This window comes from Methylobacterium oryzae (genome assembly GCF_036441375.1).
GTDB lineage: Bacteria > Pseudomonadota > Alphaproteobacteria > Rhizobiales > Beijerinckiaceae > Methylobacterium > Methylobacterium oryzae_A.
Map to the genome: position 1 here is coordinate 166,303 of NZ_MLCA01000016.1, position 114,110 is coordinate 280,412.

A 114,110-nucleotide genomic window follows, 5' to 3' on the forward strand; every position below is an offset into this window, starting at 1 on the left:
CGTCGACGGGGCGCTCGTCCTGTCGCGCGCCGTGCTCGACGCCGTGCGGGCCGGCGACCGCGCGCCGATCCTCGTGGCGGTGGATTCCGACAGTCAGCGCATGAGCCGCCGCGACGAGCTGCTGGGCCTCAACGAGTGCCTCGCGCATCTTGCCAAGGCGCTGCTCCTGGCCGACCGGTCGGGCCATCCGACGATCGGGCTGATCTACGGCCACTCGGCCGCCGGCGCCTTCATCGCGACGGCCCTCGCGACGCGGGTCCTCGCGGCGTTGCCCGGGGCGAATCCGAGCGTGATGGACCTGCCGTCCGTCGCACGGGTGACCAAGCTGCCCCTCGACAAGCTCGAGGCCATGGCGAGGTCGACGCCCGTCTTCGCGCCCGGGCTCGACAACATGGCGGCGACCGGGGCCGTTCACGTCGTTCTGGATCCGGACCGGCCCCTCGCGGGCCAGATCCAAGCGGTGATCGACACGATGCAGCGGCGGGACATCCGGGATCAGCTGGGCGCGGAGAGGGGCGGCCGCCCGCTCGCGCGCGCCGTCGCGGCGGCCGTCGCCGACCAGGCGCGCCTTGGCTGAGCCCTTCCGACGCCACGACCTCGTCCAAGTCGATCCGGCGGCCTGGGCGGCGTGGCGCGCGGACCGGCCCGATCTCGCCACCGTTCCGCATCTGGCGGGCTGGGCCGCATCGGGCCGGCCGCTCATCGTCCGCCGCCGCGTCCCCGGGGAGACCGGCGACGCGGTGCCGCTCGGCCTGCCACTGCCGCCCGCGGACGGCAAGCGGCGGATCGGGCTCGCCCTGCCGGCATCCGCGCTGTCGCCCGCGCCGGCGGTGAGCCTTTCCGAAGCCGCGGCCCACGCGCCGGAGCCCTGGGGCTCGACCGTGGACGCCCTGACGGCACTCGGCCGACGGCACGGCCTCGTGCCGCGCCCCTTCGGCAGCCTCCTCTGGCAGGCCGTTACGGACCTGACCTACCTGAGCACCACCTCCGACCTCGATCTGCTCTGGCCGGGCCGACCGCCGGTGCCCTCGGGTCTGCTCGACGGCATCGCCGCCGTGGCCGATAAGGCGCCGATGGGCATCGACGGGGAGATCCTGCTGCCGGACGGCGCCGGTCTGCACTGGCGCGAGCTGCGCGACGCGCCCGAGGACGGTGCGGTGCTCGCCAAGAGCCTGGACCGGCTGGCGCTGCGGCCGGTCGCGGGCCTGCGCGGCCCGAGTCCCGCATGACCCTCGCGATCCTCCTCTCCGGCCAGGGCGGCCAGCACCCGGCGATGTTCGACCTGACGGCCGATCATCCAGCCGCCCAGGACGTGTTCGCGGCCGCCAGACCGCTCCTCGACGGCGCCGACCCGCGCGACCTGGCGCGCGCCGGCGGCGACACCCTGAACGCCAATCGGACCGGCCAGATCCTGTGCTGCGTCGCCGCCCTGGCGGCGTGGCGGGCCCTGGCCGGGGCGATGCCGGACCGGTCGATCGTGGCAGGGTACAGCATCGGCGATCTCGCCGCCTGGGGCGTGGCCGGACGCCTCGATCCTGCGGACGTCCTCGCCCTGGCCGCGCGGCGCGCGGAGGCCATGGATGCCGCCTCCGGCGCGGGGTTCGGGCTGGCGGGCGTCCGCGGCCTGAGCCTCGACAGGCTCGCGGATCTGGCGGCGCGGCACGGCTGCCACCTCGCCATCCGCAACGCGGCCGACAGTGGCGTCGTGGGCGGCCCGCGCGCGGCGCTGGAGGCTCTGTGCCGGGAGGCGACCGGCTCGGGCGCGCAGCGGGCGGTGGTCCTGCCCGTCCACACGCCGTCGCACACGCCGCGGCTGGACGCCGCGACGGCGGACTTCCGGGACGCGCTCGCCGCGGTGCCGCCGCGCCGCCCGCCACCCCGCGCACCTCGGCTGATCAGCGGGCTGGACGGGAGCACGGTCTTCCGCGATGCCGATGGTCGCGAGAAGCTGGCGCTCCAGATCTCGCGCACGATCGACTGGGCCGCCTGCCTGGAGGCGTGTCGCGAGTACGGCGCGGACCGCGTGCTCGAACTCGGGCCGGGGCATGCCCTCGCCACGATGGCGCGGGTCGCCCTCCCGGCGGCGCGCGTCCACGCCGTCGAGGAATTCCGCACGCTCGACGGTGTGACGGACTGGCTCGCGCGACCTTAGCCTCGCCGCACACGGGCCGCACAAGCATTGCCGATGGTTGTACCCCTGCGACGCTAGTCTGGTGATATGCCGATCCGGTTTCGCTTGCTTGGCACAATACTGATGTCGGCACCTTGCCTTGACGCGCGGGCCGTTGCGGTCGTAGCAGCCGGGCATCTTCGGGACGGGACGGGTTCATGACGGCCAAGCGAGCGCTGATCACGGGTGTGACGGGCCAGGACGGCGCGTATCTGGCGCAGCTGCTCCTGCAGAAGGGCTACGCCGTCACCGGCATCGTGCGGCGCTCCAGCCATGCCGGCGTCTTCGATCACCGATTGAAGTGGCTCGGCATCACCGACGATGTCGAGCTGGTCGACGGCAACCTGCTCGACCAATCCGCCCTGCTGCGCATCGTCCAGGCCACGAAGCCCGACGAGATCTACAACCTCGCCGCCCAGTCCTTCGTGACCTCGTCCTGGCAGCAGCCGCTGCTCACCGGGCAGGTGACCGGCCTCGGCGCGGTGCACATGCTGGAATGCCTGCGCTCGGCGGCGCCCCAGGCGCGCTACTACCAGGCCTCGACCTCGGAGATGTTCGGCCTGATCCAGGAGGCCAAGCAGAGCGAGTCGACGCCGTTCTACCCGCGTTCGCCCTACGGCGTGGCCAAGCTGTACGCGCACTGGATGACCATCAACTACCGCGAGAGCTTCGGGCTGCACGCGTCGAACGGCATCCTGTTCAACCACGAGAGCCCGCTGCGCGGCGTCGAGTTCGTGACCCGCAAGGTCACCGACGCGGTGGCGCGGATCAAGCTCGGCCAGCAGAGGGAGCTGCGGCTGGGCAACATCGACGCCAAGCGCGACTGGGGCCACGCCCGGGACTACGTGAAGGCGATGTGGCTGATGCTTCAGCAGGACCGCCCGGACGATTACGTGATCGCGACCGGCCGGACCACGACGGTGCGGGACATGTGCGAGATCGCGTTCAAGCATGTCGGCCTGAAGGTGGACGACCACCTGATCGTCGACCCGGCGCTGTTCCGGCCGGCGGAGGTCGAGGTGCTGCTGGGCAATCCCGCCAAGGCCAAGGCTACGTTCGGCTGGGAGGCCGAGACCAGCCTGGAGGCGCTGATCACCGAGATGGTCGACGCCGACATCAAGCGCCTCAGCGCCAACGCCTGAGCCGTCGGGCTCGCCGCGGGCGGGCTCCGGATCCATATGGCGCGCATCCCCGGACGGAGAGGCGCGCCGTGAAGACCTACCAGCTCTACATCGACGGTCAGTCCGTCGATCCGGTCGAGGGCTCGTGGTTCGAGTCCATCGACCCCTATCGCGGCGAGCCCTGGGCCCGGATCCCGCGCGCGGGGCGCGCCGACGTCGACCGGGCGGTGGCCGCCGCCAAGCGCGCCATGTGGGACGGCCCCTGGGCCAGCATGACGGCCTCGGCCCGCGGCAAGGTCCTGCGCCGGATCGGCGACCTCGTGGAACGCGACGCCAAGGCGCTGGCCGAGGTCGAGGTCCGCGACAACGGAAAGTTGTTCGCCGAGATGTACGGCCAGACCCGCTACCAGCCGGAATGGTGGTGGTACTACGCGGGCCTCGCCGACAAGGTCGAGGGCGCCCAGGTGCCGATCGACAAGCCCGAGACCTTCGCGTTCACCCGGCACGAGCCGGTGGGCGTGGTCGGAGCGCTGACGGCGTGGAACTCGCCGCTCCTGTTCGTCGCCTGGAAATGCGCCCCCGCGCTCGCGGCGGGCTGCGCGGTCGTGGTGAAGCCGTCCGAGTTCGCCTCCGCGAGCACGCTGGAATTCGCCCGCCTGACCAAGGAGGCCGGGCTGCCCGACGGCATGTTCAACGTCGTCACCGGCTTCGGCGGTGAGGCGGGTACCGCCATCGTCGAGCATCCGGACGTCGCCAAGATCACCTTCACGGGCTCCGACGTCACCGGGGCGAAGGTTTACGAAGCCGCCGCGCGGCAGATCAAGCGCGTCTCCCTGGAGCTCGGCGGGAAGTCGCCCAACATCGTCTTCGCCGATGCCGACCTGAAGGCCGCGGCCGCGGGGGCGATCTCGGGCATCTTCGCGGCCACCGGGCAGACCTGCATCGCCGGCTCGCGCCTGCTGGTGCAGAACAGCATCCGCCAGGAATTCACCGAGCGCCTGGTCGAACTCGCCCGCACCGCCAAGCTCGGCGACCCGATGCAGGCCGAGACCAATATCGGGCCGATCACGACGCCGCCCCAGTACACGAAGGTTCTCGACTACATCGCGCTCGCCAAGAGCGAGGGCGCGCGCTGCGTCTTCGGCGGCAATCCCGCCTCCGGTCCCGGCGTGCTCGGCGGCCAGTTCGTCGAGCCGACGATCTTCACGGGCGTCACCAACGACATGCGCATCGCCCAGGAGGAGGTCTTCGGCCCGGTCCTGTCGATCATCGGCTTCGAGGACGAGGCCGAGGCGCTGAAGGTCGGCAACGACGTGATCTACGGTCTCGCCGCCGGCGTCTGGACCCAGGATATCGGCCGCGCGATGCGCATGTCGAAGGGGCTGCGGGCCGGCACCGTCTGGGTGAATACCTACCGGGCGGTCAGCTACATGATGCCGTTCGGCGGCATGAAGCGCTCGGGCATCGGCCGCGAGAGCGGCATCGAGTCGATCCGCGAGTACCTGGAGACCAAGAGCGTCTGGATCTCCACGAGCCGCGACGCGCCTGAGAATCCCTTCGTCATGCGCTGAGCGCGCGGGCCGCGCCGCGCTCCGTCGCGGCGCGGCCCCTATCCCGGAGCCGGTCGCGCGCGGTCCGGCGGCAGCGCGAGGGATGCCAGGACGAAACCCATGAAGAAGAGGAAGTACTGGTTGACCGACAGCTCCTCGAACATCAGCGACGGGATCAGGAACACCGCGCTGTAGGTCAGGAACGGCCCGAAGGCCGCGGGTGCGAGCAGGACCCTCCCGAGGCCGGCGATCAGCAGCAGCGCCGTGGCGATGCCGCTCTGGAGCGCCAGCGAGACGAAGCCGTTATGGGGCGTCACGAGCCCCGTCAGCGCCTGCAGCTCCTCTCGCCGGGCGACTTCGCCGACGCCGAACGGGTACGCGAGGACGAGCTGGAGCGCGGTCACGCCGGACAGGAACCGCTCGTCGAAATTGCCCGTGACGTTGTGGTCCTCGGCGAAGCGCCGCTCGATCGCCTGGGACAGGGTTCCCGGCAGCGGGATCTCCCCCGTCACTGCCCAGGTTACGAGGAGGACGCCCAGGACGCCGAAAACGGCCAGCACGGCGGGCGCCTTGAGGTTCCGCCGCATCAGCAGGCCCAGGAACAGGACCGGCATGAACAGGCCGGCGCGGTTGTTGGTGAACGGGAAGCTCGCCAGGAGGGCCGCGAAGTAGGCGAGATAGATGATCTTGAGACGGTAGCGCAGGCTGAGCAGCAGGGCCGCGGCCCCGGCCAGCGCGAAGACGTGGCCGGTCTCGTTGCCGGAGGCCCAGAGGCCGCCCTGCTTGTCCTGCACGAACAGCTTCAGCTCCTCGTCGAGCCCGTCCGTGGGGACCGCGAGCCCGAACCGGTCGAGCTGCATGCCGGAGGCGGCGAGCAGCAGCACCGCGAGGGAGGCGAGCATGCCGGCGAGCAGGCCGACGCAGAACGCGTCCTCGACGCGCCGGTCGCGGAACATCACCAGCAGGATGAACGCCTGGACCACGTAGAGTAGCAGGACGAGGGTCAGGTAGACGTCGCCCGCCTGCTTGTGCGCCTTCAGCACCAGCGAGGCCGCGATCAGCGCCAGGATGCCGGCGAGCGGCGCGGCCTGTCGCACCGCCTCCGCCACGACGGCGCGGCGCAACCCGAGCCAGGGGATGAGCAGGAACGGCAGCAGGTCGGACAGGCGCTGGAACGGCAGACCGAAGGTCGAGGTCAGGACATTGAAGTTCAGGGCGGCGCCGAGCAGGAACACGGCGACGCGGTCCGCGAGGAGGGACGCGGTCGGCGCACTCGTCCCGATCGGCAACGCCCGTCCCGCCATCACCCTGCACCGTCCCCGCGCGCCGGCCGCCGATGAACCTTCCGCCGGCCGCGGCCCTCGGCCGGCAGTGTCGCCCAGAAAGGTTGGCGGAGGGTGCAGATCAGGCGGAGCGTCTCAGGAACAGGCCGACGGACGTGCGGAGCGTGCCGCGCATGAAGATCCAGGCCAGGCCCAGATAGGCCGCGATCCCGATACCGACCGCCGCGAACAGGCCGACCCGGTCCCCGAGGGCGGCGTGGGTCGGGATCTGGACGACCAGCACCAGCCCGGCCATCGCGCCGGCGCAGAGCGTGATCGGCGCGAGGAGCCGCACGAGCCGCCCGTTCGTGACCGGGACGACGCGTCCCGCGCTGGCGACGATCGCGGGCGTGAACAGGTAGGCCCGCACCACGTGCCCGGCGACCAGGGCGGCGAGGCCCAAGGGCGCGGTCACGAAGGCCGCCACGGCGCCGAGGCCGAACTGCGCGCCGGCGAGCCGCAGGGCCGTGCCGTTGCGGCCCAGGGCCGTGAAGACCATCCACAGCATCGAGGTGGCGACGAATTCCGGCGCGAGGAGCGCCAGCGTCCGCAGCACCGGCGCCGCGTCGTGCCACTGGTCCCCGAACAGGAACGGGATGAGGGTCGGGGCCACGGCCGCCATGCCGAAGAAGGCCGGCACGGCGAGGAACGCCGAGGCTTCGGTGAAGCCGTGGAAGGCCGCGGCCAGCTCGCCCGGCCGGTCCTGGAGGCGCGCGTAGGTGGTCAGCCCGACCGTGGTCAGCGGGATGACCGCCACCTGGCTGACGAGGTCGATGCAGCGCCACGCGAGGCGCAGGTAGCCGACGTCGGTCGCGGACAGGAAGTAGGCCGCGATCACCTCCTGGCTCCGGATCGAGGCGACGAGCAGCAGGTAGGTGCAGAACAGCCGCGAGCCGAACGCGACCTGCTCGCGCACGGAGGCGAGGTGCAGCCGCAGGGGCGGGATCCAGCGGGCCGCCGCCCAGGTCAGGAGCGTGGTCGCGGTCGCGGCGACGAGCCGCTGGACCACCAGACTCCAGACGCCGTAGCCGTCGAGGGCGAGCACGAGAGCCGCGGCCCCGCCGAGCAAGTTGGCGCCGAGCGCGCGCAGGGCGAGCTTGCGGAAGCCGAAGCTCCGCTGGAGCCGCGCCTCGTGGATCGCGCCCGCGGCCGTGATCACGAAGCAGGCGGAGAGCGCGCACAGGACCGGCCGCAGCGCGGGGAGATCGAAGATCCAGGCGATCGGGCCGGACAGCGCCACGAGGCCGACGGCGCACAGGCCGCCCGTGGCGAGCATCACCCAGAAGGCGGTGGCGGCGAAGTCCTCGTCGAGGTCGGCGCGCTGGACGACCGCGTCGGGCAGGCCGCAGCGGGCCACGATCTGCAGGATGTCGATGAAGACGGCGGCGATCGCCACCATCCCGAACTCGGCGGGCCCGATGAGCCGTGCCAGCACGAGGAACACAGCGAAGCTCAGGACGACGTTGCCGACGGAGGCGACCGCCACCCAGCGCGCGGCGTCGAACGAGCGGCGCGTCACCGCGGCGCCGGAGGCGAGCCCCGGCTCCTCCTCGGCGGCGGCGGCCTCCGACAGGACCGGCGCGGCGGCGGTCACGGGCGGCTTGCCCGACGCTCGGCGACGAGTTCGGCGTAGAGATCGAGATACTTCTCGGCGACGCGCTCCGAGGTCGATTCGCGGATGACGTGCTGGAAGGCGCGCTCGTCCGGCAGGTCGCCGCGGCCGCGGTCGATCACGCTCCGCAGCCGCGCGGCGAGGTCGGCATCGTCGCCCGGCGTGAACAGCCAGTCCGCGTTGTCCTCGCCGATCAGCTCGGGGATCCCGCCCGAGGCCGCCCCGATCACCGGAACGCCCATCGTGTAGGCCTCGTAGATCGTCCGCGGCGACGGTTCGGCCCAGAACGAGGGGACGATGAGCACGTCGATGGCGCTGAGGAACTCGGCGGGCTTGGCCCAGCCGACGAACTCGATCGGCAGGCCCTCGGCCTGCGCCTTGAAGCGCTCGATCGAGTCGTCCATCGCGTGGCCGGCGACGAGGCAGCGCCAGTCACCGGGACCGATCCGCCGGAAGGCGTCGATCATCGTGCCGACCCCTTTCTCGGTGTTGATCCGGCCGAGATAGCCGAAGGTCATCGGCTTGCCGGTCCGGTCGATCCGGCGCCGAGCCTCCGGGTCGCCCTCGGGAACGGTGCAGGAATAGAAGATCACCCGGCGCCGCTCGGGGGCGAGATGCGCGAACAACCCGTGGTCGACATGGGTCTTGAGAATCTCGGTCCCGACGCTGACGACGGCGTCCAACGACCGGTTGGTGACCTGCTTGGCGGCGTTGACCACCTTGCAGCCCAGGTGCCAGCGGTCGCACGGCTTGCCGTCCTTGAACATCGCGGCGTTGCCGCAGATCAGGTCGTACTCGCAGACCGTGTGGACGATCGGGATCCCGCGCTTGGCCGCCTCGCGCCAGACCAGGGTCGAGACGTCGAGCAGCGAGTGCGTGTTGACGATGTCGGGCCGGAAATCGTCGAGGACGCGGCCGAACTCGGCCGCCACGGCGAAATTCCACTGCTGCTTGAGCTTGGCCCAGGCGCGGCCGAACCGGCTCGCCTTGGGCCAGTCCTCCAGCCAGAAATCGTTGTGATGGGCCATGCGGTAGACGGTGACGCCGCCGCGCACGCTCTTGGGCTCGGGCTCCCGGGCGATGCAGGCCGCCGCGACCGTGTGGCCGGCCGCGACGAGCTCCTCGGCTAGGTGCTCCACCGAGCGCTCGGCGCCGCCCACGATGTAGGGCGGGTAGAGGGCGCTGAGATGCAGGATCCGCAGGGGGCCGGTCACCGCGCGCGCGGCGGCCTGATCCCTCGGCCGGTCCTGGCCCTGGGCGCGGGGCTCCTCGGTGAGGACCCGGGCGTAGTCCGACGACAGGGTTGGGGTGATCATGAACGGCACTCGCTGAGAGGCGTGCGCCCCGCGCGGGCGGGAAGCTCGGGAAGCGGTTCGGTGCGGGCCGCGTCGCGGGTCGCGGCGTAGAGGTCGAGATAGGCGGTCGCGACGGCGACCGGATCGGTGCCCGCGCGGATGCGGGCGGCGCGGGCGAGCCCCTCTGCGAGGCGCGCCGGCTCCGCGACGATCCNTGCGGGCCGCGTCGCGGGTCGCGGCGTAGAGGTCGAGATAGGCGTTCGCGACGGCGACCGGATCGGTGCCCGCGCGGATGCGGGCGGCGCGGTCGAGCCCCTCTGCGAGGCGCGCCGGCTCCGCGACGATCCGCGCCATCGCGGCGGCGAGCGCCGGCGCGTCGCCCGGCGGGACCAGCCAGGGGCCGGCCCCGACCTGCTCGCCGATGCCGCCGGTGGCGCTGCCGATCACCGGGACGCCGCGCCCGTAGGCCTCCGCCACCGTCCGGCCGAAGGGTTCGGGCCAGATCGGCGGGACCACGAGGCAGTCGAGATCGTCGAGGAAGGCGTCACGCTCGGCGTGGCCCAGGAAGGTCACAGGAAGCCCCTCGGCCAGGGCGCGGTAGCGGTCCAGCCCGTCCACGGCGCGGCCCGCGACGGCGAGGCGCCAGCCCGCCTCCGGCAGGCGCCGGCAGGCGTCGAGGAGGACGTCCAGGCCCTTCGCGCCCTCGATCCGGCCCAGGTAGCCGAACCGGACCGGCGTGCCGGGCGCCCGCTTCGCCCGCGCCACCGGCGAACCGGGCGGGATCGGGTTCCAGATCACGCGGCGCAGCGACGGCGGCACGTGGGTGAAGAGGCCGGCCGCGAGGTGGCGGTCGAGAATGTCCGCGCCCACGGCGGTGACGGACGTCACGGCGCGCTGGCAGCGCCGGTGGGGCGCCGCGTAGAGGCGACACTTGAGATGCTGGTGAGCGCAGGGACGTCCGTGGCGCACCATCGCGCCGTTGGTGCAGAGGCTGGTGAAGTCGTGCAGCGTGTGCACGACCGGCACTCCGAGCCGCCGGAGCACCGGCCAGAGCGCGGGCGGCAGCTCGGAGATGGAGTGGGTGTTCACGAGGTCGGGGGCGAAATCCCGGACCGCCCGCGCCATCCGGTCGAGGGCGTGGCGGTTCCACTGCGCCGCGACCTTGTAGCGGAGGCGCTCGAGCCGCCCGCGCTCCGGCCAGTCGAGGATGTGGAACGGCGTCCCGTAGCCGGTCCGATAGACGGTGACGCCGTCCTGCAGGACCGGTCCGCCCTCCGTCCGCGCCGCGCAGGCGACGGCGACGCTGTGGCCGAGATCCGCCTGAGTCCGGGCGAGCGTCTCGACCATCAGTTCGGCGCCGCCGACCTGCTCGGGCGCGTAGAGCGAGCTAAGGTGCAGGATGCGCATGCGGCACCTCCCGGGCGGGCCGCGCCGGCGCGCCGTCCCGCAGCGCGTCGAGCAGCAGGGCTTCGTACTTGCGGGCGGTCTCGGCCCAGTCGTAGTGCCGGACATTGTCGCGGCCGCGGGCGATCAGCGCGGCCCGGAGCCCGGACTCGTCGAGCAGGCGGCGCAGGCATTCGGTCAGCGCCGCGGGATCGGCGGGGTCGAAGGTGAGGGCACCGGCTCCGGCGATCTCGGGCGTCGCGCTTCGATCCGAGCAGATCACCGGGCAATCGAGGGCCTGCGCCTCCAGCACGGGCAGGCAGAAACCCTCGGCGAAGGACGGGACGCACAGGCACAGGGCCCCGCGATAGAGGGCCGCCAGCCTGTCGTCGCCGATGCGGGACAGGCGGGTCAGCGGGACCGGCGCGTCGCCGAGCGCGGCGGCGATGGCCTCGCCGGGATCCTCGCCCACGTGGACGATCCCGATTCCCGGCCGTCCGAGCTCGACCACGGCGCGCGCGAGGGTCGCGAAGTTCTTGTTGTAGAGCGCGTTGCCGACCGCCAGCACGTAGGGCCCCGCCGGGCTTTCGGCGGCAGGCGCGATCGTTGTCGGATCCAGCATCGCCGCTGACGGCACGGTCCAGGTCCGGCCGCGGAGCCGCGGGTAATGGTGCTCCAGGTCGCGCCGCGTCGCCTCCGAGACGGCGATCACCCGGGCGCTGTTGCCGAGGACCAGGCGGAAGATCGGGTCGGTGGTCAGGGCCTCGCGGGAACGGATGCGCTCCGGCAGCGTGCGGAAATAGAGGTCGTGCACGACGCTGACGCGGGCGCGGCCGCCGAACGCCGCCCCGTAGGGGTCGATGTTCAGCACCACGTCGATAGCGCGGGCGCGGCACAGCCGCGGGACGGCGAGGCATTGGCGCAGGACGTCGAGCAGCATGATCCGCGGCCGCTTCACCGTCACGACCTCGACGCGGTCGCGGATCGCCGCGGGGAGCTGGTCCCGGCGCCAGGGGGAGCGGAGCACCACCGCGAAGGTGCCGCGCGCGACCAGACCGGCGATCACCCGGAAGGCGACGAGCGCGACGCCCGACGGCCGACCGGCATGCTGGCTCGGCATGTTGACGAGGACGCGCGGCATGGCGGGTCGGACGGCTCCGAACGGGGAGGAGGGATCGCCGGCGCTTCAGGCCCGGCCGGCGACCTGGAGGATGATGTCGGCGAGATCGCGCTGCATGCGGTCCGCGCCGTAGCGGGACAGCGCTCGTTCCCGGGCGAGCGCGGTGCGGGCCGTGAAGGCGTCGGGATCGGCGAACAGCGCCGACAGGGCCGCCGCGAGACGGTCCGGCCGCCGCGGCGGCACCAGGGTTCCGGCCGCGCCGCCGTCGAGGATCTCGGCGGACGCGCCGGCGTCGGTGGCGATCACCGGCACGCCGACCAGCATCGCCTCGACCAGGGTGCGGCCGAAGGGTTCGGGATCGACCGAGGGATGCACGACGGCGTCGACCGCCTGCATCAGCCGGGGGACGTCGTCGCGCTGGCCGAGGAACAGCACCCGGTCCGACAGCCCAAGCCGCGCCGCGAGGTCGCGCAGATGCGTCGCGTAGGCATCCTCGCCGAAGAGGGGTGCCCCCACCACGACGCAGCGGAGGCCGGGCAGGGTCGCGAGCGCCTCGATCAGGACGTCCTGCCCCTTCCACGGGGCGAGACGGCTGAAGACGCCCACGAGGGGGCCGTCCGGCAGGCCGAGCTCCGCGCGGAGGGCCGCCGCGGGGCGAGGCGCCGGATCGACGTCGAGGCCGTTCGGCACGACGCGGATCAGAGACGGGCGCCCACCTGCCAGAACGAACGCCCGCGCGGCGGCCTCGGAGGGCACGATCACCCGGGCGGCACAGAGATTGGCGAGACGGACCTGCAGAACGCGCTGCGCCCGGCCGAAATGCGCGCCGTCGAGGATGTCGTGCAGGTGCCAGATCAGGGGGCGCCCCACGGCGCGGGCCGCCAGGGACGAGAGCAGGAAGGCCTTCTGCGAGTTGGCGTAGACCACGTCGCAGGACCGGGCCGCCTGGGCGATCTCCAGCGCCAGGGCGCCGAGCTGGCCCAGGACCGGCAGCGCGCTCAGCGGGGAGACGTCGCGCCGGAGGGCCGCCAGCGCGGACCGGCGGCGCGCGAGGCGGATCTCCAGGCCCTGACCGCGCAGCGTCTCGGTCAGCGCACCGTCCTCGAACAGAAAGGCGGCCGAGCCCGCCCACGGTCGGACGGCGTCGCGGAGCACCAGCTCGGCGCCCGACATGGTGCCGGTATGGCTCAAGAACAGGACCCGCGGCCGCGCGGCGACGGCCGACCGCGCGGCCTGCCCCCGGTCCAGGGGGCCGCGCTCCGCGAGCGCCTGGGTGGTAAGGACCTCGGTCATCGGGCGCTCGCGGCCGTGCGGGAATCGGGCAGCGGCATCACGTCGTAGGTCGACTGGCTGCCCGGCCGGACCATCGTCATGGCGATCCCGAGCACGTGTCCGCCGGCGCGGCGCAGGTTCGCCACGGTCTCGACGGTGTCGGAGAGCTGCGAGCGGCCGTAGCGGGCGCAGCAGAGCACGCCGTCGACGTGGCGGGCGAGCATGGGCGCGTCCATCAGGAGGCTGGTCGGCGGCGTGTCGAGAAGGACGAGGTCGTAGCGGCGGCTCCATTTGAGGAAGTCCGCCATCCGATCGCCCATCAGGAGCTCGGTCGAGTCGGCGGTGGGAGTCCCGGCCGGAATGACGTCGAAGCGTCCGGCCTGGACCACGGCCTCGGCCGGGGCGATCTCGCCGCGGAGCACGCCGCCGAGGCCGGGGCCGCGGCCGAGTCCGAGGGAGGCCTCGAAATTCGGTCGGCGCAGGTCGCACTCGACCACGAGGACCCGCCGGCCGCTGGCGGCGCCGATTCCGGCGAGCGCGAAGGCCGTGAACGACTTGCCCTCCCGCGGCTTCGCCGAGGTCACCAGGATGACGCGGGACTTGCCGGCGCCCGCCAGGACGAGATGGGCGTGCAGGTTGCGCAGGACGTTCTGCATCACCGGATCGACCCGCGCCCGCGCCAGGGCCTCCGCGAGGTCGAGCTCGCGCTGGCGCTCGGAGAAGCGGCCGACCAGACCGGCCGGCTCCAGGCTCGGCAACTGCGCGAAGACCGGCGCGCCGGTGCCCTCCATGAGCTGTGCCGAGGTTCGCACGCGCCGGTCGGTGTAGTCGCGCAGCAGCGCGGCGGCGGCGGCGAGGACACCCGCCAGCACGATGCCGCCCGCCAGGAACGGCACGGCCTTGGGCGAGAACGGCTCCTGCGGCAGCTCGGCGAGGCTGACCAGCCGCGTGCTGCCGGTGAGGATCCGCCGCTCGGTCTCCAGCTCGCCCGCGCGCTTCACCAGGTCGGCGTAGCGGGTGCGCTTGATCTCGGCGTTGCGCACCATGCCCTCGATCGACGACTCGTCGTCCATGGCGGCGGCAGCCTCCGTCTTCGCCGTCTCGAGCTGGGCGCGCAGCGACTTGGCCAGGGCGTTCGAGGCCTCGTAGGACTTGCGCAGGCCCTTCGCGACGTTCCCGATCTCCTGCTCGATCCGCGCGCGCAGGCTCGCCTGCTCGGTCTCGAGCGCCCGGATGACCGGATGGTTGGCGCCCAGGAGGGTGCTCTGGTTGGCGAGCTGCGCGCTGACGCCGCTGAGCTGCTGCTTCAGCGACACGACGGTCGGGCTCGCGAGGACCGCGGGGGCGCTGTCGGCGCCGCGGGCGCCCCTGTTCTCGATCTCGCTCAGGCGCGCGGCGGCGTCCGCCTTGGCGGTCTCGGCGGCCGCGAGCTGCTGGCTGATGCTCGTCAGCCGCTCCGCGCTGATCGGGGCCGTCGAGCCCTTCAGCAGGCCCTTGCGGCGCCGGAAGGTCTGGATCCGGGTCTCGTCCGCGCGGATCGAGGCGTCCAGCTGACTGATCTCGGTGTGCAGCCAGTCGGCCGCCGCCTTGCGGCTGGACGCCTGCGTCTCGCGCTGATCGTCCAGGAAGGCGTTGATCAGACCGTTGGCCATCGTCTGCGCCGTCTCGGGCAGCGGCGACTTGTAGCCGATGGTGATGATGCGCGAGCGGCCGGAGCTCAGGACCGTGTAGCGCTTCTGCAGGTACTCGATGAGCGCGTTGCGGTCGGTCGTGAGCTTCGTGCAGGCGGCGTCCTTCTTCTCGCTGATCCGGTCGGGATGCCCGCCTGTGGCCGCGTAGCGGCACTCGGCGAGGACCGCGGCGACGAGGCTGTCGTCGATCGCGAGGCGCAGGAGCCGGGGCGAGCGGATGACGAGGATCTGGCTCTCGATGTCGGCCGGGTCGCCGATCTTCTGGATCCAGGCCATCGAGGCGTTGTTGGCACCCGGCTCGGCCTCGGCAACGATCACCGAGCCGCTCGCCACGTATTGCGGCTGGATCATCAGCAGGGCGGTGACGGCGAGGCCGAGGATCGCGGCGAATACCGTCGCGAACAGGTAGCGCCGGTGCCAGATCCGGGAGAGGGCGGCGGCGAGCGGACCGCCGCGCGCCGGCTCCTGGGGGAGGGCGCGGACCGGCGTGCGTTCGGCCAGATCGACGGTCAGGAAGGACATGCGACCCGTCCTCAACCGACGGCTTCGAGGCGCGGCAGCATCCGCGGGCGCGTCTCGCAGGCGGCCCGGTGCACGGCCATCTGCTCGTCAACGAAGTGCGAGAACCGGCTGCGGAACAGCTCGGCCGAGAACATCTCGGCCTGCGCCCAGCAGGCCTCGCGGGTGAAGTGGCTCTCCTGCAGCAGGAAGCGCTGGACGCACTCGGCGACCGCCTCGGGCTCGGGCGTGTCGAAGAACATGCCGGTGCGCTGCGGGCCGCGGGTCTGGACCGTCTCGCGGGCGCCGCCGCGGCCCAGCGCGAGGACCGGCGTGCCCTCCGACGTGGCCTCGACCACGATGATCCCGAAATCCTCCTCGGCCGCGAAGATGAAGGCCCGGGCGGTCGCCATGAGGTGGCGCAGTTCCGCATCCGGGACGAAGCCCGAGAACGACACGTTGGGCCCCGCGATCTCGCGGAGCCGCGCGGCATCGGGCCCGGTGCCCGCCACCACGAGTTCGAGATCGGGAAGCAGCGCGAAGGCGCGGATCACCGCCTCGACGTTCTTGTACGGCACGAGCCGGCTGGCCACGAGGAAGTGGTTGCCGCGCGGCCCCTCGTAGCGCTGGCTCGGCAGCGTGATCGGCGGGTGTATGACCTCGGCGGTTCGGCCGTAGACCTTGTGGATGCGGCGGGCGACGAAGGCCGAGTTGGCCACGATCGCGTTCGGGCCGGCCGCCGTGCGGAAATCCCAGACGCGCATCCGGTGCAGGATCAGCCGGGCGAGCACGCTCTTCATGCCCGCGTCGCAGCCGCTCTCCCGCAGGTAGGTGTGCTGCATGTCCCAGGCGTAGCGCATGGGCGAGTGGATGTAGGAGACGTGGAGCTGGTCGGGGCCGGTGAGGACGCCCTTCGCCACCGCGTAGCTGCTCGAGATGACGAGATCGTAGGCCGACAGGTCGAACTGCTCAATCGCGAGCGGCATCAGGGGCAGGTAGTTGCGGTGCCGCGTCCGCGCGAACGGCAGGCGCTGGATGAAACTCGTATGCGCCTGGGTGTAGCCCAGCCGCGCCCGGTCCGCCTCGGGCAGGAAGTCGAAGAGCGCGAAGACGTCCGCGTCCGGATAGATCCGCAGCAGCTGCTCGAGGACACGCTCGGCGCCACCGACGATGTACAACCAGTCGTGAACAATGGCGACACGCATCACAGCTTCCTCGTCGGTGCGCCGGACGCTGGAACATGCATTCCGTCCTGCCGGACCCGCCGGCGACAGCGAGCATAGGCACACACCGGAGAGTAATAGAGACATCATCTCTAAAAAAGGGGTCACCAAGGCGGAAACAGTCGAAGATAGGGCATGAGTAGGCCCTGAATGACGTGTGTAAACTTAATTTTTGCAAGGAATTAACGTTAAGGACAGGAAGGCCGCTCGGCGTCGACCGGGGGAGACGCCCGCTCGCGCGCTTCAGTACGGGGGCGCGAGCGCGGCCGCGTATCCGGCCCTGCTACGAGGCGACCGGAGCGGGCAGGGGGGCTGGCGCGGGCCGCCGGTCGAGCCGGCGGCGCAGGGCTGCGATAACCGGCGTCTCGACATACCGGAACAGCAGATCACCGGCGACGACCGCGGCCGGGAAGGCGAGCGCGAAGATCAGGGCGGCGCGCCCGATCCCGGGCGCGACGACGACCGCGGCGATCTTGGCGGCGCTGTGCAGCAGCAGGTTGTGGACCAGGTAGAAGGAGTAGCTGGCATTGCCCTGCGACAGCAGCCAGCGCGTCTTCAGGGCGATGCCGGCCCGCTCCAGCAGCAGCATAGCGCCCACGATCAGGACGGCCGCGGTCCCCCAGACCAGCGGGCGGGCGAACCCGGACAGTTCGGGGCTGACGCCGAGCGCGTCGGCCACGATCTGGCCGCCGACGATGAGCGCCAGGGCCGCCGCGAACGCCGCGCCGGCGACGCGCCGGACCGGGAAGCCCGCGGGCGGCGGCGCGAGCCGCGAGTAGGCGTATCCCAGCCCGATGCCGGCCGCGAATTCGATGAGGATCGGCTTCGTGTAGTACGCCCAGTAGAGGCCAGATGCCGGCAGCAATCCGAGCAGGATCAGCACCAGGAAGATCGCGGCCGCGCCGAGCGCCCGGAAGGCGGGTCTCGGCACCAGCAGCAGTCCGGCGAAGACCAGGTAGAAGAACATCTCGTAGTTGAGCGTCCAGCCGACGGAATTCAGCGGCTCGATGTAGCCGCCGCGGGAGAACGGCAGGAAGAGCAGCGACTGGACGACGTAGTCCGGCCGGATCTCCACGATCCCGATGGGCTTCAATCCGGTCGAAGCGATCAGCGCCAAGCCCAACGTGACGAGCCAGTAGACCGGGACGACGCGCGAGGCGCGACGGAGCAGGAACTCCCCCGGACTCTCACGGCGCCCACTCGTACTCACGAACATGATGAAGCCGGAGAGCACGAAGAACATGTCGACGCCGCTCGCTCCGAAGGCGAGCAGATCCGGCCGCGGCAGTACCGGTGCGATGTAGAGGCCGAAATGCGTGAGGAAGACGAGGTACGACGCGACGGCACGCAGGATTTGGAGGTTGTAGATCATCGCGCGCCGGCCGATCGCTGGGCCCGCCCGGAGCGGACGAAGCCGCGCCTTTATGGCCGACAGGACCCCGCCGCGTCACCGTGAGTTCCGAATCGTCCTAAATGACGTCGGGTTCGGAATTCATATCGCGCAGAGCATTTACACGCTTGAGTTGCTAAATCCGAGAATTCTCTGGACACACCATCACGAAATCAAGAGCTGGAAAGTGATCGTAAAGGTGGTGCCGCGGAATGTGGGCCACCGGCCGCTTGCGGCGCCTGCTCGCACGGTGTGCACCCCTGTAGCGCTGAGCAAGGGCAGCAATTTACTATTAATCAATAGATAATTTGACGGCAAGCCGATCCGTTCAATAGCGTCGCGATAACTGGAATGAGGAGTTCCGCCTTGAACATCGCTCAAGATATCCGTGAGATTCTCGGCACGAACGAAGCCTTCGCCGGGAAAGCCGACCAGCTCTCCGAGGATGACAGCCTGTTCGATCTCGGCCTGGATTCGTTCGGCTCGGTGCAGTTGATGCTGGGCCTCGAGGAGCGCTTCAACATCGAGTTTCCGGACGAGCTCCTGAATCGCAAGTCGTTCTCGTCGATCCGCGCGATCCGCGAGGCGGTCTCCACCCTGATCCAGCAGGAAGCCGCATGAGCACGCTCGCCGCGCGCGCTGAGCGGGCCGCGGCGGTGGCGGCGCGCCACGCCGACGCCGTCGACCGCGAGGGCCGCTTCCCCGCGGAGGCCGTGGCCGCGATGAAGGCCGAGCAGCTGCTCGGCCTGCAGATCCCGGGGCAGTTCGGCGGCGAGGGGGCCGGGCTGGTGCAGATCGCGGAGCTGTGCAGCACGCTCGGGCAGGCCTGCAGCGCGGCCGCGATGGTGTTCGCGATGCACCACATCAAGGTGTCCAGCCTCGTGACGCACGGGCTCGACAGCCCGTGGCACGGCCGCCTGATGGAGCGTATCGCGCGCGAGCAGCTGCTGGTCGCCTCCTCGACCACCGAGGCCGGCATCGGCGGCGACCTGCGCAACAGCCTCTGCGCCGTCGAGACCACCGGCGAGGTCTTCGCCCTCGGCAAGGACGCGTCGGTGATCTCCTACGGCGCGCACGCCGACCTGATCCTCGCCACGGCCCGGCGCCACCCGGACGCGGCGACGTCCGATCAGGTCCTCGTCGCGCTGATGGCCGACCAGATCTCCCTCGTGCGCACCGGGGACTGGGACACCCTCGGGATGCGCGGGACCTGCAGCGACGGCTTCCGCCTGGAGGCTCGCGACGTCCCGGTCGAGCAGATCCTGCCGAAGCCCTTCGCGGAGATCGCCGCCCAGTCGATGCTGGCCTCCTCGCACCTGCTGTGGAGCAGCGTCTGGTACGGGATCGCGACCTACGCGCTCGATCGCGCCCGCGCTTTCGTGCAGGCCGAGGCGCGGCGCCGGCCCGGTCAGGTCCCGCCGACCGCGACGCGCCTGGCCGAGGTCTCCAACGCGCACCAGGCCATGCGCGGCACCATCGTGTCGGCCCTGCGCCGCTTCGAGGACGCCCACGGGGACGCCGACACGATCGGCTCCGTGGGCTTCTGCGTGATGCTGAACAACTTGAAGATCACCGTCTCCGACATGGCGGTCGACATCGTGCGGCGGGCGCTCGCGATCGTCGGTCTCGCCGGCTACCGGAACGACACGCCGTTCAGCCTGGGACGCCCGCTGCGCGACGTCCTCTCCGCGCCGCTGATGATCGGCAACGACCGCATCCTCGCCAACACCGCCAAGCTCCTGCTCGTGCAGAAGGGCAGCGGCCAGCTCATGAGCGCGTGATGGAATCGATCTCCTCTCCCTCCGGCGACGTCCTGCTCGACGACGAGCCGGCCGGCGGCCCGACCTTCCTCGACCGGCTGTTCGATCACGGCCTGCTGGTGCGGACCGGCGTCGACGGCCTCTACGGTCGCAGCGGCGCCTTCGAGAGCGTCGTCGACGCCCTCGACCGGATGATCACGCGCCTCGGGGCCGCCGAGGGTGCCGAGGTGCTGCGCTTCCCGCCGGCCATGAGCCGCCCGGCCTTCGAGCGCAGCGGCTACCTGAAGGGTTTCCCGAACCTCGCCGGCACCGTCCACAGCTTCTGCGGCGACGCGCGCGGGCACGCCGAGATCCTCGCCTGCCTCGAGGCGGGGACCGACTGGACCGGCCAGCAGGAGGCCACCGACGTCGTGCTGACGCCCGCGGCCTGCTACCCGGTCTATCCGGTCGCCGCCGCGCGCGGCACGCTGCCCGCCGAGGGGCGGCTGTTCGACCTGCAATCCTACTGCTTCCGGCGCGAGCCCTCGCTGGAGCCGACCCGGATGCAGCTCTTCCGGATGCGCGAGTACGTGCGCATGGGCAGCCCCGAGCAGGTTCTGGCCTTCCGCGAATCCTGGCTGGAGCGCGGCACGGCCATGATGCGCGACCTGGGTCTTCCGGTCGCGATCGACGCCGCCAACGACCCGTTCTTCGGACGCGCCGGCCGGATGCTCGCCAACAATCAGCGGGCGCAAGGCCTCAAGTTCGAGCTGAACGTCCCGGTCAACAGCCTCGACAAGCCGACGGCCTGCCTCAGCTTCAACTATCACCAGGACCATTTCGGCAGCACCTGGGAGCTGCGTCAGGCGGACGGCGCCGTCGCCCACACGGCCTGCGTCGGCTTCGGCCTGGAGCGGATCACCCTCGCGCTCCTGCGCCATCACGGGCTCGATCTCGCCGCCTGGCCGGAGGCCGTGCGCGCCGAGCTATGGGGCTGAGGCGGTGAGTGCCGCCCTGCGCCTGCCGGACGGGCTCGGAGCCGCGGGACCCTACGTCCCGCACCCGCTCCACGATTCCGGCCGCGACTGGCCGGAGACGAACTGCTACGTCGACCTCTGGATCGAGCTCCTGCACGGTCGCGGACTCGTCCCGGAGGCGTTGCTGGGATTCACCCTGCGGCAGGATTTCGAGGGCGACCAGTTCACCTTCTTCAAGCCGCCGACCGGCGAGATCGAGCGCCTCTACGGTCTGGAGGTGCTGGAACTCGCGGTCTATGACGGCCTCGAGAACCACGCCGTGATCCAGGCCTCGGCCGGCCGCCCGGTCCTGGTCGAGGTCGACGCGATCCACCTCCCCGACACCCAGGGGACCACCTACGGCCGCGAGCACGGCAAGACAACGATCGGCATCCTGGCCATCGATCCTGCCGCCCGGGAGCTCGATTACCTGCACAATGCGGGTCGCTTCCGGCTCTCGGGTGAAGATTACGCCGGGATTTTCGGGCCAGCGACGCTGCCGCCCTACGCCGAGTTCGTGAAGCCTGTCGCCCCGCCGCTCAGCACGGCGGAGCTGCCGACGGTCGCGCGCGAGCTGCTGGTCCGGCATCGCGCCCGGGCCCCCCGTCGCAACCCGGTCCTGGCGTTCCGCGACGCCCTCGCGGCGACGGCCGGGGATCTGGTCGTCCGGCCGCTCAGCGTGTTCCACGCCTACGCGTTCAACACGACCCGCCAGCTCGGCGCCAACTTCGAGATGCTCGCCAGCCATCTCGCGTGGCTCGAAGCCCGGGAGGCCGGCGGATTCGCGGCCGCCGCCGCGGCCGCCACGGATCTGAGCCGCGAGGCGAAGGCCTTCCAGTTCCAGCTGGCCCGCGCCTTTCACCGGCGCTCGGCCGAGGGCTTGGCGCCGCGCCTCGACCGTCTCGCGACGACCTACGACCGCGTCTTCGCGGATCTTGACCGCGCGCTGGACCGCTGAGGGGGCGATGACCCGCATCCGCAGCGTCGACGACCGGGCGCCGGAGGTTCAGTTCGCGCCCTGGCGGCTCGCCGCGACCCCTCCGGGCGCCTGCGCGGGCCCCGGCGACCTCGACGAAATCACCGACTGGATCCCGGCAAATGTTCCCGGCACGGCCGCCGCGGCCCTGCAGGCGGCCGGGCGCTGGAACGCCGCGGTGCCGGAGCCGATCCACGACCGCGATATCTGGTACCGCACCCGCATCGCCGGTTCCGGCCCGGCCCGGCTGCGCTTCGGCGGGCTCGCCACCCTGGCCGAGGTCTGGCTCGACGGCGTCCCGGTGCTCTGTTCCCGCTCGATGTTCGAGGAGCACGCCGTAGATGTGGATCTCGGCGGCACCTCCGATCTCGCGCTCTGCTTCCGCGCGCTCCGGGCGGAACTCGGCCGTCCGGCGAAACGCGGGCGCTGGCGGCCGCGGATGATCACGCCCGGGTCGCTGCGCCACACGCGCACGAGCGTCCTCGGGTTCATGCCGGGCTGGTGCCCCGAGATCGACCTCGTCGGTCCCTACCGTCCGCTGACCGTCGAGCCGGTCCGCCCCCGCGCGAGCGCCGCGGACGTGCGTCCGACCCTCGACGGCGACATCGGCCGCCTGGCCGTGCGCCTGCGGGTCGACGGGCCGGTCGGCAGCGTCCTGCTCCGGTGCGGCGGCGGCGAAGCTCCGCTCGCCGAGGTCGAGCCGGGCCTGTTCGCGGGCGCGCTGACGCTGCCCGGCATCGCGCCCTGGTGGCCGCACACCCACGGCGCGCCGAACCTCCACCCGGTGGAGGTCCGCGTGGACGGTGCCCGGGTCGACCTGGGCCGCGTCGGCTTCCGAACCCTGTCGCTGACGCGACCGTTCGAGGAGGGCCTCTCGCTGGCCGTCAACGGCGTACCTGTCTTCTGCCGGGGCGCCGTCTGGACCCCGCCCGACCTCGTCGGGCTGGGCTCGGACGGCACCGAGACGCTGCTCCGGCTGGCGCGCGAGGCCGGCATGAACATGCTGCGCGTCCCGGGGACGACGCTCTATCCGGCCCCCGACTTCTACGATCTCTGCGACGAGCTCGGCATCCTGGTCTGGCAGGACCTGATGCTCGCCAACTTCGACTATCCGCACGAAGACCCGACTTTCGCGGCCGAACTCGACCGCGAGCTGACCGAATTTCTCGACTGGACGCAGACCGCGCCGTCGCTCTGCGTGCTCTGCGGCGGCAGCGAGGTCTGGCAGCAGGCGGCGATGCTCGGCGCGCCGCGCGCCGTCTGGGCCGGCGCCTTCTGCGCGGAGACGCTGCCGGAGCGCGTGGCGGCGCAGCGCCCGGATCTCGTCGTCGTGCCGAACTCGCCCTCCGGCGGCGACCTGCCGTTCTCGCCGCGCGGGGGCTGCACCCACTATTTCGGCGTCGGCGCCTATTGCCGCCCCCTGGAGGATGCCCGCCGGGCCGAGGTCGGCTTCGCCAGCGAGTGCCTCGCCTTCGCCAACCCGCCCGAACCCGGTACGCCGGGCCCGACCGGACCGGCCGACCCGCTCTGGCCGGCCGGCATCCCGCAGGACCGGGGCGCCGACTGGGATTTCGAGACGGTGCGCGACCACTACGTCGGCGCGCTCTACGGCGTCGATCCGGCCGCGCTGCGCGCCGAGGACCCGGACCGCTACCTCGAGCTCGGCCGCGCCGCGGTGGCCGAGGTCATGGAGGCGACCTTCGCCGAGTGGCGCCGGCCGCGCTCGCCGACGGCCGGCGGCCTCGTCCTGATGCTGCGCGACCTCGCGCCCGGCGCCGGCTGGGGCGTGATCGACTGGACGCACCGCCCGAAATCGGCCTGGTACGCGCTGAAGCGCGCCTTCCGCCCGGTCCAGGTCCTCCTCACCGACGAGGGCCTCGATGGGCTCCACGTCCACGTCCTCAACGAGACGGCGTCGGTTCGGGCGCTGACGCTGTCGCTGACCTTCTGCGACGGCGCGGGCCGCGTCGCGGCGCGCGCCGAGCGCGATCTCGTGGCCGGCCCGCGGGCGGCGCTCACGCTCACCTCCGCGGCCCTGCTCGGGCGCTTCTTCGACGCCACCGACAGCTACCGGTTCGGCCCCCGGATCCACGATCTCGCGCACGCGCGCCTGACCGACGCCGACGGGTGCGTGGTCGCCGAGAGCTTCCACTTCCCCGGCGCGCGGCCGGTCGATCGATCCGCCATCGGCCTCCGGGCCGAGCCGGTCGCGACCGGTGAGGGGCCGGGTCTGCGGGTCAGCACCGAGCGCTTCGCCCGCGGCGTCCAGGTGCTGGCCCCGGGGGCGCGGCCGGCCGACAGCGGCTTCCACCTCGCGCCGGGGTCGAGCCGGATCATCACCTTCGCGGAGGCCGCCCGGCTCCCGCGCGGGCGCGTGCGGGCGATCAACAGCGGCGAGATCGTGGAATTCGGTCATGACGGTTGAGGTCGGGTCCGAGGCCGCGGTGCCGGTGACGTTCGAGGGGCTGTTCGGGTGGTTTCATCCGGCGGCCGGGACGCGGGGCGTCGTCCTCTGCGGAGCCTACGGCTTCGAGCAGATGGCCGCGCATCGGCCCTGGCGCGCCCTGGCCGAGGGCCTCGCCGCGGCGGGCTGCCCGACGCTGCGCTTCGACTATCCGGGCGAGGGCGACTCGGCCGATCCCGGTGAGGCGCGGGTGGATGACTGCGTCGCGGCAGTCCGTCGGGCCATCGGATACCTGCGCGCGACCGCCGGCGTCACGGAGATCGCCGTCGTCGGCCTGCGTCTCGGCGCCACCTTCGCGGCACTGGCCGGCCAGGACGAGGCCGTCGCCCGCCTCGTCCTGCTGGCGCCGGTCACGACCGGGCGCGCGTACCTGCGCGAGATGCGGCTGCGGGCACAGACGATCGGCCGCCTGCCGGACGGGTCGGCCCCGGCGCAGGACCCGGACAGCCTCACCGTCGGCGGCTTCCGGATGGAGGCGGCCTTCCTCGCCGACCTCGCCGACCTGAACCTCGCGCGGCTGGGGCGGGCGCCGGCCGGCCACGCGCTGCTCCTCGCAGCCGAGACCAAGGCGCTGGCCGCCCGCCTCGGCGCCCTCGGTTGCGACGTGGCGACGGGCGGTTTCCCGGGTCTCGCGGCGCTCGTCGCCGACCCGATCTTCTCCGACGTCCCGACGGCGGACTTCGCCCGCGTGATCGGCTTCGCGACCGACGGCATGCCGGCCGCCAGGCCGCGATCCGGCGGCCTCGTCGCCGCTGACGCGCACCCGAGCGGCCTGACCGGTCCGGGCTGGGCGGAGGAGCCGGTCCGCTTCGGACGCGGCCTGCTCGGCATCCGGTGCCGCCCGCGCCGGGTGGAGGGAGCGGCGCCGACGATCCTGTTCGTTTCGACCGGAATGAGCGTGCATTCCGGCTGGGGGCGCCAGACCACGGATCTGGCCCGGCGCCTCGCCGCGAAGGGGATCGCGTCGGTCCGGTTCGACCTGCGGGGCATCGGCGACAGCGACGACCGGCCGGACGGCCGCAAGCCCCTCTTCGCCGCGGACGGTTTCGCCGACGTCGCGGCGGCAATCGACCTGATCGCCGGCGCGGGCGGCCCGATCCTGCTGGTGGGCGGGTGCAGCGGCGCCTACGCGGCCTTTCACGCCCTCTGCCGGGACCGCCGGGTCGACGGGGCCCTCCTGCTCAACCTCTACTGTTTCGACTGGGATCCGGACCAGGACCTCGATCAGGTCATCCGGCAGACCTTCGGAAGCGCATCGACCTACGCGGCCCTGCTCAAGCGGGGAGCGACGTGGCGCCGGCTGATCCGCGGCGAGATCCGGATCGCCGCGATCGCCGCCGTCCTCGCCCGGCGCGGAATCGAGGCCGCGACTCGCCGGATCCGCCGGGCTCTTCGCCCCGGGCCGCTCGGCGGCTCACCCGCCCGGCGGGTCGCCGCGCTGCGTCGCCGGGGCGCCGAGATCCGCCTGCTCTACAGCGCCGGCGATCCCGGGCTCGCGGCCGTCCGTCGCCATCTCGGACGCTCGCCCGGGACAGCGGACCGGCGCCTCGGCGCGCCCGTGACGGTGGTGCCGGGCGTGGACCACAATTTCGGATCCCGCGAGGCCCAGGCCCGCGTCGCCGAGGCGCTGCAGGATCTCCTCCGGTCCGTCCGCCGCGCGCACGCGACGCGCGTCGCCGCTGGGGAGGCCGCCGCGCCCCGAGCCAGTCTCACCCTGGCGGGCCGGACGTGACCCGGCTCACGCGCCGCTCGGCCCTCGCCATGGCGGCGGGCGCCCTCGCGGCCGGTCGTGCCGCCGCGGCCCAGCCGCTGCACCGCTGCGAGGCGCTGATCGACTCGATCGGCGTCAACGTGCATCTCGGCCACCGCGGCAGCCCCTACGTCGACCGCTTCGCCGCCTGCGCCGAGGCCCTCGACGCACTCGGAATCCGCCACCTGCGCGACGACATCGTGCTCACCGGCGACGAGCCGGCCGGGCAGTTCGAGCGGATCGCGGATCTGGCTGACCGGGGCTACCGTTTCAGCCTGATCTTCTACGACGGGCTCACGCCGGGGCCGCGTGTGCCGCCGGAGCGCTTCGCCGAGATCGCCGCCTGGGCCGGCGACGGGCTCCTCGTGGCCGAGGGCGGGAACGAGCCGCCGGTGGCGGCGCGGCCGGGCCTCGCGCGGCTCTCGGCCGATCATCAGGCGGCCCTGTTCCGCGCGGTCCGGGCGGATGCCCGGGCCGGGGTCGTCCGCGTGGCCGGGCCGAGCTACATCCAGGGCAACGTCGCGGCGGCCCAGAACCTCGCGGCTTTCGTCGACCTCGCGAATATCCACGCCTATCCGGGGGCCGAGCATCCGGAGACCGAGGGTGCGGGCAGCCTCGCGCGCTTCGTCGCGGCCGCGCGCCCGGTCTTCGGCGACGCGCCGGTGATCGCGACCGAGAACGGGTACCACACGGCGCTCGCCACCGGCAGCGCGCACCTGCCGATCTCGCCGGGCCTCCGCGCCCGGTACCTCCCGCGGATGCTCCTCTGGAGCTACCTGCAAGGGGTGCGGCGGACCTACCTGTACGAGTTGATCTCCAGCTTCGACCGCGGTGACGCGGACCCCGAGAGCCGTTTCGGCCTTCTCGCGCACGATGGTCGCCCGACTCCCGCCTTCGCGGCGGTGCGCAATCTCATCCGGCTCTTCGGCGCCCCCGCCGGGGAGAGCGCCGCCGTTCCGGCCGACCGCGACGTCGCGCTGGCCGGGCCCGTTCCCGATCTCGTCACCGCGCGGTTCGCGCGGCTGGACGGGGCGACGCTCGTTCCGCTCTGGCTCGCCATCGACGGCTGGGACCGGCGGAGCCGCGCGCTTCGCCCGGACGTACCGGCGCGGACCGCCGAGTTCCGCCTGTCGCGGCAGCCCCGGCGGGTGCGCCTCCACCGCTTCGACGACGACGGCGCCGTGAGCGCGGTGGATCTCCCCGCGGACAGGCGAGTGCCGCTCCCGGTCACGGATCGCCTCTGCGTCGTCGAGCTGACGTAGTTCGACTTCCGACACGGCCCGTTCCAGGACGCGCCAGATCTCCGCCCCTCGCCGAGGCCGATCCCGTGCTGAGCTACCTGGGTGACAAGATCGTCGGCCTGACCCTCGCGGTCCTGAACGCGCTCGCGCCGCTCGAAGTTCACGTCGACAAGGGCGTCCCATACGCCGACGGGAACGCGCACCGGGCCGATATCTACCGGCCGGCCGCGGGCAAGCCGCATCCGGTCGCGGTGTTCCTGTACGGCGGCGGGTGGCGGACCGGGTCCAAGGACGAGGTCGCCTATGTGGGCGCCGCCTTCGCGCGGCGCGGTGTCGTCGCGGTCATCCCCGAGTACCGCCACGTCCCGGCGGCGACCCTGCCGGACATCCTCGCAGACAACGCCGCCGCCGTTGCCTGGACCATCGCGCACGCGGCCGAGTACGGCGGCGATCCCGCGCGCGTCACTGTCGTGGGGCATTCCTCCGGTGCCTGGGCCGCCGCGATGCTGGGTCTCGACGCGACTTGGCTGGAGCAGGCCGGCTCCAGTCCCGCCAAGCTCGCCGGGATCGTCGGGCTGGCCGGGCCCTACGCGACGTCGGCGCTGACCGATCCGCTGGATCGCCAGGTGTTTGTCGGCAGCGACGCGGCCCTGCAGCCGATCAACCAGGCCACGGGTTCCCATCCGCCGATGCTGCTGGCCACCGGCGCGGCGGATCTCGACGTCAATCCCGCCGGAACCCTGGCGCTCGACCGTGCGCTGCGGGGCTTCGACGGCAGGGAGACCATGAAGGTCTATCCTGGTCTCGGCCACGGACAGATCGTCCAGGCGATGAGCTTCCCGTTTAGTCTCCGGTACTCCGTCGCGGACGACGTCGCACGGTTTATCAAGGGTGCCCGTACCGGGCCTTGAGGCGAAGCGCGAGAGGGCAGGGACCGGCGCAGCGTGCGCCGATCCTACAACGGGCACCCCGACGGGCCGCGGCCTCAGTGATAGCCCGGCGCGCCCGCCGCGACCTTGCCGCGGAACAGCCAGTAGACGTAGCCCGTGTAAGCCAGGACCATGGGGACCAGCACCACAGCGCCGGCCAGAAGGAAGGCCTGGCTGCTCGGGTGGGTCGCCGCGTCCCAGATCGAGATCGCCGGCGGCACGATCATCGGCCACAGGCTGATGCCGAGCCCGATATACGACATCAGGAACAGGCCCAGGGCGCAGAGGAACGGCGTCACCTCGGCCCGCCGATCGAGCGCGACGAAGAAGCGCCACGCCAGCAGCGCGACCAGGGCCGGCACCGGCGCGGCCAGGGCGAGGTTCGGCCAGGACAGCCAGCGCGCCCGGAAGGCCTCGCTCAGGATCGGCATCGCGGCCGAGACGACGACGATGGCGATCAGCGTGACGAGACCGAGCCGGCGCGCGATCCGGTAGGCCCGGAGCTGGAGTTCGCCCTCCGTCTTCCAGATCAGCCAGCAGGCGCCGAGCAGGCCGTAGCCGGCCACCAGCGCGGCTCCGGTCAGCACCGAGAACGGCGTCAGCCAGTCCCACCAGCCGCCCGCGTAGGCGCGGCCCTCGACCCGGATGCCCTGGACCAGGGCGCCGAGGCAGATGCCCTGGCAGAAGGTCGCCACGTAGCTGCCCCACGAGAAGGACCGGTCCCAGGCGCGCTGGCTGCCGGGCGAGGCCGCGCGGAACCGCATCTCGAAGGCGACGCCGCGGAAGACCAGCGCCAGGAGCATCAAGATCAGCGGCATGTAGAGCGCCGGCAGGATCGTCGCGTAGGCCAGCGGGAAGACCGCGAACAGCCCGCCGCCGCCGAGGATCAGCCAGGTCTCGTTGCCGTCCCAGACGGGCGCGACGGTGTTGACCATGACGTCCCGGTCCGCCTTGCCGCGGACCGCCGGGAACAGGATGCCGACTCCGAGATCGAAGCCGTCCATCACCACGTAGAGGAAGACCGCCGTGGCGATGAGGAGCGCCCAGATGAGCGTGAGATCGAGGGACATCGGGGCTACTCCGCGGGCTGCGCGAGGGGACGGCCGGCATCCTGCGCGCCGGCGACAAGGGCGGGGGCGGGCGTGATGCCGGCGGTGCGGATCGGCTGTCCGGGCGTCGGGCCGGGCTCGTGGGCGTGCGGAGCCTCGTTGAACAGGTGGAGAAGGTACCAGATGCCGGCGCCGAACACCGCGAGGTAGACGGCCGCGAAGGCCGCGAGCGAGGCGGCGACGGCGGGGGCCGCCACCGGCGAGACGCTGTCCACGGTCCGCAGCGCGCCGTAGACGGTGAAGGGCTGACGGCCCGCCTCGGTCACCGTCCAGCCGGCCGTGACGGCGATCAGGCCGGACGGTCCCATGCCGACGGCGAAGCGGTGGAGCCAGGGCGTGTCGTAGAGCCGACCCTGACGGCGCAGCCACAGCGCGGCGAGACCGAGGGCGATCATCAGCAGGCCGAGGCCGACCATGATCCGGAACGACCAGAAGACCAGCGGGAGGTTGGTCGGCCAGAGATCGCGCGGCATGTCGTTGAGCCCGCGGACCTCGCCGTCGAGATCGTGGGTCAGGTAGAGGCTGGCGAGGCCGGGGATGCCGATCCGGTCCCGCACCGCGCCCGCCTCGGCGTCCGGCCAGCCGAACAGGATCGCGGGCGCGCGGCGCTCCGTCACGAAGTGCCCCTCCATGGCGGCGACCTTGGCCGGCTGGTGTTCGTAGGAATTGCCGCCGTGCAGGTCGCCGATCACCAGCTGGGCCGGGGCCACCGCGGCGGCCATCCACATCGCCATCGAGAACATCAGCCGGGCGCGGGGATTGCCCCGGTCGCGCAGCAGGTGCCACGCGCCCACCGCGCCGACGATCATCGCGGTGGTGAGGTAGGCGCCGGTGACCGTGTGGGCGAAGCGATAGGGGAAGGACGGGTTGAAGACGATCGCCCACCAGTCGGCCGGGTTGAACCGGCCGTCCGGTCCGAGGACGTGGCCGGTGGGCGTCTGCATCCAGGAATTGGCCGACAGGATCCAGAACGCGGAGGTCAGGGTGCCGATGGCGACGAGGCAGGTCGCCAGGAAGTGCAGCCCCTTCCCGACCCGTTCCAGGCCGAACAGCATGACCCCGAGGAAACCCGCCTCCAGGAAGAAGGCCGTGAGCACCTCGTAGCCGAGCAGCGGTCCGAGAACCGGCGCCGTCCGGTCGGCGAAGACCGACCAGTTCGTGCCGAACTGGTAGCTCATGACCAGGCCGGACACGACGCCCATCGCGAAGGCGACCGCGAAGATGCGGAGCCAGTAGCGGTAGGTGTCCAGATAGACGGCCTTCCCGGTCCGCAGCCAGAAGCCTTCGAGCACGGCGAGGTAGCTCGCGAGCCCGATGGTGAAGGCCGGGAACAGGAAGTGCCAGACGACGGTGAGCGCGAATTGGGCTCGCGCGAGATTGACTGCACTCGGCAGTTCGAGGGCGGACATCGCGGTCTCCAAGGGGACGAATGCGGCAGCTCTGCCGTGGCCCGGCCGGCCGCGCGTTGATTCAGCTCAAGGCCGACGCCGCGAATCCGGCGGCGTTGGCCCGATTGCGCTGGATCAAGGCCGTCAGCCGCGCGTCCGGCGACAGTGGCGCGGAGGGGCCCGGTGACGGCTCGCGAGGAGACCGCCATGTCCTACGCCAACATCCTGGTGTCCGTGGATTTCGCCGAGGCTGCGCCCGACCGCGTTCGGCTGGCGGCCGCGTTGGCGCGCCGCTTCGACGCGACGCTCACCGGCGCCGCCGCCGCCGAAGTGCCGGCGCCGCTCCTCGCCCACGACATCCGCGACGCGCAGGCCCAGTACGAGCGCTCGAAGGTGAAGATCCTGCAGGACGTCGAGCGCGCGGAGGCCGTGTTCGCCCGCTGCGCCGGCGTGGCACCGCGAACCGCCTGGCTGGGCGGCACGGACCGATCCTTCGTCCATCTCGTGGAGAAGGGCCGCGCCGCCGACCTCCTCGTGGTCGGCGGTGCCGGCGAGACGGAGATCGATCCCGGTCCGTTCGGCGTCGCGGTGGGGCCCGTCCTGATGGAGGCGGGGCGACCCATCCTCGTGGTCCCGCAGGCCCATGCCGGGGAACCGGGCCGCCGGATCGTCGTGGCCTGGAAGGACACGCCGGAGGCCCGACGGGCGGTGTCCGGCGCCCTGTCGTTCCTGCGATCCGCCGACCACGTCCTCGTCGTGACGACCGGGCGGGGCGCGCGCCTCGAGGGAGCCGAGGAGGTCGCTGCTCATCTCAGGCTCCACGGCGCCTCGGTCACGACTCACCTGCTGACCACGACGGTGGGCGACGGGGAGGAGATCCTGCGGTTCGCCCGCGAGGAGCATGCCGACCTGATCGTCATGGGCGCTTACGGCCACTCGCGCCTGCGCGAATGGGCCTTCGGGGGCGCCACCCGCCATATCCTGCAGGCGAGCAATTTGTGCTGCCTGATGGCGCATTGACGGACCGGTCCGGCACTGCGAACGCCTGAAGCGGCGACGGCGCGACCGACGCGCGCCCGGCCGGTGCGCGCCTAGCGGGCGAAGTGGGTGGTCGACACCCGGTCCGTGATGAGTTCGGACGGCACCCAGTCGTATTGAGGAACCGGCTCGCGCCGGATCAGCGCCAGGGCGTCGTCGATCGCGCGCTGGCTCTGAGTGCCCGCATCCTGGTAGACCGTCACGGCGAGGCGCTTGTCCTGCATCGCCTCCATGCCGTCCGCGGTGGCATCCACGCCGCCGATGAGGATCCGGCCCGCCGAGATCCCGGCAGCGTCGACGGCCTCGGCGGCGCCGATCGCCATCTCGTCGTCGCCTGCGGCGATCGCGTCGATGGCGAGACCCTTGGAGAGCCACCCGGCGACGGCGGCCCGTGCCGCCGCGCGGTTCCGATCCGTCGCCGTCTCCGCGACCAGCCGGAGGCCCGGGCTCTCCGCCAGCACCTCCATCGCTCCCCTGCAGCGGAGTGCCGAGCCTGAATCGGAGGCGCGGCCCGCGATGATCGCCACCCGCCCGGACCCGCCCAGCATCTGAGCAAGCTTGCGCATCTGCAGCCGCCCCGCGACGACGTCGTTCGGCACGACGTGGGCCACGCGTCCCGCAAACAAATCCGCGCGCGGGCCGCGCTCGAGGACGATCAGCGGAACGTCCGCCTCCTGGGCCAGCCGGATGATCCCGTCGTGGGCAGACTGGTCGACCGGCATCACCACGAGGGCGTCGATCTTCTCAGCAATGAATCGCCCCGCCTCAGCGATCTGCACCTCGCCCGCACCCTCGGGCGCGTAGGCGAAGTGAACCGCCACGCCGCGCGCGCGCGCCTGCTCGGCGAGGCCATCGTGCAGGCGCCGGCTTACTCCCGTGGGCGGCATCATCAAAAGGGCGATGGTGGTGGCCGAGGCCGGCATCACCCAGACCGTGAGGGCGAGGATGAGCGCTGCCCGCCAACACGACCGGCAGGTGAAGGCGCCACACGTCCGGCTCGTCCAGTTCATGACGCCGACCCCGTTCCGGCCACCGCGGATCTCGGTTCAGGCCGCACGGAGGCTCTCCAGGAGACCGGCGATCGCGTCGCCGAGACGCTCGGCATCCCGTGCCAGGCCATCCGCCGCAGTGAGCACGGCGACCGGCGCGGTATCGGTCGCCTCGCCCGCGCCGGCGACCTCTGCGACGCGGGCACCGAGCCGCTCGGCGCCGTCGGCCGCCACCGCGACGGTTTGCACGATCTCCCGAGTCGCTGCACCCTGCTGCGCGACGGCGTCGACGAAGGCGGTTGCCGCCCGGCTCATATCCTCGATCCGGGCTGTGACGCCGGCGATCGACGTTTCAGCCTCGGTGGTGGTGTCCCGGATCTCGGACACGTGCTGGCCGATGACTTCGGTCGCCTGCTTGGTCTGTGCGGCCAGGGCCTTCACTTCGGCGGCGACCACCGCGAAACCGCGGCCCGCATCGCCGGCCCGGGCCGCCTCGATCGCGGCGTTGAGGGCGAGTAGGTTGGTCTGAGCGGCGATCTTGGCGATGACGCCGACCACGTCGCCGATCCGGCACGCGGCACTTCTGAGTGCCTGAACGCGGTCCGTCGTCCGCACCGCTTCGTCCGCAGCGCTGGCGGCGATTGTTGCGGCGGCATCGTCTCGCGCTCCGACCTCTTCGACGGCCGCGTGGAGCACTCCGGCAGAGTCGGCGATCCGTCCGACACTGGTCCGCATCTGCTCGATCACGGCACCCATCGCGGTCGACCGTCCGGCCGCCTCGATCACCGATCGGCTCATACCGTCGGCGGTGCCGCGCAGCGTCGCAGCGGCGGATGCCACGGTCCCCACGATGCCACCGACCGCGTCCTGGAACCGTCCGGTCACCGCGTGGATCACGATGCGTCGCTGCACACCCTCGGCTCGCAACCGAGCGGCGTCCTCGTCGAGACGCGCGGCGTTCCGCAGGGACTCCTGGAGGGTCTTCGTCGCGGCTGCCAGGACGCCGAGTTCGGCCCCTCGCGCGGTCGACGGGATCGTCACGGTGAGATCGTTGCCGACCAACCGCTGCATGGTAGACGCCAGCGCCGTGATCGGTTGCGCGACGCGGCGGAGGGCGAGCCAGATCAGGCCCAGGGCAGCGAGGGCGGCGCTCAACGAGCCGGCCACGAGCACCACGCGAGAGGACGTGCCGACGGCGTCGACGGCTCCGAGTTGCTCGGTGACTCGGGCGTCGCGGGCGGTCAGCATCGCATCGACCGCCCGCGTGAAGGTCAGCATGTCGGCCCGCAGCGCTGTCCCCAGGACCGTGTCGGCGAGGTCGCGTTCACCGGCTCGGTCCAGGGCCGTCACCTCGGCCTCCACGGTGAGGACGTGCTGCAACGCTTCCCACAGGCCGCGCGCCCGATTCAGCTCGTCCGCCGTCCTGATGGTCGGAACGTAGGCGCTCCAGGTCGTGGACAACGCCGCGCGCACCTTCGCAGTCCGGCCGATCTCGTCGCGGCTCGTTCCCGTGGTCGATGCGTCGTCCACCACGCTGTCGAGCGCGCGCAGTTCCTGCGTCAGCTGCTTCATGGTGCCGAGAAGCCTGACAGCCTTCACGTCATCGGCGAGGGAGCGGCTGGCCTCGCTGATCGCGCTGATCTGCCTCGCCGAGATCAGTCCGACCCCGACCAGTAAGCAGATCATCGCTGCCCCGAAGCCGATCAAGATTGTTCTGAGGCGTAAACCGCGACCATAATCGAATGAAACATCGAGAAATGCCATCTACGCAGCCCGAGGTAGAACCTCAGGCCTGCCTCTATTCGATGATCTGCAGCAGATCAATTGCCACGGCGCGGCCGTGAGATGCCATCTCCCAGTCTATAAGATATTAATCGCGGAACGAATTGCAATATATTTCGTAATATAGGCTTATCGGTCAATAAAACATTGCTCAATACGCGTCAAATTAGGCGTCACAGAAATATGTGATTGAATGAGTGGCGAAACCGAGCTCAGTGGGTGGAGCCGGCGGCCAATCGGCCACCGGACACCGCGGGCTGTCACGCCCGTTTTTCCGAGAGGACGCGGCACGGCCTCGCCGGAGGACAGGCACGGATCGTCTGTGGTCGGAGAGGTGGCGGCCTCAGGCCTCGATCGCCGGCCCACAATCAGATCCAGGTAGCAGACGGTGTGCCGCACGGGCGCCCGCGAGGCAGGCGTGAGGGCGTGTCGTCAACGCTCTGCATCGTCCCGCTCGGTCGCGGGTGTCGGGCCGGACGCGCACGATGGCGCGCCGCTCGACGGAGGCGCCGAGGGACATGCCGAGGCTGAAGCAACCGACGAGCGACGCCGCGACGGAAAACGGGTCAGAGCGGCTTGGCTTGCTGGGCGCGAATCCATAGCAGCCCGGCGATGCCCATCCAGGGACACACGAAGACGATGAAGGCGACCAGCCCCATGAGAACCTCCCGGGAGAACGCAGCGGACCTCAGGAAACGTTCAGGGTTTTCGCCGGATCCCGGTCATCGGACACGGCCCGGGCCTGGCGCGCCATCGCGATCAGTTCCGAGGCCGTGAGTCCGCGCGGCGGCGGCGGCTCGGGAAGGTTGCCAGGTGCCGGCGAGCGCGGTGCCGGCGGAAGGGCGGCCGCGCGCCCCGGCCAGAGCCGCTTTAGCCGTCCTGCCTTCCGCAAGCTTCGTTCCGCCACGCATTTGCCTCCCGCGCATCAAGCGCGGTCACGGGTAGGCGAGGGGCTTCACGGTGGTTAGCCGGGTCGAGACAAGGGTCGGAGGCGGGCCCGGCGTCAGGCGTATGCATGCCCCCCTGGGCAGAAGCGGCCGTCGCCCTACCGCTCGCGTTTTTCGGGATTCCCGGCGGTGCGGCCAGCCGGAGACGACGCGACGATGCGCAAGAATCCTTGCAAAGTCGGCTCGCGGGCTCCGGCGCGCCAGGGCCGAACCGACCGCACGACAGGAACGTCGATTGACCGGTGAGCCGATCGATCTTGCAGGTCACCGGCGTTATGGTCCGTAGAGAACCTGTAAATATGAAACAATCCGCAGACTAAACTCGACCTGCAAGCCCTGATATTTCCGGTTTCTGCGTCTGTCGGACGATTTCAGCGATCGAATACCGACCTGAAAATTCCCAGTTGTCGCGGGATATGCTGGGGCTTACTATGTGGCAGATCAGCCCGCACCCATGAGAGGCGGTCGGAGAGTGCGGCGATACGCCAGCCTTCCGGTCAATCGGCTCGCCGAGGCATCATAGCCCTTCCGCGCCGGCACGTGTTCAGATTCGGCGGCCGCCAACTGCTCCTCCCGGCTCGGTTGGACAAAAATCTCGGGCCTGTGATGCTTGCGCGGCCCCCGCGTAGGTAATGTGAGCTAAACGAATCCTCCCGGCTTCCGGCGCTGAAAGAGCGAACATGGCAGAGCCTGAAGCAACGGTCGCCCGCTTGGCGCAGCTCGAAGCGGACAACGCTCGTCTGCGCCGCCTCCTGGACGAATCCGGGACACCGGATGGTCTGCGTCACGGTCTGCGCGACACCTTGGCGATGCTTCGGGCTGTCCTGCGCCTCTCCGCTGAAACCGCTGAGACCGTCGACGGCTACGCGACGCACCTGGAAGGTCGGCTCGACGCCATCGCGCGGGTACGGGTGGCGGCCGACACCTTCGGCGAGGTCAGCCTGCACACGCTGATCTCCGACGAGCTGATGATCCATCTGATCCGCGAGGGCGAGCAGGCGACGCTGGACGGCCCGACCCTGCGCCTCAGGCCGAAGGCCGCGCAGCTGATGGGCCTGGCGGTCCACGAACTCTGCAGCAACGCGGTCGAGCACGGCGCCTTCGGCCTCTCGCAGGGCGGGGTCGACGTCACCTGGTCGGTCGCGGGCGACGGGAAGGCTGCGCCCGGTGATCTGACGATCGTCTGGAAGGAATCCGGCAGCACGGGCGTCAAGCAGCCGACGCGGCGCGGCTTCGGCATGCAGGTGCTCACCGAGATGCTGAGCTACGAGTTGCGCGCCGTGGTCGCGCTCGCGTTCGAGCCCAACGGCCTGCGCTGCACGATCAGCTGCCCGCTCGTCCCGCGGACCGGGCGCCTGGCCGAGGACGAGCGCGCGGACGAGACCGGCGAGACGGGCTGATCCGGCGGCGACCGATCCGCCGGCCTTCAGCCGAAAGCCCGCGCGGTTTCCCGGACCTGGCGTGTCGCCTGATCCGCCCGTGCGCTCGCCTGCGCGATCGTGTTCATCCCGCCGGAGATCGCGGAGACGTCCTGCGCGGCGGTCTGCATGCTGCCGGACATCTCGCGCATCACCGCGGATTGCTCCTCTACCGCCGCCGCGATGGTCGAAGAGGCCGCGTTCAGGGTTCGGATCGTGCCCTGGATCGCGTCGATGGCGTCGACGGCTTCGCGGGTCGCCGCCTGCGTCGAGGCGATCTGGTGACGGATCTGATCTGTCGCCCGGCCGGTCTGGGCAGCCAGGGTTTTCACCTCTGAAGCCACTACCGCGAAGCCGCGACCGGCCTCGCCGGCGCGGGCCGCCTCGATGGTCGCGTTGAGGGCGAGCAGGTTCGTCTGCGCGGCGATGCCGGAGATGAGGCCGAGAACCTCGCCGATCTGCGTGGCCTGATCGCTGAGGCCGGTCACGATCTGACCGGTGCGCCGCGCCTGCTCGACCGCCTGCCCGGCCATGTCGGCCGCATGGCTCACCTGCTGGCTGATCTCGTCCACCGAGACCGACAACTGCTCCGCACCGGTCGCGACCGACCGGATGTCGCCGGAGACGCGGCCGACGCGCGCGACCGCCGAGTCGGCTTGGCGGGTCACATCCGCCACCGCGTCGCCGATAGCGTCGAGATCCTCGCCGATGGCGCGCTGCGCGGCGGCGCGCTGCTGCCGTTCATGGACCTGGGCGGTGATGTCGGTGGCGAACTTCACGACCCGCACGGGCCGCCCATCCGCGTCGGTGATCGGGTTGTAGGTCGCCTGGATCCAGACTTCGCGACCGCCCTTGCCGGTGCGCCTGAACGCGCCGGATTGGAATTCCCCGCGCGCCAGCGCGGCCCAGAACAGGCGGTACCCCTCGCTGACGCGCTCCGCCTCGTCGACGAACAGGCTGTGATGCCGGCCGACGATCTCGTCGAGCCGATAGCCCACGGCGTCGAGGAAGTTGCCGTTGGCGGTGATGATGCTGCCGTCGAGCGAGAAGGCGATGACTGCCTGCGAGCGGTGCAGCGCGCTGATCTGACCTTCGAGATCGAGGGCGCGGAGCTTCTGCGCGGTGATGTCCGTGGCGAACTTCACGATCTTGACCGGCCTGCCGCGGGCGTCCAGCACCGGGTTGTAGGAGGCCTGGATCCAGACCTCCGCGCCACCCTTGGCGAGGCGCTTGTACTCGGCGCTCGCGAAGGTGCCGCGGCGCAGGCTCTCCCAGAATTGCCGATAGGCTTCGCTGTCCCGCTCGGCCGGGGGTACGAACACGCTGTGGTGACGGCCGCGGATCTCCTCGAGCGCGTACCCCATGGCCGCCAGGAAATTCGGGTTGGCGTCGAGGATCGTGCCGTCCAACGCGAACTCGATCGTGGCCAGAGACCGGCTCAACGCCTCGAGCTTGGCGGCCTGATCTCTGCGAACCTTTGCGCCGCCGAACATCGATTCCTCCGCGTCCCGTGACGGGGGTGCGGCCGAAGCGCGCACCTGGGCTATCAGATCAAGATATTCTCGACCCGTGCCGCCCTTTATCGAGCTGGGCGACGTCAGACATCTGTCGAAGCCCGCTTTATCGATGCCTTGAATAGAGTGGCACTCTTGCTCGGCCGTTAAGACGCGCGGTCTGGAGCCGGAGAGACCGCAAAATATGGTCGACCGTGCAGTCCTATTCCACAAACGATGCAGATCTAATTTCGGACCGCGTCCAAACAGTTTAAGTTAAGGTCCAAACTATCCTGCGTTGTGCGTGGCCCGAGGATGTCGGCGCGCTCCTATCCTGCGGTTGTGAATTGGCATCGAAGCGCAGCCTCTCTCGTAACGCGGCCGTGACCGACGACGCGCGGAGTTCGGTAGCGGCATCGTGACGGGATCGGGACCGTGCCGCCCTCGTGTCAGGCAGACCGGCCCGTCCGGCTGATCGTCGCCTCGATGCGGCCGTAGGGCTCGTCGGTCGGCAGGAAGACGGTGCCTGGGTTCTCGAGGCCGAACGGCTTCAGGTCGATCGGCAGGTAATGCTTGTTGGGCATGACGAAGCCGATCTCGGCCAATTCCGGGACGGCCGCCAAGGCCGCCTCACCCATCCGGAACATGCTGTCTTGGATCCCCCGGCTGTAGGTTGTCCCGAAGACGGTCAGGAGCGTCGTCAGGATCCGAGCATTGGCCGCGCCGTGATCCTGCGGGGCCGAGGCCCAGGTCCAGGTCGCATCCATGCTGGTGGCGGCGATGCGGTCGGTCGTGTCCGGCAGGGTCCGGTACTCGTCCGCCACGAAGCCCGTCCAGCCCGACTGCGTGGTCTTCATGAAGGTGTAGCCGCGCAGCCCGGAGCGCAGCGTCGATCCGGCCCGGCTGGCGGCGAGTTCCACGAAGCCGACGCCGTTCCCGTCGCGGGTGAAGGTATGGTCGTGCGGCGCGTCGCCGAGCGCGTGGCGCAGCCACCGGATCTCCTCCGCCTCGATCGCCACGGTCTCGACCTGAGGATAGGTCTCGAGCAGTACCTGCGCGACCGCGGCGACGAAGGCCTCGGCGTCGAGCGCCAGGTCGCGCGCCGCCGTGACGTTGACGATGTTTCGTATGCTGTCGGTGGCGATGGAGGCGCGGTTGTCACCCTCTGTCCAGGCGGCCTCGAAGCGTCCGGTCAGCATGACCGACAGCGTCAGCTCGCGCGGGGTGTGGCGATCTCCATCACGGACGAGGCGCAAGACGCGAACCCGTTCCTTGCCGTACCGCGATGCCGTCAGGGCCATGGGGATCTCCGACCAAGCAGTCGCCGGCCATGTCACGCGAATCCGATTGATCCTAGGCCCACGCGAGCGGGAGCGCCAAGGTTCGCGAAGATCGTCACGGCTTGACCGCGGGCGCATAAGAACGGGCATAGTGGAGGGCCGGGCCGAACCGGCTCCGGACCGGCGAGAGGGCATGGACCTCAACACGATCGAGACCGTCCTCCGGCCGCGGAGTCGGGCCGAGCTCCCCGCCTGGTCGGACGGCGACGCCTGCCTCGGAGGCGGGACGTGGCTGTTCTCCGAGCCGCAGGTCGGGATGCGGCGCCTCGTCGACCTCGCGGCGTTCGGCTGGACCCCGCACGTCATCGACGCGGACGGGCTCACCCTCGCTGCGACCTGCACCATCGCGCAGCTCGACCGGCTCGAGTTTCCGCCCGCCTGGAACGCGGCGCCGCTGGTCGGCCAGTGCTGCCGCGCCCTGCTCGGGTCCTTCAAGATCTGGAACGTGGCCACGGTCGGCGGCAACATCTGCCTCGCTCTCCCGGCCGGCCCGATGATCGCCCTCGCTACGGCCCTGGAAGCGACCTGCACGATCTGGTCCTCGGACGGGGCCGAGCGGCACGTCGCGGTCCACGATTTCGTCCTGGCTCCGCAGCGGAACGCCCTTCAGCCGGGGGAGATCCTGCGGAGCCTGTCGATACCGGCCGCGGCGCTGGCGCGCCGCACCGCCTTCCGCCGCGTCAGCCTCAGCCCGAACGGACGCTCCGGCGCGCTTTTGGTCGGGACGCGCGGCGCGGACAATGCCTTCGCGCTCACCGTCACGGCCTCCGTCAAACGACCGGTCCGCCTCGCCTTCGACGATCTGCCGGGTCCGGCCGAGCTGGCGCGGGCGCTCGACGACGCGATCCCGGACGCCCTCTACCACGACGATGTCCACGGGCGGCCCGACTGGCGCCGCCACATGACCCGGCACTTCGCCGAGGAGATCCGCGGGGCGCTCGACGCGGCGCCGTCGCCGGGAGCCGCGTCATGAAGCTCACGATCAACGGCACCGCGCACGAGGCCGCGCCGCGGGCGGGGCAGTGCCTCCGGACCTATCTGCGCGAGGCAGGCTGGTTCGGCGTGAAGAAGGGCTGCGACGCCGGCGATTGCGGCGCCTGCACGATCCATCTGGACGGCGAGGCCGTGCACAGCTGCCTGGTGCCGGCCTTCCGCGCCGAGGGACGCAGCGTGACCACCATCGAGGGGCTGGCCGGTCCGTGCCGTGCCGACGCGGCCGAGCCGGCGGCGTTCCACCCGATGCAGGAGGCCTTCCTGGCGGCCCAGGGCTTCCAGTGCGGCTTCTGCACGCCCGGCATGATCATGACGGCGGCGAGCCTCGACCAGGGGCAGAAGCAGGATCTCGGCACCGCCCTCAAGGGCAATCTCTGCCGCTGCACCGGCTATCGCGCCGTGCGCGAGGCCGTTGCGGGCAGCGCGCGTTCGGTCGAGAGCGGCGGAAGCGGCGATCCTGTGGGCCGCAACCTCGCGGCACCGGCCGCGCCGCTGGTCGTGTCCGGGCGCGCCCGCTTCACGATGGACGCGCCGCCCGGCGACACGCTCCATCTCAAGGTGCTGCGCTCGCCCCACGCCCATGCCCGGATCGTCGCGATCGACGCGACGGCGGCCCGCGCCGTGCCGGGCGTGGTGGCCGTGCTGACCCATGCCGAGGCGCCGACGCGCCGCTTCTCCACCGCCCGCCACGAGGACGCGCGGGACGACGCCTCCGACACGCGGGTGCTCGACCCGATCCTGCGGTTCGTCGGGCAGCGCGTCGCCGCCGTGGTGGCTGAGACGGAAGCCGCCGCGGAGGCCGGATGCCGCGCCCTGCAGGTGACCTACGAGGTCCGCCCGGCGCTCCTCGATCCGGAGCGCGCCCTGGCGACCGACGCGCCGCAGGTCCACGATCCCCGCGACTGCCCGGGCGAGGACGCCCCGCCCCTCGAGAGTCATCCCAACCTCGCCGGCGAGGTGCACGGCGCGGTCGGCGACGTGGAGGCGGGCCTCGCCGAGGCCGACTTCGTCTACGCCGGGACGTTTCGGTCGCAGCGCGTCCAGCACGCCGCCCTTGAGACCCACGGCTGCATCGGCTGGCGCGCCGAGGACGGCCGCCTGACGCTGCGCACCAGCACCCAGGTGCCGTTCCTGACCCGGGACGCGCTGGCGGACCTGTTCGGCCTGGAGAAGGACGCGGTGCGCGTGGTCTGCGCCCGGGTCGGGGGCGGCTTCGGCGGCAAGCAGGAGATGCTGACCGAGGACCTCGTCGCCCTGGCGGTCCTGCACACCGGGCGGCCGGTGCGCTGGGAGCTGACCCGCCGGGAGCAGTTCGTCGGGACAACGACGCGCCACCCGATGCGGGTGGACGTGAAGGTCGGCGCCCGACGGGACGGCACCCTCACGGCGCTGAGCCTCGACGTCCTGTCCGATACCGGGGCCTACGGGAACCACGCGGGCGGGGTGATCCACCACGCCTGCCACGAGGTGCTGGCCGCCTATGTCTGCCCGAACAAGCAGGTGAGCGGCCGCGCCGTCTACACCCACACGGTGCCGGCGGGGGCCTTCCGCGGCTACGGGCTGAGCCAGACGATCTTCGCGCTCGAATCCGCCCTGGACGAGGTCGCCCGCGCGCTCGGCCTCGACCCGTTCGCCCTGCGGCGCCGCAACGCGGTCAAGCCGGGCGACGCCATGGTGTCGAACAGCCTTGAGCCGCACGACGTGGTGTTCGGCAGCTACGGGCTCGACCAGTGCCTGACCCTGGTCGAGGAGGCGATGCGGGCCGATCCGGGCCCCGAGCCGGAACCCGGCTGGCGCGCGGGGACCGGCATGGCGATGGCGATGATCGACACGATACCGCCGCGCGGCCACCACGCCGACGCGCGGGTCAGCCTGGACGCCGACGGGCACTTCACGGTGCGCGTCGGGACGGCGGAGTTCGGCAACGGCACCAGCACGGTACATCGGCAGATCGCGGCCTCGGCGCTCGGCGCCGCGCCGGAATGCGTCCGGGTCGCTGGCGCGGACACGGATCTCGTCGGACACGACACCGGTGCCTACGGGAGCACCGGCACGGTGGTGGCGGGTCTCGCGACGCTGCGCGCCGCCGAGGCGCTCGCCGTCCGGATCCGCGCGCGGGCGGCCGAGATCGCGGGCGCGGCCCCGGAATTCTGCCGCCTGGCCGGGGCGCAGGTCGAGACGCCGGCCGGACCGGTCACGCTGGCGGCGATCGGTCCCCTGGACGCGACCGGCCGGGCCGACGGCAGCCCGCGCTCGGTGGCGTTCAACGTTCACGCCTTCCGGGTGGCGGTCGACCCGGTGAGCGGCGCGGTGCGGATCCTCAGGAGCGTCCACGCCGCCGATGCCGGGCGGGTGATCAACCCGATGCAGTGCCGCGGTCAGGTCGAGGGCGGCATCGCGCAGGCGCTCGGCGCGGCGCTCTACGAGGACGTCCAGGTCGCCGCGGACGGGAGCCTCGTCACGCAGACGTTCCGCGACTACCACATCCCCGCCTGCGCCGACGTGCCCGAGACCGAGGTCCTGTTCGCCGACACGCACGACAGCGTCGGCCCGCTCGGCGCCAAGTCGATGAGCGAGTCGCCGTTCAACCCGGTGGCGGCGGCGCTCGGCAACGCCATTCGGGACGCGACCGGGGCTCGCCTGACCGCGACCCCCTTCGCGCCCGATAGGATCTACCGGGACGTGGCGGCCGGCCGGGCGGGGCTCGCGTGATGGACCGCCCGCGGGACGCGGTGCCGGCGGCGAGGCCCGGCTTCCTGGAACGCACCTTCCGCCTCGCCGAGCACGGCACCAGCGTGCGCACGGAGGTTCTGGCGGGGCTGACCACCTTCCTGACGATGGCCTACATCGTCTTCATCAACCCGAGCATCCTCGGGGATGCCGGCATGCCCCGGGGCGCGGTTTTCGTGGCGACCTGCCTCGTGGCGGCGCTCGGCTCGATGATCATGGCGCTCTGGGCCAATTACCCGATCGCCCTCGCGCCCGGCATGGGGCTCAACGCCTACTTCACCTACGTGGTGGTCCAGCAGCTCGGCTTCAGCTGGCAGGCCGCCCTCGGCGCGGTGTTCATCTCGGGCGTGTGCTTCCTGATCGTCACGCTGACAGGCCTGCGCGCGCTGATCGTCGAGGGGATCCCGCGCTCCATGCGGATCGCCATCACGGTCGGGATCGGCCTGTTCCTGGCGATCATCGCGCTCAAGAACGCCGGCCTCGTCGCGGCGAGCCCGGCGACCTTCGTCACCCTCGGCGACCTGCACAAGCCCGAGGCGATCCTGGCGGTGCTGGGTTTCCTGATGGTGGCCGTCCTCTCCGCCCGGAAGGTGCGGGCGGCGCTGCTGTCGAGCATCCTCACCGTCACGGCGCTGAGCTTCGTCTTCGCGGGCAACACCTTCCAGGGAATCGTCTCCCTGCCGCCCTCGATCGCCCCGACCCTGTTCGCCCTCGACATCCCGGGTGCCCTCTCGGCGGGCCTGCTCCACGTCATCCTGGTCCTGTTCCTGGTGGAGCTGTTCGACGCCACCGGCACGCTGATGGGCGTGGCGAGCCGGGCCGGGCTCCTGACCGACGGGAAGATGCGCCGCCTCGACCGGGCGCTGATGGCCGATTCCGTCTCGGTCTTCGCCGGCTCGCTCCTCGGCACGTCGAGCACGACGGCGTACCTGGAGAGCGCCTCCGGCGTCGAGGAGGGCGGCCGCACCGGGCTCACGGCCGCCACCGTGGCGGTGCTGTTCCTCGCCTGCCTGTTCTTCGCGCCCCTGGCGGGTGCGGTGCCCGCCTACGCGACGGCGCCGGCGCTGTTCTACGTCGCCTGCCTGATGCTGCGCGAGCTGGTCGAGCTCGACTGGGACGATATCACCGAGGTCGTGCCGGCCTGCGTCACGGCCCTGCTGATGCCGTTCACCTACTCGATCGCCACCGGCGTCTCCTGCGGGTTCATCACCTACGCGGCGCTGAAGCTCTCGGCGGGTCGCGCCCGGGAGGTGAAGCCGATCGTCTGGGTGATCGCCGCGGTCTTCCTGTTCAAGTTCGTCGAGACCGGCGGCGCGCACTGACGGCCGCGCGGCCGCTACGAGCCCGTCGCGGCCGCGTGGAGCGCCGCCGCGTCCCGCGCGGCGCGCATCNGCGGCGCGCATCGCCGCGGCGGCCCCGGGGTCGCGCAGGCGCCGCGCCACGCAGGCCAGCGCGTTCAGAGTCTGGCCCTCGGCGACGGCCGGGAGCAGCAGCAGGACGACGAGGTCCACCGGCCGATCGTCGACCGCGTCGAAATCGATCGGGTCGCGGAGCCGGGCCAGGATCCCGTAGGGGCGCGCGATGCCCTCGAGCCGCGCGTGCGGCAGGGCGATGCCGTCGCCGATCCCGGTCGAGCCCAGGGATTCGCGCCGGATCAGCGCGGGGAGGATCGCCTCCGGGGTTAGGCCGAGGGCGCCGGCGGCGCGGCGCGCCAGATCCTCGAGCAGCGCGCCCTTGCCGGCGGCGCGCAGGCCGACGAGCGCGTCGGAGGGCGCGAGGATCCGGTCCACACTCATCGCGCGGGATCGCGGGCGCTGGGACACATCGGGTCGTCCTCGAGGTCAGTGGGCGGTCGCGCCGCCGGCGCCGCGGTGCGGCGGGGCCGGCTCGTCGTCGGGCGCGCGCAGGCGGTAGCCGACGCCGGTCTCGGTGAGCAAGATCCGCGGCCGCTCGGGGTCCGCCTCCAGCTTCTGGCGGAGCTGGCGCACGTAGACGCGCAGGTATTGCGGGTCGGACGAGGACGGCACCGAGCGCATCAGCTGCGCGTGGGTGAGCACCTTGCCGGCGTGCAGGACCAGGACGCGCAGGAAATCGTACTCGCGCGGCGTCAGCTTCACCTCGGCCTCGTCGACCTTCACGATCCGGCGGACCAGATCGACGGACAGGGTGTCGACGCGGAAGATCGGCCGCTCGCCCCGCGCGGCGAGCTGGTGGCGCATGGCGGCGCGCAGGCGCGCCAGCAGCTCCGCCATGCCGAACGGCTTGGTCACGTAGTCGTTGGCGCCGAGATCGAGCGCCTCGACCTTGCCGCTCTCGTCGTCGCGGCTCGAAAGCACGACGACCGGGAGGTCGGGATGGCTCGATCGAACCGACCGCAGCAGGTCGTGGCCGCGCATGTCGGGCAGGCCGAGATCGAGGATCACGAGATCGACGCCCTCCCGGCCGAGCAGCGCCAGGGCGGTCCGGGCATCGGGCGCCTCCAGGATGGCGTAGCCCTGGGTGGCCAGGCCCATGCGCAGGAGCTTGCGGATCGGCGGCTCGTCGTCGACGACCAGGATCGTGGGGCTCATGCGGCGATGTCCCTGGGCGCGTTCCGGGCCGGAATCGGCAGGCTGACGGTGAAGCAGGCGCCCGAGCGGTCGCGACGGTTCTCGGCCGTGACATTGCCGCCCATCGCCTCGACGAAGCCCCGGGAGATGGCGAGGCCCAGCCCCGTGCCGGCCCGGACCCGGTCGCCCTTCCGGACACGGTAGAACTTGTCGAAGACCCGCTCGACAGCCGCCTCGGGCAGGCCGTCGCCCTCGTCCAGCACGGCGATCCGGACCCGGTCGTCCGCGCGGCGCGCCCGGACCGTCACGGTCGAGCCCTCGGGCGCGTACTTGGCGGCGTTGTCGAGGAGGTTGACCAGGACCTGCTCGAACAGGACCGGGTCGAGCGCCAGCGGCGGCAGGTCGGCCTCGACCTCCACGGCGACGCGGTGTTCGGCGAGGATCTTCTGGGTGCGGCGCAGGGCGGTGTCGACCGTCTCGGCCACGTCCTGCGCGGAGAGGTTCGGCGCCACCGCGCCGGCCTCCAGCCGGGTCATGTCGAGGAGGTTGGCGATGAAGCGGTTGAGCCGCTCCGATTCCTCGATGATCGTGGCCAGCAACTCCGCCTTGGCGTCCGCGGGCAGCGCCGCCTCGAGGTCGCGCAGCGTGCTGGCCGCGCCCAGGACCGAGGCGAGCGGCGTGCGCAGGTCGTGGCTGATCGAGGTGAGCAGCGCCTGGCGCAGGCGGTCGGTCTCGGCCGCGCGCTCGGCCCGGTCGAGATCCTCCACGAGCCGGACCCGCTCGATGGCGAGGGCGCCCATGTCGGCCAGGGCGTCGAGGAGGCGGCGGCCCTCAGGCGACAGGATCGGCCCGGTGCCGTCGGAATCGAGGCCGATCACCCCGATCGTCCCGCGCCCGGTCCGCATCGGCAGGAACAGGCGCTTGGCGCCCGGCAGCGTGTCGGCGCCCCGGCCCGCGGGCCGATCGTTGTCGAAGGCCCACTGCGCGGCCGCGAGATCGGCCTCGTCCAGCATGTCCTCGGGCGGGTAGCCCGCCCGCACCGTGACGGCCTGGCCGTCGGGCAGCAGGAGGACGACGCGCACCTTCAGCATCGCGGCGACCTGGGCGCAGGTGGCCCATAGGACGTCGTCGAGGGTGCCGCAGGCGGCGAGCTTCCGCGAGAAGCCGAACAGCCGCTCGGTCGCCCGAGCCCGGCCCTGGCTGACCACCGCCACGCGGCGGGCGCGGGAGGCGAGGTTCGAGACGAGGACGGCCACCAGGGTGAACAGCAGGAAGGCCGCGACATTTGTCGGGTCGGCGATGGTGAGCGTGTAGACCGGCGGCAGGAAGAAGAAGTTGTAGGCGAGTGAGGCCGCCACGACCGAGGCGAGCGCCGGCCCGAGTCCCCAGCGCACCGCCACCGCCACGACGGCTGTCAGCAGGAACAGGTCGGCGTTCTCGACGCCCGCGTAGGGCTCCGCGACGATGGCCGCGCCGAGCCCCGCGGCGATCGCCGCCAGCGCGATCGCGTAGGGTCGCGCGTCGAATCCCGGTCGCGGCGCGGTCACCGCCACGGCGCGGCGCGGCTGCGTGTCGTCGGGGACGGCCTCGCCGGGGACCACGTGCACGCTGATGGCCCCGCTGCGCCGCACGAGGTCGTAGACCACGGAGCCGTTGACCAGCTCGAACAGCCACGAGCGGTTCGCCTTGCCGACGACGATGTGGTTCACGTTGGCCGAGCGCGCGTAGTCGAGCACGTCGTCGGCGATCCGGCGCCCGCCCGGCAGGGTGACGGCGTCGCCGCCGAGGCGGTCGGCGAGCCGCAGAGCCTCGGCGATCCGATCGCGCTCGGTCTCGCTCAGGGCCGCCGCTCGCGCGCCCTCGATGGAGAGCGCCGTCCAGGGCGCGTGCAGGCGGTCGGCGAGGCGCTTGGCGTGGCGCACGAGGCCGGCGGAGCGGGGATCCTCGTTCACGCAGACCAGCACGCGCTCGCCCGCCGCCCAGGGTCCGGCGATGGCGTTGGCCCGCATGTGGCCGAGCAGCTCGTCGTCGACCCGGTCGGCGGTGCGCCGGAGCGCCAGCTCGCGCAGCGCCGTCAGGTTGCCGCGGGAGAAGTAGTGCTTGAGCGCGCGCTCGGCGTGGGTCGGGACGTAGACCTTGCCGTCCTTCAGGCGCTGGATCAGGTCGTCGGGGTTGAGGTCCACCACCTCGATGTCGTCGGCGCGGTCGAGGACGCCGTCCGGCACCGTCTCGCGCACCCGGATCCGGGTGATCGACGCGACGACGTCGTTGAGGCTCTCGACGTGCTGGATGTTGAGCGTGGTCAGGACGTCGATGCCGGCATCGAGGAGTTCCTCGACGTCCTGGTAGCGTTTCGGGTGGCGCGAGCCCGGTGCGTTGGTGTGGGCGAGCTCGTCGACCAGCGCCAGGGCCGGCCGGCGGGCCAGCAGGGCGTCGAGGTCCATCTCGTGGAGGTCGGCGCCGTGATACGGCACCGACCGGCGGGGGATCGTCTCGAAGCCGTCGAGCAGGGCCTCGGTCTCGGCGCGGCCGTGGGTCTCGACGACAGCGACCACGACGTCGGTCCCGGCCTTCAGCCGCGCGCGGCCGATGGTCAGCATCTCGTAGGTCTTGCCGACGCCCGGGGCGGCCCCGAGGAACACCTTGAGCCGGCCGCGCGTCCGCTCCTCCCGTCGCGCCGCCTCGAGCAGGGCGTCGGGTGAGGGGCGGGTCGGGTCGCGGCCGGTCTCTGGCATGATCCCTCTACTTAGCGCCGTTCAGCGACGGGTGAGGTCGTCGACCGCGAGGTTGAGCGCCAGGACGTTGACCCGCGGCTCGCCCAGTATGCCGAGAGTGCGGCCCTCGATGCGGGCGGCCACGAGATCCCGCAGCTTGTCCTGCGGAATGTTGCGGGCCTTGGCGACGCGGGGAACCTGGAAGTAGGCGGCTTCCGGCGAGATGTCCGGGTCGAGGCCGGACCCGCTGGTCGTCACGAGGTCGACCGGGACCGCCGCGCCCGGATTCTCGGCCTTCAGCGCGTCGACGTCGGCCTTCACCCGCTCGGCCAGGGCCGCGCTGGTCGGACCCAGATTCGAGCCCGAGGAATTGGCCGCGTTGTAGGGCGCCGGCACCGTCTTCGCGGCGTCGGCGGGGTCGGGCGCCGTCGTCGCCGAGGGTCGGCCGTGGAAGTAGCCGGTACCCGTGAAGTTCTGGCCGATCAGGCGGGAGCCGATGACCCTTCCGTCGCGCGCGATCAGGCTGCCAGCGGCCTTGGCGGGGAAGATCGCGCCGGCGAGGCCGGTCATCGCGAGGGGGTAGGCGAGGCCGGTGATCGCCGTCAGGGCGGTGAGCAGGACCAGGGCGGGGCGAAGCTGTTTCAGCATGGCGGGTCTCCGAGGGACCGGTTCAGACGAGGTGGAGGGCGCTGACGGCGAGGTCGATGGCCTTGATGCCCACGAAGGGCACGAGGACGCCCCCGAGGCCGTAGATCAGGAGGTTGCGGCGCAGAAGCGCGGCCGCGCCGACGGCCCGGTAGGTGACGCCGCGCAGGGCGAGGGGGATCAGCGCCACGATGATCAGCGCGTTGAAGATGATCGCCGACAGGATCGCGCTCTGCGGCGAGGCGAGGCCCATGATGTTGAGCGCCTGGAGCTGCGGGTAGAGGCCGAGGAACATCGCCGGGATGATGGCGAAGTACTTCGCCACGTCGTTGGCGATCGAGAAGGTTGTCAGCGCCCCGCGGGTCATCAGCAGCTGCTTGCCGATGCCGACGATCTCGATGAGCTTTGTCGGGTCGCTGTCGAGATCGACCATGTTGCCGGCCTCGCGGGCCGCCACCGTGCCGGTGTTCATCGCGACGCCGACATCGGCCTGGGCGAGGGCGGGGGCGTCGTTGGTGCCGTCGCCGCACATGGCCACGAGCTTGCCGTCCGCCTGCTCCTTGCGGATCAGGGCGAGCTTGTCCTCCGGGGTGGCCTGGGCGAGGAAGTCGTCGACACCGGCCTCGGCCGCGATCGCCGCCGCGGTCATCGGGTTGTCGCCGGTGATCATCACCGTGCGGATGCCCATCTGGCGCAGCTCGGCGAAGCGCTCGCGGATGCCGCCCTTCACGATGTCCTTCAGGTAGACGACGCCGAGCAGGCGACCGTCCCGGGCCACGGCGAGCGGCGTGCCGCCGGCCTTGGCGATCTCCTCCGCGATGGCGCGGGTCTCCCTGACGGCGCCCGTCTCCGGAGCCGGCTGGAAGGCCAGCGCGGCGCTGGAGCCCCGGCTCGCCACCGGCTGACCGGACAGGGACGCGATCACCGCGTCGACCGCGCCCTTGCGGATCGCGGCGCTCTCCAGGTCGACGCCCGACATGCGCGACTGCGCGGTGAACGGCACGAAGGTGGCGTTGAGCGCGGCCATGTCGCGGGCGCGGATGCCGTACGTCTCCTTGGCCAGGACCACGATGGAGCGGCCTTCCGGCGTCTCGTCCGCCAGCGAGGCGAGCTGCGCCGCATCGGCGAGTTCCTGCGCGCTCACGCCGGAGACCGGGCGGAACTCGGTGGCCTGCCGGTTGCCGAGCGTGATCGTGCCGGTCTTGTCGAGGAGCAGGGTGTCGACGTCGCCCGCCGCCTCGACGGCGCGGCCCGACATGGCGAGCACGTTGAAGCGGACCAGCCGGTCCATGCCGGCGATGCCGATCGCCGAGAGCAGCGCGCCGATCGTCGTGGGGATCAGGGTCACGAACAGGGCGACGAGGACGATCACCGGAATCGCGCCGCCCGCGTAGCTCGCGAAGCTCGGGATCGAGGCCACCGCGAAGACGAACACGAGGGTGAGCCCGGCGAGGAGAATGTTCAGGGCGATCTCGTTCGGCGTCTTCTGCCGCGAGGCGCCCTCCACCAGCGCGATCATCCGGTCGACGAAGGTCGAGCCGGCCGCGGCCGTGATGCGGACCTTGATCTGGTCCGAGAGAACCTGCGTGCCGCCGGTCACCGCCGAGCGGTCGCCGCCGGATTCGCGGATTACCGGGGCGGACTCGCCCGTGATGGCGGCCTCGTTCACGGAGGCCACGCCCTCGATCACCTCGCCGTCGGAGGGGATGAGATCGCCGGCCTCGACCAGGACGACGTCGCCGACCTTGAGGGCGGTGCCCGGCACCGTCTCGTAGGCGCGGCCCGGTCCCTTGAGGCGCTTCGCGGTCATCTCGGTGCGGGTCCGCCGCAGGCTGTCGGCCTGGGCCTTGCCCCGACCCTCGGCGAGGGCCTCGGCGAAGTTGGCGAAGATCAGGGTGAACCACAGCCAGAGGATGATCTGGCCGGAGAAGGCGAGGTCGCTGCCGCCGGTGACGAGGTCGCGGGCGAACAGCACGGTGGTGAGGAGAGCCACGACCTCGACCACGAACATGACCGGGTTGCGGATCATGGCACGGGGATCGAGCTTCCTGACGGAGCCGATGAGCGCCGGCCCGACCAGGGCGGCGCTGAACAGGGATGACGTCTGACGAGACATGGGGAATGTCCGGAGGAGAGATGGAAGTGAGGCTGCCGTCCTCGCGAGCGGAGCGAAGCGATCCAGGGCCTCGCCGCGCTCGCGATGACGGTCGCGAAGGCTCAGCCCCAGGCGCCGAGGGTCAGCGAGTGGGCGGCCAGCAGGGCGAAGCCGCCGAGCAGGACGACGCCGAGGAGCGCCAGCACGAGGTCCGACGTCCGGAGGGTCTGGGTTCCGGCACGGCCGGGGCGATACGGCCGACGGTGCAGCACGAGGTGGTGGCGCGCGACGCGCCGGGCGGGGAGGGCGCGCGGCATCTCAGCCCCCCGTCGTGAAGGTCTGGCCGGCCGCGCCCGCGAGGTGCTCGACCACGGGGCCCAGCGCCAGCGAGGGGAAGAAGGTCAGGCCACCGATGATCAGGATCACGCCGACGAGGAGGCCGACGAACAGGCCGCCATGGGTCGGGAACGTGCCCGCCGAGGCCGGGACCGTCTTCTTGGCGGCGAGCGAGCCCGCGATCGCCAGCACCGGGATCTTCACGAAGAACCGGCCGACCAGCATCCCGATGGCGAGCGTGCTGTTGTAGAACAGCGTGTTGGCCGTCAGCCCGCCGAAGGCCGAGCCGTTGTTGGCCGCCGCCGACGTGTAGGCGTAGAGGATCTCCGAGAACCCGTGCGGGCCGGCATTGGCCGGGCCGGCGAGGCCCGCCGGCACCACCGTCGCGAGCGCCGTGAAGCCCAGCATCATCAGCGGCAGGCAGAGGATGCCGAGCATGGCCATCTTCACCTCCTTTGCCTCGATCTTCTTGCCGAGGTATTCGGGGGTGCGGCCGACCATCAGGCCCGCCACGAAGATCGCCACGATCACGAAGATCAGCATGCCGTAGAGGCCGGCGCCGACGCCGCCGATGATGATCTCGCCGAGCTGCATGTTGAGCAGCGGGATCAGGCCGCCGAGCGCCGTGAACGAGTCGTGCATGGCGTTGACCGCCCCGCAGGAGGCCGCCGTGGTGATCACCGCGAACAGCGCCGAGGCGGCGATGCCGAAGCGGGTCTCCTTGCCCTCCATGTTGCCGCCGGTCAGCCCGAAGCTGTTGAGCACCGAACTGCCGTGGGCCTCGGCCCAGTAGGTGACGAGGACGCCCGCGAGGAACAGGATCCCCATGGCGCCGAGGATCGCCCAGCCCTGCCGTTCGTCGCCGACCATGCGGCCGAAGACGTTGGTGAGGGCGCCGCCGATCGCGAAGATCGAGACCATCTGAACGAGGTTCGACAGGGCGGTCGGATTCTCGAACGGGTGCGCGGCGTTGGCGTTGAAGAAGCCGCCGCCGTTGGTGCCGAGCATCTTGATCGCCACCTGGCTCGCCACCGGTCCGAGCGCGATGGTCTGGTGGGCGCCCTCCAGCGTCGTGGCGTCGGCGTAGGCGCCGAGCGTCTGCGGCATGCCCTGCCAGACGAGGAACAGCGTGTAGGGCACGCAGATCGGCAGGAGCACGTAGAGGGTGGCGCGGGTCACATCGACCCAGAACGAGCCGATCGTGCCGGACGACGCGCGGGCGAACCCGCGGATCAGCGCCACCGCCACCGCGATGCCGGTGGCCGCCGACAGGAAGTTCTGGTGCGTCAGGCCCAGCATCTGGGCCAGGTACGACAGCGTGGTCTCGCCGCCGTAGGACTGCCAGTTGGTGTTGGTGATGAAGCTGTTCGACGTGTTGAACGCGAGGTCCGGCGCCACCGCGGCCTGATCGGCCGGGTTCAGCGGCAGCACCGCCTGCAGCCGCAGGATTGCGTAGAGCACCGCGAAGCCGAGCACGTGGAACAGGATGACCGCGCCCGTGTAGGCGAGCCAGTGCTGCTCCTGGCGGTCATCGATGCCGGACACGCGGTAGAGCCCGCGCTCGATCGGTCCGAGCACGGGCGAGAGGAGGGTGCGCTCGCCGGTGAAGACGCGGGTCATGTAGGACCCGAGGGGCTTCACGAGCGCCAGAACGATCGCGCAGTAGAGCGCGATCTGGATCCAGCCGTTGAGGGTCATGGGGGAAGATCCTGCGCGCCGCTCAGAACCGCTCGGGGCGGACGAGGGCGTAGGTGAGGTAGACGAGGAGGCCGGCGGTCACGCAGGCGCCGAGGGCGAGGTCGAGGGTCATGGCGGCCTCTCAGAGCCGATCGCAGGCGGCCGCGTAGCCGGCCGCCGCGGCGAAGAAGGCGAGCCCTCCCGCGAGGAAGAGGATGTCGAGCATGGTGGTCAGGTCCGGTTCGGCGGACCGGACGCGGAGGCTCCGCGACCGGCCTTGGCCGAGGGACAGTGTCGCCGGGAACCGCGTTAGGGTTCGAGCGAGGAGGGGGCCGGAACTTATAAGGGCCGCGTTAGGATCGGGCGCGTGCGCCGAAGCTGGCCCGGAGGCCCGCGCAGGAAGCCGGAACGGTCAGCCACGCCGCGCCCGGGCAGAGGGCGCGCCATCGGGCGCGATCCAGCCGGAGCACGCCGGCGTCGCGGCCGAGGACCCCGCCGTAGCCGAGGCCGCAGACGCCGCAGCGCCCCGCCAGCGGCTCGACGGCGCAGGGAGATGGCGCGGTGCCGGCCATCGACGGCGTGGCGCCACGATCCGCGGGCGAGGCTCCGACGCTCACGGGATCTGCAGGGGTTCGAAGACGTTCAGCGCGAGCAGCGCGAGGGACACGGCGGACCAGCCGCCGAGCTCGACGACCATCAGCGCGAAGACGTGGTCGGCCCTGCACTCGACGAGGATGTGGCGGACGATTCGCATGCGGAAGCTCCATCCGGGCTGGTGCCCGGTGGCGCGACCACGGCCTGATCGGCCGTGAGGGACCAAGACGCGTGCGGGGCGTCCGGCATAGGGATGTCATCAGGACCGGGGGCCGGCGCGCCCGCCAGGCCCAGGAAGCTCGGGTCGAGCTCGTGCAGGAAGCAGGGTGGCGAGCTGTACGAGCCGAACTCCGGGTCGTCGGGGCCCGGCGATGGCGGGACGGGTTCGGGCACTCGAGTCGGATCCGACGGCATCACACGACCCCTCGAAGAGCGTCCCGCCCGTGGCCGGCCCCTCGGGCCGTGCGACGCGCTGGACGCCTGCTTTCGGGCCCGGCCGCGGCGGGCCGGGCTCGGCCTCAGACGGTCGCGACTTCGGGCTGCTCGGCCGAGTTGAACACGACCTCGCCGGTCCGTTCGCAGACCACGCTGACCGACGTCGCCCCGTTCTCGCGCTGCTGCACGGGGAGCTGCGCGAGCGCGTAGGCCGTCGCCGCCTCGAGATCGCACGGCCACAGCTTGGTGAAGCTCTCGCGCTTCCCGCGGCGAAAAGTGATTTTGTAGGCCATCATTTCCTCCGTTTTCACGGAAGATACACCTTCTCAACGTGCCGCGACGGCGTCCCGAGACATGGCACCGATGCGTTCCGGACGGGAATGGCAGCGGCGGACCGACAGACCGGCGATGGACGGCGGAACCGAGACTAGCGCGGGACAGCAGTTCCCATACAGCTTGATCCGCAAAATAGAGCATGTAACGGTGCCGAATAATGAATTGCGTGCCTTCGGGCATCGCACAGATCAGACCTCGCAGGGCAGGCGTCACGCCCTGGCGCATCGGTGTCGGAGTGGTTCGAGGTATGTCCCACACGCCGACCGGATCACCCGACGAGACAGGTCGCGCCGCCGACGCCGCCCCGGGGCGCGGTGCCGGGCGACTGGACGATGCCGGGGTCGCCAAGCAGAAGCTCGTCGAGGCGATCGAGAGCAGCTCCGAGGGCTTCGCGCTGTTCGATCCGGACGACCGGCTCGTCCTGTGCAACGGGCACTTCCAAGATTTCCATCCCGGCCTGTCGGCGATCATCGCGCCGGGCGTGACCTTCGAGGTCATCGCGCGCGCCGTCGGTGAGACCTGCGTCGTCCGCCCGGACGGGATGACCGTCGAGGCCTGGCTCACGGAGCGGCTCGCCCGCTATCGGGCGCCGAGCGGGCCGCTTCTCCAGCAGCGCGTCGACGGGCGCTGGGTCCAGGTCAACGAGCGCAAGACCAACGACGGCGGCGTCGTGGCCGTCTACACCGACGTGACCGAGATCAAGCGCGCCGAGCAGGTGCTCCAGGCGACTCAGGGGCGGCTGACCTACCTGCTGACCGCGTCCCCGTCGATGATCTGCAGCTTCGAGGTGGGCGGCCGGAACGCGCCGACCTTCATCAGCGAGAACGTGCGCGATCTCCTGGGCTACGAGCCGGGCGATTACTTGGCGGGCCCGGAATTCTGGCTGGAGCGACTCCATCCCGACGATCGGGACCGTGTGCTCGCGGAATTCCCGCGCCTGCTCGCGGACGGGCACAACGTCATCGAGTACCGGTTCCTGCACGCGAACGGCACCTATCGCTGGGTCCGGGACGAGCAGCGCCTCCTGCGGGATCCGGGCGGACAGCCCGTCGAGGTGGTCGAGTCGTGGAGCGACATCACCGAGCGCAAGGAGGCCGAGCTGGCGCTGCAGAAGCAGACCGCCTTCGTCGAGCTGCTCCAGGCCGCCGCCGCGGCCGCCAACGAGGCGCCGACGGTCGAGGACGCCCTGCGTTTCTGCCTCGAGCGCGTCGCGCAGCACGCCGGCTGGCCCGTCGGTCACGCCCATATCCTGGCCCGTGACGGGACGCGGGCGCTGATCCCGACCGGCATCTGGCACTGCGACGCCGGCGCGGATGTCGCCCGATTCCAGTCCGCGACGGCCAGCGTGCGGCTTGGCGCGGGGTCGGGCCTCGCCGGCCGCGTCCTCGTCTCGGGCGCGCCGGAATGGAGCGTCGGCGACCCGTCGCTCGCCGCCGACTTGCGCGCGCCGGCGGCAACGGAGGACGGCATCCGGGCGGGGTTCGCCTTTCCGGTCACGGTCGGGCGCGAGGTCGTCGCGGCGCTGGAATTCTTCGCCCGGGAGGCCTCTCCGCCGGACGCCTCGCTGCTCCGTGTGATGAGCAACATCGGCGCGCAGCTCGGCCGCGTGATCGAGCGCAAGCAGGCCGAGGAGACGCTGCGCCAGGCGAAAGAGGCGGCCGAGGAGGCGAGCCGGGCCAAGAGCAGCTTCCTCGCCAACATGAGCCACGAGTTGCGGACGCCGCTGAACGCGATCATCGGCTTCACCCGGCTCGTGATGCGGCGGGCGAAGGATGTCCTGCCGGTCAAGCAGTTCGAGAATCTCGAGAAGATCCTGGCGAGTTCCGAGCACCTGCTCTCGCTGATCAACAGCATCCTCGACCTCGCCAAGGTCGAGGCGGGGCGCATGGAGGTGAAGCCTTCCGACTTCACCCTGGAGCCGGTCCTCGACCTGTGCCTCCGCACGGTGGAGCCGCTCGTCAAGAACGAGGGCGTGCGCCTCGTCCGGGACGTCCGGGACCCGCCCGCGGCGCTCCGCACGGACGAGGAGAAGCTGCGGCAGATCCTGATCAACCTGCTCAGCAACGCCATCAAGTTCACCGAGGCCGGATCGGTCACGCTCCGCGTCCGCACCGTCGACGCGGGTGTGGAGTTCGCCGTGATGGACACCGGGATCGGGATCCCGGCCGGTGCTCTGAACGCGATCTTCGAGGAGTTCCATCAGGTCGACAACAGCGCGACGCGGTCCCACAGCGGCACCGGGCTCGGCCTGGCGATCAGCCACCGCCTCGCCCGTCTGCTCGGCGGCCGGATCGACGTCGAGAGCCGCGAGGGCGAAGGCTCGACCTTCACCCTCACCATCCCGCCGCGGATCGCAGGCGGCGCCGAGGCGCCGCCCCCGAAGCCGGCGCCCGCCGCCGTCACCGCGCCGCGGTCGGGTGCCAAGGTCGTGTTGGCGATCGACGACGATCCCAACGTGGTCTACCTGCTCAAGGAGAATCTCGCCGATGCCGGCTACACGGTCGTCGGCGCGGCGAGCGGCCAGGAAGGGCTGGCGAAGGCCCGGGAGCTGCAGCCGCGGGCGATCACGCTCGACATCATGATGCCCGGCACCGACGGCTGGCAGGTGCTGCACGCGCTCAAGACCGATCCGCTGACGCGGGACATCCCGGTGGTGCTGATCTCGATCGTCGACCAGAAGGAGCTCGGCTTCCGGCTCGGCGCGACCGACTACATCGTGAAGCCGTTCGAGCGGGAGGCCCTGATCGGCGCCCTCGCGCGGATCGCCCCCGACAACGAGCGCGTCCTCGTGATCGACGACGATCCGAACGTGCCCGATCTCGTGCGCCAGCTGCTCGACTCGGAGCGCTGCACCGTCGACTGGGTGGCGGACGGCGCGGCCGGCCTGGAGCGCATCGCGCAGGCCCGGCCGAGCGTCATCCTCCTCGACCTGCTCATGCCGCGGATGGACGGCCTGGCCTTCCTGGACGCCCTGCAGGCGGATCCCGCCGCCCGGTCCATCCCGGTCGTGGTCCTGACCGCCGCGTCGCTGGATTCGGCCGAGCGCGGCATGCTGCGGGAGCGCGTGCTCGGGCTGATCGACAAGGGCGGGCTCGACCGCGCCGCCCTGGTCCGGGAGGTCCGCCGCGTGCTGCCGGTCCTGGAGACCGAGACCGCCGACGGTGACCGATGAGTCCTGAGACGACTTGCCCGCGGCGGCCCGCCTCGTCCGGGATCCGCCCATGAAGCGGATACTCATCGTCGAGGACGTCGCGCTCAACCGCGATCTGCTGACCCAGCTGCTGGAGGACGAGTACGAGATCCTGATCGCCGTCGACGGGGCCGCCGGGGTCGACATGGCGATCGCCCAACGGCCCGACCTCATCCTCATGGACCTGTCGCTGCCGCTCGTCGACGGCTGGGAGGCGACGCGCCGCATCAAGGCCAACGCGACCACCGCCGCCATTCCGGTGATGGCGATCACCGCCAACGCGATGACCGGCGACGAGGACCGCGCGCGGGCCGCCGGCTGCGACGACTTCATGACTAAGCCCGTCGACGAGGACCTGCTCTTCGCCAAGCTGCAGCACTGGCTCGGCTGAGCGCGGCCGTCTCACGCCAGGAAGGGAGGACCCGTGGAGCCAGCCCGCATCCTCATCGTCGACGACGAGCCCTTCAACCTCGACCTGCTGGAGCAGGAGCTGGAGCTCCTCGGCCACGCCAGCGTGCGGGCGGCGAACGGGCGGGCGGCCCTCGATCGGCTGAGCGAGGAGCCGTTCGACCTCGTCCTCCTCGACGTGATGATGCCGGCCCTGGACGGCTACGCCGTGCTCGAGCGGATGAAGGCCCACGAGGCGTGGCGCCACACGCCGGTCGTCATGATCTCCGCCCTGATGGAGATCGGCAGCATCGTCCGGTGCATCGAGCTCGGCGCCTTCGACTACCTGCCGAAGCCCTTCGAGCCCGTGATCCTGGAGGCGCGCATCCGGTCCTGCCTGGAGCGGAAGCGGGCGCACGACCGCGAGGTCGCGCATCTGCGGGCCATCGAGCGCGAGCGCAAGCGCGCCGACGAACTCCTCCACGCCATCCTGCCGGTCTCGGCGGTGGCTGAGCTGATGGAGACCGGGCAGGTCAGGCCGCGCCTCTTCGGCGACGTCGCGGTCCTGTTCGTCGACCTCGTCGGATTCACCACGTGGTGCCACGACCAGAGCCCGGACGTCGTCGTCGCCGAGATCCAGCGCTTGGCCGAAGCCTTCGAGGTCGTCGCTCAGGCGCGGGGCCTCGAGAACATCAAGACGATCGGCGACGCCTTCATGGCCACGGCCAACCTGCTGCGGCCCCACGATGACCCGGTCTCCGCCGCCATCCGGTGCGCCGCCGACATGGTGGCGATTGCGGCGGAAGGACAGCCGGGCTGGCGGATCCGCGGCGGCATCCACATCGGGCCGGTGGTCGGCGGCATCGTCGGCCGGACGAAGTTCACCTTCGACCTGTGGGGCGACACCGTGAACGTTGCCGCGCGGCTCTCGGGCCTCGGAGACGGATGCGCGCTGCACCTGTCGCGCGCGGCCTTCGAGCGCCTGCCGGACCGACGCGACGTCCGGCCGATCGGCGCGGTGACGCTCAAGGGAAAGGGCGCGGTCGACGTGTATTGCCACCCCCTCGCGCCGGGCGACGCAGCCCGGCCCTGACATGCCTCGCGCGGGCCGCGACGCGGCCGCCGCGGACCATTCCGGATTGCACAGCAAGAAGCGGGATGCGGCGCCCCCGCGCGCCGCCTACGGCACGTCCGAGAGGTGCCGACATGACCCGATTCCGATGCGTTCCGATCGCGACGGAGGTTGCCAAACGCTTCCGCACGTCAGGCCAGGACGACCGCGGCAATCCGATCCGGCGGGTCGGCGTGACGATGAGCGCCAGCTTTCCGTGCAGACATTGTCTGCAGCTCGGCCAGCCCGGCGAGACCATGCTGCTCGGATCCTACGACCTGCCGGAGCCGCGGGGCATCTACTGGACTCCGAGCCCGATCTTCCTTCACGAGACAGACTGCCCGCGCGCCGAAACGGTCGACACGCTCGCGCCGATCGTCCGCGCGAACCCGCTCGTGTCGGTCCGAGCCTACGACGCGGACCATCAATGCCTCTACGATCTCGGACATGTCTGTTCCGGGAGCGAGGTCGAGGTCCCGCTCCGCCGCGCCCTGGGCGATCCGCGCACGCGCTTCGTCAACATCCACACGGCCCGGCCCGGCTGCCTGCTCTCCCGGGTGGAGCGCGTGACCGACTGAGTGCGGTCATCTGCGCGCACCCGGTCTTGTCCCTTCGGCGCCCCGTCAGGCCGCGACGTGAAGATTCTCCTGCGCGTTGATGAAGGCCGCGACCGCGGCAGCCGGGATCGGCTTGCTGAGCAGATAGCCCTGGACCTCCGAGAAGCCGCTCGCCCGCAGCCGGGCGAGCTGCTCGGGCGTCTCGACACCCTCGGCCGTGGTCGTGATCTTCAGGCTTCGGCCGAGTTCGGCCACGACGTGAACGATGGCGGCCGCCTCGTCCTTCTCCAGGAGGTTCCGGACGAAGGACTGGTCCAGCTTGATCTTGTCGAACCGGAACGTGTTCAGCGAGCTCAGGGACGAGTAGCCGGTCCCGAAATCGTCCATCGAGAACCGCACGCCCAGGCGGCGCAGGCGACTCAGCATATCGAAGCTCGCCTGATCCTGGCTCAAGATTACCGATTCGGTGATCTCGAGTTCGAGCCGCTGGCTCGGCAGCCGGGTCTTGAGCAGGACCTCCTCCACGAAGCGGTCGAGGCTGCCTTCGCGGAACTGGATCGGCGAGATGTTGACGGCGACGCGCAGGGTCCCGGGCCACGTCATGGCATCGGCGCAGGCCTGTTCGAGCACGTAGGCGCCGAGGGCGTCGATCAGCCCGGTCGCTTCGGCGACCGGGATGAACTCGCCGGGCGAGATCATCCCGCGTTCCGGATGATGCCAGCGGGCCAGGGCCTCGAAGCTCGTCACCGCGTTCGTCGCGAGATCGAACAGCGGCTGATAGTGCAGCTCGATCTGCGCGGTGCCGATCGCGAGCCGCAGCTCGCGTTCCAGCCAGCGCCGCTGATTCTGGCGCTCCTCCATCTCCTGCTCGAAGACGCGGACGCGCCGACCGCCGTCGGCCTTGGCGGCATAGAGGGCGACATCGGCGCGACGGAGGAGATCGTCGCCGTCGGCATCCTCGGTGCCGGACACGGCGATGCCGAGGCTCCCGTCGACGGACACGTACTGACCGGCGAGGAGGAACGGCCGCCTGAGCTGGGTCAGGATCTCCTCGGCCAGGACGAGGACGCCGTCCGGCAGATCCGCCTCCGAGAGGACCATCGCGAACTCGTCGCCGCCGAGCCGCGCCACGGTACCGCCGGTCGGGCACAGGCGCGTCAGGCGGCGCCCGACCTGCCGAAGGAGCTCGTCGCCGGCCGGGTGACCGAGCGTGTCGTTGATGCCCTTGAAGTCGTCGAGGTCGAGGCAGATGACGGTGACCGACCGGGCGCCGCCCGCGCGGTCCGCGAAGGCGGCCGCCAGACGGTCGGCCAGCAGGGTACGGTTCGACAGGCCGGTCAGCGCGTCGTGGGTCGCCATATGGGCGATCCGCGCCTGCGCGGTGACGCTCGCGGTGACGTCCTCGTGCGTCTCCACCCAGCCGCCATCCGCCATCGGCTCGACCGTGATCTCGACGCATCGCCCGTCGGCGAGCGTCCTGGTGAGGGTACGGCGGCTCGGCCCGCCCTCCGCCGCCGACCAGTCCGCGAGACCGGCGAGCCGGCGGACTTCGGCCTGCGTCGGTTCGGAGTCCAGGGCGTCCGGAGCGATCCCGTAGATGCGGCAGAACTGGGCGTTGAAGACCTTGAGGCTACCGTGGACCCCGAACATGCACAGGCCCTGAGACATGTTGTTCAGGGCCGCGTCGAACCGCCCGTTCTGCTCCTGCAGCTGCCGCTCGCGCTCCGTCAGGACCGTGTTCTGCCGGAACACGTCGTCGCGCAGCTGATCGCGCTCCGAGAGGGAATGCTCGAGCACGACGACGGCGCGCGCGATATCGCCGACCTCGTCGGCGCGGTCGATATCGGGCACGCTGACATGCCAGTTGCCGCGGGCGACCTCGGAGACCGTCTGGGTGATGCGCACGAGCGGACGGGTGATCCGGCTCGACAGGAAGAGCAGGACGACGGCGACCAGGCACAGGGTCAGCCCCGCGACGACGCTGAGCGTCCGCAGGAGCGAGCGCGAGCTCTCCTCGCCGATGCCGACGACCTTGCCGGCGAGCTGCTGCAGCTCCCGCAGCGGCGCCGCGACGCAGAGACGGATGTCCAACGCTTGGGGAATGCAGCGCGCGACCTTCTCGGCCCCGAGGACGGCGTGCAGCTGGGCAGCCGACGCGTTTCCGAGTCGGGCGTTGGAGACCTCGGAGCCCGCCGAGGACAGGAGGCTCTGGTCGGAGAGGATGAGCACGTCCCGTCCGCTGAGCGACGCGAAGGCCGTCAGGGTCGGCTCGTGCGGGCGCAGGACCCGGTACCCGACCAGTCCGCCGATCACCTCGCCGAAATCGTCGAACAGCGGCTGGCCGAAGACGTCCGCGACCGTGCCGCTCTCGTTCGCGGCGAGCGCCTGCGCGAGGGTTTCGTCCCAGCGCAGGGACAGCACGAACCCGTCGACGTGCTCCCGGTCGTTGCGGGCGAGCACGGCGCGCAGGGCCGCCGCCGCCGGCGTCGACCCGAACGCCGCGTTGGCGGCGAGGAGGTCCGCGTCGACGCGGTCGGCGGTCAGGGCTCGGAGGTTCTGGTCGAAGGCGATCGCGCCGTCGAGGTCGGCGAGCGCCAGGGCCGGCCGGAGCAGCTCCGAGGCCGCCACCGTGTTGCCGGAGAACACCGCCTTCGCCACGTCCCAGCGCTTCGCCATGGTGGCGAAGCGCCGCTCGACGTCCTCGCGCTGCATCTGGAGCCGGGCGGCGGCGAGCTTGGCGTCGCTGAGCAGGCGGTCGGAGAGCTGGGCCTCGGACCAGGTCGAGACCTCCCGAGCCTGCTCCCGGAGCGTCTGGCCGGAGCGCAGGACCACGAGGAAGACCAGAGCCGCCAGCGCGATCGCGGCCGTCGAGAGCGTGGCGCCGACGAGGCGCGCCCGCAGGGAACGCGAGAAGACGGTGCCGGTCACGGCCTGAGCGGGGCGCCGCCCCGCGCCGCCATGACCTGCCCGGCGCGATCGGAGGTCGCGAAGGCGAGGAACGCGGACGCTGCGGCGTCGCGCGTGGCGGTCTTGTAGATCAGCGCGAGGGTCACGGCGCTCGGATAGGCCGGATCGCGCGGCGAACGGCCGTCGATCGTCAGGATCGCGAGATCGCCCGAGAGAGCAGGGGAGTACGGGCCGAAGCCGATCGCGCCGGGTGTCTCCCGCACCGTGGCGATCGCGTCCTGGGTCGTGGTCGCGGTCTTCGAGCGGCTGGTCAGGACGAGGTCGCGCCAGCCCGGCATGGTCGCCCGCAGGACCGACAGCGTGCTGTCCGTGTCCTCGCGGCGGACGACGCGGATCTTGAGATCCGGTCCGCCGAGGGCGCTCCAATTGTCGAGCGTGCCCGCGAAGATCGCAGCGACCTGCGCGCTCGTCAGGTCCGTGACGCCGACGCCCTGATGGACGAAGATCGCCGAGGGTATGCGGGCGAGCGGCACCTCCACGAGGCCCTGCGCCTTCTCGGCCTCGGTGAGCGGACGCGCCACGCGCCCGAGCTTCTGACGCTCACCGCCCACAGCCGCCACGGCGCCGCCCGAGCCGATGCTCGGCGGAACCGACACGCGGATCGGCCCGCCCTCGGCGTTGTAGGCGGCCGCCACGGCCTGGAGCATCTCGATCCCGTCGCCGGTGCCGACAATCGACAGGTCGTCCGCGCGGACGCCGGCCGCTTGGGCGAGGAGGATGACGCCGCCCGCGATGATGCGCCGAAGATTCGCGATTAACAGTGCCATAACCGCAGAATACGCCTCGAGTGCTTAACTCGAGGTCACCGGATACCGTACACTCAAGGTGTGGTTGACGATCTGCTAGGCGACTGGCTCCGTTTTAGCGGTCCGATGCCCCGCCACGCGCTGGAGGAAGCGCTGCAGGAAATTCGTGTCGGACGGTGGTCTTCCATCCGCGCCGCGCGCGGCCGCGTAGAAGGGATCGGCGTAGCAGGTCGCCCCGGTGGCGGCCGCCAGAAACTGGACCGCCGCGACCATCTCCGGCGCGCCGGCCGCGAGAACCGTGTCGTCCCGCGTGAGCATCGGCATGTGGAGGGTCGGCCGCCCGGCGCGCGCATCCGGAGGCGGGTTGCTGCCGCTGCACGTCAGGATCGTCGTCGCTCCCCGCTCGCGCAGCCAGTCCAGCGCCGGACGCATGTAGAGATTCTGCGGAAGCCGTGCGCCGGCCACGACGAGCAGCTCCCGCTCCGGCTCGCGCAGCCGGCTCGCGCGGGCGACAGCCCATGCGGGCGCCCAGCCGACGCCGGACGAGACGACGACGAGCCGCCCGCGTCCCAGCCGGTGGAAGGCCGTTCCGAACGGGCCCTCGACCTTCACCGCCGTTCTCAGACCGATCCGGCCGCCGAGCAGCGGCGACACCGCGCCGTCGGGCTGCCGTCGGATCTGGAAGATCAGCTCGTTCAACTCGCCGGATCCATCCGAACGCAAGGTCGGGCTGTAGTCCCGCGCCGGCAGCCCGGCGAAGGAGATCCGGACATACTGACCGGGCAGGTAGGTCAGCCGCTTGCGCAGCGCGACGGTGACCTCGACGATCTCGGCGGTGAGGTCGACCACGCTGTCCACCGTTCCGGCCCGTCGGACGGTCTCGGGAACCTCGTCGAACTCGATGACCGTGTCGGCGTTCAGGCGCGCCCGGCAGGCCTGCACGGTGTCGCCGACGCGCGTTCCCGCATCGTCCACCGAGCCCGAATGGATCCGGACCCGGCACGTGTCGCACTGACCGGTGGCGCAGTCGTGCGGGATTGCCCGTCCGGCCGCCAGACCCGCGTCGAGCAGGGTCTGTCCGGCGGCGGCGCTGACGCGCCGGCCGTTGATGACGAGGTTGACGCGATCGGCCATGCCGCGCTCCCGCATCAGCGCAGCAGGACTTCGACCGGCCGCATGTGCCGCGTATGGCGCGTCTGCGTGTGGTCGAAGGCCGAGACGTACAGGTAGAAGGTGTTTCCGGGCAGGAAATCGACGTCGTACTTGCTGCCGGTCGCGATCTTGCGCGAGGCGACCAGGGTCCAATGGTCGTCAGCCCAGTCGGCCGCCGCCGAGATCCCGGCGCGGTCCCCCGCGTAGCCGTCGGTCAGGAGCACGCCCGGCATGACGGTCCCGACCGGGATCTCCGCGTCGGCGGTCGCTGAATACGGCACGGTCTCGGTCCGCTCGACCATCCACCAGGCCGAGCCCGGCGAGGTGCTGGCATCGAGGGCGAGATCGACGGTGCCGAGCTTGGCCACCGTCGCGTGCCAGTCCTTGGGAAGCCGCAGCGGCTCGACCGCGCCGGCGTAGCCGCCGGGACCCTCGAATTTGAAGTTGTAGCGGTACGCGCTGGTGCCGGGATCGCCCCAGTATCCGGCCTGGTAGCGGCCTTTCACGGCCCGCTCGGCGGCGGTCGGCTCCGTGGGCGGCCCGATATGCATGTCCTCGACGACGCCCAGCATCCCGCCCCGGGCCGCCTTCCACTGCCACATGTCGATGTAGCTGCCGTCGGTGGTGTAGTGGTAGCCGCGGCCGTTCAGCGGCGCGGGGGCATCGGGCAAGGGGCGGGCGCCGAGATGGGTCGCGCCGCCGCTGCCGAAGGCGTCGGATCGCGAGAAGATCACGGCCAGCTTGTCCTCGTAGTAGCCGGTCACGTCCGCCCGCGCCGCATCCGCGTCGAGGAGGTGCCAGCCGTCCGCCTTCTTGACCATGGGAACGCGCTTCAGCGAGCGCGACGGATCCCACCACCGGAAGGCGAAGTACACGTTCGCCGCGTCCCGGACGGCGCGGATCTCGACGGTGGTCTCGCCGGTCCCGCCGAAATTGGCCCCCTGCATCGTCCGGACCGAGACCGGTCGCGCGGTCCGCCAGACCGGATCGTCCAGGAGTTTGGAGAGGTCCGGTCCGGTCGTCACCCGGTCGACCACCAGAGTGGAGCGGCCCTTCACGTCCGCGAAGGCCAGACCGCCGACCACGGGGAGGCCGATCACGGCGGCCGCCAGGAGCGGCCGCCGCCGCCGCACCGCGCCGTCCGCCAGCGCGGCGGGGCGGAACAACCGCAGCAGCTGCCACACTCCGCCATACATGAAGTGCGCGAGGGTGTGGACCGCGATGTAGGCCAGCGCCACCAGCGCGCAGGTGGCGTGCAGCCAGACCACCCAGCCGCCGTAGCCGAGGTAGAGCGCGACGCCGGTGGCCGTCAGGATGAGCGTCACGGCGTAGATCAGCCAGTGCAGCGCGACGTTGATGCCGCCCCACCGGGCCTTCCGGGCCGCCTTCGTCCGCCCGCCGACGCGCAGCGCGCGGAGCCGCGACAGGCCGTTGCGATCCGTGAGACGCCCGCGCACGAGATAGACGAGATAGGCCGTGATCCCGAAGAACAGGCTCAGCCCGGCGACGAAATGCACGGTCCAAACTTCGCCTTGCGGAAGCATGGGTGAGAGAAACTTCGCGGTCCGCGCGACTGGTGCGTCAGCCGAGATGCGCAGGCCCGTGAGCAGGCTCGCCACCATTGCGATGGCGACAACCCAGTGGATGACGACTGTCCCGACATCGGAGCGGGGATGCCGGTCAACACGCGCTGTCGGGGTGGTACGCCAGCCGGAGGCGGCATCGGATCCACCCGGCGGATGCGGCGAGAGGGTCAGCGGTTCCGACATTCGATCCTCCGCATCATCGCCGCAGATTGAACGCGCTGCGTTAGAACTTTGTAAATCATGTTTCTGGCGGCGCGATATAGCCGAGCTTTGCAATCTTGAACTCTCGGCGATTATGCTTAACGGCGGCCGTCGCCGGTCCCTCTGGAGCGTGCGGTCGTACCGCAGCGCCGGTAGAACCGGGCGCGAGGGCGACAATCGACGGCAGACGAAGCCGTCAGGGCTCGGGATCGGAGCGGCACCGCGTCCGCACGCGGCAGCGCCTTCATCCAAGCGCACCGCCCGTAACGTTTCAGGACCGCACGCTTCGCCCTTGCCGGCGGCCCGGGAGGCATCTCGGCAGCCGATAGCCGCTCATCCGTGACGGCGACGGGGCCAATGCGGAGCGGGCGCATCCAAACCGCTACAGTTCGAGAAGCTTCGCAGGCTGCGGTGACTGCCCCGTAGCCAGATAACGCTGACTCGCCTCCCGATCATCTTCGCCACCGTGCGGCTCCGCAGCCAGGGTTCACGAAGGATCACCGCGCGGTCCGAACCTGCTCGTCGATGGGCGACGCTCCCGACCCTCGCGCGGCGCGGCCGGCCGCCTCCGGCTTCGGCGGCCGATTCAAATCCGAAAACAAATTTAATGAAGTCAAATCGCTTTGAAAAACGCAATCGCAATTTATTTGTAAAATCAGATCTTGAACTATACGGTCAATCTGCCGAGCAATAGAGCGGCCAAATCTCAAAAACACTGCGCCATCGCCCCGTGTCGGGACTCGAGCACGGGCGTGAGCGCGGATCATTGGGTTGACGCTTGCAGTGGCATGCCCACGGCGTCGGATGCGGGGATATCATGACCAGAACCAAGGCGCTGTTACTGGGCTCCTCAGCCTTGATCCTGCCAATCGGCGGTGCGTACGCTGCCGATCTACCGACATCGAAGGCGGCGCCGGTCGAGTTTGTACGCGTTTGCAACGCCTACGGTGCCGGATTCTTCTATGTCCCCGGCACCGACACCTGCATCCGCTTGTCCGGAAGAGCCCGGTACGATTTCCTGTATCAGACCAGCAAGGTTCGTACGGGCGGTGGCGGCGATGTCACCGGATATCTCGGCCTGATGCGGCTGAACCTCGATTCCCGGACGCAGACCGATTACGGGACCCTGCGGGCGTTCCTGCGCATCGATGTCGCCAACCGCAGCGGTCCGTTCCTGACCTCGGGATCCCGCCAGCGCGAGAGCTTGGCGATCGCGGGCCTCGGTGCTGACGCCTTCGGACGCACGCAGACCTACGTCAACGCCGACAAGGCCTTCATCCAGTTCGCCGGACTCACGGCGGGCCGTGCGTCCTCGTTCTTCGACTTCTACGCCCACGATTTCGAGCTGATCGGCGGTACCGCCGGCTCCGACACGTTCAGCACGAACCTGCTTGCCTACTCGGCGGTCCTCGGTAACGGCATCACGCTGTCCGCTTCGATGGAAGACCCGACCTACCGGCGCTTCCCGATCTTCGGCACGGGCTCCGCTGTCGGTGCCTTCTCGGCAGGCGGCGGATTCGCTGGCTACAGCAACGCCTTCAATCCGTTCACGCCCTCGACCTGGCTGGCGCCGATCGTCGTCGGCCCCGGCAACGTCGCCTTCGTCGACGTGACCCAGAAGAGCCGCATGCCCGATTTCATCGGCGTGGCGCGCATCGATCAGGCCTGGGGGTCGGCGCAGCTGTCCGCCGCGGTCCACGAGATCAATGCCGGCGACGCCGGCAGCACGGTCGCGGGCATCACCACCGCGACGACCGGCCTCGGCATCTCGCCAACCGGACGTGCCTCGAACGCCTACGGTTGGGCGGTCCAGGGCGGAGTGAAGGTCAATCTGCCGTTCATCGCGACGGGCGACACGCTCTACCTGCAGGGCGCCTACGGACAAGGTGCCATCGCCTATACGGGCATCTCGAACTACACGGCGCCGTACGACGCGCTCGGTGCGGCGCCCGTCGGCGGCGGTTCGTTCGCGCAGTACTATGCGGACGCGGTGCTCAACCCGACGACCGGCCGACTCGAGTTGTCGACCTCGTTCTCCGCGGTCGCCTCCCTGCTCCATTACTGGTCGCCGGCATGGCGCTCGGCCTTCTTCGGCAGCTACGCGCAGATCGACTACAACTCGAAGGGCCGGAACGCGCTGGGCCTGCTGGGCTTCGGCTTCGCCCCGGCCGGCGCCAGCGCGTCCAATGCGTTCGCCTTCGCGACCAGTCCCATTCTGCGCGGCAATAACCAGATGATCACCGGCGCCAGCCTGATCTGGACCCCCGTGAAAGATCTGGATATCGGCGTCGAGGGCGAATACATCCGCACGGCGCTCAACAGCGGCGTCACGCCGGACATCTCGAAGAACTCTCTGCGCTACGTCAATGCGCAGGATGCGGCGCAATTCCGGTTCCGCGTGCAGCGGGATTTCTGATCCTATCAGACCCTCCATCTATCGCGTCATTGTCAGTCTCGAGCCCAGCCGAAAGGCTGGGCTTTTCTCTTTGATGGCCAATCGAAATCTCCGTGCTAGCTCAAATTGATTTAACAAATAAAAGATGTTTTGCTTGCGCTCGGCGCACAATCCTCTACAACAGGGACAGCTCTTCAGCGGCTTGCTTCGCCGCCGACCGAGCGGATGCTATGGTTTCAGATTGGCTGGCTCGGGTACCAGGGCAAAGTCGGTCTGACCCAGAGCTTCAGACCCATAAGACTTCGCCGACCGGGTAACCGGTCGGCTTTTTCATGTCCGCTGCAAGCTCACCTGGGATCGACCATGCCGCGTATTTCGGTGCTGAAGCCCCCGGGCGCGAGCGTTCAGGCGCGCCGGGCGCGGACCTGAACGGCCGGCTCCAAAAATTCAAAAATTCTTTCGAGATTGAAGTCGCACCAAAGAGCAAAAGAATTATTCCGCAATAAAATATAGAGTTTAAACCGGTATTCCCGCATCTTAATCCCACGTCGCCGGTGAGCGGCAGCTTGAGAAACGGGAGATCACCATGAAGAACATCATCCTCGCTTGCTCGTTGGGAGCTACGCTGATCGCGGGACCTGCTCTCGCCCAAGGCGGCTCGACGATCGACCCCAGCCTCATCATCCGGACCAGCGGCAGCGGCCTCGACGCGTGGTCCGCCTCCGAAGGCAACGACAAGGCGGGCGGCATGTGGGAAGGCGCGACCGGCTACAGCGCGGCGGTTCAGCGGCCCAGCTCGATCGAAACCGTCCCGGCCAACCGGCAGTGGAGCCGCCTCAACGGCCGCGAGCGTCGCCGCGGCCAGACGTCCTACTGAGCTCCGTCAGCGGTTCCGCGCACCCGGCCCCTCCCGCGCGACGGGATTGGCCGGGTGCGACGGCGCTACAGGGACGCGGCCGGCAGGAAGTCGATGGACGTGCCGTCCGAGCCCGTGTGTGTCCAGCTGAAGGTCACGCAGCAGCCGGTACCGCCGGAGGCGATATCGAAGGAGGCACTGTGCAGCCGCGCGATGGAATCGACTAGACTCAGGCCGATTCCGAAACCGCTCTTGTCGGTCTTCATGGCACCGCGTCGGTACCGGGCGCGAACGGCACGCAGCTCCGCCGCCGGGATGCCGCAACCCGTGTCCGTGACCTGGATAGCGGTCGGGTTTCGCAGAAGCGCCACCGTCACCGCTCCGCCTTCCGGCGTGAACTTCAGGGCATTGTCGATCAGGTTGCTCACCGCCTCGAAGATCAGGCTGCGGTCGCCCTCGATCGCGCAGTGTTCGTCCGGTCGATCCCAGAGGAGCTGGATGCCGCGCTCGATGGCCAGGGGCTCATAATACTCCACCGCATCCTCGAGCAGCCGGCCGAGATCGACCTGGGTAAAGCCGGATCGGCGCAGGCGGTCCTCCATCTCGGAGATGCGCAGAAGGGCCGAGAACCGGACGACGATGGTTTTGACCTCGGCTAGGACGTCCTCGTTGAAGGCGCGGAACGCGTCCACGCTGTCGGCCTTGCGAAGCGACCGCTCCAGCGTGCCAACCACCCGAGTCAGCGGGGTGCGCAGATCGTGCGCGATGTTCTCGTTGACGCCCTTGATCTCCAGCATCAGCCGCTCGAGCTGATCGAGCATGTCGTTGACGACGCGCGTGAGGTGGGCGAGGTCGGCCGAGACGCCGCGCGTCGGCAGGCGCTCGCTCAGGTCGCCGCGCATGATGCGCTCGACCGCCTTGGTGATCGCATCGTTCTGCCGTAGTGAGCCGGCACCGAAGACGACGGCACCGATCAGGCCGATGACGATCGTCGCGGCCATCCCCCAGACGAAGGTCTCGACCAGCGCTTTCTCGAGCGCCTGAAGATCCTGGGCCGAACGGCTGACCAGGACGTACTCGCCGCTCGGAAGTTCGGTGAGCTGGCTGAACAGCGTGCGGCTGCGGTGATCCAGCGGCTGCGACAGGATGAACGGCTTCCCGATCGGCGCCTTGTCGGGAAAGGCGATCGGCGCGCCGGCCCGGCGCAGGTGGTCGGGCCCGAACAGGACCAGCGGCCGCCCGCCTTCGGCGAAATCCTCGGAGGCGTCGATCCGTTCACGCAGCGCGCGCGGCGACAGGCTCAGGAGGTGCTTCGACTCCCATTCGACCCACTCGAACGCGGCCTTGCGGCCGTAGCTGCGCGTGTCGACGTAGAGGAAGCCCGACAGCGCGAGCGACGCGGTCCCGAAGGTCGCGAAGAACAGGCACGCGACCCGGAAGCCGCTGGTGCGCCGGACCTCAAGAAGGCGCACGGAGGATGAAGCCCGTGTTGCGCACCGTGTGGATCCGGGGGTTCAAGCCGTCGGGGTCGAGCTTCTTGCGGATCTTGCCGATGTGGACGTCGATGACGCTTGACTGGTGATTGAAGCTGTAGCCCCAGACGGATTCGAAGATCATCTTCCGGCTCACCAGCGTGCCGGCGTTCTGCATCAGGAACTCGATGATCGCGAACTCCTTGGGCAGGAGCTCGATCTCGCGGTCCGCGCAGTAGAGGACACGCTCGATCAGATCCAGGCGGAGATCGCCGACCACGAGCTCGTTCACGGCCTCGGCCGCCATCTTGCGGCGGGCGAGCGCGTCGACGCGCGCCGTGAGCTCGATGAACTCGAACGGCTTGGCGAGGTAGTCGTCGCCGCCGGCGCGCAGCCCGTCGACGCGCTCGTTGACGGCCGAAAGGGCGCTGAGGATCAGGACCGGTGTCGAAACCTTCGCGGCGCGCAGCTTGGTGAGCAGCGACAGGCCGTCGATCTCCGGAAGCATCCGGTCGAGCACGATCACGTCGAAGTTACCGTCCAGGGCCTTGCGTAGTCCGACGCTGCCGCTCGGCGCTTCGTCCACCTGGAATCCGTATTCCGCGAGTGCCGACCCGATCTCGGCGGCGACCCGCCGGTCGTCCTCGACTACCAATACGCTGGCCATTCGTTTTTCCTTTTTATTTTGTATTCGCCGGCCCTGCCTGATCTCCCGCGGCTCGGAGGGAGGGGTGGAATTATCCTCTTCAGGCTCGGAGTCAAATGGGGTCCGATCGCGGCTGCCGGACTGCGTCATCGGGTCGGCGAAGCTTACAGGGGAACGGGGGATCTGGACCATGCGCCTCACTCCGCGCTCGCCTGCTCGGAGAGCTGGGCTGCCGAGGTCCGAGCGGTGTCCGGGCCTTTCGCGACGACGCGGCTGCCATCCTGGAGGCCGGCGGGCGGGTTGAGGACCACAGTCTCGCCGCTGCTGAGGCCGCTGCGCAGTTCGAGGCGCGTGCCGAGATCGCGCGCGATCGTGATCGGACGAAGCCGAACCGTGTCGCCCGCATCGACCACGGCCACCCGGGTCCCGTCCGCGTCGAAGATGAGGGCCTCGGACGGCACGGTCACGCGCGGATGGGCGCGCGGCACCTCGAACGTGACGGCGACGTAGAGACCGGGCCGCAGCGCCGCGTCCGGGTTGGCGACGTCGACCTCGGTATCGAGCGTCCGAACCGAGGATCGGAGGGCAACCGAGCTGCGCGACACCGTGCCGGCGAAGGTGCGGTCCGGCATCTGCGCGACCTGTACGCGCGCCTTCACCCCGTCGCGGATGCCCACGGCTGCCGATTGCGGCACCTGGACCGCCACGCGCAGGACGTCGGTGCTGTCGATCGTGAAGAGCGGCGTGCCGGAGCCGGCATCGCCGTGGACAAGGTCGCCGACATCGACCTTGCGGGCCACCACGATGCCGTCGAACGGCGCGACGACGTTCTCGAAGGTCGTCAGCGTGCGAAGCCGGTCGACGGTGGCCTGCTGGGCGGTGATGTTGGCTTCCGCGACCTTCACCTTCGCCTGCGCGGCGGCGAGGGTCGCGGTGGCGGTCAGCATCCCGGCGCGGGTCTGATCGGCATTCTGCTTCGAGGCCCAGCCTTGGCCGGCCAAGGTCGCGGTACGGGCATCGGTGACGTTGGCGAGCGTCACGCTCGCCTTCGCCTGCTCCACATCGGCCTGGGCGACCGCGAGCTGAGCCTTGAACTGCCCGAGCTGGGCTTCGGCCTGCCGGGCCTGCTGATCGAGATCCGGCGCGGCGATCCGGACGAGGAGGTCGCCCTTCTTGACCCGCGACCCGATGTCGACCCGGCGCTCGGCGATGTAGCCGGTGGCGCGGGCGAAGATGTCGGCGTGGTCGAAGGCCTCGGTCTGGCCCGGCAGGGTCAGCGTCAGGGGCCCGTCATCCACCTGGGCCGGCCCGGTGCGGACCTCGGGGACGAAGTTCACGGCCTCGGCCTGAGTCTCCAGGGAGGCCTGGAAGGTCTCCCAGTGGTGCCAGGCGCCGAGGCCGAGGGCGCTGCCGAGCGCGAGAAATGCCACCAGGAACGGCCGCTTGCGCGGCGGCGGCGGCACCGCGTGGACCAGGGCCTCACCGGCCTCGTCCTGCCGCAGCGGATCGATCTCGACCGCGTGCTGGTGCGCCAGCGCGGCAGCCTCGGCGCCGCTCCCGGGGGCGTCGGTGAATCGGGTCATCAGTAATCCTCGAGGGGCTTGATCGGGTTGCGGCGGAGCAGCGTGTAGAGGAGGGGGACGAAGAGCAGGGTCGAGACGGTGCCCATCCCGATTCCTCCCATCACCGCGCGGGCGAGGGCGGCGTTCTGCTCGGCGCCTTCGCCCGCCCCGATCGCCATCGGGATCAGGCCGAGGAACATCGCGGAGGCTGTCATGAGCACCGGCCGGAGGCGGGTATGGCCGGCCATCAGCGCGGCCTCGCGGGCCGAGCAGCCGGTGGCCTCGCGGTGCTCCTTGGCGAAGGTGACGAGCAGGATCGAGTTCGCGCTCGCCACGCCGACCGACATGATCGCGCCGAACAGGGCGGGGATCGAGAACGCCGTGCTGGTGATGAACAGGCTCATCACGATGCCGCAGAAGGCCAGCGGCAGGGCTGCGATGACCACGAAGGGGTCGACCCAGGTCTGGTAGTTGAGGACGAGGAGCAGGTAGACCGCCACCAGCGCGATCCCGAGCCCGAGCTCGATGCGCGTGAACGCGCTCTCCATGCTCTCGATCTGGCCGCGAACGAGGATCTTGTCCGGGGCCGGGAGCCGGGCCTGCTCCTCGGCGACGATCCGGTCCACGGCGTTGCGGACGCTGCCGAGATCGGCGTTCTGGACGTTGGCGAGGATGTCGAAGGTCGGCTGCTGGTTGACGTGATTGATGACGGTCTGCTCCGGCTGCCGCTGCATCGTGGCGATGTTCGACAACAGGATCGGGATGCCGGGCCTGTCGTTGGCGGTCGTGTGCACCGACACCGGCGTATTCATCAGCTGATTGATGTCGGCGTTGCGCCATTCCGGCGTCTGAACCCAGAGTTGATAGGGCATGCCGGACTTGGGATCGGCCCAGAAGTTGGGGCTGACCTGGAAGGAGCCGGAGAGCGAGACGTTGAGGTTCTGCGCGATCGACTGCTCGCTGACGCCCATCTCGGAGGCGAGCCGGCGGTCGACGTTCACGTACATCTGCGGGGCGTCGACGATCTGATGAAGGTGCACGTCGACGGCGCCCCGGACCGCCGCGATGCGGCGGACGAGGTCCTGCGCCGCGGCGAGGTCCTCGGTCTCGTGACGCCCGGAGACCTGCACGTCGATCTGCGCGACCGTCCCGAAGTTCAGGATCTGCGTGATGATATCGGAGGGCTGGAAATAGAAGATGTCGTCCGGAAAGGACTCGTGCAGGACCCGACGCAGCCGCCTCTCGTAGAAGGAGATCGGCTTGTGCTCGCCCTTCAGGTTGATGAGCATCTGACCGTCATTGTAGGCGACGAACGACGCGTCCATGAAAGCAAAATTGTAATTCGAGGCCGGGAGGCCGATGTTGTCGAGGATGAGTCCGAGTTCATCCTTCGGGACGACCTGCCTGACCACGTCCTCGACCTGCGCGAAGATCTTCTCCGCCTGCTCGATCCGCTCACCCGGTCGGGTGCGGATGTGCAGGGTCATCTGATTGGATTCGATCTGCGGGAAGTAATCCTGCCCGACGAACGGGAAGATCGTCGCCGTCGCCGCGAAGACGGTGAGAACGCCGCACAGGGCGCGGGCCGGGTGGCCGAGCACGGCGCAAAGCAACCCGACATAGCCGGCATGAAAGCGCGCGAATCCGCGCTCGAACGCGTTGCGGAACGCGAGGGCGCCGCGCAGCGGATACCGGAGCAGCCAGCCGACGCGCCGGGTCGCGAAGCCGAGGATTCGGCCGAGGATCGAGCGGCGGCGGGGTGGCGACACGCCGTCGGACACGGCGGCCGCGCCGCCGTGATGCCGGGCGTATTCCGGGGCGACGAGGACGTCGATGAGGATCGCGACCAGCGTCCGCGAGAGCAGGTAGGAGGTCAGCATCGCGAAAACGACGGCCTCAGCCTGCGGGACGAACAGGTAGCGGGGCGCGTCGGTGAGGAAGAAGACCGCCGAGAAGGCCGAGCAGATCGCCAGGGTGGAGATCAGGGCCGGCTTGGCGATGCCGGCCACGCCCTCCACCACGGAGCGCCGGAAGGAGAAGCCCTCCTCGAACATCCGGTAGGTGTTCTCGATGGCCACCGTCGCGTCATCCACCAGGATGCCGACGGCCAGGGCGAGGCCCCCCAGGGTCATCACGTTGATGGTCTGGCCCAGGGCGACCAGGATCGACAGGGAGGTCAGGATGCAGAGCGGGATCGAGACCAGCACCACGATGGTCGAGCGCCAGGAGCCCAGGAACAGCAGGATGGCGAGCCCTGTGAGCCCGGCCGCGATCACCGCCTCTCGCACCACGTCGGAGATGGCGTCGGAGACGAAGACCGACTGATCGAAGAGCGGCGTGATGGTCATGCCCTTCGGTGCGGCGGCGTGGATGTCCGGCAGGGCGGCCTTGACGGCGTTCACCACGTCCAGGGTCGAGGCCGCGCCGTTCTTCAGGACCTGCAGGAGAACGGAGTGGTGGCCGTCGGCGCGGACGATGTTGATCTGCGGGGGCGAACCGTCCCGGACGTGGGCGACGTCGCGCAGCAGAACCGGCTGGTTGTTCGCGACCTTGATCGGAATGCGATTGAGCTGATCGACCAGCTGCGGGCTCGAATTCAGCCGTACCGTGTATTGCTGCGTCCCGATCTTCGCGAGGCCTGACGGCACCACGAGATTCTGCTTGAGCACCGCGTTCAGCACGTCGAGCGGCGTCATGCCGATCGCGCGCAGCTTGGCGGGGTCTAGATCGACCATGACCTGACGCGGAGCGCCGCCATAGGGAGAGGGCAGCGTGGAGCCCGGCACCTCGGCGAGCCGTCGACGGGTCCGGTACTGCGCGTAGTCGAAGACTTTGGTGAGCGGCAGCTTGGACGACGACAGGGCCATCTGGATGACGGGCACCGACGAGGCGGAGAAGCGCATGATGACGGGAGGCTGCACGCCCGGCGGCATGCGCGAGCGGATCGCGTTCATCGCCGAGTCGACCTGAGTCATCGCCAGGTCGATGCTGACGGCAGAATCGAAGTAGATCCGCTCGGTCACCGTGCCCTGGATCGACGTCGACTCGATCCGCCGGATGTTGTTCACGTTGCTCGACAGCGAGAACTCGCTGTAGTTCGTGATGCGCTGGACCATGTCGGTCGCGTCGAGACCGTTGTAGGTCCACACCACGACCACAACCGGGATGTCGACGGCGGGCAGCACGTCCTTCGGCGCGACGGTGATCGCGCCGAGGCCCGCGAGGAACATGAGGACGGCAAGAACATAGAAGCTCTTGCGGAACTTCAGAGCGAACCGGACGAGTTCCATGCGATCAATCGGGTGTCCCGCCGTGATCCGACCCTGGTCCCGCACGGCGAGGCCGCATGGACAACGATCCGATCAGGCCTCGTTTGCGAAGAGAACGCAGGGCGAAAGCCCGGCAGGGCGCAGGTATATCCTTCGCAAAACCGCTCTTCGAATGAATTCGATACGACAAACTAAAGCGCGTTTAAGAGATTTAAATTGGCGGTCGCTTTCTCGGGCGCAGCGCTGATCCGATACGCGGATGTCCTCCGGTGCGGCGCAAGCGCGCCGGATCGCCGAGCAGGAATTGAAAAAGATTTTTGAAAACAATCCGATTTTTACTGGTGAAAAGCTTATTTGGTTGCACCTCGCGGTCGTCTTGCGCGATCTTCCTGGAGACGACACGGGCCGGTCCGGCAGCCCTCTAGACGGCGATGGCTATCGCGGCGACGCCTGACTTCGAATGGGCGTCCGTCCCGGTGCGCGCACCCGTGACCGCGCGATCCTCCGGCGGACCGATTGTGAATGGCGCGGCGGCGACGTCATGCCCGCCTGAATCATCCACAGGACTGCGTCCTCGCCGCCGATCTTGTGAGTCCGGGGAGAAACGGACCAATGGCCAAACGGTGTCTCTGGCTCCTGGTCTTCGCGCTGTCGCTCCAGGCCAGCGCGGCGCTGTCCGAGAGCGATATGCCGGCGGGCGGCGCCTTCATGAGCAGCTACACGTCGGATCCCTATTTCGACCCGCGATCGCGGTACTCGCAGGTTCACTCCGCGGGAGACATCCGGGGTCAGCCGATGTTGGCCGAGCCGGGCGACGCCCGGCCGCCCTGCACGCTCTTCGACACCGCCTGCGCGGATGCCTTCGAGCGCTCTCGGCCGCACGCGTATCGCTAGCGAAGCCGTGGTTAGCGGCTCGCGAGCGGCCCGGCTGCCGCTCCGGCGCCGTTCGGGTGGGGCCGATCAGGCCAGACGGCCGTGCGGCTGAACCAAGCCCGCGGCCTCTCGGCGCCTCGCGTTACCCGCGACCCGCCGCCCTGTCCCGGTTCAGCCCGACCGGCAAGCGATGAATTCTGTGAATTCCTGAGCCAGGTTATATCTCAACTCGACTATGCACTATATCCCACCGACCGTTGCATGCCGGTCGCGTGCAGGAAGAGTGATGATCGAACAGGCCTCTCGGATTGCGCGGGAATTCCATGTCGGCGCCGACGGCGACCGCTGGGCACTTATGCGCGACGTCCGGACCGGGCAACCCTACATCTCTCATCGTCCCGGCAACGACGCGCCGGAGGTGGAATTGGACCTCGGGTCGTTCCTCGTGCTGTTCACCGGCGAGGAGCGGGAGAAGTTGCTCCGCCTGATCGCGTCGCTGCTGCCGGACGCCGACGCGCGCGGAAATGCCGGCGAGCGGCCCGGAGGGGCGCGACCGCTGCCATTCGTCTCCCGCTGGCTTCCAAACCGGTAGCCGGGAGAACCGGGAAGAGCCAGGAAGAGCCGGACTTGGCGGAACCTGAGCGAAATTGAGCTTAGTCTGTGAACGGCTTCTTGATCAGTCGCCGCTTACGCTCGCGCGCTTAGGCGCGGAGTACTTATGGATAATCATCGGATTGCCCGGCGCGTATCAGTCAACCTGAACGGACGCATCTCGGTGGCCGGCCATCCCGCCATCCCCTGCGTGGTGCACGACATGTCGCGGTGGGGCGTCCGCCTCAGGCTTGTCGGGACCGACCGGATCCCCGCCGCTTTCACGCTCACGATCGATGCCACCGACAAGGTGATCGGCTGCGAGACGGTCTGGAAGAATGCCGACGAGATCGGGGCGCTGACCGATCTCATGGAGTGACCGTCGGCCGGTGCCGGCGGTGATTCCGAAGCGTGCGGCCGCTCAGCCGAGATCGAGGAAGCCGGGGCTCTGCGCGATCGGCGCCCTGTCGGCCAGGCCGGCGAGGTCGGGCGTCGGACGGATCAGGTCCGGCTGACCGGCGCACCGGGCCTCGATGGCCGCCGCCGCCGCGAGCAGGGCGGCATCGCCGCCGCGCCGGGCCACCACCTGGACACCGAAGGGCAAACCGGCCTCGTCGACACCGAGCGGCAGGCTGATCGCCGGGTGACCGGCGAGGGTCACGCCGTAGGCCAGGGCCAGCCAGTGGAAGTACGAGCGGGTGGCGGCACCGTCGATCTCGGTCGGGTACAGCTCGCTCCAGGGTCGGGGGGAGAGGGTGATGGTCGGGCTGATCAACAGGTCGAACCGCGCGAAGAAGTCGACGAAATTCCGGTAGATCATGGTCTGGAGGCTCGCCGCGCGGGCGTAGTCGGCGAGCGCGTAGCCGAGGCCCTCCTCGACATTCGTGCGGACATTCGGTCCGAGCCGCTGCGGTCGGGTGCGGTAGGTGTCCAGGTGCAAAGCGAGGAACTGGGCCGCCCGCAGGATCGCGAACGCCTCATCCGCCCCCGTGCAATCCGGCGTCGCCGTTTCGGTCGCGCCGAAGAGCGGCGACAGGGAAGCGACCCGGCGGCGGAAGATTCTCCGGACGTGCTGTTCCGTCGGCGCGAAGCCGAAATCCTCCGTGAACGCGACGCGGAGTGTGCCGAGGTCGATCGCCTGGGGCGGGTGGTAGCGATCCGCGCGCCCGCGCACGGGCTCGCCGGGCAGCGTGTAGGCTAGGGGATCGCGCGGATCGTCGTCGGCCATCACGCCGAGCATCAGGGCGGCATCGCCGACCGTCCGGGCCATCGGCCCGTTCACCGGGAGATTGGCCCAGCCGAGCCCGCGTCGCTCGTTCGGGACCAGGCCGGAGGACGGCCGCATCCCGACGATCCCGGCGTAGGCGGCCGGGTTGCGCAGCGACCCTCCGGTATCCGAGCCGGACGCGAGCGGAACCATCCCGCAGGCGAGGGCGACCGCCGAGCCGCCGGACGAGCCCGCCGCGGACAGCGTCGGATCGAAGGCGTTGCCCGTGGCCCCGTAGACGGTGTTGCGCGTGTTCGCGCCCGCCGCAAATTCGGGCGTGTTGGTCTTGGCGAGGACGATGGCCCCGGCGCCGCGTAGGCGCGCCACGACGCCGAGATCCCGGGCCGGGACGTTGTCGGCGTGGATCGGGCTGCCGTAGGTCGTGCGCAGCCCCGCCGTGTCCTCGGTATCCTTGATGCCGACCGGGATCCCGTGAAGCGGGCCCAGGGGCTCGCCGGCGCGGACCGCGGCCTCGGCGCTCTGGGCTGCGGCCCGCGCCCGCTCGGTGTCGAGGGCGACCACCGCGTTCACGGCCGGGTTGATCCGGGCAATCCGCGCGAGGCACGAGTCCAGGAGTTCGACGGGGGAGATGTCCCCGCGCCCGATGAGGCGGCGCAGGTCCACCGCGGACATGTCGCAAAGGTCGGCCAAAGCGGGATCTCCCTCGGAATTCGGCGCGGAACGATAGAGGCCCTCGCTTCAGGCCGCCTGCGGCAAGGCGGCGGTGGATCGGGAGCGGATGGTCAGGGCGACCAGGGTGGCGACGGCGGCGGCGGTCAGCAGGAAGTCGAACGCGGCGTCGTAGGTGCCGTAATGATCGACCAGCAGGCCCATCACCAGCGGCGCGATGAAGCCGGCGCACTGGCCTCCGAGATTGACCATGCCGATGCTGGTGCCGATCTGATCGTCCCGCATGAGCTTGGTCGGCAGGGCGAAGGCCGCAGCGAAGACGAACGATTTGAAGAAGTAGGTGATCGACTGGAACGTGATCACGCCCGCGATCGTCGGTGCCTTGTACATCAGATAGAGGAAGATCCCAGTCAGCATCGTGCTGACCACGATCATGTACTTTTCCCGGCCGTCGAAGAACCGGATCATGACCCATCCGCCGATCGCCGTCGCGATGCTCGCCATGATGAAGGGGAGGGGCGTCAGCAGGCCGACCGCCTTCAGATCGAGACCGCGCGCCTGGAGCAGGTAGGTGGGCATCCAGGCGTCGAGGCCCTTGTTGATGCAGCCGAGGCCGAACCAGACGAGCATCAGCTGCCACAGGAGCGGGTTGCGCAGGAGTTCGCGCGCCGGGGCCGATGGGCGGCGACCGGACCGGGCCGCGCCGGGGCCCGGATACGCCGCAGGCGGCCGGTGCGGGATCAGGCGATAATAGACGAACCCGAAGATCAGGCCCGCGGCGCCGACCGCGAAGAAGGCGTGGCGCCAACCGAAGTAGATCAGCAGCGGGGCCATCACCAGGGGCGCTAGCAGGCTCCCGACATAGTTCGACGAGATCATCAGCGACGACATCTTGGGGCGCGCCGACCCCGTGAACTGCTCCGACACCGCCTTGATGCAGGCCGCCGGGAAGCCGCCCTCGGCCAGACCGAAGATCAGCCGGATGGCGATCAGGGACGTGAACGACCACGCGAGGCCGGTGAGCGCGGTGAAGACGGACCACGCGACGGCCGTGCCGATGACGACGTATTTCGAGCCGAACCGGTCCGCGAGCCAGCCCCCGGGCAGCTGCATCAGCGAGTAGCCGAAGAAGAAGACGCTCAGGACGACGCCGTACTCGGTCGGGCTGAGGCCGAATTCACGGCCGATCTGGGTCAGGGCCAGCGCGATCGCGGCGCGGTCCACGTAGGAGATGCAGTAGGCGGCGTAGAGCAGCGCGAAACCGAGATAGGGTCGGCCCGGTTGCGCGGGCTGGGCGGCATCCATGGTCTGGCTCCGGTTCGATGTTTCCCGCGCGGAGACGAATCCCGCGCACGTCTGCCAAGTCGGACCCGGGAGCGCGCCTCAGCGGCGCGAAGGGCCAGGCGTTCTCCGGGCTCGAAGCGGCATCGAACGCGCCGGGCCGCGCCTCAGCCGCGGGCGAGAGCCGCCTCGAACTCCTCGGCCGGGAGATGCGCGCCGCCGGTCGTCCAGATCACGTGTGTGACCGCGGAGCGCAGCTGCGCCGGGAGCGTGGCGGCGTACCGCCCGGCCGCGGCGAAACCGGCCGCCGCCGAAGGCTCCAGGCGGAAGGCCGCCTCGGTCCACATCACCTTGAGCCAGCGGAACAGCGCGTCGTCGGGCACCGTGACCACGGCCGCGACGAGCTTCTCGAGCGTCCGGGCGACGAGCATCGACGCCGAGGCGCAGGCCAGCCCGTCCGCCGCCGTGCGGTTGTCGAGACCGACATCGTAGACGCTGACCGAGCGGTCGAGGCCGGCCGCGAGCTGGACCAGCATGCACGGGGCGGCAACGGGCTCGACGAAGATCGGGTGTACGGCGTCACCGAACAGCAGCTTCAGCCCGAAGGCGACGCCGCCCGGCGCACCGCCCACGCCGCAGGGAAGATAGACGCAGAGCGGATGCGCCGGCCCCACCGCGATCCCGGCCTCCGCGAGCTGCCGCTGCAGGTCGAGCGCCGCGGCCGCGTAGCCGAGGAAGAGATCGACGGAATCCTCGTCGTCGACGAAATGGGCGTCGTCACGGCCGGCGAACGCGCTGCGCGCCGCCGCGACCGCGATCCCGTAATCGCCGCGATGCTCGACGACCCGGGCCCCGAGTTCGCGCAGGCGCTGCTTCTTCCAGTCCTTGGCGTCGTGGGACATGTGGACCTCGACCGCGAAGCCGAGCGCCCGTCCCATCAGGCCGACACTGAAGCCGAGGTTGCCGGTGCTGCCGACAGCGATCACGTGGCGGGCGAACAGGTCGCGGAATGCCGGATCGGCGAAGGCCGCGTAGGATTGCCCTTCAGCGAGCAGCCCGGCCCGGGCGGCCAGTTGCTCGGCGTAGGCCAGGACTTCGTAGACGCCGCCGCGCGCCTTGATGCAGCCGGTCACCGGCAGCGCGTGGTCGGCCTTCACGAACACGCGCCCGTCGGCGCCATCCAGGATGTCACGGGACAGTCGCCCTTCCAGCTGGACGAGCGGCGAATCGATCCGGCCGGCGCCCTCTTCTGGGAACAGGCGTGCGAGGAGCGGCGCGAACCGTTGCCAGCGTGCTACTGCCTCGTCCACGTCGGCGCGGCCGGCCGAGAGCCCGGGCAGGACGGACGCGGTCGGGGCCAAAGCCGGGTTCGTCCAGATCGTGGGGCTGGCGCGCTTGACCGCTTCCGGGATCCGGTCGCCCAAGGGTAGGGTCTGCATCTCGCTGGCCGCTGCCATGGCGCTTCCGCTCCCGCTCGGTTCGTGCCCGGCGAACCTGCGCCAAAGACGCGGAGGCGGCCAATTATATTCCCTGGCGCCGTTTATTAGGCCAGCTTATGATCGCGCATGCCCATCAGGCTCGATGCGCGCCTGGCCGGCGACCTGTTCTTCTTCCGCGCCCTCATCGAGGCGGGTGGGTTTGCCAAGGCGGGCGATCGCCTGGCGGTGACGCAGAGCGCGGTCACGCAGCGGATCCAGCGGCTGGAGCAGCGCCTCGGTTACCCGTTGCTGGTCCGGGGCACCCGGGAAATCCGCCTGACCGCCGAAGGCCATGACCTGTTCGCCGCGGCGCGGAGCGGCTTCGACGGAATGGGCGAGGCGCTGCTCCGCGCGGAGCGGCGCGAGGGCCGGGAGACGCTGCGGATCAGCTGCATTCCCTCCCTGGCTTCGGAATGGCTCGCGCCGCGCCTGAAGGCTTTCAGCGACGCGCATCCCGACATCGATGTCGCCGTCTTCGGCGAGACCCACGACTTGGACTCGGCACGCATGGCGCTGGCCGGCATCGACGTGGCGGTCCGTTACGGCCCGGCGCCGCCGCCCGGTGCGGCGGTCGTCTTCGACCATCCTGAACCGGTCTATCCGGTCTGCTCCCCGGCCTACCGGTCTGCCGCGGCGGCGAAGCCCGATGGAGCCGTCGTCCTGCTCCACGACGCGACGCCGTGGGAAGCTGCCGCGACCGGCTCGGAGGAGTGGGACCGCTGGATCAAGCTTCACGGGGCGCCCTGGGACGGCCGGATCCAGAACCTCTACTTCAACCTCGCGCAACTGGCGCTGCGGGCCTCGCTCGGCGGCTCGGGCATCGCGCTCGGACGATCGCTGATCGTCGCGCCCTATCGCACCGACGGTCGTCTCGTTCCCGCTTGCGGCGAGGCCGTCATGGGCGGGCTTCGATACTTCGTGCTCGTGCGTGCCCTGCCGCCCGCGGGTCCCGCGGCAGCCTTCGTGGAGTGGCTGGCTCTCAGCATGGCAGGGCCGCCGAGCGCGGCCGATCCGCCACGCGCGGGTGAGGCGCTGGGCAGTGGATGAGGTCTCGCGCCCGCTCCGCAACCAGTTGGGCGCCGCCTCTGTCCCGAGCCGAGCGCTACAGGTCGAGCGAAGCGCCGGCCGACAGCGCGGCCGCGAGGTGGGCCACGAAGGCGTTGACCTTGGGGCTCACCAGCCGCCGGGACGTGTGGAGCGCCCACAGCTCCGTCGGCGAGCCCTCCAGCCAACCCCAGCAGGCCAGCCGCCCGGCCGCCACGTCGCCCCCGACGAGCGAGCGCGGCAGCAGGGCCGCGCCGGCGCCCGCCACAACCGCATCCCGCAGCATCGGCAGCGAAGACAATCGCAGGACCGGCACGGGCACGTAGGATCGGCGCGTCCGGCCATCATGGACCCGCCACGTCTCGTCCTGTCGCGGCGTCCAGCGCACCGCGGCCGATAACGTCGCCGCGTCGGCCCCGGCCGGCAGCTCGGGACGCCGGGCGTCGGGCGATGCCACCAGCCAGAGTTCGTCCCGGAGGACGCAGCGCCCGACGAGGCGCTCGTCCGGCTTCGGGTTGACCCTGATGATCACGTCGAAGCTCTCCTCGATCGGGTCGACGAACCGGTCCTCGGCGCAGATCTCCAGCTCGACCTCCGGATAGGCGCGGGCGAAGTCGGCGGCGACGCGGCCGAGCTGCGTATCGGACAGGAGCAGCGGCGCACTCACGCGCAGGCGTCCCCGGGGCCGGTCGAGGCCGCCACCCACCACGGCGCCGGCTTCCGCGATCTCGCTGAGAAGTGGTCCCGTGCGGGCATGAAGGAGCGCTCCCGCCTCGGTCAGGCGCAGGCTGCGCTCGCCCCGCTCGATCAGCCGCGCTCCGAGGCTCGCCTCGAGCTCGGCCACCCGCCGCGACAGCGTTGCCTTCGGTCGGCCGCTGGCCCTGGCGGCTCGGCCGAAGCCGCCGTGGCCGGCGACGAGGTTGAAGTCGGCGAGCGCCGAGAGGTCCATGTGTCGTTCCAGATCTGGGACACCCAGTCCCGATCTTGCCGTCTATGGCTCACGAAGGGAACACAGCATCTTCGGGTCAGCGGCGGCCCGCTCCGGACCGCCCCGCTTCCAGGAGAAAAGCCATGACCATCCTCGTCACCGGTGCCACGGGCCGCATCGGCTCCGCCGTGATCGATCACCTCGTCGCGGAGGGCGCCGCCGTGCGTGCCCTGACGCGCGCGCCCGAGAAGGCGCACTTCCCGTCCGGTGTCGAGGCTCTCCGAGGCGATCCTGCCGATATCGACGCGATGCGCGCGGCGCTGGCCGGGGTCGATACGCTGTTCCTCCTCGTCGCCAACGTGCCGGACGAGCTGACTCAGGCGATCACGACGCTTAGCCTCGCCCGCGACGCCGGCGTGCGCGGCATCGTCTATCTGTCGGTCTTCAAGAGCGAGGCCTACGTCGACGCCCCGCACTTCACCGGCAAGCACGCCGTCGAGCGGATGATCGCCGCCCTCGACCTGCCCGCCACCGTGTTGCGGCCGTCCTACTTCATGCAGAACGACCTCGCCCAGAAGGAGGCGCTCCTCGCGGCTGGCACCTTCGCCGTGCCCCTCGGACAGGTCGGGATCTCGATGGTCGACGTGCGCGACATCGCCGAGGCGGCGGCCATCGCGCTGCTGCGACGCGAGCGGGCGCCGGGTCGCCTACCCGCCGAGACCTACGACGTCGTCGGTCCGGACGCCCTGACGGGCGACGCGCTGGCGAAGATCTGGGCCCAGGCCCTCGGGCGCGCGGTGCGCTACGGCGGTGACGATCTCGACGGGATGGAGCAGCGGCTCCGCGGCTTCGCCCCCGCCTGGCTCGCCTACGACCTGCGGGTGATGATGCGCCGCTATCAGGAGGACGGCGCCGTCGCGACCGAGGCCGAGGTGGAGCGCTTCGCCGACCTGCTCGGCCGCAGGCCGCGCAGCTACCGCGACTTCGCGGCCGAGGTCGCCCGCAACTGGCGGGGTGTCTGAGCGGCGGGGCCGATCGGGCGCGATCTCGGGAGCGGCGAGGCGAGGACGCCTCCCGCTAGGGCAGGACCGATCGGGCTCCGCAGGGTATGTCACCTGCCGGTCGGGGCGAGGGAGGTGACAGCCGGGGAACGACGGACGCCGCGGGTCCCGGATCCTGTTGCGATGGGCCGGCGGTCAGGTGTTCGGCCGCTCCGGCCACCCGCATGGAGCCGAGCCCCGTCGCGATCCGGCTTCCGCGCCTTCCTCCTCCGTCGGCCGGCGCGACCTGTCCGCGTTCGGCTGGTCGCGCTCCGGTCGACGCGGCGCCGCGGGCGGACGCGGCAGCCGGGGACAGGTCGTCGCGGCCGAACCGTCTCAGCGCGTGACGATGCTCGGCTCCGGCCGAGCGGGACGGGGCTGAACCACGAGGAGGCCGGCCGAGTAGATCAACGAGACGAGCAGCGCGATCGTCAGCGCGAGCGCGGCCCCGAGAGGCTGGATCGTCAGGTGAAGGGTCAGCAAGGTCAGGCCGAAGCCGAACACGCCCCGGATCGCGACGCTCGCCAGTCGCGCCATCGCCGCTCCGCCGATCCGGCGATGGAGGATGACGAAGGCGCTCGTCATCGTGACCGGGAAGGCCGCGATCACCCCTGTCCTGGCAGGGCCGAGGGCGGTGCTCAGGGCCAGCAGAGCCGCGACGAACAGGGCGACGGCGCTCGCCCGGACGAGGAGATCCAGCGGGCGCGGCCTGGCCACGACGGCGCTGCGCACGAGGGTTGCGCGCACCACGTGCCGGGTCGAGAGGGCACCGGCGCCGTAGACGGCCGCATTGAGCAGGAACGCCGTCATCGGCGTCCACGCGAGGGCCGAGACCGGAAGGGCCGCGGCGAGCCACGCCAGGATCGCCGGGCCGAGCGTCGAGGTCATGGTCCGGCCGGCCGCCCGGTGAGCGTAGACGATCAGGAACAGGCCGGTGGCGGCGTTCGCGGCGAAGCCGTTGAGGGCCGCCCCGGCCACGAAGGCGGCGTCGTGTTCCATCGCCATGAACACGTAGGCCGGTCCGGCGGACACCGGCAGGCTGACGATGAGCGCGCCCCAGACCGGTCCCAGCCATTCGGCCAGGACGGAGGCGAGCACCACCACGGTGCCGGAGGTCAGCGCCCGGATCAGGGCCGTCAGCCAAATCGCCGCCAAGGTCGTTTCCCGCGCGTCGCGCCGCCGACCCGGGCCGGCTTCGGAGCCGCGCCCTCGCTATCACGGGCGGCCGATCCAGACCAAAGCGAAAGGCGCCAGACTTGCCCACCTGAAACCGGACGGCACGACCCTGGCACGGGAGGGGAGATCGACCTCGGGCGGAGGGTTGCGTCGACTCCCAAACCTGGCGAGCAACCGCCTCGGCCCGCTCGCTGATGTCCGAGTTCTGTCAAGCGGAGCGTATCGACTAGCGACCATGTAAAGCGTCGATTCGGTCAGTCGAAGCTTCACCCTCAGGACGCGAACTTCTCGACGCTCCACGTGGGCAGGAATTCGGTTCCCCGCGACGATATCCGGGGCCCGATTCCCGCGGCGGTGCTGAGGCAACACGTGGACCGGCCCATGCAAAGCGGGTCTGACGTGTCGAAGGGGCTCGTCAGGGCGGGTCAGATGTAGGTCGAGGCGAGAGCCGGTGACCCTTCCAGGGCATGGGCCAGCATCTCAAGGCCGTGGGCGATCTGCTGTCGGGTCGAGGGGCCCCCAAGGCATAGCCGGACGGATTCGGGGGGCGTTCCCGCGACGCAGAAGGCATCGCTGCCGACCACCCCGAGACCGGCGGAGCGGCCCTGGCTGGCGAAGGCCGAGCGCGTCCATCCGATGGGCAGGTTGATCCAGACGTGGAAGGCGTGCGGGTCCGCGACGTAGGTCTCGGCCGGCAGCAACGCGGCGGCGAGGCTCTGGCGCGCGGCCGACTCGGCGCGGACGAAAGCCACGATGGCGTCCGCCGTTCCGTCCATGATCCAGCGCGTCGTCAGCGCCGTCGAGATCGGGGACGCCATCACGGTGGCGGCGCGCAAGGCGTCGCCGAGGGGCAGCGCGGATCGCGCGCTGGGGGCGACCAGGAAGGCCAGGCGAAGCCCGGCGCCCAGGCACTTCGCGACGCCGGCCACGTAGTAGGTGATCTCGGGCGCAAGCTCCGCGAAACTCGGTGGCGGTGTCGGGCAGATGCGCGCGTAGGCGTCGTCCTCGATGATGGTGACCGCGTAACGGCGCGCCGTCGCGACGACGGCCTCGCGCCGGCCGCGGGACAGGGTCGCGGTGGTCGGGTTCTGGAGGAGGGGGTTGAGGTAGATGGCTTTCGGGGTGTCCCTGGTACAGGCGGCCGCGAAGGCGTCGGGATCGATCCCGTGACGGTCCATCGGCAGGCCGATCAGGCGCAGGCCCCGGTGGGCGGCGAGGGTTCGGATGCCCGGATAGGTGATGCGTTCGGCGCAAATCGTATCGCCGGCCCGCGCGACCTGTGCCAGGATGCTGGACAGGGCGCTGTGCGCACCCGGGCAGATCAGGAGCCGCTCGCGTGCCGTGACGATCCCGCGCCCCCCGAGCCAGCGCAGCGCGGCTTCCTTGTCCGCCTCCGTTCCGCCGAAGCCCTGATAGCGCAGCAGATCGGCGAGATCGCCGGACAGGTCCGCGAAGGATGACCTCATGCGGGCCTGCACTTCCGGCAGGTCGGGCTCCGGAGGCAGGTTCATGGTGAAGTCGACCGGACCCGAACGTCGGGATCGCGGGGCGTCGCCGGGACGGGTGCCCTCCGCCGGATCGACAACGAAGGTGCCCCGACCGACGCGTCCCTCGATCAGGCCGCGCCGGTGCGCCTCGACGTAGCCGCGGGACACGGTCGTGAAGTTGAGATCGAGTGTCTCGGCGAGGGCGCGCTGGGTCGGCAGGCGCGTGCCCGGCAGCAGATGGCCGGTCCGGATGTCGTCCGCGAGCGCGTCCGCGATGGCTAGATAATGGGGCTTCCCCCATCGCTTGAGGTCGGGGGTCCAGGAATCGGCCGTGCCGCTCCGGGTGACCGACCGTCTCCCGCTCTCCAACGCCCTCATCGGTCCAGCACCCGCGCCGTGACATGCGATCAATGATCGATTGTATGGCTTGCAAGCGCCGTACCGCACGTTCGGACGCGCTCCTGCGCGCCGACGATCCATGCAATGCCTACAATCACGGAAGCAGTAGCGAGCGCTCTATGCTTAAGTCATGCGCACGCAATGGCGATGAAATGTGCGACATCAGTTAGAAGCCAGGATTATATTACCGACTGCTTGATCGCATATTTGTATGCATTTCCGGGCGGTCCATTGCTCGGATCTCTGAGCCCGATGATCTGGCACACCGCTTGCCATCCTGTCGGCAGATCGCCCGCAGCCTCGCCTGCCGCGGTCCGGACAACGAGGAGCGTGAGCCATGCCTGCCGTGAACCGCGAACCCCACAAGAAGGGCGACTTCCTGGTCGACTACGAGGAGAAGGTCTTCGAGGACGTGAAGGCCGAGCCGGGCCAGAAGGCGCTCGTCACCTTCCACACCGTCGCGTTCGAGGGCTCCATCGGCCTCGTCAACCTGCTCCAGGCCACGCGTCTGCAGCGCAAGGGCTTCGAGACCTCGATCCTGCTCTACGGCCCGGGCATCACGCTCGGCGTCCAGCGCGGCTTCCCGCGGCTCGGCGACGAGGCTTTCCCGGGCCATCTCAACTTCAACAACCAGCTCGAGAAGTTCATGGCCGAGGGCGGCAAGGTCTATGCCTGCCGGTTCTCGACCCAGGCCCTGTACGGCCACGGCGAGGCGGCCTTCATCGAGGGTATTCGCATGATCAATCCCCTCGACGTTCTCGACTGCATTCTCCTGCACAAGCGCGACAACGCGGTAATCATCGACACCTGGACCGTCTGACGCTCGCACCCGGCGGCCGCGCGGGGTGCGCTGCCGCTGGCTCAGCCGGAGGATCTTCCATGCCTGGGACCCGGATCGTGCGGGCCGCCGCCGTTCAGATCGCGCCGGACCTCGACCGGCCGGACGGCACCCTGGAGCGCGTGCTCAACGCCGTCGACGAGGCCGCCGCCAAGGGCGCGCGGTTTATGGTCTTTCCCGAGACCTTCGTACCCTACTACCCCTACTTCTCCTTCGTCCTGCCGCCCGCGCTGCAGGGGGCGGAGCACCTCAAGCTCTACGAGCGGGCGGTCGCCGTGCCGGGGCCGGTGACGCAGGCCGTCTCGGCCGCCGCGCGCCGCCACGGCGCCGTGATCGTGCTGGGCGTCAACGAGCGCGACCACGGCTCGCTCTACAACACGCAGCTGATCTTCGACGCGGACGGGGCGCTGAAGCTCAGGCGCCGCAAGATTACCCCGACCTACCACGAGCGCATGATCTGGGGTCAGGGCGACGGCGCCGGCCTCGCGGTCGTCGAGACGGCAGTCGGCCGCGTCGGGGCCTTGGCCTGCTGGGAGCATTACAACCCGCTCGCCCGCTACGCCCTGATGGCGCGTCACGAGGAGATTCACGCCGCCCAGTTCCCGGGCTCGCTGGTCGGCCAGATTTTCGCCGACCAGATGGAGGTGGCGGTTCGCCACCACGCCCTGGAGGCGGCCTGTTTCGTGGTCAACGCCACCGGCTGGCTCACCGAAGAGCAGGTCGCCCAGGTCTGCCCGGACGAGCGCCTGCGCGGCGCCTGCCGGGGCGGCAACTGCACCGCCATCGTCTCGCCCGAGGGCAAGCACCTCGCCGACCCGCTCGGGCCCGGCGAGGGCATCCTGATCGCCGACATGGATCTCGCGCTGGTGACCAAGCGCAAGCGCATGATGGACTCGGTCGGCCACTACGCCCGCCCGGAGCTCCTCAGCCTCCTCCACGACGACCATCCGGCCGCGTTCGTGAGCCGGCCGCTTCGTTCGCAGCCCGCCCCCCGGAGCCTCGATGATGAGCAGCAGCCCGCTACCGACGAGTCTTCCCTCCGCACCGACGGGCCTGATCGGGATGCCGACGGAACGCCTGATCAACGCGTTGCAATCCTACGGCGTTAGGCTCGCCGACAGCCGCGCCGGCGCGCCGAGCCGCCGCGGCGGTGCCGGTCCCTCGGACCACAAGGCCATGACCATCGCGGGCCGCACCGTGATGGTGCCGGTCCATACCGAGGCCGCCTTCGACTCCCCCTTCCTCGTGCGCCGGCCGGACGCGGACGGGACGGCGGTGATCGAGCACGAGGGCGTCGTGATCGGGCGCGCCACCTTCCCCGGCAAGCCCCGCTTCTACGGGCTCTCGACCTTCGACGGCGTGCCCTACTCCAAGATCGCCGTGCTGCACGGGCGCGACGTCCTCGCCACCACGGTGCTGCAGACCTGCATCCGCTACCAGAGCCGCACCAAGACCTGCCAGTTCTGCTCGATCGGCCAGTCGCTGGCCGCCGGGCGCACGGTGGCGCGCAAGACGCCCGAGCAGCTCGCCGAGGTCGCCCGCGCCGCGGTGCTGCTCGACGGCGTCAAGCACATGGTCATGACCACCGGCACGCCGAACGCCAGCGACCGGGGCGCGGCGATCCTGTGCGAGAGCGCCTTCGCGGTGAAGGCCGCCGTCGACCTGCCGATCCAGGCCCAGTGCGAGCCGCCCGACGACGACCGCTGGTTCGAGCGGATGAAGGCCTCGGGCATCGACGCGCTCGGCATGCATCTCGAGGCCGTCACCCCCGAGATCCGGGCGCGGATCATGCCCGGCAAGGCGAGCGTGCCGCTGGAGCGCTACTTCGACGCCTTCGCGGCGGCCGTCCCGGTCTTCGGGCGCGGCCAGGTCTCGACCTACATCATCGCCGGGCTCGGCGACGCGGCGGAGGCCGTCCTGGCGATGGCCGAGCGCCTGATCGGGATGGGCGTCTATCCCTTCGTGGTGCCGTTCGTGCCGATCTCCGGGACGCCGCTGGAGAGCCAACCGGCCCCCGGCGCGGACTTCATGCACGCGATCCTCCAGCCGCTCGCAGCCCTGCTGGGCGCCGCGAACCTGCGCTCGACCGACATCAAGGCCGGCTGCGGGCGCTGCGGCGCCTGCTCGGCGCTCTCCACTTACGAGCGCGCGGGGGCGGCCTGATGTTCGACCCCGTGCCCCCGTACCGGCCGAGCCACTTCCGCGTGAGATTTGCGGTCGCGCCGTGGGAGCGGCGCGCCTGCGCGGCCCTTCGCCGCCAAGTCTTCTGCGCCGAGCAGGGTCTCTTCGCCGACGTTGACCGCGACGCGATCGACGCGCACGCCATCCCGATCTGCGCCCTCTCGACGCTCGGCGGCGACGCCGACGCCGTGGTCGGCACCGTCCGCATCCACGAAGTTCCGGAGCGGCCCGGCGAGTGGTGGGGTTCGCGCCTCGCCGTCGCCAAGCCGTTCCGCAGCGCCGCCGCGCTCGGCACCGGTCTCATCCGGGTCGCGGTCGCCTCGGCCCATGCCAGGGGCTGCACCCGCTTCCGCGCGCATGTGCAGGCGGCCAACGTGGCGCTGTTCGAATCGCTGCACTGGACGAGCCTCGCGGCGCTCGACCTGCACGGGCGGCCGCACCGGCTGATGGAGGCGGATCTCGCGGCCTACCCGCCGATGCACGATCCCGAGCACGGCCTCGTCACCTTCCGCAGGGCGGCATGACCGCCGCCCCCGGGATCGAGGCGCTGGCCCGCCAGATCCGCGACGCCCGCGGTGTCGGCCACAAGCGCGACATCGACGCCGTGGTGGCGCGGCTCGGGCTGGCGAGCCGGCACGCCGGGATACCGGTCGGCGACGATTGCGCGGCGATCCCCGACGGCGACGGGCACCTGTTGCTGGCCATCGAGGGCTTCCTCGACAGCTTCGTGGCCGACGACCCGTACTTCGCCGGCTATTGCGGGATCATGGTCAACCTGAGCGACGTCGCCGCCATGGGCGGTCGCCCGCTCGCCGTCGTCGACGCCCTCTGGAGCCGGGATGCGGGGATGGCCGATCCGATCCTGGCCGGCCTGTCCGACGCGGCGGCGCTCTACGGCGTCCCGATCGTCGGCGGCCACACCAACACCCGCGCGGCCGCCGGCAACCTCGCGGTCGCCGTGCTCGGCCGGGCGGGGCCGCGCCTCCTGACGAGCTTTGACGCCGCCCCCGGCGACGACCTCGTCGCCGCCATAGACCTGCGCGGCCGGTTCCGCGAGCCGCATCCCTACTGGGACGCCTCGACCGGCGCGCCGGGGACGCAGCTGCGCGGCGACCTCGCCCTGCTGCCGGGGCTCGCCGAGGATGGCCTGGCTCGCGCCGCCAAGGACATCAGCATGGCCGGCACCGTCGGCACGGCCCTCATGCTGCTCGAATGCTCGGGCGTCGGCGGCGTCATCGACCTGGATGCGATCCCGCGCCCCGCAGACGTCCCGCTCGCGCGCTGGCTGACGGCCTTCCCGAGCTTCGGCTACCTCGTCACCGTGCGCCCCGACCGCACCCCCGCGGTGATCGCGCGCTTCGCGGAGCGCGGCATCGCGGCGTCCCGGATCGGGCGCCTCGACGCGAGCCGGGTCGCGCGGGTGCGGGATGCGGCGGCGGCCGAGGCGGTGGTCTGGGACTTCGCGGCCGGCCCGCTCATCGGCTGCGGCCGGGACGGCGCGGGGGACGCCCCGTGAAGGCCCTGCGCATCGCCGTCCTGACCCATTCCACGAACCCGCGCGGCGGCGTCGCCCACTGTCTCGCCCTGGCCGAGGCCCTGTGCGCGCTGGGCCACGAGGCGGTGGTCCACGCCCCCGACCCGTCCGGACGCGGCTTCTTCCGGGAGGCGGGTTGCCCCACCGTGTCGGTGGCGGCCGAGCCGGTCGGAGGCGCGACGGTCGACCTCGTGCGCACCCGCATCCACGACTACCTGCGCCATTTCGCGAGTCCGGCCGCCTGCGCCTTCGACGTCTTCCACGCCCATGACGGGATCGGCGGCAACGCGCTCGCGACCCTGAAGCACCGACGCCGGATCCCCGACTTCGTCCGCACCGTCCACCACGTCGACAACTTCGCCGACCCGGTGCTCGCGGGCTGGCAGGACCGCGCGGTCCGCGAGGCCGGTCGCCTGCTCTGCGTCAGCCGCCTCTGGGCCGACTGGATCCGGGGGGCGATCGGCGCGGAGGCTGGGATCGTCGGCAACGGAGTCGACCTGTCGGTCTATCGCGACGCGCCGGACGGGGCGGACGCGGCCGTGCGGGCCCGCTGGGGGCTCGGTCCGAGTCCGGTCGTCCTGAGCGTTGGCGGGTTCGAGGAACGCAAGAACACGCTCGGCATCATCGAAGCCTTCGCCCGGCTGCGGACGCGCTACCCCGAGGCGCAGCTCGTCATCGTCGGCGGCGCCTCGCTCCTCGATCACGCCGCCTATCGGGCCCGCTGCCGCGCCGCCCTGGACGCCGCGGGCCTGACCGTCGGCTTGGGCGCGGCCGTCATCGAGACGGGCCCCGTCCCGCAGGCCGAGATGCCGGCGCTCTACCGGCGCGCGGACCTCCTGGCGTTTCCCTCCTGGACCGAGGGTTTCGGCCTGTGCGTGCTGGAGGCCATGGCGTGCGGCACGCCCGCGATCGTCTCCGACCGGCCGCCCTTCACCGAGTATCTGGCGCCGACGGACGCCCTCCGCGTCGATCCCGCCGACCCGAACGCCATCGCCGACGCCATGGCGGCGGCCCTGGTCCCGCAGACCCGCGCCCGGCTCCGGGCCGCCGGCCTGGCGCGGGCCGCCGCTCAGACCTGGCGCGCCTGCGCCGAGCGTCACGGGGCGGCCTACGCGGCCTGCACCCGGCGGGAGCCGATCCCGGCCTGAACCAGCCCGTCCTCCCGAACCCTCACGGAGTTGGAGCCATGACGTCCACGACCCGTCACGTTCCTGTCGCCATCGTCGGCGGAGGCCAGGCCGGCCTCTCGATCAGCTACCACTTGAAGCAGCGCGGCATCGCCCACCTCGTCTTCGAGAAGCGGACGGCGGCGCATACCTGGGCGACCCAGCGCTGGGACACCTTCTGCCTCGTCACGCCGAACTGGCAGTGCGACCTGCCGGGCCATCGCTACGACGGGCCGGACCCGGACGGCTTCATGACGAAGGACGAGATCGTCGCCTACCTCGAGGCGTTCGTGACCAAGGTGAACCCGCCGATTCGCGAGGGCGTGGCGGTCACGCGCGTGGCGCGGCGGCACGACGGCCTGTTCTCGGTCCAGACCTCGGAGGGCGAGTACACCGCGGCCGAGATCGTGGTGGCCTCGGGTGGCTACCACACGCCGATCATCCCGCGCATGGCCGAGAAGCTGCCGCCCGCGATCACCCAGATCCACTCGAACCAGTACCGCAATCCGGCGCAGCTGCCCGACGGCGCGGTCCTGGTGGTCGGCTCGGGACAATCCGGAGCGCAGATCGCGGAAGACCTGCATCTCGCGGGCCGGCAGGTTCATCTCGCCGTGGGTGACGCGCCCCGCTGCGCCCGCTTCTACCGCGGCCGCGACGTCGTCACGTGGCTGGCCGACATGGGCTACTACGAGAAGACCGTCGACGACCATCCGCTGCGCGACGGTGTCCGGGATAACACCAACCACTACGTGACCGGGCGCGACGGTGGTCGGGATATCGACCTGCGCCGCTTCGCCGTGGAGGGCATGGCGCTCTACGGCGTGCTCGAAGACTACGCCGACGGCGCGCTGCGCTTCCGCGACAACCTCGAGCGCTCGCTCGACCAAGCGGACAGGACCTACAACGGCATCAACGCCGCCATCGACACGTACATCGCCGAGACCGGCATCGTGGCGCCGCACCAGGCGCCCTACGCCCCGGTCTGGGAGCCGGGCGAGCCGGTCACGGAACTCGGCCTCGCGAGATCCGGCATTACCAGCATCGTCTGGTGCATCGGCTTCACGCCGGATTTCCGGTGGCTGGATGCCTCGGTGTTCAACGGCGCCGGCCAGCCCAAGCACAGGCGCGGCGTCACGAGCGAGGACGGCATCTCCTTCATCGGCCTGGCCTGGCTGAACACCTGGGGCTCGGGGCGCTTCGGCGCGGTTGGCCGGGACGCCGAGTACATCGTGCAGGTGATCCAGACGCGACTCGGCGCCGGAGAAGTCGGTCTGAAGCGGGCGGTCTGAGCCGGATCGTCGCTCCGCGTCGCCAGCGCCCGGACACGCCGCAGATGTCCCGACTTTCGGGAACGGCTGTGCAGGGTATCGTCGGGGGCGAGAGATGTGGGCTCAGTGTTCGCCGCCGCACTCTGGTCCTACCCGGCTTGTTCGCCGGTATCGCATCGGTTAGCCGAAGGCCGTCGCGGCGATCGGGCCGCGCGAACCCCAGGGATCATCCATGCGAGCACGTATCGTCGGTGTCGGACTTGCCACGGCTCTCTCGGCGATGACCGCCGCGGCATCGGCCGAGACCTTGCCGGCACGCAAGGCAGGCCTGTGGGAGAGCAAGACCACATCGACCGACGGCAACACGACGGCGCGTCAGTGCATCGATGAGAAGACCGACCAGATCGCGCAGGCGGCGTTCGGAGGCGGGCAGAACTGCTCGAAGCGCACCATCGTCAAGACGAGCACCGGCTACGAGGGCGAGTCGGAGTGCAAGCTCGGCCCGATCTCGGCCGCGGGCAAGACCGTGATCACCGGTGACTTCGGCAGCAAGATCCACATGGAAGTGGACACGACGCTGACGGGCCTGCCGAACGCCAAGGAGCCCCTGCGGCGCCAGATGGTGATCGACGCGACCTATATCGGTCCTTGCGAGACCGGACAGAGCCCGGGCGACATCATCCTGCCGGACGGCAAGATCGTGAAGATGCCCCAGGCGGCGCCGCGATAGCCGCACCGGGCGCGGGCGAGGCCATCGGCGACCATCTGCGCCACCCACGCGACGCCGCCGTTCACAGCCGAGTCGGCGCGCGTCACCGTTGTCGACCTGCCCGATTCCGCGACGAGGATCCGCAGCGCGACTCCGACGCCCGACGGCTGCGAGCCCGGCCGTCCGAACTGGCGCGTCGCCACGGATCCAAGTCAAGTTAGCGGATATTAAATACATTTCGCTAATCGTGCGGTCTGCAGCCGCGGAATTGTTCTATTCGGCTGCCGTGAGGCCGCCGTGTCGCTACAAAGTGTCTCCATTCGCACAAAGCTCGTGGTCGCATTCTCGATTCTGACCGTCTTCGTGGTCGGACTCGGCGTGCTCGGGCTCATGAGTACGCGCAAGCTGCGCGAGCAGGCCGTCGAAATCGATACGAACTGGATGCCGAGCATCCGCGCGCTTGGCGAGATCGACACGCTCACCGCCCGCAGCAGCGGGCTCCTCCTCAGGCACACGCAGGCGACCGATCCGGCGCTGCTCGCCAGCATCGAGAAGGACATGGACAGCTTCGATCGGAAGCTGGCCGACCGGATTGCCGTCTACAAGGGCCTCCTCAGCTCGCCCGAGGAGCGGACTCTGTTCGAAGCATTCAATCAGGAATCGCAGACGTTCAAGGCGGTGCGCGACGCCGTCGTCGACCTGTCGCGGGCGGGAAACAAGGCCGAGGCCTATCAGCTCTACGAGACGAAGGGCCTGATCCCCCGCCGCGCCGCCTCCAAGGCGCTGGAAAAGCTGATCGCCCTCAACAACGCCGGCGCCGATGCCGCACAGGCGCAGAGCACCGCGATCTTCAACGAGACCTGGACCGCAAGCCTTGTCGCCATCGGTCTCGCCTTGGCCGTCTCGGTGCTGTCGGGCGTGATCATCGTCCTGGGCGTCACCCGCGGCATCGCCTCGGTGGTGCAGCCGATGCAGGCGCTGATCGCCGGCGACCTCTCGGCCGAGATCCCGTATCAGGGTCAGAAGACCGAGATCGGAACCATCGCGTCGGCCGTCGCGGTGTTCAAGCAGGGGCTCATCCAGATGAAGGCGCTGGAGGCCGAGACCGCCGAGGCGCGCCTCGCCGCCGAGGAGCAGCGCCGGATCGGCATGCGCCAGATGGCCGACAGCTTCGAGGCCGCGGTCGGGGGCATCGTCGGACAGGTCTCCGCCTCCGCGACGGAACTGCAGGCCACCGCCGGCTCCATGTCGGCCATGGCGGGCCAGACCTCGGCGCAGTCGGGCGCGGTCGCGGCCGCCGCCGAGGAGGCCGCGTCGAACGTCAGCACCGTCGCGGCAGCGGCCGAGGAGCTCGGGGCCTCGGTCCAGGAAATCGGCCGTCAGGTTCAGGGCTCGGCCGAACTGGCCCGCTCGGCCGCCGGCGAGGCCGACGAGACCGGCGCCCTGGTGCAGGAACTCAGCAGCGCCGTCGCCAAGATCGGCGACGTGGTGGGCCTGATCTCCTCGATCGCCGGTCAGACCAACCTCCTGGCGCTCAACGCCACAATCGAGGCCGCCCGCGCGGGTGCGGCGGGACGGGGCTTCGCGGTGGTCGCCTCCGAGGTGAAAGCACTGGCGGAGCAGACCGCCCGGGCAACCGGAGAGATCTCGACCCAGATCGGTCGGATCCAGGGCGTGACCGGGCAGGCGGTCTCAGCGATCGGGACGATCACGGGCCGCATCCGCGAGATCAACAGCGTCGCCACCTCGATCGCGGCCGCCGTCGAGGAACAGGGTGCGGCGACGCAGGAGATCGTCCGCAACGTCACCCAGGCCGCGCAGGGCACCGGCGAGGTGACGAGCAACATCGCCGGCGTGGCCGGCGCCGCCGAAGAGACCGGGGCGGCGGCGAGCCAGGTTCTGGGCGCCGCCTCGGAGCTGTCGCGCCAGTCCGAGCACCTGTCCGCCGAGGTCGGACGCTTCCTCGCCACCGTGCGTGCCGCCTGACGCGGCGACACGCGCGGCGCCCGATCGGGCTAGCGATCGATCGTCCATCGCCGGGGTGTGCCGCGACACCTCGGCGGGGAAAGCTTGGGCTTACATCAGGGTCATACCGCGAACACAGTTGCGGACCTGATGGAGACTTCAATGACCCTCGCTGGCCGCTTCACAGTCGCCACGGCCGTTGCCGCCGCCACCCTCGCGGTCCTCGCCGGCACCTATGCCGAGATCCTGGACCGCGCCCTCCCGATGCACTTCGTCTGAAACGGCGGGTGTGAACCGGACCAAGACCGCAACCCGGGCCGCCGCCGTCCAGCGGCGGCGGCCCGGGTTGCGTGGGGAGGTGGCCGATGAATCGAATCCTGACTTCCTTCGTCGACGGCGCCGTGTGGTTCGCCGACGCGCTCGACGACATCCTCGTCGAGGCCGCCCTCGGTTTCGGCGCCGCCGTGCCCCTGATCGCGGATCCGTCCGGCGATCAGCCCGCGAGCCCGACTTCCGGCTCGCCCGAGATCCGCGCATCGTCGGCCCGGGCGTAACTGCGACGCCCGGGCCGACGAGCGCTTCTGTGTATCCGGTGCCGATCGGTCGGTCCGCGGCCCCGTCTTGGCGGCGCCGGGTTTTGTCGGCACGTTGTTCTGCGCCTGCTTGTCATCGCAGGCCGCGAGGCCGAGCAGCAGAAGCCCGGACTGCGCGATACGGCTGCCTACCGGCATGTCACTTCCGCGTGGCGCGCGCCGGGCGTTGTCGGCGACGCGGCCATCGCGTGGCCTTTGGCCGAACACCTGGCCGGGCTACCCATTGCCCGCGCCGCCCGCGGATCCAACCTGTCCGGTCAGCGGCTGCCGGCCGCCGGCTTGGAGCCGGATCCGGCATCGTTCGGGCCGGTGCTGTTCGTCGTGCCGGAGCGGCTCATCGAGCCGGTCGACGGGCCGCTTCCGGCGGCGCCCGGCGTGGAGCCGGATCCCGCATCGTTGGGACCGGTGCTGTTGGCCGTGCCCGACCGGCTGGTCGCGCCGCCGACGTTCTCGGCGGCCGTTGCGGGGATGGCGGCCGCGAGGAGGCCGGCGACGGCGAGACTCATGAGCTTCATGGCGGATCTCCCTATGGGTCCGGCAATCGGGCTCGCGGAGCCGTTACCGGTCTTCGAGGCAACCCCACGCCATCTCGCCTGTTCCGGCCGCGACATTCGTCAGGTTTACGCGGGCCCCGGATCAGGACGACTCCGGTGGCGCGTCCGCCCGCACCGCCGCCGGGGTGGCGGCGCGCGCCTGCTCGTCGGGCGTCCGGTAGCCGCGATCCCAGATCGCCCATTCGTCCGAATCCGCCGGATACGGGTTCGCGGTGACCGGATCGCCGCGGTCGCGGGCGTGACGACCCTCGTCGCTGATCGCGGCAGGTGAACGGGTCGACGGCGTCATCGGCGCTTCTCCTCTGGCACTGGCGTTCCCCGGCCCGGAACCGGGTCAGCGGATGATCGGGGACGGCCCGGCCCGCGTCTGCGAGGCGGTGCCGGTGACGCGCCATACCGCGCTGCCGGCATCGTCAGCGATGAGCAGCGCGCCCTGGCCGTCCATCGCCATACCCACCGGCCGGCCGCGGGCGTGCCCGTCTTCCGTGAGGAAGCCGGTCACGACGTCCCGCGCCTTGCCGCTCGGCCGTCCGTTCTCGAAGGGGATGTAGACGACCTTGTAGCCGTTCAGGGGCTGCCGGTTCCAGCTGCCGTGCTCGCCCACGAAGGCGCCGCCGCGGTAGGCCTGCGGCAGACCCGCGCCGCTGGAGAAGGTCATCCCCAGCGGCGCCACGTGCGAGCTCAGGGAGTAGTCGGGCATGAGCGCCGCGGCGACCCGATCCGGCCGCTGAGGCATCACCCGTGGATCGACATGGTCGCCCCAGTAGCTGTAGGGCCAGCCGTAGAAGCCGCCATCCTTCACCGAGGTCATGTAGTCGGGTACGAGGTCGGGCCCGAGCTCGTCCCGCTCGTTGACCACGCACCACAGGGTTCTGGTCTGCGGCTCGAAGGTCAGGCCGTTGGGGTTGCGCAGCCCGGTGGCGTAGAGCCGGTGCGCGCCGGTCGCCCGGTCGATCTCCCAGATCGCGGCGCGGTCCTTCTCCTCGTCGAGGCCGTTCTCCGTGATGTTGCTGTTCGATCCGACGCCGACATAGAGCTTGGAGCCGTCCGGGCTCGCGGTCAGGCTCTTCGTCCAGTGGTGATTGATGCGGCCCGCCGGCAGGTCCGCGAGCTTCACGCCCGGCTCCGTGATGGCGGTGTCGCCAGCCTTGTAGGGATAGCGCACGACCGCGTCGGTCTCCGCGACGTAGAGGTCGCCGCCGATCAGCACCATGCCGAAGGGCGCATTCTGCTTGTCGAGGAGCACGGTGCGCTGCTCGGCGACGCCGTCGCCGTCGGCGTCCCGCAGCAGGGTGATGCGCTGGCCCGGGGTCTCCGCGGAGTGGGACTTCCGCTCGAGCCAGCCCATGATGATCTCCTTGGGCCGGTTGATCGGCGGCGTCGGGCCGCCGCTCTCGGCCACCAGGACATCGCCGTTCGGCAGGACGAGGAGCGAGCGCGGATTCTTCAGGTCCGTGGCGAGGGCCTTCACCTGCAGGCCGGGCGCGACCTCGGGCGTCTCGCCGTCCTTCCAGCCGATCGCGCCGGAGACATGCATCGGTGGCAGGAGGTACTGATGCAGCGCCGGGAGCGGCGGGTTGGGCCCGACCTGGGTCTGCGGGTCGATAGGATCTGGGCCGCAGGCGGCGAGTGGCAGCAGAAGGCCGGCGGTGAGGAACGGTGTCCGGCGCATCATGCCGGCTCCTCGGTCCGGACGCCGACCCCGTGACGGTGCACCAGCGTGGCGCCGCACCAGCCGGTCACCAGCAGGATCAGCACGACGCTTGCCGACAGGATCAGCCCGGTCGGCACGACCGACGTGTAGGCGTCGCGGCTATGCACGAAGACGTTGATCAGGCTCAGGACGAGCACCGCCGCGTTGCCGGCCGCGTGGATCCAGGCCGGACGGAGGCGACGGATGCCGCGGTCGCCGAAGAAATCGACCAGACCCGCCACCGCGGCCAGGGCCGAGACAATCAGCCCAACGCTGAGGAGCCAGGCCGAGAAGTTCGCCCATTGCATGTTGGCCGTGAACCAGTAGGCGATATCGGTCACCAGTGTCCCGACGAAGCACACGACCGGGATTGGGACCAGCATCACGTGGATCGGATGACCGGCGATGCGGGCCGTCGATTGGGGGGTCTTCGGGCTCAAGCCGGTATCCTCGGCGGGCGAAGCGGGCAGGCGACCCAGGATTTACCGGCCGCCCGTGCGAATGTTCCCGGCTTCGGCCGCCGCGCGGGCCGGATCGTTTCTGCGCGGTTGTTCGGATCCGCCGCGTTCGACCTCGGTTGACCGTCTGTCGGGGGCGACGAGGTATGCTGCATGCTGGACGCGAAACACCTCTATCCCGCGTCGCCGGAGAGCCCGCCCGCCGACCGACCCCAGGGTGGTGGGCGGCAAGGGGTACCCGAAGTGGCCTCGCAGCCGCCCCGGCGAGACAGCCGCCTGGAACGCTGGACGACGCGGCGGCTCCTCACCGTCCCAGGGCTCTCGCACACCCGGTCCTGATCCCGGACGGTCGGCCACGACCGCGATACAGTCGGGCGGCGGCACGGAGGATGCGGCCGGCCTCCCGGGATCCCGGAAGGCCGTGCGTTTGCCGCTGCGGCGTCAGTGCGAGCGGTCCGCGCGATCCGGTGCTCGACCTTCGGTGCTGTGGGTGTGGTGGCTATCCCGCTCGCCGCCGCCGCCCGAGACGTGCGATTTCGAGTCGTTGGTCGGGCTGCCCGGAGCGGGCCCGCGCTCGGCCGAGACGTGCGGCTTCGAGCTATCCTGATGGCTGCTGCCCGGACCGCCGTGATGGCGGTCGGCGGCGGGGGTTTTCTTCGATGTGCTCATATCGATCCTGCTGATGCGCGGGGCCGTTCGCGCGGGGCGGCGGGCGGCGTGCCCGCCGCGCTGGCCGTCGCGTCCAGGCTTCGCGAGGCGCGGCCCGGGGCGGCGATGTCTGGCCAACCCGGCGGGTCCGGTGGTGTTCCTGCCGGATCCGGCCTCGGCCGGCGCGGGAACAGGCCGATCCGCGCCCCATTGAATCGGCACGTTCGACTCGGAGGATAGTCTCGGTGGATGGCTGGTCGCGCCCCGCTGCGCTGACGGCGGGAGCCCTCACGATCGCCGCCCTCGGCCTCGCCGTGTGGGCGAAGACCTCCGGGGTCAGCGTCCGTGCCAAACTGGTGAACGACGTGGCGCTGCCGCTGAGCGGCATGAAGCGGAAGGCGCGCGACGCTCAGGGGTTGCGGCGCCAGATTGCCCGGCACCGGCGGATCGAACCCGCACGACCGTCCGTGTGGCTGCGTCGCAAGCGCTGCGTTCGAGCCGAGATGCTGGACGGCACTGAGGTCATCACCGTCAGCCCGCGCGACAGATCCTCGGGCGTCACGATCCTCTACCTGCACGGCGGCGCCTGGGTGTTCGATGTCCTCGCCGCGCATTGGCGGATCATCGACGCGCTGATCGCGCGCACCGGTGCTCGGGTGATCCTTCCGCGATACCCGCTGGCGCCCGAGAACTCGTGGCGCCGAACCTACGCGTTCCTCGAGCACCTCCTGAGTTCGATCGGCGAGTCCCCGCGCGACCGGCTGATCCTCGCGGGCGACTCGGCAGGAGGGGGCCTGTCGCTCGGGATCGCACAGCGGCTGCGCGCACGGGGTGAGACGCTCCCCGCGGGATTGCTGCTGTTCTCGCCCGCGCTCGATCTGACGTTCTCGGATCCCAGCGTGCAGGCCATCGCGCCGCGGGATCCGATGCTGGCCGTGCCCGGCTGCCGCGAGGCCGCTCGCCTCTGGGCGACCGGAACGCCGCCGGCGGATCCGCGGATCAGCCCGCTGTTCGGTTCCCTCGAGGGCCTTCCACCGGTGGCGATCGTCACCGGCACGCGGGACCTCCTTCACCCGGATTCCCTGCGGCTCCGCGAAGGCTTGGCGCGAGCGGGGCGGACGGCCGCGCTGTACCTCCATCCCGAGCAGTGCCACGTCTTCGTCGGGGCGCCGATCCCGGAAGCGGCCCGCGCCCTCGACCAAGCCGGTGCCTTCATCCGGGACTGCGTCGGTGCGCCCGATGTCAGCGCTCAGCGGCCGGTGTACCCGGAGGCCGCGGCGGCCGCCTTCAGGCGCTCGAACGCGGTGGCGTAGCGCTCGCGCAGGAACGCGGCGTTCGGTGGAATCCGCGTCGGACAGAGATTGTCCTCGGTATCGGACATCTTGATCAGCAGCGCCGCGAGGTTGCCGGCGGCGATCAGGGCCGAGATCCGCTCGGAATAGGCCGTCCGGCTCACGGGCTTCGTGAGAAGCGTGACCGTCTCGACAATGTCGGCCTCGAAGCCGGCGGCACGCAGGTCCGCCGCCGTGCGCGGCGTGTCCTCCAGCACATCGTGCAGGAGCGCGGCCTGCATGACTCGCATCGGGTCGATCTCGAGCCCGTCGATGAGTCGGGCGTGACCGGCCCGGGCCTGCGCGGCGTTCGCGACGCGTTCCAAGTGCCGCATGCACGGCTCGCCGCCCTTGTCGAGCTGACCCGCATGCGCGGTGAGGGCGAAGGTATGGGCATCGAAGATCGTCGGCACGCTTCCGGCTCCTGGGATCGACCGGCTCGGAACGGCGTCGCGCCGGTCTCCCGCTCCGGGAAGTCGGTCCTGCGCCGCGCCGTTCCCGCCCGGCCACCGGCCGCAGCGACCGCTTCGCGCCGTGGCAATGCACGCTTCGGCCGAACGACTCTACCGCATTTCGTGGATGCGCAGTCTTCGCCCACCGTTCAAAAGTTCAGGTTGGCAACACTATTGCCCAACTCCCGAGGATTCGCCATCTCTTGTCTCGTAATCGGACAAGCGGCGGGTCGCGCTTCAGGATCGAAACAATGACGTCCGGGACACTCGAGAAGCCGCTGGATGTCGGCGGGCCGCTGAGCCGCCGGGCGGCGGCGCTGGCCAATGTCCGATGGTTCCGCGCCCTGGCCTGGCGGGCCCTGCGCGACGGAGGCCCACGGGCGGAGCTGCGCGCGTCCAATGCGCGGGCCGCGGCGCGGATCGTGCTGCGTCAGGCCAAGCGGGAGGCGCTCGTCGCCCGTCTGGCGCGTCAGGCGCTCGACGCCCGCGTCTAGGCACGACGCGGTCCCGCGACGCCGAGGCCGCGGGACCGCCCGGTCGGCCGGGCGCTCGCCCAGCCGCGGCGCGGCGGTGCGCCTCAGCGCTTGAACTTGCCGTCGTACTTGAACTCGGGCGCCGACTTCAGCTGGTCCTTGCTGGCGCCGATGATGGCCTTCCACTTCTTGGCGTTGGCGTCGTAGCCGAGCGCGATCGAGCTCGGCGAGACCGCGACGTAGTGCTCGCCCATGCCCAGGAAGCCGCCCACGGAGACGATGTATCCGGCGAGCTTCTCGTGATCGATCACCAGGTCCTTGATCTCGCCGACCGTGTTGTTCTGCGCGTCGGTGACGTTGAGGCCGATCAGGTTGTAGCTGAGCACCGCGTCCTGCGGCACGGTCTCGAACTTGGGCGCGACCGTCTGGGGCGCCTCGTTGGCGGCGAGGGCGGGCCCGGCGAGGGCGGCGGCGGCGAAGGCGGCGAGGACGAGGCGGCGCATACTGTTCTCCAGTGTCCCGGAATGGGTGGTCGGAAATGACCGCTTCCGTCGCATCGTTCCGCGACGACACGGAAATGTTAATGCGCAGAACATGGAACCTGTGCGCAGTGACTGCGCACAGGGCCCTCGGCGCGGCGGACATGTTGGCGACGGCGGCCCCGCGGCCAACTGTATCGAAGTCGGACCGGGACAGATTGCCCGGTCTCGCCCTGATCGTTCCTGGTTGAAGACGCATCGGCGCGGCATGTCCGTCCCCCCGGACTTGTGGAGGGAGATATCCGTGGCGGGTGGATTGATCGAGACGCGGACCGGGCCGGCGACCGGCGCCTGGGTGGACGGCCTCATCGGCGTCACGATCTTCAGCGCGTCTCTCGTGGCGACGCGCCTCGCGCTGACCGGCATGGACGCGCTGTTCCTCAGCGCGGCCCGGGCGGCGCTCGCGGGCGCGGCCGGCGCGGCCGCCCTCCTGGCGCTCCGCCAAGCGCGCCCCCGCCGGACCGACCTTCCGGCGCTCGCCATCGTGGCCGCGGGCGTCGTCGTCGGGTTTCCGCTGCTCACCGCCCTGGCTCTGCGCACGGTCGGCGCCGCGCACGGAACCGTCTTCGTGGGCCTGCTGCCCCTCGCGACGGCCCTGTTCGGCGCGCTGCGCTCGGGCGAACGACCGTCGGCGATGTTCTGGCTGCTCTCGCTCACCGGGGCGCTGGTCACGGTCGGCTTCGCCGCGCGCGGGCTCGACGGTCCGCCCGGTCCCGGCGACGCGTTCATGCTGGCCGCGATCCTGCTCTGCGGTCTCGGCTACGCGGAGGGCGGCGTCCTGGCGCGCAGGCTGGGGGGCTGGCAGGTCATCGCCTGGGCCACCGTCCTGTCGCTGCCGGTGAGCCTGCCCCTCGCCCTGGCCCTCCGGCCGGCCGAGCTGACCGCGATCCCGCTGCCGGCCTGGGCGGGTCTCGGCTACGTCGCCCTGTTCAGCATGCTGATCGGTTTCGTGTTCTGGTACCGGGCCCTGGCGCGCGGCGGCATCGCGTCGATCGGCCAGCTCCAGCTGCTGCAGCCCTTCCTGGGCCTCGGGGTCGCCGCGCTGATCCTCGGCGAGCGGATCGAGCCGGCGATGATCGGCGCCGCCCTGGCGGTGGCGACCTGCGTGGCCCTGGCGCGGCGCCTCGCCTGAGGACGGGTCGGGCCCCGCTGGCCCGACTCCGTGAGCCGGACATCATCAGCCGGACTTGGCCACAACCTCGATGTCGCGGTCGAGCCCGCTCTCGACCTTGAACTCCCGGGTGTAGACCTGCCCGTCGTGGCGGGCGATCAGCACGTAGTCGCCCTCCGCGAGGGTCACCTGCGGGAACGCGCCGATCGCCTCGCGGATCGTGTCGCCGCCGGGGGTCAGGACCGAGAAGGCGGTGCCCGCGAAGGCCTCGGCGCCGGGCGCGGCGACGAGCTTCAGGGTCACCGTGGCGGCACGGTGGTTGAGCGTCGCCTCCGTGACCTTGCCGTTCTCGACGCGCAGATCCGCGCGCTGGATCGCGTTCGACTCACCGTAGGTGGAGACCACGTGATAGGTGCCCTCCGGCAGGCGCAGCAGCTCGCCGGTCTTGATGTCCGACCGCACGAGCCGTCCCTCGGAATTGGTCCCCACCGGGACGAAGACCGAGAACGTGACCTGGGCGGGCGGGATCTTCTGATCGCCCACGGCGCCGGCGAGCTTCAGCGCGCCGGCCGCGACCCGGAGCGTGTCGGTCGTCGGCTGCCCGCCCATCACGATCCGCTTCGAGGCGCTGGCGAAGCCGTAGGTCACGGTCGCCACGTAGGCGCCCGGCGCGAGGGTGAAGTGCGGCTCGGCCTCGGTCGAGCGGGCGACGATCAACGGGCGTGTGCCGTCGCCGCGGTCCTCGTAGATCCGCCACGCGAGCCCCTGGCGCAGCGCCGTGCCCGGCCCGGACAGGAGCGCCGACAGGGACAGCTGTGCCTCCGGCTCGGCGGGTGGCAGGGAGGGCGGCAGGTTCGGGGTGGTGATTGACGGCGAGGGAAGGGCGCCGCCGAGCCGGTTCTGAAACGGGTCCTGTTGCGCGAATGCGGGCGGCGGGCCGGCGGCGAGCATCGCCAGCGCGGTCGCGGCAAGCCTCATGCGCATCGGTCAGCCCTTCTCTACCCTTCGCTCCGGTCGAGACACCGGTTCGTCCGTGGCTGCCTCTGACTCCCGACCATGGCGGCGACAAGGCCGCTCTTCCACCGGCGGCCCGCGCATGCCACATCCCCGTCGCGACGCGATACCGGGACGGAGCGCATGACCGCCACCCTCGATCTCCTGAAGACCCGCCGCTCGGTGCCGCCGGCGCTGCTGGACGAGCCCGGGCCGGACCGGGCGCAACTGGACACCATCCTGGCCGCCGCCTCGCGGGTGCCCGACCACGGCAAGCTGGCGCCCTGGCGCTTCATCGTCGTCGCCGGTGAGGCCCGTGAACGGGTCGGAGAGGTCATCGCGGCGACCTTCGCGGCCGACAATCCCGACGCCGCGCCCGAGCGGCTCGCCCAAGAACGCGCCCGCCTCACCCACGCGCCAGTCGTCGTGGCGGTGGTCTCGCGGGCGGGGCCGCACGTCAAGATCCCGGAATGGGAGCAGGTGCTGTCCGCCGGCGCCGCCACCATGAACCTCGTGATTGCCGCCAACGCCGCCGGTTTCGCGACGTCGTGGCTGACCGAATGGTTCGCCTACGACCGCCGCGTCCTGGACTCGCTGGGCCTGGCCCCCACCGAGAAGCTCGCGGGCTTCGTCCATATCGGCCGGGCGCGCGAGGTGCCCTCCGACCGGCCGCGGCCGGCGCTCGACGAGATCGTCACCTACCTCTGAAGGGACCGGCCGTGCACTACGATCTCGACCTGCCGCGCGAGTCGCGCGCCCTCCCGCACAATCCGCTCAAGGCCATCGTCGCCCCGCGGCCGATCGGCTGGATCAGCGCCATGAGCCGCGCGGGCGCGCTCAACCTCGCGCCCTACTCGTTCTTCAACGCCGTGGCCGACAACATGGTCGCCTTCTCCTCCTCGGGTCGGAAGGACGCGATGACCTTCGCCGAGGAGGGCCGGGAATTCGTCTGCAGCCTCGCCACCTGGGACCTGCGCGACGGGATGAACGATTCCTCGGCGCCGCTGCCGCGCGGGACGAGCGAGTTCGCCTTCGCGAACCTGGAGACTGCCCCCTCGCAGAAGGTGCGGCCGCCGCGTGTCGCCGCCTCGCCGGCGGCGCTGGAGTGCCGCTGGCTCCAGACCGTGCCGCTGGTGCCCCTCGGGGGCGGCGAGGCGGAGAACTTCCTGGTGATCGGGCAGGTGGTGTCGATCTACGTCGACGAGCGCTTCGTGACGGACGGCATGGTCGATACGGCGGCGATGCACCCGATCATGCGCGGCGGATACTTCGACTACTTCCACGCGACCGCCGACACGCGGTTCCAGATGCGCCGGCCGAAGGGCGCGGGAGAGTTCACCGGATCCTGAAACAGGATCCGGCGCCGCGCAGCCGATTGAGGACTTATTTACCATAGCGCGCGCAGGTTCGGGCGGTCTCCAGCACCGTGCCCGCCCGGATGTTCCTGTTCACCACGCCGTCGAGCCCACCGGAAGGCCCGCCGCCCCAGGCGCGGGCGCTGTCCGGCACGCCCGCCTCCGGACCGGTGGTCCAGGCCATCCGCGACGGGGCGACGGCGAGCGGCGTCGGCTTCGACTATCTCCTCGCCACGGCGCGGCGCGAATCCGCCCTCGATCCCGCCGCCAAGGCCGGGACCTCCTCGGCGACCGGCCTGTTCCAGTTCATCGAGCAGACCTGGCTCGGCGTGATGAAGAATGCCGGGCCGCGGCTCGGCCTCCAGGCCCAGGCCGACGCCATCACCCGGCAGCCGGACGGCACCTACACGGTCCCGGACGCGGGGCAGCGGCAGGCGATCCTCGACCTGCGCCGCGATCCCAAGATCTCCGCGACGCTGGCCGGTGCCCTGACCCAGCAGAACGCCGACGCCCTCACCAGTGCCCTCGGCCGCGAGCCGACCGCGGGCGATCTCTACGCGGCGCACGTGCTGGGCGCGAAGGGCGCGGCCGCCCTGATCTCGACGGCCCGCGCCTTCCCTGAGCGCGCCGCCGCCCTCGACCTGCCGGAGGCGGCCGGCGCCAACCGGGCGCTGTTCTACGACCGTGCCGGCCGGCCGCGGAGCGCCGCCGAACTCTACGCCAGCCTCTCGGCGGCGGCCCAGGGCGCCGCCGCCACCGACCTGACCGGCCTGCGCCAGGTCGGTGCCGCCGCGCCGCAGGCCGTCTCGGCCTACGCCAGCGCGGCGACCGCGTTCGGCGGGACCTCCGACCTGCGCAGCCTGTTCCAGACGGACCAGCGCCCAGCCGCCTCCGGGCAGAGCCAGGGAGGTCAGGGCGATCAGGTCGAGGGCGAGCTGCATGACCGCCGCCAGCGCGATCGCGCCGAAGGCCCAGTTGAACAGGATCACGACCGGCCGCGGGAATTCCGGCGCGAAGACCGATCCGGAGGAGAGGCGGCTCCACAGGTGGTACTGGGAGGCGACCAGGAGGATCGCGGCGAGGCCGAGCCTGAGCGCGAGCGGCTCTGCCAGGGGCCACACCACCCGCGCGATGACGTAGGCCGCGGGCAGGCTGGGGATGAGGCGGATCATGGGCGGCTACATGGACCGGGCAGCGGTCGAAAGGCAAAGCTCGCGCCTCGGACGCGCGGCGACCCGTCAGGCCGCCCTCAGCGCGTCAGCGGGCGCCCTCTGCCGGCCCGCTGCCCCGTCCTCGCCTCGAGACCGCTCTCGGCGCACCCGCGAACTGCGGGCGTCGGCTCACGCGCTCGGATCGAACCAGGCGCGCAGCGGGTCCAGGGTGGTGGCGTGCGCCAGCGGCGGCGACACACCGTCCGGGGCGGCCATGCCCACCCTGTCATGCCAGTACGTCGCCAGCCCCACCCGCGCCGTCCCCACGAGGTCGTAGGCCGAGCCCGCGACGAACAGGCAGCGCGAAGGCTCGACCCCGAGGGCCTGCAGTCCCAGCCGGTAGGGACGCGGATCGGGCTTGTAGAAACCGGCGCGCTCCGCGGTGACGACGGCCTGGAGCTCGACCCCCACGCAACCGGCGGCGATGCGGCCCAGACGTTCGGAACAGTTGGTCACGACGCCGAGCCGCACGGATCGCGCCGCGAGCGTCTGCAGGGTCTCCGTCACGCCGGGCCAGGGCCGGAGCTCGCCGTAGCGGTCCTCGAGGTCTGCCGCGAGGCGGCGCGGCATGCCCACCGCCGCCGCGGCTTCGGCGACGAGGTCCTCGTAGGGCCGGTACACCCCCGTCCGGTAGGTGATCCGCAGGTACTCGGCCCGCCACCGGCGGCCCGCCGCCTCGCTGCCGGCGACCGAGTCCCACAGGGACCAGCTGTCGAGCAGGGCGGTCAGCAGATCGAACAGGACGGCGTCGAACCGGTGGGGTGTCATGATGGGTTCTCCTGCCGCGTCGGGCGGTGTCATCCGTCGCGAGGCCGCGGGCCGCGCGGGCGTGTCCTCGGGCGCCTTGGGTGGCCGCGGCGATCCGGCAGCATCGCCGCGCTTCCCGGACCGAGCGTCGGCCCGTGCGGGCGGCCCGCGCCGCACGTAGCGCGGGCGGGACCGCGCCACGCGGTCGCCTGCACGGTACGCGGGGCCGGCTCCGGAGCCCGGGGGTCGAGAGTCGCCGGACGCGACGTCACGGCCTGTGCCGCCTACCAGCCATTGATCCGCGGCCAGACGGCGGCGACACGCCCGTCGGCACCGAGGACGTGATAGCCGTCGTATTGGGCAGCCGTGGCGCAGGCGTGGTTCGGCAGGATGCGCACCTGGGCGCCGATGGCCAGGTCGGGGAGGGCGGCGCCGGAGCCCGGGCGCAGGGCGAGGATGCCGTGCTCCTGGTTGGCGTCGGCGACGATCAGGTCCGGATACGGGCGGCCGGCGCGGTCGCAGACTACACCGTAGCCTTGATCGACCGCCTGCCGCGCCGTCCCCCGATCGCGCGACAGCGCCATCCAGCCGGCATCGGTGATGATCCAGCCCTTGTCGCGGCGGTATCCGATCACGGTGGCCAGCACGCTGAGCGCGATGTCGTCGATCGCGACGGAGCCGACGCCGGCCTGGAACAGGTCGCCGAACATGAACACGCCGGCACGGACTTCGGTGATGCCGGCGAGGTTCCGGGCGTAGCGCGCGGTCGGGGTCGAGCCGACGCTCACCACCGGGCACGGCAGACCGGCCTCGCGCAGGATGGTGGCCGCCGTGACCGCCGCCGCGCGCTCGCACTCCGCCGCCGCGGCGAGATCCTCGGGATCGCTGAGGCCGTAGCTGTCGCCGGCATGGAGCAGCACGCCGCGCAGGTCCGCCCCCGTGCCGAGCGCGCGGCCGATCGCTTCCAGCAGCGCCGCATCGGCCGGCTTCACGCCGGAGCGATGCCCGTCGGCGTCGACCTCGATCAGGACCGGCAGACGGTCGCCGGTCCGCGCGGCCCAGGCGGCGACCGCGTCCGCCTGCTCGATCGAGTCGAGCACCACGGCGAGGTCCGCGCCCCAGCGCCGCCGGATCGCGCCGACGCGGTCGAGCTTCTGCGGGGCGATGCCGACGCCGTAGATCATGTCCCGCACCCCGCCCTCGGCGAAGTACTCGGCCTCGCGCAGAGTCGAGACCATCGCGGGGCCGGCCGGGCCGGTCATCGCCAGGCGGGCGACGTCGATCGACTTCGCCGTCTTCAGGTGCGGCCGGAAGGTGACGCCCAACCGGTCCAGATGCGCCCGCATCCCGGCGAGGTTCGCGCGCAGACGCGCCTCGTCAAGGAGGAGACACGGCGTCGGCAGCGGAATCGACGCCTGGTCGGGGTTCCTCGACGGCGACTTCGTTTCGGATCCTGTGCCCGGCATGTCCGCGCCTCCCTGGCTCGCTGCCGCGTGACAAATCACGGCGGGCCGGACGACGCCATTAAGCTATTCGGCATTCTGGATTAAGGTCCGCCTTAATGCTCGACACCGACGATCTCCGCTTCTTCGTCGCGGTGGCGGCCAGCCCGTCCCTGGCCGCCGCGGCGCGCAGCCTGAACGTGTCCCCGCCCGCGGTGACACAGAGGCTGCGCGGCCTCGAGACCCGGCTACGGGTCCATCTGGTGGACCGGTCCGGCCGCGGCCTCACGCTGACCGACGAGGGGGAATTGCTGGCCGAGCGCGGCCGCGACCTCCTCGGCGCCTTCGATGATCTCAACGACGCGCTGGCCGAGCGCGTCGGCGCGGTGACCGGACATCTGCGCATCGTCGCGCCGCTCGGCTTCGGGCGCCGCCACGTGGCGCCGGTCGTGGCGGCGTTCCGGACGCGGCATCCGGGCGTGCGGATCGACCTGCTGCTCTCGGACCGTCTGGGCCGCATCCCGTCCGAGACCTGGGACCTCGCGATCCACGTCGGTGAGATCAGGGAGGCGACGCCGAGCCTGACCGTGCGCGCCCTCGCGCCGAACGAACGGATCCTCTGCGCTTCGCCCGCCTACCTGACCCGGCATCCGGCTCCGCGAAGGCCGGCCGAACTGCGGGATCACACCTGCATCGCGCTGCGCGAGAACGACGAGGACGTGACGCTCTGGCGCTTCCGCGCGGTGGACGGCGCCGAGGAGCGGGTCCGCGTGGACGCGGGCTTGGTCAGCAATGACGGCGACGTGGTGCGGGGCTGGGCGCTCGCCGGTCTCGGCGTGATCGTCCGTTCGGAATGGGATGTCGCGGACGACCTGCGCGCGGGGCGGCTGACGCGCCTGCTCGAGGGCTACGCCTTGCCGTCTGCGCCCGTCGTCGCCCTGCTCGGCTCGGAACGGCGGTCGCGCGCGGCCAGGACGGAGCGGTTCCTCGAGGCGCTCCGGCGCTCGTTCGACCCGCTCCCGTGGCGTGCCCCCCGCGATCCGGACGGCGTCGCCCGGGATCCCGGGCCGCTGAGGCCGGGCTAGGTTCTAACCCCGTTAGATCCGAGGATAAGCCAACCCTCCAGAGGCTGCCGGAGGGCAGCGGGCGACCTCGACCGCAGCGACCGTCCCAGAATCCGCGCGGGTCGTGGCACGGCCCGAGCCATGCGCTGAGGGTCTGAAGCCGGACGGTCTGACGAACGCCGGCCACCATCGCCCCACCGGCGGCTCACCGGCATCCCGCCGGCCAGTCCCGCGTGGCCGTACGGATCCGGCGGTCGGCAAGCCCGCGTCGACAGGGCTGCACGGCTCGGATAGACGTGCCGCTCCCGATTCCGGAGCGGCGCGATGAGCGATGCCAGGAGCGACGACCTGCCGGCCCTGCTCCTCGCCCTGGCCACGGAGAATGCCGAGCTGCGCCAGCAGCTCGCCACCGCTCGGGAGCTGGTGATGGAGACCGCTATCGATGCCGGGCAACTCCACGCCCGGATCGAGGCGCTGCAGGCCGAGCGCGACGCCTGGAAGCAACAAGCCGCGCGAGTGGCTCAGCGCCAAACCGGGCTACGTGAAACGTGGTCGTCAGCAGAATCGTGGAAGCCCGGCGATCCTCCCCGCGCTGGATTCAGCGCTCTCGACGAGCGATCAACGTCATCGTGCACAGCTACCAGGACGTGTACGACCGGCTCGCGCGAGGCCAGCCGTTCTTCGCCGACATCGCCCGGGATGGGATGGTGCTGTACGAGGCGGAGGGGTTCCCGCTGGCCACGCCGAAGCCGCTCACTGCGGAGGAGCGCCAAGCCGAGGCGCCGCGGCACTTCGAGCACTGGTTTCCGAATGCGGCCGTCTTCTTCGATCTGGCCAAACGCGCCATGGACGATGGGCACAGCCGGCAGGCCGCGTTCCTGCTGCATCAGGTAACGGAAAGCCTCTACCACTGCGTCCTGCTAGTGCTGACGCTCTACAGCCCGAAACTGCATCGCCTCGACCGCCTGCGCTCACAGGCTGAGAGCCTGTACTCGACCCAACCCAGCCGCCCCCAACGAGCGTCGGTGCTTCCCCAAAGCGGTCGACAGGCTGTTGCCGAGGGTCCGGGCGATCGGAACGCCAAACCGCGCTCCGGCCGCGGCGATGCGCAGATCGCAGGCATT

General features: G+C 70.9%; 95 protein-coding genes and 2 pseudogenes (2 of these 97 only partly in view). 46 read left to right on the forward strand and 51 right to left on the reverse strand.

What is annotated here, in order from left to right; genetic code table 11:
- From mdcE to MOTC310_RS30020, 5 genes are all read left to right on the forward strand, one after another.
- A protein-coding gene (gene mdcE, locus MOTC310_RS30000; RefSeq protein ID WP_331304394.1) for a biotin-independent malonate decarboxylase subunit gamma crosses the window boundary here: on the forward strand, positions 1 to 577 show its 3' portion. Its footprint begins 140 nt before the window's first position; the window shows 577 of its 717 coding nt (coding positions 141-717); the start codon falls outside the window, past its left edge; the stop codon is at positions 575 to 577.
- The gene (gene mdcG, locus MOTC310_RS30005; RefSeq protein ID WP_331304395.1) at positions 570 to 1,229 is read left to right on the forward strand and encodes a malonate decarboxylase holo-[acyl-carrier-protein] synthase; all 660 of its coding nucleotides are present in this window, start codon (positions 570 to 572) and stop codon (positions 1,227 to 1,229) included. The genes mdcE and mdcG overlap by 8 nt, the downstream gene beginning before the upstream one ends.
- Positions 1,226 to 2,152 carry an acyltransferase domain-containing protein gene (locus tag MOTC310_RS30010; protein ID WP_331304396.1) on the forward strand — a complete coding sequence of 309 codons (927 nt, stop codon included), beginning with the start codon at positions 1,226 to 1,228 and terminating at the stop codon, positions 2,150 to 2,152. Before mdcG ends, MOTC310_RS30010 begins: the two co-directional genes overlap by 4 nt.
- Positions 2,153 to 2,328: 176 nt before the next feature.
- Positions 2,329 to 3,312, forward strand: a complete 984-nt coding sequence (gmd, locus tag MOTC310_RS30015) for a GDP-mannose 4,6-dehydratase (RefSeq protein WP_091677880.1) — start codon at positions 2,329 to 2,331, stop codon at positions 3,310 to 3,312.
- 68 nt (positions 3,313 to 3,380) lie between these two features.
- Entirely contained in the window at positions 3,381 to 4,862 is a 1,482-nt protein-coding gene (locus tag MOTC310_RS30020; protein WP_331304397.1) for an aldehyde dehydrogenase, read from the forward strand.
- A gap of 38 nt (positions 4,863 to 4,900) precedes the next feature.
- Here MOTC310_RS30020 and MOTC310_RS30025 read toward each other — a convergent pair whose 3' ends face one another.
- From MOTC310_RS30025 to MOTC310_RS30065, 9 genes and pseudogenes are all read right to left on the reverse strand, one after another.
- Positions 4,901 to 6,145, reverse strand: a complete 1,245-nt coding sequence (locus MOTC310_RS30025) for a hypothetical protein (protein WP_331304398.1) — start codon at positions 6,143 to 6,145, stop codon at positions 4,901 to 4,903.
- A 100-nt stretch (positions 6,146 to 6,245) separates the two neighbouring features.
- On the reverse strand, positions 6,246 to 7,757 hold the full coding sequence (locus tag MOTC310_RS30030) for a lipopolysaccharide biosynthesis protein (RefSeq protein ID WP_331304399.1): 1,512 nt from the start codon (positions 7,755 to 7,757) through the stop codon (positions 6,246 to 6,248).
- On the reverse strand, positions 7,754 to 8,977 hold the full coding sequence (locus MOTC310_RS30035; protein ID WP_331304507.1) for a glycosyltransferase family 4 protein: 1,224 nt from the start codon (positions 8,975 to 8,977) through the stop codon (positions 7,754 to 7,756). Before MOTC310_RS30035 ends, MOTC310_RS30030 begins: the two co-directional genes overlap by 4 nt.
- Before the next feature lie 252 nt (positions 8,978 to 9,229).
- A pseudogene (locus MOTC310_RS30040) lies at positions 9,230 to 10,477 on the reverse strand (glycosyltransferase family 4 protein); the annotation flags it as partial.
- The gene (locus tag MOTC310_RS30045; protein ID WP_331304400.1) at positions 10,458 to 11,594 is read right to left on the reverse strand and encodes a glycosyltransferase family 4 protein; all 1,137 of its coding nucleotides are present in this window, start codon (positions 11,592 to 11,594) and stop codon (positions 10,458 to 10,460) included. The gene MOTC310_RS30045 and the pseudogene MOTC310_RS30040, both read right to left, overlap by 20 nt.
- Positions 11,595 to 11,639: 45 nt before the next feature.
- Entirely contained in the window at positions 11,640 to 12,866 is a 1,227-nt protein-coding gene (locus tag MOTC310_RS30050; RefSeq protein ID WP_331304401.1) for a glycosyltransferase, read from the reverse strand.
- The gene (locus tag MOTC310_RS30055) at positions 12,863 to 15,058 is read right to left on the reverse strand and encodes a GumC family protein (RefSeq protein WP_331304402.1); all 2,196 of its coding nucleotides are present in this window, start codon (positions 15,056 to 15,058) and stop codon (positions 12,863 to 12,865) included. Before MOTC310_RS30055 ends, MOTC310_RS30050 begins: the two co-directional genes overlap by 4 nt.
- 11 nt (positions 15,059 to 15,069) lie before the next feature.
- Positions 15,070 to 16,239: a glycosyltransferase gene (locus MOTC310_RS30060; RefSeq protein WP_331304403.1), complete on the reverse strand. Its 1,170-nt coding sequence runs from the start codon at positions 16,237 to 16,239 to the stop codon at positions 15,070 to 15,072.
- A 301-nt stretch (positions 16,240 to 16,540) separates the two neighbouring features.
- Positions 16,541 to 17,629 (reverse strand): acyltransferase family protein, encoded by a 1,089-nt coding sequence (locus MOTC310_RS30065; protein WP_331304404.1) that lies wholly within the window; start codon positions 17,627 to 17,629, stop codon positions 16,541 to 16,543.
- A gap of 390 nt (positions 17,630 to 18,019) precedes the next feature.
- Between MOTC310_RS30065 and MOTC310_RS30070 the strand changes: the two genes are divergently transcribed.
- The 8 genes from MOTC310_RS30070 to MOTC310_RS30105 all read left to right on the forward strand — a co-directional run bounded on the left by MOTC310_RS30070 (position 18,020) and on the right by MOTC310_RS30105 (position 27,744).
- Positions 18,020 to 18,268, forward strand: a complete 249-nt coding sequence (locus MOTC310_RS30070) for an acyl carrier protein (RefSeq protein WP_331292504.1) — start codon at positions 18,020 to 18,022, stop codon at positions 18,266 to 18,268.
- A complete protein-coding gene (locus MOTC310_RS30075; protein WP_331304406.1) occupies positions 18,265 to 19,428 on the forward strand; it encodes an acyl-CoA dehydrogenase family protein in 1,164 nt (387 codons plus the stop codon). The genes MOTC310_RS30070 and MOTC310_RS30075 overlap by 4 nt, the downstream gene beginning before the upstream one ends.
- Complete coding sequence (locus MOTC310_RS30080) at positions 19,428 to 20,384, forward strand: amino acid--[acyl-carrier-protein] ligase (RefSeq protein WP_331304407.1); 957 nt, start codon at positions 19,428 to 19,430, stop codon at positions 20,382 to 20,384. Before MOTC310_RS30075 ends, MOTC310_RS30080 begins: the two co-directional genes overlap by 1 nt.
- 4 nt (positions 20,385 to 20,388) lie before the next feature.
- Positions 20,389 to 21,360, forward strand: coding sequence for a DUF1839 family protein (locus tag MOTC310_RS30085; RefSeq protein ID WP_331304408.1), 972 nt, complete (start codon positions 20,389 to 20,391; stop codon positions 21,358 to 21,360).
- A 7-nt stretch (positions 21,361 to 21,367) separates the two neighbouring features.
- Entirely contained in the window at positions 21,368 to 23,803 is a 2,436-nt protein-coding gene (locus MOTC310_RS30090; RefSeq protein ID WP_331304409.1) for a glycosyl hydrolase 2 galactose-binding domain-containing protein, read from the forward strand.
- Positions 23,793 to 25,574 (forward strand): alpha/beta fold hydrolase, encoded by a 1,782-nt coding sequence (locus MOTC310_RS30095; RefSeq protein WP_331304410.1) that lies wholly within the window; start codon positions 23,793 to 23,795, stop codon positions 25,572 to 25,574. The genes MOTC310_RS30090 and MOTC310_RS30095 overlap by 11 nt, the downstream gene beginning before the upstream one ends.
- Positions 25,571 to 26,854 carry a hypothetical protein gene (locus MOTC310_RS30100; protein WP_331304411.1) on the forward strand — a complete coding sequence of 428 codons (1,284 nt, stop codon included), beginning with the start codon at positions 25,571 to 25,573 and terminating at the stop codon, positions 26,852 to 26,854. Before MOTC310_RS30095 ends, MOTC310_RS30100 begins: the two co-directional genes overlap by 4 nt.
- A 65-nt stretch (positions 26,855 to 26,919) precedes the next feature.
- A complete protein-coding gene (locus MOTC310_RS30105; RefSeq protein WP_331304412.1) occupies positions 26,920 to 27,744 on the forward strand; it encodes an alpha/beta hydrolase in 825 nt (274 codons plus the stop codon).
- A 74-nt stretch (positions 27,745 to 27,818) separates the two neighbouring features.
- Here the strand turns inward: MOTC310_RS30105 and cydB are convergent, their stop codons facing one another.
- Both cydB and MOTC310_RS30115 read right to left on the reverse strand, forming a co-directional pair.
- On the reverse strand, positions 27,819 to 28,832 hold the full coding sequence (cydB, locus tag MOTC310_RS30110; RefSeq protein WP_331304413.1) for a cytochrome d ubiquinol oxidase subunit II: 1,014 nt from the start codon (positions 28,830 to 28,832) through the stop codon (positions 27,819 to 27,821).
- Between the two features lie 5 nt (positions 28,833 to 28,837).
- A complete protein-coding gene (locus MOTC310_RS30115) occupies positions 28,838 to 30,280 on the reverse strand; it encodes a cytochrome ubiquinol oxidase subunit I (RefSeq protein WP_331304414.1) in 1,443 nt (480 codons plus the stop codon).
- A 186-nt stretch (positions 30,281 to 30,466) separates the two neighbouring features.
- Between MOTC310_RS30115 and MOTC310_RS30120 the strand changes: the two genes are divergently transcribed.
- A complete protein-coding gene (locus MOTC310_RS30120) occupies positions 30,467 to 31,279 on the forward strand; it encodes a universal stress protein (protein WP_331304415.1) in 813 nt (270 codons plus the stop codon).
- A 71-nt stretch (positions 31,280 to 31,350) separates the two neighbouring features.
- On the opposite strand, the gene MOTC310_RS30125 is transcribed toward MOTC310_RS30120, so the two are convergent.
- Complete coding sequence (locus MOTC310_RS30125) at positions 31,351 to 32,307, reverse strand: substrate-binding domain-containing protein (RefSeq protein WP_331304416.1); 957 nt, start codon at positions 32,305 to 32,307, stop codon at positions 31,351 to 31,353.
- A 36-nt stretch (positions 32,308 to 32,343) separates the two neighbouring features.
- Entirely contained in the window at positions 32,344 to 34,050 is a 1,707-nt protein-coding gene (locus MOTC310_RS30130) for a methyl-accepting chemotaxis protein (RefSeq protein WP_331304417.1), read from the reverse strand.
- 1,645 nt (positions 34,051 to 35,695) lie between these two features.
- Between MOTC310_RS30130 and MOTC310_RS30135 the strand changes: the two genes are divergently transcribed.
- Positions 35,696 to 36,415: an HWE histidine kinase domain-containing protein gene (locus MOTC310_RS30135; RefSeq protein WP_331304418.1), complete on the forward strand. Its 720-nt coding sequence runs from the start codon at positions 35,696 to 35,698 to the stop codon at positions 36,413 to 36,415.
- 26 nt (positions 36,416 to 36,441) lie between these two features.
- Here the strand turns inward: MOTC310_RS30135 and MOTC310_RS30140 are convergent, their stop codons facing one another.
- Positions 36,442 to 37,926 carry a methyl-accepting chemotaxis protein gene (locus tag MOTC310_RS30140; RefSeq protein ID WP_331304419.1) on the reverse strand — a complete coding sequence of 495 codons (1,485 nt, stop codon included), beginning with the start codon at positions 37,924 to 37,926 and terminating at the stop codon, positions 36,442 to 36,444.
- 449 nt (positions 37,927 to 38,375) lie between these two features.
- Complete coding sequence (gene pucL, locus MOTC310_RS30145; RefSeq protein ID WP_331304420.1) at positions 38,376 to 39,227, reverse strand: factor-independent urate hydroxylase; 852 nt, start codon at positions 39,225 to 39,227, stop codon at positions 38,376 to 38,378.
- 172 nt (positions 39,228 to 39,399) lie between these two features.
- Here pucL and MOTC310_RS30150 point away from each other — a divergent pair, with 172 nt between their 5' ends.
- Genes MOTC310_RS30150 through MOTC310_RS30160 form a run of 3 tightly spaced genes read left to right on the forward strand, consistent with a single transcriptional unit; the run spans position 39,400 to position 44,311 of the window.
- Positions 39,400 to 40,239 (forward strand): FAD binding domain-containing protein, encoded by an 840-nt coding sequence (locus MOTC310_RS30150; protein WP_331304421.1) that lies wholly within the window; start codon positions 39,400 to 39,402, stop codon positions 40,237 to 40,239.
- Entirely contained in the window at positions 40,236 to 42,971 is a 2,736-nt protein-coding gene (locus MOTC310_RS30155) for a molybdopterin-dependent oxidoreductase (RefSeq protein WP_331304422.1), read from the forward strand. Before MOTC310_RS30150 ends, MOTC310_RS30155 begins: the two co-directional genes overlap by 4 nt.
- A complete protein-coding gene (locus MOTC310_RS30160) occupies positions 42,971 to 44,311 on the forward strand; it encodes an NCS2 family permease (RefSeq protein ID WP_331304423.1) in 1,341 nt (446 codons plus the stop codon). The genes MOTC310_RS30155 and MOTC310_RS30160 overlap by 1 nt, the downstream gene beginning before the upstream one ends.
- A 129-nt stretch (positions 44,312 to 44,440) precedes the next feature.
- Here MOTC310_RS30160 and MOTC310_RS30165 read toward each other — a convergent pair.
- The 10 genes and pseudogenes from MOTC310_RS30165 to MOTC310_RS30210 form a co-directional block, all read right to left on the reverse strand.
- Positions 44,441 to 44,785, reverse strand: a pseudogene (locus MOTC310_RS30165) (PTS sugar transporter subunit IIA); the annotation flags it as partial.
- Positions 44,786 to 44,830: 45 nt separating this feature from the next.
- Positions 44,831 to 45,559, reverse strand: coding sequence for a response regulator (locus MOTC310_RS30170; protein WP_091924434.1), 729 nt, complete (start codon positions 45,557 to 45,559; stop codon positions 44,831 to 44,833).
- A complete protein-coding gene (locus MOTC310_RS30175; protein WP_331304424.1) occupies positions 45,556 to 48,273 on the reverse strand; it encodes a sensor histidine kinase KdpD in 2,718 nt (905 codons plus the stop codon). The genes MOTC310_RS30170 and MOTC310_RS30175 overlap by 4 nt, the downstream gene beginning before the upstream one ends.
- Positions 48,274 to 48,294: 21 nt before the next feature.
- Positions 48,295 to 48,900, reverse strand: coding sequence for a K(+)-transporting ATPase subunit C (locus MOTC310_RS30180; protein WP_331304425.1), 606 nt, complete (start codon positions 48,898 to 48,900; stop codon positions 48,295 to 48,297).
- 22 nt (positions 48,901 to 48,922) lie between these two features.
- Positions 48,923 to 51,013, reverse strand: a complete 2,091-nt coding sequence (kdpB, locus tag MOTC310_RS30185; RefSeq protein WP_331304427.1) for a potassium-transporting ATPase subunit KdpB — start codon at positions 51,011 to 51,013, stop codon at positions 48,923 to 48,925.
- A gap of 101 nt (positions 51,014 to 51,114) precedes the next feature.
- Positions 51,115 to 51,309 (reverse strand): hypothetical protein, encoded by a 195-nt coding sequence (locus MOTC310_RS30190; protein ID WP_331304428.1) that lies wholly within the window; start codon positions 51,307 to 51,309, stop codon positions 51,115 to 51,117.
- 1 nt (position 51,310) lies between these two features.
- Complete coding sequence (gene kdpA / locus MOTC310_RS30195; protein WP_331304429.1) at positions 51,311 to 53,026, reverse strand: potassium-transporting ATPase subunit KdpA; 1,716 nt, start codon at positions 53,024 to 53,026, stop codon at positions 51,311 to 51,313.
- 22 nt (positions 53,027 to 53,048) lie between these two features.
- Positions 53,049 to 53,138 carry a K(+)-transporting ATPase subunit F gene (locus MOTC310_RS30200; protein WP_020091582.1) on the reverse strand — a complete coding sequence of 30 codons (90 nt, stop codon included), beginning with the start codon at positions 53,136 to 53,138 and terminating at the stop codon, positions 53,049 to 53,051.
- A 480-nt stretch (positions 53,139 to 53,618) separates the two neighbouring features.
- Positions 53,619 to 53,759 carry a hypothetical protein gene (locus MOTC310_RS30205; RefSeq protein ID WP_331304430.1) on the reverse strand — a complete coding sequence of 47 codons (141 nt, stop codon included), beginning with the start codon at positions 53,757 to 53,759 and terminating at the stop codon, positions 53,619 to 53,621.
- A gap of 358 nt (positions 53,760 to 54,117) precedes the next feature.
- Positions 54,118 to 54,330, reverse strand: coding sequence for a hypothetical protein (locus tag MOTC310_RS30210; protein WP_331304431.1), 213 nt, complete (start codon positions 54,328 to 54,330; stop codon positions 54,118 to 54,120).
- Positions 54,331 to 54,617: 287 nt separating this feature from the next.
- Between MOTC310_RS30210 and MOTC310_RS30215 the strand changes: the two genes are divergently transcribed.
- The 4 genes from MOTC310_RS30215 (at position 54,618) to MOTC310_RS30230 (ending at position 59,636) form a co-directional block, all read left to right on the forward strand.
- Complete coding sequence (locus tag MOTC310_RS30215; protein WP_331304432.1) at positions 54,618 to 57,542, forward strand: response regulator; 2,925 nt, start codon at positions 54,618 to 54,620, stop codon at positions 57,540 to 57,542.
- Positions 57,543 to 57,591: 49 nt separating this feature from the next.
- Positions 57,592 to 57,951 (forward strand): response regulator, encoded by a 360-nt coding sequence (locus MOTC310_RS30220; RefSeq protein WP_273562083.1) that lies wholly within the window; start codon positions 57,592 to 57,594, stop codon positions 57,949 to 57,951.
- A 33-nt stretch (positions 57,952 to 57,984) separates the two neighbouring features.
- The gene (locus tag MOTC310_RS30225) at positions 57,985 to 59,040 is read left to right on the forward strand and encodes an adenylate/guanylate cyclase domain-containing protein (protein ID WP_331304433.1); all 1,056 of its coding nucleotides are present in this window, start codon (positions 57,985 to 57,987) and stop codon (positions 59,038 to 59,040) included.
- Positions 59,041 to 59,258: 218 nt separating this feature from the next.
- Positions 59,259 to 59,636: a DUF1203 domain-containing protein gene (locus MOTC310_RS30230; RefSeq protein WP_331304434.1), complete on the forward strand. Its 378-nt coding sequence runs from the start codon at positions 59,259 to 59,261 to the stop codon at positions 59,634 to 59,636.
- A 45-nt stretch (positions 59,637 to 59,681) separates the two neighbouring features.
- Here MOTC310_RS30230 and MOTC310_RS30235 read toward each other — a convergent pair whose 3' ends face one another.
- From MOTC310_RS30235 to MOTC310_RS30250, 4 genes are all read right to left on the reverse strand, one after another.
- Positions 59,682 to 62,543: a putative bifunctional diguanylate cyclase/phosphodiesterase gene (locus MOTC310_RS30235; RefSeq protein WP_331304435.1), complete on the reverse strand. Its 2,862-nt coding sequence runs from the start codon at positions 62,541 to 62,543 to the stop codon at positions 59,682 to 59,684.
- Positions 62,540 to 63,349 carry a PstS family phosphate ABC transporter substrate-binding protein gene (locus MOTC310_RS30240; protein WP_331304436.1) on the reverse strand — a complete coding sequence of 270 codons (810 nt, stop codon included), beginning with the start codon at positions 63,347 to 63,349 and terminating at the stop codon, positions 62,540 to 62,542. Before MOTC310_RS30240 ends, MOTC310_RS30235 begins: the two co-directional genes overlap by 4 nt.
- A gap of 75 nt (positions 63,350 to 63,424) precedes the next feature.
- Complete coding sequence (locus tag MOTC310_RS30245) at positions 63,425 to 64,462, reverse strand: 2Fe-2S iron-sulfur cluster-binding protein (RefSeq protein ID WP_331304437.1); 1,038 nt, start codon at positions 64,460 to 64,462, stop codon at positions 63,425 to 63,427.
- Between the two features lie 14 nt (positions 64,463 to 64,476).
- Positions 64,477 to 66,249 carry an ethylbenzene dehydrogenase-related protein gene (locus MOTC310_RS30250; protein ID WP_331304438.1) on the reverse strand — a complete coding sequence of 591 codons (1,773 nt, stop codon included), beginning with the start codon at positions 66,247 to 66,249 and terminating at the stop codon, positions 64,477 to 64,479.
- A gap of 835 nt (positions 66,250 to 67,084) precedes the next feature.
- On the opposite strand from MOTC310_RS30250, the gene MOTC310_RS30255 reads away from it, so the two are divergent.
- On the forward strand, positions 67,085 to 68,683 hold the full coding sequence (locus tag MOTC310_RS30255; protein ID WP_331304439.1) for a porin: 1,599 nt from the start codon (positions 67,085 to 67,087) through the stop codon (positions 68,681 to 68,683).
- Positions 68,684 to 69,248: 565 nt separating this feature from the next.
- Entirely contained in the window at positions 69,249 to 69,539 is a 291-nt protein-coding gene (locus MOTC310_RS30260) for a hypothetical protein (protein WP_331304440.1), read from the forward strand.
- Between the two features lie 65 nt (positions 69,540 to 69,604).
- Here MOTC310_RS30260 and MOTC310_RS30265 read toward each other — a convergent pair whose 3' ends face one another.
- The 4 genes from MOTC310_RS30265 to MOTC310_RS30280 all read right to left on the reverse strand — a co-directional run bounded on the left by MOTC310_RS30265 (position 69,605) and on the right by MOTC310_RS30280 (position 76,488).
- Positions 69,605 to 70,990 (reverse strand): sensor histidine kinase, encoded by a 1,386-nt coding sequence (locus tag MOTC310_RS30265; protein ID WP_331304441.1) that lies wholly within the window; start codon positions 70,988 to 70,990, stop codon positions 69,605 to 69,607.
- Positions 70,977 to 71,657 (reverse strand): response regulator transcription factor, encoded by a 681-nt coding sequence (locus MOTC310_RS30270; RefSeq protein ID WP_331292500.1) that lies wholly within the window; start codon positions 71,655 to 71,657, stop codon positions 70,977 to 70,979. Before MOTC310_RS30270 ends, MOTC310_RS30265 begins: the two co-directional genes overlap by 14 nt.
- A gap of 176 nt (positions 71,658 to 71,833) precedes the next feature.
- On the reverse strand, positions 71,834 to 73,219 hold the full coding sequence (locus MOTC310_RS30275) for an efflux RND transporter periplasmic adaptor subunit (protein WP_331304442.1): 1,386 nt from the start codon (positions 73,217 to 73,219) through the stop codon (positions 71,834 to 71,836).
- Positions 73,219 to 76,488 (reverse strand): efflux RND transporter permease subunit, encoded by a 3,270-nt coding sequence (locus MOTC310_RS30280; RefSeq protein ID WP_331304443.1) that lies wholly within the window; start codon positions 76,486 to 76,488, stop codon positions 73,219 to 73,221. The genes MOTC310_RS30275 and MOTC310_RS30280 overlap by 1 nt, the downstream gene beginning before the upstream one ends.
- A 238-nt stretch (positions 76,489 to 76,726) precedes the next feature.
- Between MOTC310_RS30280 and MOTC310_RS30285 the strand changes: the two genes are divergently transcribed.
- The 4 genes from MOTC310_RS30285 to MOTC310_RS30300 all read left to right on the forward strand — a co-directional run bounded on the left by MOTC310_RS30285 (position 76,727) and on the right by MOTC310_RS30300 (position 78,310).
- On the forward strand, positions 76,727 to 76,921 hold the full coding sequence (locus tag MOTC310_RS30285; protein WP_331304444.1) for a hypothetical protein: 195 nt from the start codon (positions 76,727 to 76,729) through the stop codon (positions 76,919 to 76,921).
- A 158-nt stretch (positions 76,922 to 77,079) separates the two neighbouring features.
- Positions 77,080 to 77,361, forward strand: a complete 282-nt coding sequence (locus MOTC310_RS30290) for a hypothetical protein (RefSeq protein ID WP_331304445.1) — start codon at positions 77,080 to 77,082, stop codon at positions 77,359 to 77,361.
- 265 nt (positions 77,362 to 77,626) lie between these two features.
- Entirely contained in the window at positions 77,627 to 77,932 is a 306-nt protein-coding gene (locus tag MOTC310_RS30295) for a hypothetical protein (protein WP_331304446.1), read from the forward strand.
- A 126-nt stretch (positions 77,933 to 78,058) separates the two neighbouring features.
- On the forward strand, positions 78,059 to 78,310 hold the full coding sequence (locus MOTC310_RS30300; protein ID WP_331304447.1) for a PilZ domain-containing protein: 252 nt from the start codon (positions 78,059 to 78,061) through the stop codon (positions 78,308 to 78,310).
- Positions 78,311 to 78,352: 42 nt separating this feature from the next.
- Here MOTC310_RS30300 and MOTC310_RS30305 read toward each other — a convergent pair whose 3' ends face one another.
- The 3 genes from MOTC310_RS30305 to MOTC310_RS30315 all read right to left on the reverse strand — a co-directional run bounded on the left by MOTC310_RS30305 (position 78,353) and on the right by MOTC310_RS30315 (position 82,566).
- Complete coding sequence (locus MOTC310_RS30305; RefSeq protein ID WP_331304448.1) at positions 78,353 to 79,849, reverse strand: amidase; 1,497 nt, start codon at positions 79,847 to 79,849, stop codon at positions 78,353 to 78,355.
- A 48-nt stretch (positions 79,850 to 79,897) separates the two neighbouring features.
- Positions 79,898 to 81,133 (reverse strand): MFS transporter, encoded by a 1,236-nt coding sequence (locus MOTC310_RS30310; RefSeq protein WP_331304449.1) that lies wholly within the window; start codon positions 81,131 to 81,133, stop codon positions 79,898 to 79,900.
- Between the two features lie 143 nt (positions 81,134 to 81,276).
- Complete coding sequence (locus tag MOTC310_RS30315) at positions 81,277 to 82,566, reverse strand: D-serine ammonia-lyase (RefSeq protein WP_331304450.1); 1,290 nt, start codon at positions 82,564 to 82,566, stop codon at positions 81,277 to 81,279.
- A 108-nt stretch (positions 82,567 to 82,674) separates the two neighbouring features.
- Here MOTC310_RS30315 and MOTC310_RS30320 point away from each other — a divergent pair, with 108 nt between their 5' ends.
- Complete coding sequence (locus MOTC310_RS30320; protein ID WP_331304451.1) at positions 82,675 to 83,634, forward strand: LysR substrate-binding domain-containing protein; 960 nt, start codon at positions 82,675 to 82,677, stop codon at positions 83,632 to 83,634.
- A 55-nt stretch (positions 83,635 to 83,689) separates the two neighbouring features.
- Here MOTC310_RS30320 and MOTC310_RS30325 read toward each other — a convergent pair whose 3' ends face one another.
- A complete protein-coding gene (locus MOTC310_RS30325; RefSeq protein ID WP_331304452.1) occupies positions 83,690 to 84,580 on the reverse strand; it encodes a LysR family transcriptional regulator in 891 nt (296 codons plus the stop codon).
- A gap of 122 nt (positions 84,581 to 84,702) precedes the next feature.
- Here MOTC310_RS30325 and MOTC310_RS30330 point away from each other — a divergent pair, with 122 nt between their 5' ends.
- Positions 84,703 to 85,581: an NmrA family NAD(P)-binding protein gene (locus MOTC310_RS30330; RefSeq protein WP_331304453.1), complete on the forward strand. Its 879-nt coding sequence runs from the start codon at positions 84,703 to 84,705 to the stop codon at positions 85,579 to 85,581.
- 354 nt (positions 85,582 to 85,935) lie between these two features.
- Here the strand turns inward: MOTC310_RS30330 and MOTC310_RS30335 are convergent, their stop codons facing one another.
- Both MOTC310_RS30335 and MOTC310_RS30340 read right to left on the reverse strand, forming a co-directional pair.
- Positions 85,936 to 86,754, reverse strand: a complete 819-nt coding sequence (locus MOTC310_RS30335) for a hypothetical protein (RefSeq protein WP_331304454.1) — start codon at positions 86,752 to 86,754, stop codon at positions 85,936 to 85,938.
- 446 nt (positions 86,755 to 87,200) lie between these two features.
- Positions 87,201 to 88,640, reverse strand: a complete 1,440-nt coding sequence (locus MOTC310_RS30340; RefSeq protein ID WP_331304455.1) for an aminotransferase-like domain-containing protein — start codon at positions 88,638 to 88,640, stop codon at positions 87,201 to 87,203.
- Positions 88,641 to 88,998: 358 nt separating this feature from the next.
- Between MOTC310_RS30340 and MOTC310_RS30345 the strand changes: the two genes are divergently transcribed.
- From MOTC310_RS30345 to MOTC310_RS30390, 10 genes are all read left to right on the forward strand, one after another.
- Positions 88,999 to 89,481, forward strand: a complete 483-nt coding sequence (locus tag MOTC310_RS30345; RefSeq protein ID WP_058191264.1) for an MSMEG_0572/Sll0783 family nitrogen starvation response protein — start codon at positions 88,999 to 89,001, stop codon at positions 89,479 to 89,481.
- 59 nt (positions 89,482 to 89,540) lie between these two features.
- Positions 89,541 to 90,608, forward strand: a complete 1,068-nt coding sequence (locus MOTC310_RS30350) for a Nit6803 family nitrilase (protein WP_331304456.1) — start codon at positions 89,541 to 89,543, stop codon at positions 90,606 to 90,608.
- Positions 90,562 to 91,662, forward strand: a complete 1,101-nt coding sequence (locus MOTC310_RS30355; protein WP_331304457.1) for an MSMEG_0568 family radical SAM protein — start codon at positions 90,562 to 90,564, stop codon at positions 91,660 to 91,662. Before MOTC310_RS30350 ends, MOTC310_RS30355 begins: the two co-directional genes overlap by 47 nt.
- Complete coding sequence (locus tag MOTC310_RS30360; protein WP_419539977.1) at positions 91,662 to 92,204, forward strand: MSMEG_0567/Sll0786 family nitrogen starvation N-acetyltransferase; 543 nt, start codon at positions 91,662 to 91,664, stop codon at positions 92,202 to 92,204. Before MOTC310_RS30355 ends, MOTC310_RS30360 begins: the two co-directional genes overlap by 1 nt.
- Positions 92,201 to 93,196 (forward strand): sll0787 family AIR synthase-like protein, encoded by a 996-nt coding sequence (locus tag MOTC310_RS30365; protein ID WP_331304458.1) that lies wholly within the window; start codon positions 92,201 to 92,203, stop codon positions 93,194 to 93,196. Before MOTC310_RS30360 ends, MOTC310_RS30365 begins: the two co-directional genes overlap by 4 nt.
- A complete protein-coding gene (locus tag MOTC310_RS30370) occupies positions 93,193 to 94,362 on the forward strand; it encodes an MSMEG_0565 family glycosyltransferase (RefSeq protein ID WP_331304459.1) in 1,170 nt (389 codons plus the stop codon). The genes MOTC310_RS30365 and MOTC310_RS30370 overlap by 4 nt, the downstream gene beginning before the upstream one ends.
- A gap of 38 nt (positions 94,363 to 94,400) precedes the next feature.
- Entirely contained in the window at positions 94,401 to 95,669 is a 1,269-nt protein-coding gene (locus MOTC310_RS30375) for an MSMEG_0569 family flavin-dependent oxidoreductase (protein WP_331304460.1), read from the forward strand.
- Between the two features lie 211 nt (positions 95,670 to 95,880).
- The gene (locus tag MOTC310_RS30380) at positions 95,881 to 96,378 is read left to right on the forward strand and encodes a DUF3617 domain-containing protein (protein ID WP_331304461.1); all 498 of its coding nucleotides are present in this window, start codon (positions 95,881 to 95,883) and stop codon (positions 96,376 to 96,378) included.
- A gap of 276 nt (positions 96,379 to 96,654) precedes the next feature.
- Entirely contained in the window at positions 96,655 to 98,343 is a 1,689-nt protein-coding gene (locus tag MOTC310_RS30385) for a methyl-accepting chemotaxis protein (protein WP_331304462.1), read from the forward strand.
- 344 nt (positions 98,344 to 98,687) lie between these two features.
- Positions 98,688 to 98,876: a hypothetical protein gene (locus tag MOTC310_RS30390; RefSeq protein ID WP_331304463.1), complete on the forward strand. Its 189-nt coding sequence runs from the start codon at positions 98,688 to 98,690 to the stop codon at positions 98,874 to 98,876.
- 296 nt (positions 98,877 to 99,172) lie between these two features.
- On the opposite strand, the gene MOTC310_RS30395 is transcribed toward MOTC310_RS30390, so the two are convergent.
- From MOTC310_RS30395 to MOTC310_RS30415, 5 genes are all read right to left on the reverse strand, one after another.
- Positions 99,173 to 99,430 carry a hypothetical protein gene (locus MOTC310_RS30395; RefSeq protein WP_331292107.1) on the reverse strand — a complete coding sequence of 86 codons (258 nt, stop codon included), beginning with the start codon at positions 99,428 to 99,430 and terminating at the stop codon, positions 99,173 to 99,175.
- 121 nt (positions 99,431 to 99,551) lie between these two features.
- Complete coding sequence (locus MOTC310_RS30400) at positions 99,552 to 99,758, reverse strand: hypothetical protein (RefSeq protein WP_331304464.1); 207 nt, start codon at positions 99,756 to 99,758, stop codon at positions 99,552 to 99,554.
- Between the two features lie 45 nt (positions 99,759 to 99,803).
- Entirely contained in the window at positions 99,804 to 101,144 is a 1,341-nt protein-coding gene (locus MOTC310_RS30405; RefSeq protein WP_331304465.1) for a PQQ-dependent sugar dehydrogenase, read from the reverse strand.
- Positions 101,141 to 101,545, reverse strand: a complete 405-nt coding sequence (locus MOTC310_RS30410) for a DUF2231 domain-containing protein (RefSeq protein WP_419539155.1) — start codon at positions 101,543 to 101,545, stop codon at positions 101,141 to 101,143. The genes MOTC310_RS30405 and MOTC310_RS30410 overlap by 4 nt, the downstream gene beginning before the upstream one ends.
- A 516-nt stretch (positions 101,546 to 102,061) precedes the next feature.
- A complete protein-coding gene (locus tag MOTC310_RS30415) occupies positions 102,062 to 102,289 on the reverse strand; it encodes a hypothetical protein (protein WP_331292103.1) in 228 nt (75 codons plus the stop codon).
- A 224-nt stretch (positions 102,290 to 102,513) separates the two neighbouring features.
- Here MOTC310_RS30415 and MOTC310_RS30420 point away from each other — a divergent pair, with 224 nt between their 5' ends.
- Positions 102,514 to 103,581 (forward strand): alpha/beta hydrolase, encoded by a 1,068-nt coding sequence (locus tag MOTC310_RS30420; RefSeq protein ID WP_331304466.1) that lies wholly within the window; start codon positions 102,514 to 102,516, stop codon positions 103,579 to 103,581.
- Here MOTC310_RS30420 and MOTC310_RS30425 read toward each other — a convergent pair.
- On the reverse strand, positions 103,518 to 104,012 hold the full coding sequence (locus MOTC310_RS30425; protein WP_331304467.1) for an HD domain-containing protein: 495 nt from the start codon (positions 104,010 to 104,012) through the stop codon (positions 103,518 to 103,520). The two genes, MOTC310_RS30420 and MOTC310_RS30425, sit on opposite strands and share 64 nt — an antisense overlap.
- Positions 104,013 to 104,302: 290 nt before the next feature.
- On the opposite strand from MOTC310_RS30425, the gene MOTC310_RS30430 reads away from it, so the two are divergent.
- Entirely contained in the window at positions 104,303 to 104,545 is a 243-nt protein-coding gene (locus MOTC310_RS30430; RefSeq protein WP_331304468.1) for a hypothetical protein, read from the forward strand.
- Positions 104,546 to 104,628: 83 nt separating this feature from the next.
- Here the strand turns inward: MOTC310_RS30430 and MOTC310_RS30435 are convergent, their stop codons facing one another.
- The gene (locus tag MOTC310_RS30435) at positions 104,629 to 105,027 is read right to left on the reverse strand and encodes a PRC-barrel domain-containing protein (RefSeq protein WP_331304469.1); all 399 of its coding nucleotides are present in this window, start codon (positions 105,025 to 105,027) and stop codon (positions 104,629 to 104,631) included.
- Positions 105,028 to 105,307: 280 nt separating this feature from the next.
- Between MOTC310_RS30435 and MOTC310_RS30440 the strand changes: the two genes are divergently transcribed.
- Positions 105,308 to 106,195 carry a DMT family transporter gene (locus tag MOTC310_RS30440; protein WP_331304470.1) on the forward strand — a complete coding sequence of 296 codons (888 nt, stop codon included), beginning with the start codon at positions 105,308 to 105,310 and terminating at the stop codon, positions 106,193 to 106,195.
- A 45-nt stretch (positions 106,196 to 106,240) separates the two neighbouring features.
- On the opposite strand, the gene MOTC310_RS30445 is transcribed toward MOTC310_RS30440, so the two are convergent.
- Positions 106,241 to 107,158, reverse strand: coding sequence for a hypothetical protein (locus tag MOTC310_RS30445; protein ID WP_331304471.1), 918 nt, complete (start codon positions 107,156 to 107,158; stop codon positions 106,241 to 106,243).
- 153 nt (positions 107,159 to 107,311) lie between these two features.
- Between MOTC310_RS30445 and MOTC310_RS30450 the strand changes: the two genes are divergently transcribed.
- Together MOTC310_RS30450 and MOTC310_RS30455 are read left to right on the forward strand one after the other, a co-directional pair.
- Positions 107,312 to 107,875 carry a nitroreductase family protein gene (locus tag MOTC310_RS30450; RefSeq protein WP_331304472.1) on the forward strand — a complete coding sequence of 188 codons (564 nt, stop codon included), beginning with the start codon at positions 107,312 to 107,314 and terminating at the stop codon, positions 107,873 to 107,875.
- Positions 107,876 to 107,886: 11 nt separating this feature from the next.
- Positions 107,887 to 108,516 carry a flavin reductase family protein gene (locus MOTC310_RS30455; RefSeq protein WP_331292097.1) on the forward strand — a complete coding sequence of 210 codons (630 nt, stop codon included), beginning with the start codon at positions 107,887 to 107,889 and terminating at the stop codon, positions 108,514 to 108,516.
- A 38-nt stretch (positions 108,517 to 108,554) separates the two neighbouring features.
- Here the strand turns inward: MOTC310_RS30455 and MOTC310_RS30460 are convergent, their stop codons facing one another.
- From MOTC310_RS30460 to MOTC310_RS30470, 3 genes are all read right to left on the reverse strand, one after another.
- A complete protein-coding gene (locus MOTC310_RS30460) occupies positions 108,555 to 109,694 on the reverse strand; it encodes a hypothetical protein (protein WP_331304473.1) in 1,140 nt (379 codons plus the stop codon).
- A gap of 168 nt (positions 109,695 to 109,862) precedes the next feature.
- Positions 109,863 to 110,501 carry an HAD-IA family hydrolase gene (locus MOTC310_RS30465; RefSeq protein WP_331294866.1) on the reverse strand — a complete coding sequence of 213 codons (639 nt, stop codon included), beginning with the start codon at positions 110,499 to 110,501 and terminating at the stop codon, positions 109,863 to 109,865.
- A gap of 263 nt (positions 110,502 to 110,764) precedes the next feature.
- Positions 110,765 to 111,946 carry a DSD1 family PLP-dependent enzyme gene (locus MOTC310_RS30470; RefSeq protein ID WP_331304474.1) on the reverse strand — a complete coding sequence of 394 codons (1,182 nt, stop codon included), beginning with the start codon at positions 111,944 to 111,946 and terminating at the stop codon, positions 110,765 to 110,767.
- Between the two features lie 95 nt (positions 111,947 to 112,041).
- On the opposite strand from MOTC310_RS30470, the gene MOTC310_RS30475 reads away from it, so the two are divergent.
- Complete coding sequence (locus MOTC310_RS30475; RefSeq protein ID WP_331294864.1) at positions 112,042 to 113,007, forward strand: LysR family transcriptional regulator; 966 nt, start codon at positions 112,042 to 112,044, stop codon at positions 113,005 to 113,007.
- Positions 113,008 to 113,920: 913 nt separating this feature from the next.
- Here MOTC310_RS30475 and MOTC310_RS30485 read toward each other — a convergent pair.
- On the reverse strand, positions 113,921 to 114,110 hold the 3' end of the coding sequence (locus MOTC310_RS30485) for an enoyl-CoA hydratase-related protein (protein ID WP_331304475.1). 254 nt of this gene lie beyond the right edge of the window; 190 of the gene's 444 nt are visible here — the last part of the coding sequence; its start codon lies beyond the right edge, outside the window; its stop codon occupies positions 113,921 to 113,923.

Coding starts and splice junctions, on each gene's coding strand:
- MOTC310_RS30010 (WP_331304396.1), top strand. CDS start 1,226: ATGACCCTCGCGATCCTCCTCTCCGGCCAGGGCGGCCAGCACCCGGCG.
- gmd (WP_091677880.1), top strand. CDS start 2,329: ATGACGGCCAAGCGAGCGCTGATCACGGGTGTGACGGGCCAGGACGGC.
- MOTC310_RS30025 (WP_331304398.1), bottom strand. CDS start 6,145: ATGGCGGGACGGGCGTTGCCGATCGGGACGAGTGCGCCGACCGCGTCC.
- MOTC310_RS30045 (WP_331304400.1), bottom strand. CDS start 11,594: ATGCCGCGCGTCCTCGTCAACATGCCGAGCCAGCATGCCGGTCGGCCG.
- MOTC310_RS30050 (WP_331304401.1), bottom strand. CDS start 12,866: ATGACCGAGGTCCTTACCACCCAGGCGCTCGCGGAGCGCGGCCCCCTG.
- MOTC310_RS30055 (WP_331304402.1), bottom strand. CDS start 15,058: ATGTCCTTCCTGACCGTCGATCTGGCCGAACGCACGCCGGTCCGCGCC.
- MOTC310_RS30060 (WP_331304403.1), bottom strand. CDS start 16,239: ATGCGTGTCGCCATTGTTCACGACTGGTTGTACATCGTCGGTGGCGCC.
- MOTC310_RS30065 (WP_331304404.1), bottom strand. CDS start 17,629: ATGATCTACAACCTCCAAATCCTGCGTGCCGTCGCGTCGTACCTCGTC.
- MOTC310_RS30075 (WP_331304406.1), top strand. CDS start 18,265: ATGAGCACGCTCGCCGCGCGCGCTGAGCGGGCCGCGGCGGTGGCGGCG.
- MOTC310_RS30080 (WP_331304407.1), top strand. CDS start 19,428: ATGGAATCGATCTCCTCTCCCTCCGGCGACGTCCTGCTCGACGACGAG.
- MOTC310_RS30090 (WP_331304409.1), top strand. CDS start 21,368: ATGACCCGCATCCGCAGCGTCGACGACCGGGCGCCGGAGGTTCAGTTC.
- MOTC310_RS30095 (WP_331304410.1), top strand. CDS start 23,793: ATGACGGTTGAGGTCGGGTCCGAGGCCGCGGTGCCGGTGACGTTCGAG.
- cydB (WP_331304413.1), bottom strand. CDS start 28,832: ATGTCCCTCGATCTCACGCTCATCTGGGCGCTCCTCATCGCCACGGCG.
- MOTC310_RS30115 (WP_331304414.1), bottom strand. CDS start 30,280: ATGTCCGCCCTCGAACTGCCGAGTGCAGTCAATCTCGCGCGAGCCCAA.
- MOTC310_RS30120 (WP_331304415.1), top strand. CDS start 30,467: ATGTCCTACGCCAACATCCTGGTGTCCGTGGATTTCGCCGAGGCTGCG.
- MOTC310_RS30125 (WP_331304416.1), bottom strand. CDS start 32,307: ATGAACTGGACGAGCCGGACGTGTGGCGCCTTCACCTGCCGGTCGTGT.
- MOTC310_RS30130 (WP_331304417.1), bottom strand. CDS start 34,050: ATGGCATTTCTCGATGTTTCATTCGATTATGGTCGCGGTTTACGCCTC.
- MOTC310_RS30135 (WP_331304418.1), top strand. CDS start 35,696: ATGGCAGAGCCTGAAGCAACGGTCGCCCGCTTGGCGCAGCTCGAAGCG.
- MOTC310_RS30140 (WP_331304419.1), bottom strand. CDS start 37,926: ATGTTCGGCGGCGCAAAGGTTCGCAGAGATCAGGCCGCCAAGCTCGAG.
- pucL (WP_331304420.1), bottom strand. CDS start 39,227: ATGGCCCTGACGGCATCGCGGTACGGCAAGGAACGGGTTCGCGTCTTG.
- MOTC310_RS30150 (WP_331304421.1), top strand. CDS start 39,400: ATGGACCTCAACACGATCGAGACCGTCCTCCGGCCGCGGAGTCGGGCC.
- MOTC310_RS30155 (WP_331304422.1), top strand. CDS start 40,236: ATGAAGCTCACGATCAACGGCACCGCGCACGAGGCCGCGCCGCGGGCG.
- MOTC310_RS30160 (WP_331304423.1), top strand. CDS start 42,971: ATGGACCGCCCGCGGGACGCGGTGCCGGCGGCGAGGCCCGGCTTCCTG.
- MOTC310_RS30170 (WP_091924434.1), bottom strand. CDS start 45,559: ATGAGCCCCACGATCCTGGTCGTCGACGACGAGCCGCCGATCCGCAAG.
- MOTC310_RS30175 (WP_331304424.1), bottom strand. CDS start 48,273: ATGCCAGAGACCGGCCGCGACCCGACCCGCCCCTCACCCGACGCCCTG.
- MOTC310_RS30180 (WP_331304425.1), bottom strand. CDS start 48,900: ATGCTGAAACAGCTTCGCCCCGCCCTGGTCCTGCTCACCGCCCTGACG.
- kdpB (WP_331304427.1), bottom strand. CDS start 51,013: ATGTCTCGTCAGACGTCATCCCTGTTCAGCGCCGCCCTGGTCGGGCCG.
- MOTC310_RS30190 (WP_331304428.1), bottom strand. CDS start 51,309: ATGCCGCGCGCCCTCCCCGCCCGGCGCGTCGCGCGCCACCACCTCGTG.
- kdpA (WP_331304429.1), bottom strand. CDS start 53,026: ATGACCCTCAACGGCTGGATCCAGATCGCGCTCTACTGCGCGATCGTT.
- MOTC310_RS30200 (WP_020091582.1), bottom strand. CDS start 53,138: ATGACCCTCGACCTCGCCCTCGGCGCCTGCGTGACCGCCGGCCTCCTC.
- MOTC310_RS30205 (WP_331304430.1), bottom strand. CDS start 53,759: ATGCGAATCGTCCGCCACATCCTCGTCGAGTGCAGGGCCGACCACGTC.
- MOTC310_RS30210 (WP_331304431.1), bottom strand. CDS start 54,330: ATGATGGCCTACAAAATCACTTTTCGCCGCGGGAAGCGCGAGAGCTTC.
- MOTC310_RS30215 (WP_331304432.1), top strand. CDS start 54,618: ATGTCCCACACGCCGACCGGATCACCCGACGAGACAGGTCGCGCCGCC.
- MOTC310_RS30220 (WP_273562083.1), top strand. CDS start 57,592: ATGAAGCGGATACTCATCGTCGAGGACGTCGCGCTCAACCGCGATCTG.
- MOTC310_RS30230 (WP_331304434.1), top strand. CDS start 59,259: ATGAGCGCCAGCTTTCCGTGCAGACATTGTCTGCAGCTCGGCCAGCCC.
- MOTC310_RS30240 (WP_331304436.1), bottom strand. CDS start 63,349: ATGGCACTGTTAATCGCGAATCTTCGGCGCATCATCGCGGGCGGCGTC.
- MOTC310_RS30245 (WP_331304437.1), bottom strand. CDS start 64,462: ATGGCCGATCGCGTCAACCTCGTCATCAACGGCCGGCGCGTCAGCGCC.
- MOTC310_RS30250 (WP_331304438.1), bottom strand. CDS start 66,249: ATGTCGGAACCGCTGACCCTCTCGCCGCATCCGCCGGGTGGATCCGAT.
- MOTC310_RS30255 (WP_331304439.1), top strand. CDS start 67,085: ATGACCAGAACCAAGGCGCTGTTACTGGGCTCCTCAGCCTTGATCCTG.
- MOTC310_RS30260 (WP_331304440.1), top strand. CDS start 69,249: ATGAAGAACATCATCCTCGCTTGCTCGTTGGGAGCTACGCTGATCGCG.
- MOTC310_RS30270 (WP_331292500.1), bottom strand. CDS start 71,657: ATGGCCAGCGTATTGGTAGTCGAGGACGACCGGCGGGTCGCCGCCGAG.
- MOTC310_RS30275 (WP_331304442.1), bottom strand. CDS start 73,219: ATGACCCGATTCACCGACGCCCCCGGGAGCGGCGCCGAGGCTGCCGCG.
- MOTC310_RS30280 (WP_331304443.1), bottom strand. CDS start 76,488: ATGGAACTCGTCCGGTTCGCTCTGAAGTTCCGCAAGAGCTTCTATGTT.
- MOTC310_RS30285 (WP_331304444.1), top strand. CDS start 76,727: ATGTCCTCCGGTGCGGCGCAAGCGCGCCGGATCGCCGAGCAGGAATTG.
- MOTC310_RS30290 (WP_331304445.1), top strand. CDS start 77,080: ATGGCCAAACGGTGTCTCTGGCTCCTGGTCTTCGCGCTGTCGCTCCAG.
- MOTC310_RS30295 (WP_331304446.1), top strand. CDS start 77,627: ATGATCGAACAGGCCTCTCGGATTGCGCGGGAATTCCATGTCGGCGCC.
- MOTC310_RS30300 (WP_331304447.1), top strand. CDS start 78,059: ATGGATAATCATCGGATTGCCCGGCGCGTATCAGTCAACCTGAACGGA.
- MOTC310_RS30310 (WP_331304449.1), bottom strand. CDS start 81,133: ATGGATGCCGCCCAGCCCGCGCAACCGGGCCGACCCTATCTCGGTTTC.
- MOTC310_RS30315 (WP_331304450.1), bottom strand. CDS start 82,566: ATGGCAGCGGCCAGCGAGATGCAGACCCTACCCTTGGGCGACCGGATC.
- MOTC310_RS30320 (WP_331304451.1), top strand. CDS start 82,675: ATGCCCATCAGGCTCGATGCGCGCCTGGCCGGCGACCTGTTCTTCTTC.
- MOTC310_RS30325 (WP_331304452.1), bottom strand. CDS start 84,580: ATGGACCTCTCGGCGCTCGCCGACTTCAACCTCGTCGCCGGCCACGGC.
- MOTC310_RS30330 (WP_331304453.1), top strand. CDS start 84,703: ATGACCATCCTCGTCACCGGTGCCACGGGCCGCATCGGCTCCGCCGTG.
- MOTC310_RS30340 (WP_331304455.1), bottom strand. CDS start 88,640: ATGAGGGCGTTGGAGAGCGGGAGACGGTCGGTCACCCGGAGCGGCACG.
- MOTC310_RS30345 (WP_058191264.1), top strand. CDS start 88,999: ATGCCTGCCGTGAACCGCGAACCCCACAAGAAGGGCGACTTCCTGGTC.
- MOTC310_RS30350 (WP_331304456.1), top strand. CDS start 89,541: ATGCCTGGGACCCGGATCGTGCGGGCCGCCGCCGTTCAGATCGCGCCG.
- MOTC310_RS30355 (WP_331304457.1), top strand. CDS start 90,562: ATGCCGACGGAACGCCTGATCAACGCGTTGCAATCCTACGGCGTTAGG.
- MOTC310_RS30360 (WP_419539977.1), top strand. CDS start 91,662: ATGTTCGACCCCGTGCCCCCGTACCGGCCGAGCCACTTCCGCGTGAGA.
- MOTC310_RS30365 (WP_331304458.1), top strand. CDS start 92,201: ATGACCGCCGCCCCCGGGATCGAGGCGCTGGCCCGCCAGATCCGCGAC.
- MOTC310_RS30375 (WP_331304460.1), top strand. CDS start 94,401: ATGACGTCCACGACCCGTCACGTTCCTGTCGCCATCGTCGGCGGAGGC.
- MOTC310_RS30380 (WP_331304461.1), top strand. CDS start 95,881: ATGCGAGCACGTATCGTCGGTGTCGGACTTGCCACGGCTCTCTCGGCG.
- MOTC310_RS30390 (WP_331304463.1), top strand. CDS start 98,688: ATGAATCGAATCCTGACTTCCTTCGTCGACGGCGCCGTGTGGTTCGCC.
- MOTC310_RS30395 (WP_331292107.1), bottom strand. CDS start 99,430: ATGAAGCTCATGAGTCTCGCCGTCGCCGGCCTCCTCGCGGCCGCCATC.
- MOTC310_RS30400 (WP_331304464.1), bottom strand. CDS start 99,758: ATGACGCCGTCGACCCGTTCACCTGCCGCGATCAGCGACGAGGGTCGT.
- MOTC310_RS30405 (WP_331304465.1), bottom strand. CDS start 101,144: ATGATGCGCCGGACACCGTTCCTCACCGCCGGCCTTCTGCTGCCACTC.
- MOTC310_RS30410 (WP_419539155.1), bottom strand. CDS start 101,545: ATGCTGGTCCCAATCCCGGTCGTGTGCTTCGTCGGGACACTGGTGACC.
- MOTC310_RS30415 (WP_331292103.1), bottom strand. CDS start 102,289: ATGAGCACATCGAAGAAAACCCCCGCCGCCGACCGCCATCACGGCGGT.
- MOTC310_RS30430 (WP_331304468.1), top strand. CDS start 104,303: ATGACGTCCGGGACACTCGAGAAGCCGCTGGATGTCGGCGGGCCGCTG.
- MOTC310_RS30435 (WP_331304469.1), bottom strand. CDS start 105,027: ATGCGCCGCCTCGTCCTCGCCGCCTTCGCCGCCGCCGCCCTCGCCGGG.
- MOTC310_RS30445 (WP_331304471.1), bottom strand. CDS start 107,158: ATGCGCATGAGGCTTGCCGCGACCGCGCTGGCGATGCTCGCCGCCGGC.
- MOTC310_RS30450 (WP_331304472.1), top strand. CDS start 107,312: ATGACCGCCACCCTCGATCTCCTGAAGACCCGCCGCTCGGTGCCGCCG.
- MOTC310_RS30460 (WP_331304473.1), bottom strand. CDS start 109,694: ATGATCCGCCTCATCCCCAGCCTGCCCGCGGCCTACGTCATCGCGCGG.
- MOTC310_RS30465 (WP_331294866.1), bottom strand. CDS start 110,501: ATGACACCCCACCGGTTCGACGCCGTCCTGTTCGATCTGCTGACCGCC.
- MOTC310_RS30470 (WP_331304474.1), bottom strand. CDS start 111,946: ATGCCGGGCACAGGATCCGAAACGAAGTCGCCGTCGAGGAACCCCGAC.
- MOTC310_RS30475 (WP_331294864.1), top strand. CDS start 112,042: ATGCTCGACACCGACGATCTCCGCTTCTTCGTCGCGGTGGCGGCCAGC.